Source organism: Tautonia sp. JC769 (assembly GCF_040717455.1).
Lineage (GTDB): Bacteria > Planctomycetota > Planctomycetia > Isosphaerales > Isosphaeraceae > Tautonia.
The window spans coordinates 1-115,343 of the sequence record NZ_JBFEFH010000021.1 but is presented as its reverse complement, the minus strand read 5'-3'; the positions used below and the strand labels follow the sequence as shown (position 1 = coordinate 115,343).

Annotated in this window: 82 protein-coding genes; 38 read left to right on the top strand and 44 right to left on the bottom strand. The window is 69.3% G+C overall.

Going from position 1 to position 115,343, the window contains the following annotated elements:
* The first annotated feature begins 234 nt into the window (after nucleotides 1-234).
* Entirely contained in the window at nucleotides 235-1,527 is a 1,293-nt protein-coding gene (locus tag AB1L88_RS19355; protein WP_367098331.1) for a hypothetical protein, read from the top strand.
* Between the two features lie 124 nt (nucleotides 1,528-1,651).
* Here the strand turns inward: AB1L88_RS19355 and AB1L88_RS19350 are convergent, their stop codons facing one another.
* The 5 genes from AB1L88_RS19350 to AB1L88_RS19330 all read right to left on the bottom strand — a co-directional run bounded on the left by AB1L88_RS19350 (nucleotide 1,652) and on the right by AB1L88_RS19330 (nucleotide 8,981).
* On the bottom strand, nucleotides 1,652-2,803 hold the full coding sequence (locus AB1L88_RS19350; RefSeq protein WP_367098330.1) for a Sua5/YciO/YrdC/YwlC family protein: 1,152 nt from the start codon (nucleotides 2,801-2,803) through the stop codon (nucleotides 1,652-1,654).
* 156 nt (nucleotides 2,804-2,959) lie between these two features.
* A complete protein-coding gene (locus AB1L88_RS19345) occupies nucleotides 2,960-3,250 on the bottom strand; it encodes a DUF493 domain-containing protein (protein ID WP_367098329.1) in 291 nt (96 codons plus the stop codon).
* Between the two features lie 125 nt (nucleotides 3,251-3,375).
* Nucleotides 3,376-6,864, bottom strand: a complete 3,489-nt coding sequence (locus AB1L88_RS19340) for an efflux RND transporter permease subunit (RefSeq protein WP_367098328.1) — start codon at nucleotides 6,862-6,864, stop codon at nucleotides 3,376-3,378.
* A gap of 180 nt (nucleotides 6,865-7,044) precedes the next feature.
* Complete coding sequence (locus tag AB1L88_RS19335) at nucleotides 7,045-8,400, bottom strand: HlyD family efflux transporter periplasmic adaptor subunit (protein WP_367098327.1); 1,356 nt, start codon at nucleotides 8,398-8,400, stop codon at nucleotides 7,045-7,047.
* Nucleotides 8,397-8,981: a MarR family transcriptional regulator gene (locus tag AB1L88_RS19330; protein ID WP_367098326.1), complete on the bottom strand. Its 585-nt coding sequence runs from the start codon at nucleotides 8,979-8,981 to the stop codon at nucleotides 8,397-8,399. Before AB1L88_RS19330 ends, AB1L88_RS19335 begins: the two co-directional genes overlap by 4 nt.
* Before the next feature lie 649 nt (nucleotides 8,982-9,630).
* Between AB1L88_RS19330 and AB1L88_RS19325 the strand changes: the two genes are divergently transcribed.
* On the top strand, nucleotides 9,631-10,548 hold the full coding sequence (locus AB1L88_RS19325) for an NAD(P)-dependent oxidoreductase (protein ID WP_367098325.1): 918 nt from the start codon (nucleotides 9,631-9,633) through the stop codon (nucleotides 10,546-10,548).
* Nucleotides 10,549-10,822: 274 nt separating this feature from the next.
* Here the strand turns inward: AB1L88_RS19325 and lnt are convergent, their stop codons facing one another.
* Nucleotides 10,823-12,565: an apolipoprotein N-acyltransferase gene (gene lnt, locus AB1L88_RS19320; protein WP_367098324.1), complete on the bottom strand. Its 1,743-nt coding sequence runs from the start codon at nucleotides 12,563-12,565 to the stop codon at nucleotides 10,823-10,825.
* A 322-nt stretch (nucleotides 12,566-12,887) separates the two neighbouring features.
* Here lnt and AB1L88_RS19315 point away from each other — a divergent pair, with 322 nt between their 5' ends.
* Nucleotides 12,888-13,589 carry an SDR family oxidoreductase gene (locus tag AB1L88_RS19315; RefSeq protein ID WP_367098342.1) on the top strand — a complete coding sequence of 234 codons (702 nt, stop codon included), beginning with the start codon at nucleotides 12,888-12,890 and terminating at the stop codon, nucleotides 13,587-13,589.
* 82 nt (nucleotides 13,590-13,671) lie between these two features.
* Here AB1L88_RS19315 and AB1L88_RS19310 read toward each other — a convergent pair whose 3' ends face one another.
* From AB1L88_RS19310 to AB1L88_RS19300, 3 genes are all read right to left on the bottom strand, one after another.
* Nucleotides 13,672-14,091: a hypothetical protein gene (locus tag AB1L88_RS19310; protein ID WP_367098323.1), complete on the bottom strand. Its 420-nt coding sequence runs from the start codon at nucleotides 14,089-14,091 to the stop codon at nucleotides 13,672-13,674.
* Nucleotides 14,092-14,571: 480 nt separating this feature from the next.
* A complete protein-coding gene (locus AB1L88_RS19305) occupies nucleotides 14,572-15,732 on the bottom strand; it encodes a HAMP domain-containing sensor histidine kinase (protein ID WP_367098322.1) in 1,161 nt (386 codons plus the stop codon).
* A gap of 253 nt (nucleotides 15,733-15,985) precedes the next feature.
* The gene (locus AB1L88_RS19300) at nucleotides 15,986-16,387 is read right to left on the bottom strand and encodes a response regulator (RefSeq protein WP_367098321.1); all 402 of its coding nucleotides are present in this window, start codon (nucleotides 16,385-16,387) and stop codon (nucleotides 15,986-15,988) included.
* 286 nt (nucleotides 16,388-16,673) lie between these two features.
* On the opposite strand from AB1L88_RS19300, the gene AB1L88_RS19295 reads away from it, so the two are divergent.
* Nucleotides 16,674-18,128 (top strand): PAS domain S-box protein, encoded by a 1,455-nt coding sequence (locus tag AB1L88_RS19295; protein ID WP_367098320.1) that lies wholly within the window; start codon nucleotides 16,674-16,676, stop codon nucleotides 18,126-18,128.
* On the top strand, nucleotides 18,106-18,804 hold the full coding sequence (locus AB1L88_RS19290) for a response regulator transcription factor (RefSeq protein ID WP_367098319.1): 699 nt from the start codon (nucleotides 18,106-18,108) through the stop codon (nucleotides 18,802-18,804). Before AB1L88_RS19295 ends, AB1L88_RS19290 begins: the two co-directional genes overlap by 23 nt.
* 105 nt (nucleotides 18,805-18,909) lie before the next feature.
* On the opposite strand, the gene AB1L88_RS19285 is transcribed toward AB1L88_RS19290, so the two are convergent.
* From AB1L88_RS19285 to AB1L88_RS19275, 3 genes are all read right to left on the bottom strand, one after another.
* A complete protein-coding gene (locus AB1L88_RS19285; protein WP_367098318.1) occupies nucleotides 18,910-19,269 on the bottom strand; it encodes a rhodanese-like domain-containing protein in 360 nt (119 codons plus the stop codon).
* Between the two features lie 66 nt (nucleotides 19,270-19,335).
* Complete coding sequence (locus AB1L88_RS19280) at nucleotides 19,336-20,082, bottom strand: VTT domain-containing protein (protein ID WP_367098317.1); 747 nt, start codon at nucleotides 20,080-20,082, stop codon at nucleotides 19,336-19,338.
* Between the two features lie 480 nt (nucleotides 20,083-20,562).
* A complete protein-coding gene (locus AB1L88_RS19275) occupies nucleotides 20,563-21,576 on the bottom strand; it encodes a DUF3500 domain-containing protein (RefSeq protein ID WP_367098316.1) in 1,014 nt (337 codons plus the stop codon).
* A gap of 321 nt (nucleotides 21,577-21,897) precedes the next feature.
* On the opposite strand from AB1L88_RS19275, the gene AB1L88_RS19270 reads away from it, so the two are divergent.
* The 4 genes from AB1L88_RS19270 to AB1L88_RS19255 all read left to right on the top strand — a co-directional run bounded on the left by AB1L88_RS19270 (nucleotide 21,898) and on the right by AB1L88_RS19255 (nucleotide 26,874).
* On the top strand, nucleotides 21,898-22,788 hold the full coding sequence (locus AB1L88_RS19270) for a ferredoxin--NADP(+) reductase (RefSeq protein WP_367098315.1): 891 nt from the start codon (nucleotides 21,898-21,900) through the stop codon (nucleotides 22,786-22,788).
* A gap of 202 nt (nucleotides 22,789-22,990) precedes the next feature.
* Nucleotides 22,991-23,902 carry a sulfide/dihydroorotate dehydrogenase-like FAD/NAD-binding protein gene (locus tag AB1L88_RS19265; protein ID WP_367098314.1) on the top strand — a complete coding sequence of 304 codons (912 nt, stop codon included), beginning with the start codon at nucleotides 22,991-22,993 and terminating at the stop codon, nucleotides 23,900-23,902.
* The gene (gene gltA / locus AB1L88_RS19260; protein WP_367098313.1) at nucleotides 23,899-25,356 is read left to right on the top strand and encodes an NADPH-dependent glutamate synthase; all 1,458 of its coding nucleotides are present in this window, start codon (nucleotides 23,899-23,901) and stop codon (nucleotides 25,354-25,356) included. The genes AB1L88_RS19265 and gltA overlap by 4 nt, the downstream gene beginning before the upstream one ends.
* Nucleotides 25,357-25,419: 63 nt before the next feature.
* On the top strand, nucleotides 25,420-26,874 hold the full coding sequence (locus AB1L88_RS19255; RefSeq protein ID WP_367098312.1) for a hypothetical protein: 1,455 nt from the start codon (nucleotides 25,420-25,422) through the stop codon (nucleotides 26,872-26,874).
* A 27-nt stretch (nucleotides 26,875-26,901) separates the two neighbouring features.
* Here AB1L88_RS19255 and AB1L88_RS19250 read toward each other — a convergent pair whose 3' ends face one another.
* On the bottom strand, nucleotides 26,902-28,512 hold the full coding sequence (locus AB1L88_RS19250; RefSeq protein ID WP_367098311.1) for an arylsulfatase: 1,611 nt from the start codon (nucleotides 28,510-28,512) through the stop codon (nucleotides 26,902-26,904).
* Between the two features lie 287 nt (nucleotides 28,513-28,799).
* On the opposite strand from AB1L88_RS19250, the gene AB1L88_RS19245 reads away from it, so the two are divergent.
* Both AB1L88_RS19245 and AB1L88_RS19240 read left to right on the top strand, forming a co-directional pair.
* On the top strand, nucleotides 28,800-29,906 hold the full coding sequence (locus AB1L88_RS19245; RefSeq protein ID WP_367098310.1) for a hypothetical protein: 1,107 nt from the start codon (nucleotides 28,800-28,802) through the stop codon (nucleotides 29,904-29,906).
* A gap of 141 nt (nucleotides 29,907-30,047) precedes the next feature.
* Nucleotides 30,048-31,172, top strand: a complete 1,125-nt coding sequence (locus AB1L88_RS19240; protein ID WP_367098309.1) for a hypothetical protein — start codon at nucleotides 30,048-30,050, stop codon at nucleotides 31,170-31,172.
* Between the two features lie 36 nt (nucleotides 31,173-31,208).
* Here AB1L88_RS19240 and AB1L88_RS19235 read toward each other — a convergent pair whose 3' ends face one another.
* The 3 genes from AB1L88_RS19235 to AB1L88_RS19225 all read right to left on the bottom strand — a co-directional run bounded on the left by AB1L88_RS19235 (nucleotide 31,209) and on the right by AB1L88_RS19225 (nucleotide 35,002).
* Nucleotides 31,209-32,354 carry a FliM/FliN family flagellar motor switch protein gene (locus AB1L88_RS19235; RefSeq protein WP_367098308.1) on the bottom strand — a complete coding sequence of 382 codons (1,146 nt, stop codon included), beginning with the start codon at nucleotides 32,352-32,354 and terminating at the stop codon, nucleotides 31,209-31,211.
* A gap of 17 nt (nucleotides 32,355-32,371) precedes the next feature.
* Entirely contained in the window at nucleotides 32,372-33,328 is a 957-nt protein-coding gene (locus AB1L88_RS19230; protein ID WP_367098307.1) for a hypothetical protein, read from the bottom strand.
* A gap of 129 nt (nucleotides 33,329-33,457) precedes the next feature.
* On the bottom strand, nucleotides 33,458-35,002 hold the full coding sequence (locus AB1L88_RS19225; RefSeq protein WP_367098306.1) for a glycosyltransferase family 39 protein: 1,545 nt from the start codon (nucleotides 35,000-35,002) through the stop codon (nucleotides 33,458-33,460).
* A 463-nt stretch (nucleotides 35,003-35,465) separates the two neighbouring features.
* Between AB1L88_RS19225 and AB1L88_RS19220 the strand changes: the two genes are divergently transcribed.
* The 8 genes from AB1L88_RS19220 (at nucleotide 35,466) to lpxI (ending at nucleotide 45,234) form a co-directional block, all read left to right on the top strand.
* Nucleotides 35,466-36,125 (top strand): dual specificity protein phosphatase family protein, encoded by a 660-nt coding sequence (locus AB1L88_RS19220; RefSeq protein ID WP_367098305.1) that lies wholly within the window; start codon nucleotides 35,466-35,468, stop codon nucleotides 36,123-36,125.
* A gap of 442 nt (nucleotides 36,126-36,567) precedes the next feature.
* Nucleotides 36,568-37,077: an N-acetyltransferase gene (locus AB1L88_RS19215; protein WP_367098304.1), complete on the top strand. Its 510-nt coding sequence runs from the start codon at nucleotides 36,568-36,570 to the stop codon at nucleotides 37,075-37,077.
* Nucleotides 37,078-37,263: 186 nt separating this feature from the next.
* A complete protein-coding gene (locus AB1L88_RS19210; protein ID WP_367098303.1) occupies nucleotides 37,264-39,066 on the top strand; it encodes a glycosyltransferase family 39 protein in 1,803 nt (600 codons plus the stop codon).
* A complete protein-coding gene (locus AB1L88_RS19205) occupies nucleotides 39,063-41,375 on the top strand; it encodes a glycosyltransferase family 39 protein (RefSeq protein WP_367098302.1) in 2,313 nt (770 codons plus the stop codon). The genes AB1L88_RS19210 and AB1L88_RS19205 overlap by 4 nt, the downstream gene beginning before the upstream one ends.
* Before the next feature lie 189 nt (nucleotides 41,376-41,564).
* On the top strand, nucleotides 41,565-41,975 hold the full coding sequence (locus tag AB1L88_RS19200) for a DUF2780 domain-containing protein (RefSeq protein WP_367098301.1): 411 nt from the start codon (nucleotides 41,565-41,567) through the stop codon (nucleotides 41,973-41,975).
* Nucleotides 41,976-42,148: 173 nt separating this feature from the next.
* On the top strand, nucleotides 42,149-42,838 hold the full coding sequence (locus AB1L88_RS19195) for an aquaporin (RefSeq protein ID WP_367098300.1): 690 nt from the start codon (nucleotides 42,149-42,151) through the stop codon (nucleotides 42,836-42,838).
* 276 nt (nucleotides 42,839-43,114) lie between these two features.
* Nucleotides 43,115-44,215 (top strand): UDP-3-O-(3-hydroxymyristoyl)glucosamine N-acyltransferase, encoded by a 1,101-nt coding sequence (gene lpxD / locus AB1L88_RS19190; protein WP_367098299.1) that lies wholly within the window; start codon nucleotides 43,115-43,117, stop codon nucleotides 44,213-44,215.
* A gap of 101 nt (nucleotides 44,216-44,316) precedes the next feature.
* Nucleotides 44,317-45,234: a UDP-2,3-diacylglucosamine diphosphatase LpxI gene (gene lpxI / locus AB1L88_RS19185; RefSeq protein WP_367098298.1), complete on the top strand. Its 918-nt coding sequence runs from the start codon at nucleotides 44,317-44,319 to the stop codon at nucleotides 45,232-45,234.
* 72 nt (nucleotides 45,235-45,306) lie between these two features.
* On the opposite strand, the gene AB1L88_RS19180 is transcribed toward lpxI, so the two are convergent.
* Nucleotides 45,307-46,074: a cytidylate kinase-like family protein gene (locus AB1L88_RS19180; RefSeq protein WP_367098297.1), complete on the bottom strand. Its 768-nt coding sequence runs from the start codon at nucleotides 46,072-46,074 to the stop codon at nucleotides 45,307-45,309.
* Nucleotides 46,075-46,405: 331 nt separating this feature from the next.
* On the opposite strand from AB1L88_RS19180, the gene AB1L88_RS19175 reads away from it, so the two are divergent.
* Nucleotides 46,406-46,621 (top strand): hypothetical protein, encoded by a 216-nt coding sequence (locus AB1L88_RS19175; protein WP_367098296.1) that lies wholly within the window; start codon nucleotides 46,406-46,408, stop codon nucleotides 46,619-46,621.
* A gap of 755 nt (nucleotides 46,622-47,376) precedes the next feature.
* Nucleotides 47,377-49,071, top strand: coding sequence for an MFS transporter (locus tag AB1L88_RS19170; protein ID WP_367098341.1), 1,695 nt, complete (start codon nucleotides 47,377-47,379; stop codon nucleotides 49,069-49,071).
* A 109-nt stretch (nucleotides 49,072-49,180) separates the two neighbouring features.
* Here the strand turns inward: AB1L88_RS19170 and AB1L88_RS19165 are convergent, their stop codons facing one another.
* The 4 genes from AB1L88_RS19165 to AB1L88_RS19150 all read right to left on the bottom strand — a co-directional run bounded on the left by AB1L88_RS19165 (nucleotide 49,181) and on the right by AB1L88_RS19150 (nucleotide 53,999).
* Nucleotides 49,181-50,599, bottom strand: a complete 1,419-nt coding sequence (locus tag AB1L88_RS19165; RefSeq protein WP_367098295.1) for a DUF418 domain-containing protein — start codon at nucleotides 50,597-50,599, stop codon at nucleotides 49,181-49,183.
* Between the two features lie 174 nt (nucleotides 50,600-50,773).
* The gene (locus AB1L88_RS19160; protein WP_367098294.1) at nucleotides 50,774-51,571 is read right to left on the bottom strand and encodes a 6-phosphogluconolactonase; all 798 of its coding nucleotides are present in this window, start codon (nucleotides 51,569-51,571) and stop codon (nucleotides 50,774-50,776) included.
* Nucleotides 51,572-51,760: 189 nt separating this feature from the next.
* The gene (locus AB1L88_RS19155; protein WP_367098293.1) at nucleotides 51,761-52,480 is read right to left on the bottom strand and encodes a PepSY-associated TM helix domain-containing protein; all 720 of its coding nucleotides are present in this window, start codon (nucleotides 52,478-52,480) and stop codon (nucleotides 51,761-51,763) included.
* The gene (locus AB1L88_RS19150; RefSeq protein WP_367098292.1) at nucleotides 52,428-53,999 is read right to left on the bottom strand and encodes a DUF2271 domain-containing protein; all 1,572 of its coding nucleotides are present in this window, start codon (nucleotides 53,997-53,999) and stop codon (nucleotides 52,428-52,430) included. The genes AB1L88_RS19155 and AB1L88_RS19150 overlap by 53 nt, the downstream gene beginning before the upstream one ends.
* 295 nt (nucleotides 54,000-54,294) lie before the next feature.
* Between AB1L88_RS19150 and AB1L88_RS19145 the strand changes: the two genes are divergently transcribed.
* Nucleotides 54,295-55,587: a tetratricopeptide repeat protein gene (locus tag AB1L88_RS19145; RefSeq protein WP_367098291.1), complete on the top strand. Its 1,293-nt coding sequence runs from the start codon at nucleotides 54,295-54,297 to the stop codon at nucleotides 55,585-55,587.
* 218 nt (nucleotides 55,588-55,805) lie between these two features.
* Here the strand turns inward: AB1L88_RS19145 and AB1L88_RS19140 are convergent, their stop codons facing one another.
* From AB1L88_RS19140 to AB1L88_RS19115, 6 genes are all read right to left on the bottom strand, one after another.
* Entirely contained in the window at nucleotides 55,806-56,294 is a 489-nt protein-coding gene (locus tag AB1L88_RS19140; protein WP_367098290.1) for a hypothetical protein, read from the bottom strand.
* Nucleotides 56,295-56,499: 205 nt separating this feature from the next.
* Nucleotides 56,500-57,606, bottom strand: a complete 1,107-nt coding sequence (locus tag AB1L88_RS19135; RefSeq protein WP_367098289.1) for a DUF1559 domain-containing protein — start codon at nucleotides 57,604-57,606, stop codon at nucleotides 56,500-56,502.
* A gap of 750 nt (nucleotides 57,607-58,356) precedes the next feature.
* Nucleotides 58,357-60,612 carry a PQQ-dependent sugar dehydrogenase gene (locus AB1L88_RS19130; protein WP_367098288.1) on the bottom strand — a complete coding sequence of 752 codons (2,256 nt, stop codon included), beginning with the start codon at nucleotides 60,610-60,612 and terminating at the stop codon, nucleotides 58,357-58,359.
* Nucleotides 60,613-60,828: 216 nt separating this feature from the next.
* Nucleotides 60,829-60,987, bottom strand: a complete 159-nt coding sequence (locus tag AB1L88_RS19125) for a YqaE/Pmp3 family membrane protein (RefSeq protein WP_152049570.1) — start codon at nucleotides 60,985-60,987, stop codon at nucleotides 60,829-60,831.
* Nucleotides 60,988-61,050: 63 nt separating this feature from the next.
* Nucleotides 61,051-61,962: a DUF2188 domain-containing protein gene (locus tag AB1L88_RS19120; protein WP_367098287.1), complete on the bottom strand. Its 912-nt coding sequence runs from the start codon at nucleotides 61,960-61,962 to the stop codon at nucleotides 61,051-61,053.
* Nucleotides 61,963-62,057: 95 nt separating this feature from the next.
* Entirely contained in the window at nucleotides 62,058-62,228 is a 171-nt protein-coding gene (locus AB1L88_RS19115) for a DUF1328 domain-containing protein (RefSeq protein ID WP_367098286.1), read from the bottom strand.
* Between the two features lie 578 nt (nucleotides 62,229-62,806).
* Between AB1L88_RS19115 and AB1L88_RS19110 the strand changes: the two genes are divergently transcribed.
* From AB1L88_RS19110 to AB1L88_RS19100, 3 genes are all read left to right on the top strand, one after another.
* A complete protein-coding gene (locus tag AB1L88_RS19110) occupies nucleotides 62,807-63,466 on the top strand; it encodes a PH domain-containing protein (protein ID WP_367098285.1) in 660 nt (219 codons plus the stop codon).
* Nucleotides 63,467-63,565: 99 nt separating this feature from the next.
* Entirely contained in the window at nucleotides 63,566-65,020 is a 1,455-nt protein-coding gene (locus tag AB1L88_RS19105; protein WP_367098284.1) for a DUF2254 domain-containing protein, read from the top strand.
* Nucleotides 65,021-65,074: 54 nt separating this feature from the next.
* On the top strand, nucleotides 65,075-67,963 hold the full coding sequence (locus tag AB1L88_RS19100; RefSeq protein WP_367098283.1) for a response regulator: 2,889 nt from the start codon (nucleotides 65,075-65,077) through the stop codon (nucleotides 67,961-67,963).
* A 154-nt stretch (nucleotides 67,964-68,117) separates the two neighbouring features.
* Here the strand turns inward: AB1L88_RS19100 and AB1L88_RS19095 are convergent, their stop codons facing one another.
* From AB1L88_RS19095 to AB1L88_RS19065, 7 genes are all read right to left on the bottom strand, one after another.
* Entirely contained in the window at nucleotides 68,118-69,575 is a 1,458-nt protein-coding gene (locus AB1L88_RS19095; RefSeq protein ID WP_367098282.1) for a sigma-54 dependent transcriptional regulator, read from the bottom strand.
* A 1,222-nt stretch (nucleotides 69,576-70,797) separates the two neighbouring features.
* A complete protein-coding gene (locus AB1L88_RS19090) occupies nucleotides 70,798-71,571 on the bottom strand; it encodes a PEP-CTERM sorting domain-containing protein (RefSeq protein WP_367098281.1) in 774 nt (257 codons plus the stop codon).
* 624 nt (nucleotides 71,572-72,195) lie between these two features.
* Nucleotides 72,196-73,881 (bottom strand): D-aminoacylase, encoded by a 1,686-nt coding sequence (locus tag AB1L88_RS19085; RefSeq protein ID WP_367098280.1) that lies wholly within the window; start codon nucleotides 73,879-73,881, stop codon nucleotides 72,196-72,198.
* Nucleotides 73,882-74,211: 330 nt separating this feature from the next.
* Nucleotides 74,212-75,891 (bottom strand): gamma-glutamyltransferase, encoded by a 1,680-nt coding sequence (locus tag AB1L88_RS19080; RefSeq protein ID WP_367098279.1) that lies wholly within the window; start codon nucleotides 75,889-75,891, stop codon nucleotides 74,212-74,214.
* Nucleotides 75,892-76,081: 190 nt separating this feature from the next.
* Nucleotides 76,082-77,446 (bottom strand): glucose-6-phosphate dehydrogenase, encoded by a 1,365-nt coding sequence (locus tag AB1L88_RS19075; protein WP_367098278.1) that lies wholly within the window; start codon nucleotides 77,444-77,446, stop codon nucleotides 76,082-76,084.
* Nucleotides 77,447-77,655: 209 nt separating this feature from the next.
* Nucleotides 77,656-79,131 (bottom strand): aldehyde dehydrogenase family protein, encoded by a 1,476-nt coding sequence (locus AB1L88_RS19070; protein ID WP_367098277.1) that lies wholly within the window; start codon nucleotides 79,129-79,131, stop codon nucleotides 77,656-77,658.
* 78 nt (nucleotides 79,132-79,209) lie between these two features.
* On the bottom strand, nucleotides 79,210-79,734 hold the full coding sequence (locus tag AB1L88_RS19065) for an OsmC family protein (protein WP_367098276.1): 525 nt from the start codon (nucleotides 79,732-79,734) through the stop codon (nucleotides 79,210-79,212).
* A 328-nt stretch (nucleotides 79,735-80,062) separates the two neighbouring features.
* Between AB1L88_RS19065 and AB1L88_RS19060 the strand changes: the two genes are divergently transcribed.
* Nucleotides 80,063-82,825, top strand: a complete 2,763-nt coding sequence (locus AB1L88_RS19060; RefSeq protein WP_367098275.1) for a PSD1 and planctomycete cytochrome C domain-containing protein — start codon at nucleotides 80,063-80,065, stop codon at nucleotides 82,823-82,825.
* A 102-nt stretch (nucleotides 82,826-82,927) separates the two neighbouring features.
* Nucleotides 82,928-84,421 (top strand): DUF1501 domain-containing protein, encoded by a 1,494-nt coding sequence (locus tag AB1L88_RS19055; RefSeq protein ID WP_367098274.1) that lies wholly within the window; start codon nucleotides 82,928-82,930, stop codon nucleotides 84,419-84,421.
* Nucleotides 84,422-84,630: 209 nt separating this feature from the next.
* On the opposite strand, the gene AB1L88_RS19050 is transcribed toward AB1L88_RS19055, so the two are convergent.
* From AB1L88_RS19050 to AB1L88_RS19040, 3 genes are read right to left on the bottom strand one after another with little or no spacing between them, the layout of a single operon-like run.
* Nucleotides 84,631-87,624 (bottom strand): hypothetical protein, encoded by a 2,994-nt coding sequence (locus tag AB1L88_RS19050; RefSeq protein WP_367098273.1) that lies wholly within the window; start codon nucleotides 87,622-87,624, stop codon nucleotides 84,631-84,633.
* Nucleotides 87,625-87,640: 16 nt separating this feature from the next.
* Nucleotides 87,641-89,020: an amidase gene (locus tag AB1L88_RS19045; protein WP_367098272.1), complete on the bottom strand. Its 1,380-nt coding sequence runs from the start codon at nucleotides 89,018-89,020 to the stop codon at nucleotides 87,641-87,643.
* Nucleotides 89,021-89,027: 7 nt separating this feature from the next.
* Entirely contained in the window at nucleotides 89,028-89,942 is a 915-nt protein-coding gene (locus tag AB1L88_RS19040) for an SMP-30/gluconolactonase/LRE family protein (RefSeq protein ID WP_367098271.1), read from the bottom strand.
* 188 nt (nucleotides 89,943-90,130) lie between these two features.
* On the opposite strand from AB1L88_RS19040, the gene AB1L88_RS19035 reads away from it, so the two are divergent.
* Both AB1L88_RS19035 and AB1L88_RS19030 read left to right on the top strand, forming a co-directional pair.
* Nucleotides 90,131-90,712, top strand: a complete 582-nt coding sequence (locus AB1L88_RS19035) for a TIGR00730 family Rossman fold protein (protein ID WP_367098270.1) — start codon at nucleotides 90,131-90,133, stop codon at nucleotides 90,710-90,712.
* A gap of 292 nt (nucleotides 90,713-91,004) precedes the next feature.
* A complete protein-coding gene (locus AB1L88_RS19030; RefSeq protein WP_367098269.1) occupies nucleotides 91,005-92,513 on the top strand; it encodes a Gfo/Idh/MocA family oxidoreductase in 1,509 nt (502 codons plus the stop codon).
* Nucleotides 92,514-92,627: 114 nt separating this feature from the next.
* On the opposite strand, the gene hemL is transcribed toward AB1L88_RS19030, so the two are convergent.
* A complete protein-coding gene (hemL, locus tag AB1L88_RS19025) occupies nucleotides 92,628-93,953 on the bottom strand; it encodes a glutamate-1-semialdehyde 2,1-aminomutase (RefSeq protein ID WP_367098268.1) in 1,326 nt (441 codons plus the stop codon).
* A gap of 176 nt (nucleotides 93,954-94,129) precedes the next feature.
* Complete coding sequence (locus tag AB1L88_RS19020; RefSeq protein WP_367098267.1) at nucleotides 94,130-95,035, bottom strand: histone deacetylase; 906 nt, start codon at nucleotides 95,033-95,035, stop codon at nucleotides 94,130-94,132.
* Nucleotides 95,036-95,183: 148 nt separating this feature from the next.
* On the opposite strand from AB1L88_RS19020, the gene AB1L88_RS19015 reads away from it, so the two are divergent.
* A complete protein-coding gene (locus tag AB1L88_RS19015; RefSeq protein WP_367098266.1) occupies nucleotides 95,184-96,269 on the top strand; it encodes a carbohydrate-binding family 9-like protein in 1,086 nt (361 codons plus the stop codon).
* A gap of 844 nt (nucleotides 96,270-97,113) precedes the next feature.
* Nucleotides 97,114-98,376: a glycosyltransferase gene (locus AB1L88_RS19010; protein ID WP_367098265.1), complete on the top strand. Its 1,263-nt coding sequence runs from the start codon at nucleotides 97,114-97,116 to the stop codon at nucleotides 98,374-98,376.
* Between the two features lie 21 nt (nucleotides 98,377-98,397).
* Here AB1L88_RS19010 and AB1L88_RS19005 read toward each other — a convergent pair whose 3' ends face one another.
* The 4 genes from AB1L88_RS19005 to AB1L88_RS18990 form a co-directional block, all read right to left on the bottom strand.
* Nucleotides 98,398-99,330, bottom strand: a complete 933-nt coding sequence (locus AB1L88_RS19005) for an alpha/beta hydrolase (RefSeq protein WP_367098264.1) — start codon at nucleotides 99,328-99,330, stop codon at nucleotides 98,398-98,400.
* A 48-nt stretch (nucleotides 99,331-99,378) separates the two neighbouring features.
* A complete protein-coding gene (locus AB1L88_RS19000) occupies nucleotides 99,379-100,341 on the bottom strand; it encodes an NAD(P)-dependent alcohol dehydrogenase (protein WP_367098263.1) in 963 nt (320 codons plus the stop codon).
* Between the two features lie 202 nt (nucleotides 100,342-100,543).
* Nucleotides 100,544-101,302 (bottom strand): YceI family protein, encoded by a 759-nt coding sequence (locus AB1L88_RS18995; protein WP_367098262.1) that lies wholly within the window; start codon nucleotides 101,300-101,302, stop codon nucleotides 100,544-100,546.
* A 133-nt stretch (nucleotides 101,303-101,435) separates the two neighbouring features.
* Nucleotides 101,436-101,921 carry a MarR family transcriptional regulator gene (locus tag AB1L88_RS18990; protein WP_367098261.1) on the bottom strand — a complete coding sequence of 162 codons (486 nt, stop codon included), beginning with the start codon at nucleotides 101,919-101,921 and terminating at the stop codon, nucleotides 101,436-101,438.
* Nucleotides 101,922-102,246: 325 nt separating this feature from the next.
* Between AB1L88_RS18990 and nhaA the strand changes: the two genes are divergently transcribed.
* Together nhaA and AB1L88_RS18980 are read left to right on the top strand one after the other, a co-directional pair.
* Nucleotides 102,247-103,833 carry a Na+/H+ antiporter NhaA gene (gene nhaA, locus AB1L88_RS18985; RefSeq protein ID WP_367098260.1) on the top strand — a complete coding sequence of 529 codons (1,587 nt, stop codon included), beginning with the start codon at nucleotides 102,247-102,249 and terminating at the stop codon, nucleotides 103,831-103,833.
* A gap of 178 nt (nucleotides 103,834-104,011) precedes the next feature.
* Nucleotides 104,012-104,677, top strand: a complete 666-nt coding sequence (locus AB1L88_RS18980) for a PEP-CTERM sorting domain-containing protein (RefSeq protein ID WP_367098259.1) — start codon at nucleotides 104,012-104,014, stop codon at nucleotides 104,675-104,677.
* 20 nt (nucleotides 104,678-104,697) lie between these two features.
* Here the strand turns inward: AB1L88_RS18980 and AB1L88_RS18975 are convergent, their stop codons facing one another.
* Nucleotides 104,698-108,660, bottom strand: coding sequence for a tetratricopeptide repeat protein (locus AB1L88_RS18975; protein WP_367098258.1), 3,963 nt, complete (start codon nucleotides 108,658-108,660; stop codon nucleotides 104,698-104,700).
* 355 nt (nucleotides 108,661-109,015) lie between these two features.
* Between AB1L88_RS18975 and AB1L88_RS18970 the strand changes: the two genes are divergently transcribed.
* The 5 genes from AB1L88_RS18970 to AB1L88_RS18950 all read left to right on the top strand — a co-directional run bounded on the left by AB1L88_RS18970 (nucleotide 109,016) and on the right by AB1L88_RS18950 (nucleotide 114,969).
* Complete coding sequence (locus tag AB1L88_RS18970) at nucleotides 109,016-110,824, top strand: SUMF1/EgtB/PvdO family nonheme iron enzyme (protein WP_367098257.1); 1,809 nt, start codon at nucleotides 109,016-109,018, stop codon at nucleotides 110,822-110,824.
* Between the two features lie 273 nt (nucleotides 110,825-111,097).
* Nucleotides 111,098-112,282, top strand: a complete 1,185-nt coding sequence (locus AB1L88_RS18965) for a glycosyltransferase (protein WP_367098256.1) — start codon at nucleotides 111,098-111,100, stop codon at nucleotides 112,280-112,282.
* Between the two features lie 47 nt (nucleotides 112,283-112,329).
* Nucleotides 112,330-113,133: a hypothetical protein gene (locus AB1L88_RS18960; RefSeq protein WP_367098255.1), complete on the top strand. Its 804-nt coding sequence runs from the start codon at nucleotides 112,330-112,332 to the stop codon at nucleotides 113,131-113,133.
* The gene (locus AB1L88_RS18955) at nucleotides 113,133-114,314 is read left to right on the top strand and encodes a glycosyltransferase family 1 protein (protein WP_367098254.1); all 1,182 of its coding nucleotides are present in this window, start codon (nucleotides 113,133-113,135) and stop codon (nucleotides 114,312-114,314) included. Before AB1L88_RS18960 ends, AB1L88_RS18955 begins: the two co-directional genes overlap by 1 nt.
* Nucleotides 114,277-114,969 (top strand): glycosyltransferase, encoded by a 693-nt coding sequence (locus AB1L88_RS18950; protein ID WP_367098343.1) that lies wholly within the window; start codon nucleotides 114,277-114,279, stop codon nucleotides 114,967-114,969. The genes AB1L88_RS18955 and AB1L88_RS18950 overlap by 38 nt, the downstream gene beginning before the upstream one ends.
* Nucleotides 114,970-115,343: the final 374 nt, after the last annotated feature.

Here is a 115,343-nt window from a genome sequence, read left to right as displayed (position 1 = left end):
CCCCGGGGCGACCCCCGGTCGCCTCGTTCGGCTGCGCCGCCCGCTCAGCCGCCCCGGCCGGATTTTTTCCGCACCTCGACCACTTTTTGTGACTGGCGCTCCCCTTCGCCACGATGATTTCAGGTATCCGGCCCTCTCTCGGTCGCGGCGACGCCGCCGCTCGCCCGGCCGATCGATGCCCGTCACGCGATTGCCCCCGTCGGATCCCGCAGCCCCTCCCGAGGTGACACCCCCATGAACGCCCCCCAGAACCCGAACCCGAACCCGAACCAAAATCAAAACCCGGACCCGAGCGAACCCCGACCCTCCCCCCGACGCTCCCCCGGCCCCCGATCGCTCGACGCCCTCCGGAAGACCCGGCAGAACGCCCTCAGCCACGGCCTGACCGCCACCCTGCCCGACGGCGAGGCCGAAATCGCCCTGATGAAGTCGTTCGCCGACACCTGGACCCAGCAGCTCGGCTGCGACAACGACGCCGAGGAGGCCCTCATCCGCTCCTCGGCCCTCGCCTACGCCCGGCTCGAACGCTGCCGCAAGGCCGAGGAGGCCGCCCTGGCCGAGTCGTCCCGCCTGGCCCTCGAGCACTGGCAGAAGTCGAAGCAGCAGGCCGCCCGCAAGCTCGCCCAGGGCCTCTCCGCCGACCCCTCCAACACCGTGGCCGACCTCGAAGCCTCCTCCTTCGGCTGCGAGTGGCTCCTGCGCCACTGGCTCCAGCTCGACGCAAAGCTTTCCCAGGGAATTGTTTGGGATCACGACGACGTGGCCCGGTCGATGCTCCTGCTCGGCCTCTATCCCCAGGCCCCCGGCCCCGACGCCGACACGGCCGTCCGGCGTGTCTGGCACCTCGCCCGCTGTTGCGGCCGGGCCCCGTTCGATCCCGTCCCCGGCGTGCCGACCGACCTCATCCCCGCCCGCCTCGAACTCCGACGCCTCATCGCCGCCGAGGTCGACCGCCTCGACACCCTCCGCGACCGGCGCTGGCGCGAGCGAGACGCCGCCGAGGCCGACGCCGTCGCCCACCTCGGCCTCATCGACACGAGCAAAGAGGGCCAGCTCCGCCAGCGCTACCGCCGCGAGGCCTACTCCGAGATGATCCGGGGGATCAACCAGGTCATGCGCATCCGGGTCGAGCGCAGCAAGGACCAGGACCGCCAGTGGCACCAGGCCCACCCCCACCTCTCCGCCCGTCGCGCCCCGGCCGCCGCCCCGCCGTCCCCGCCGCCGTCGCCGCCGATGCCCCCTCCGACCCCCGAACCCGACCCCGGCCGCGCCCCCTCGCCCGATACGGCGCCTGCCCGCTCCCGAAACGAATCGCCCGAGGCGGCCCCCGAGACCCAGGCCGATCGCCTGAACCCACAATCGCAACAGGAGATGCGGCGAGACGGCTCCCCCGCCGACGTTCGGCCCGATCAGCGCACCGAACCGCAATCGACCGGGTTCTCTCGCCCCTCGATCGACCCCAGGACACCCCACCGCCCCCCGGTCGAGGGCCATCCTCGACCCTCCGGCGGCGACCTCCCCGGCTGATCCGCCCCGATTCGACCCGATCCGACCCGAGCCCGACCGCCCGATCGGCCTCAAGCGCCGGTCGCCCTGCCCCCGGTCCGCGCGGATCCTGCCCCGCTCGCTCCTTGGCAATCCGGCAATCCGCCTAGCCGCGCGACGCGGTCAGCTCGTCGACCAGGGGGACCAGGTGCCTGCGGATCGACTCGGCCGTCGCCCGGTAGGTGTCCAGGCCCGAGCCGACCGGGTCGTCCACGTCGAACCCGTCCGGGTCGAGCAGGGCCGCGCGGTCGGCGGCCTCGGGGGCGTGGTCGAGCAGGGCCCGCAGGTGCGACCGGGTCATGACCAGGATTCGGTCGGCCGCCCGGACCAGCTCGGGCACGAGCATCCGGCTGGCGTGGGCCTCCAGCGACCCGCCGTACCCCCGCACGACCTCCACCGCGTTCGACGCCGCCGGGGCCCCCTGCATGGCCGACAGCCCGGCCGACAGGACCAGCCAGCCGTGCGCCTCCAGGTCCTCGGGATGGCACCCGAGCCGGTCGGCCAGCATCACCTTGAACAGGGCCTCGGCCATCGGGCTCCGGCAGGTGTTCCCGGTGCAGACGAACAGGATGATCGTGCTGCAGAGCCTCCCCAGGGTCCGGTCGTCGAGCGACCCGTGCCGCACGACGTGCATCTGCTCCCCCTGGAAGCTCAGGACCGCCGGGCCGGCCGGGTCGTCGGGCGGGCCGTCCTCGATCAGGAGGTCCGGGGCACCCAGGCCGGCCAGGGCCGAGGCCGAGACGACCGGCTGCCCCTCCGGCCCGATCGGCTGGCCGATCGCCAGCGGCCCGGAGAGCAGGCGGGTCAGATGCTCGACGAACGGGTGGTCGGGGCAGCATAGCGCGATCGCCCCCCCCGGCCCCACCAGGGCCCGCCGCGACCCCTCCGGCAGCCGGTCGGCCAGGCCTCCGGCCACGCCGTCGGCCAGGAAGAGTTCCACCGGCCCCGGCCACGACCGCGAGGCCACCCGCCTGGCCCCGACCGGCGCCCCGGTCGCCCAGTCGAGCAGCTCGTCGGGGCCCCTCAGGCAGATCTTCAGCCAGTGCGTCCCCCCCGGCGGCGAGGCGCCCGGGGCCCCCGCCAGGCGGGTCATCGCCTCGGGCCTGAGCGCCGAGGCGGCCAGGGCGTACCCGGTGCCGGTCGGCAGCACCACCACCCCGCCCCCCGCCAGGCAGGCCACGGCCCGGTGGACGACGTCTCTCGGATCATCGGCCCGGAACAGCTCGATGAGTTCGGGGGTCGGGTTCGGATCGCTCATGTGCCTTCGGCCCGGCCTTCGGCGTTCGGAAACCCCCGGATCGCCACCGCGACCGAACCGAGGAACCTGTTTGGACACGCACCAAGCCGTCGAGCTTACGGCCTGCCGCCGATCGCGGTCAATCCGCCGCTCGGGCCGCCGCTCGGCCCCGGCCGATCAGAACAGCAGCCGGAGGCCCGAGACCCCGTGCAGCCTGGCGTAGATCGCCCGGACCTGGTCGGCCGACTGCACCGTGATGTCCAGCGTGACCGAGACGTGCCGCCCCCCCTTCGTGAACCGGACCGAGTGGTCCAGCTCGCCGGGGCCGGCCAGCTCCTCCTGCACCGCCGCCACCACCCGCGCCGGGAAATCCTCGTCAGACGACCCGATCGCCCGAATCTGGTAGCTGCCCGGGAACGGATGCACCGACTCCAGCAGGTCCGCGGACGGGATATTGTTCGGAGACATGAGAGACCCTTGATTCAGAGAAGGAGACTTCGCCCTGATCCTCCCTATTGTTTCGCGGCGCCCCCCCCGCGGCAAGTCTCGGACCCTTGTCCGGAGGGGAGGCGCCCCGGTTGCTTGAGGGCCGGTCAGGCCCCCGGGGTCCGGGTCGGGTCGTCGGGCGAGGCGTGCACCGGCTCCCGGGCCGGGGCCGCCCCGGAGCGTTGCGACGGGGCCTGCCCGGCCTCGTCCAGGTCGACCGAGAGCGGGACCTCGTCCTCCAGGTGGTGGTCCTCGCTGATCGAGTGGCCGAGCCAGTCGAGCACATCGGCATACACCGCGTACAGGCAGGGCACCAGCATCAGGACCACCATCGTGCCGAACGTCAGCCCGAACGCCAGGCTCGTCGCCATCGGGATCAACACCTGGACTTGCAGGCTCTTCTCGGTCAAGAGCGGCAACAGGGCCACCACCGTCGTCAGGCTGGTCAGCAGGACCGGCCGGAACCGGGCCTTGCCCGCCTCTCGCAGCGCCACCCGGACCGGCTGGCCCGCGGCCACGTTGGAGTTGATGAAGTCGATCAGCACGATCGAGTCATTAATGATCACGCCCGAGAGCGCCACCAGGCCGAAGAAGCTGAACAGGGTCAGCGGCAGGTCCATCAACAGGTGGCCCCAGATCGCCCCGACCAGGCCGAACGGGACGATCATCAGGATGAACAACGGTTGCAGATACGACCGGAATTGCGAGGTCAACAGCACGAACATGGCGAACAAGGCGATCACGAAGCCCACCACCAGGCTGCCGAACGACTCCTGCGTCTCCTGCTCCTGCCCCTCCCACCGGACCGAGACGCCGGGGAACAGCTCCAGCAGCTCGGGGAGGAAATTCTGCTGGAGGTCCTGGGTGATCTCCCGGGCGTTGGCCACGGCCGAGTCGAGGTCGGCCGTCACCGTGATCGACCGCTGCTGGTCGATCCGGTTGATCGACGAGTACCCCCGCTCGACCGTCACCGAGGCCAGCTCGTCGAGCGGGACCTCGCCCGCCTCGGGGGTCCGGATCCGGATCTCCCGCAGGTTGGCCAGGCTCTCCCGCTGCTCCGGCGGGTTCCGGACCATCAGCTTCACCTCGTGCCGGCCGCGCTGCAGCCGCATCACCTCCTCGCCGTAGAAGGCCGATCGGACCGTCTGGGACAGGGCGTTCGTGTCGATCCCCAGCGCCTCGGCCGACGGCTTCACGCGGAGCTGGATCTCCGGCTTGCCCGGCTTGCTGTTGTCGGCGATGTCGAACACGCCTTCATACGTCCCCAGGCGTTCCTTGCAGCGTTCGGCCAGGGTTTCGAGCGACTCCATGTCCTTGCCGACGAGCTGGAACTCGACCGGCTTGCCCCCGGGGCCGGTGTCGCCGGCGCTGAATTTGGCCTCGTCGAAGCCGTGAACTCGCTTCAGGGAGGCGTCCCTCCAGAGATTCACCAGTTCGAAACTGCTGATCGGTCGTTCCGCCCCGCCGACCATCTCGGCGAAGACCATGCCGATGTTCGAGCCGTTGGTGGACATCGAGCCGCCCGGGCCCGCCCCCCCGGTTTCGACGTAGCCGACCGACCGGCTGATGGCCCGGATGGGCGGCCGGCCCGATTCCTCGGCAATCTCGGTGTGAAGGCGTTCGATTTCCTCGGCCATCCGCCGGGTCGCCTCGTCGACGACGCTCGCGGGGGTCCCGGCCGGGAAGGTCACCGTGCCCGTGATGTAGTTCGAGTCGAAGTCCGGGAAGACCACGAACGGCACCTTGCCGCTCGCCACCAGGCCGAACGAGCCGATCAGGATCGCCAGCATCGCCGAGAGGAAGACCACCGGGATCCGCAGGAAGAACCGCAACGAAGGTTCATAAGCATGTTCGATGAACCATCTCAGCCCCCGGTCCACGCCCGACCGGACTCCGTGGTAGACCGACAGGACCGGGTTCTCCATCCGCATCGCCCGGGTCTCGGCCCGACGCTTCCGGAAGGCCCGCACCAGCCAGATCCAGGCGAAGAGCGGCGTCAGGAGCCAGACGACCACCCGGCCGATCACCCCCAAAATTGGCGCCCGGCGGTGCGACAGGTGGTTCGGCAAGATCAAGAGGCTCTCGCCCAACGATCCCAGGAGCATCGAACAGACGACGATCGGCATGATGAAGATCACCTTGCCGAGCACCCCCGCGACGAAGAACATCGGCATGAAGGCGAAGATCGTCGTCGTGACCGAGGCCACGACCGGCCCGGAGACCTCGATCGTCCCGTCGATCGCCGCCCGGACCGGGGACTTGCCCATCTCGCGATGGCGGTAGATGTTCTCGCCCACCACGATGGCGTCGTCCACCACGATCCCGAGCGCCATCAGGAACGCGAAGGTCGAGATCATGTTCAGGGTCACGCCGGTCCCGGCCATGACGATGAACGCGAAGCCGATCGACACCGGGATCCCGAGCGCCACCCACAGCGCCAGCCGGATCTCCAGGAACAGGGCCAGCACGATGAAGACCAGCGCCAGCCCCTGCAACGCATTACTCGTGAGTGTATCAAGACGCTCGGATACGAGGATCGATTGGTCGTCGAAGATCTCGGCCCGGTAGCCGGAGGGGAGGTTGAGATCGGCCACATACTTGCGGACGTCGGTGACGACCTCGATCAGGTCCTCGGTCCGGGTCTTCTGGACCATCATCACGATCGACGGCTGCTCCCCCTCGAAGGCCGGGGCGACGTCCGGGTCGGCCAGGGGAGACGGGAACCGCATCCAGCTCCGCTGGGCCGTGTCGTTGAAGCCGTCGTGCACGGTCCCCAGGTCCTTGACCCGCAGGACGGCGCCGTCGGGCCGGGTCAGCAGGGGAAGCTCGGCGATCTCGTCGCCCGTCAGCCGCTTGTTCTTGCCCCGGACGAGGAACTCGGACGAGGGGGAGCGGATCTCGCCGGCCGGCAGCTCGATGTTCTCCTGGCGGATCAGCAGGCCGACCTGCTGGAGCGTCAGGTTGTGCCGCCTCAGCGTCTCCTCGGGGATCTCCACGTCGATCTGATAGTCGCGGACCGCCAGCATCTCGACGAGCGAGACGGACGGCAGGTCGAGCAGGTCGGTCCGGATCCGCTCGGCCAGCTCGCGGAGCTGGAGATCCTCGCGAAGCCGCCAGGCCCGGCGCCCCTCCTCGTCCAGGCCTTCGGGGACCTGCGACCCGCCGAACAGGGCGACCCGGATCGCCGGCTGGCGGAAGGCGAGCAGCTTGACGTCCGGGTCCTCGGCCAGGAGCGGGAAGCTGGGGATCTGGTCCACCTCCGACCGGATCTCGTTGAGCACCCGCTGGGGGTCTCGGATGTTGCTGTACATTTCAGCAACGACTGTTCCCATCCCCTCGGCGGCCGTCGAGGTGATCTTCTTGATGCCGTCGACCGCCCGGATCGCCTCCTCGATCTTCTGGCAGATCCCCTCCTCGACCTCGGCGGGGCTGGCGCCGGGGTAGGGGACCGTGATGGTCACGATCTCGAGCTGGAACTCGGGGAAGAGCTCTTTCTTCAGGCCCAGGAGCGACAGCACCCCGACCAGGATGGCGGCCACCATCACCGTGTTGACGGCCGGCCCGTTCCGGACGACCCATTGAATGATCCCACTCACGAAAAGGGCTCCTCGGCAGGCATTGGGGACGACGGGGCTGCCACGCTGGCTCCTGGCCCGACGACCGCCGGGCCAGGTGAAAGGGTCGGAATGTCTCGGAACACGATGGTCCTGGTCGGGCCGTCCCGCCCGACGCAATCGGGTCGCACGGCGGGAGTCGGCCGACGGGTCCTTCGTCAGTTATCGCGATTCGGCCGTCGAGGCCGACGCGACCGATTCGTCGGGCGGGCTCGGGGCCGACGGGTCGACGACGGCCACCTCCATGCCCGAGACGGGGGAGTCGAGCGTCGAGATGACCAGCGGCGCTCCGACCGGGATCGGCTCGCCGGGCCCGTCTCCCCGGATCACGACGGCATCGTCGAGCACGCGGACCGGGTCGACGCGGCGGATCTCCAGGTGGCCGTCGGTGACGATCCAGATCTCGTTGTTCGGCCGGAAGGCGGCGCGGGGGATCGAGAGCAAGGGCACCTGGGTCTCGGCGCCGAACAGGGTGACCGAGACGAACATGCCGCGCCTCAGGCCGGCCGGCTGGGCCACCTCGACCCGGCAGGGGACGGTCCGGGTCCGCTCGTCGATCCCGGTGCCCTCGAACCGCGAGAGGACCCCTTCCCAGTCGGTCGAGCGGCCGGCCAGGCTCCGGGAGACGACGGCCCGGGCCCGGGGGATGGCGTACGGGTCGTCGTTGGCGAGGGTCATCGGGTCGTCGCCGCCGGCCAGCCAGAAGAGGTCTTCCAGGCGGAGGCTGCACCGGACCTCCATGGTGGCGCTGTCCTCGAGGGTCACCAGCACCTCGCCGGGCCGGGCGTAGGCATCGCGCTCGACCCGGACCTCGACGATCCGGCCGTCGATCGGGGCGGTGATCGTGGTCCGCTCCAGGTCGTAGGCGACCTGGTCGAGCTGGGCCTCGATCCGGCGCATCTGGGCCTCCAGGCGGGCGCGTCGGCTGGCGAAGGTCCGGCGGTCGTTCTGCAGGCGCTGGAGGTTCTGGCGGGCGGTGAGCATCTGGGCGTCGGCGGCGTCGCGCTCGGAGGCCGACGAGGCGCTGCGGGCGATCAACTGCTCGACCCGGACCTGCTCGCGGCGTCGGAGGTCGACCTCCTGTTCGGCCAGGGTGACGAGCTCCTCGGTATTCTGGATCTCGATGTCGAGCTGGTCGAGGTCGGCGGCCACCTGGGCCAGTTCGGCCTCGAACGAGGCGTCCTGGATTTCGAGCGGCCGGGGGTCGAGCTTCAAGAGCAGGTCGCCGGCCTTGACCGACCGGCCGGCCCAGCAGGCCTCGGTCCGCTCGACGATCCGCCCTTCGACCTCGGCCGAGAGGGTGATCTCGCGCTTGGGGATGATGGTGCCGTTGACCTCGATGCCGAGCCCCGTGTTCGAGGCGTCGCCGACCGGGACGACCTCGACCCGGGGCAGATCCCGCTCGCGTTCGACCCGCTGGGGGGGCTCCTTGGAGGCGACCAGGCCGGCGAAGGCGACGACCCCCGCGCCCAGGAGCAAGGCCGGCAGGAGCACGTTGCGGAAGAACTTGGGCATCATCGGGATCGTCCCTCGCCGCCGCCCGGTGGGCTGTCGGGTCGGCCCGACGCCTCGCCCGATCGGCCGCTGACCTTGATATTAATGTGCTCGAAACCGGACCACGCGCCCGGATCGACGATGCGCTGGAGCATGGACTTGAGCAGGAGCCGCTCCTGCTCGGAGAGCGGACCGAGGACCTCGTTCTCGACCTCTTCTACCGTGTCATTCGCCCGTTGGAACAGATCTTGGCCCGATTCGGTGAGGTGGATGCGGTGGACACGGCGATCGGTCGGGTCGGGGTGGCGCTGGACCAGGCCGCGTTGCTCCATCTCGTCCATGAGGCCAACCATCGAGGTGCGGTCGATGCAGATGAACTCGCCCAGTCGTTGCTGGGCCACGGGGCCGAAGTGGGAAATCATGGCGAGGACCTGGACATGCTTGAGCTGCACCCCCATGGGCTCCAGCTCCTCCTCGAACCGCGATCGCAGCCGGTGCGCGGCCATCGCGAGCAGGAACCCGTACCGCTCCCGGGCCGGTGTCTGCCTGGGATCGAGCGCGAGAGGCTCCGGGTCTGCCCCCGATTCGTTGTGGCGATTCGTCATCAAGCTCCGGATGGCAAGGGGCGCTCGAACCGTCAGGGGTTCGCCGAATGTCCCAAAATGCCTGAACGTCGCACTCGGGCGATTCTTCAGGCCGGCAAACCGTCAGAACAAGAGATCGTCAGTCTCGCTGATAGTTTCTAGTCAAAACGGATCGCTCGTCAAGACAAATCGAGCCGAATTTATGCCGAGGGGGTGATGGGGGGGGCGAGGGGTGGGGTTGCTTCCGATCGGGGGCGGGGTCTGGTAGGGTGGCGGGCTGTCGTCGTCCATCCGAATCAAGCGGGGCCTACCGAGAGCCGGGCCGGTTCTTCCCTTGCTCTCCCAACCTGGGAGATCGGGAGGTTGGGGGCCCGGTGAGGGGGGCTGGAACGATTGGGCGGGGCTCGGTTTCGAGTGCGAAGACCCCTCACCCCGGCCCTCTCCCCGCGAGCGGGGAGAGGGGGCCAATTCAACCCTCGCCCCTACCGGGGGAGAGGGTGGCCGCAGGCCGGGTGAGGGGAGCTTGGGCAAGACGACAGGCTCGGCTCTGAACGGAAGGACCCCTCACCCCGGCCCTCTCCCCGCGAGCGGGGAGAGGGGGACGGAACCATCGGGTGGACGACCGGTTGTTGGCAGATTCACGTGACCACGCGAGAGAGAGGCGAGAACGATGGGGCTGGAGATCGCACCGGGCAAGGCGACGATTGGCTGGATCGGCACGGGGGTGATGGGGGCCTCGATGTGCGGGCACCTGATCGACGCCGGGTACAAGGCGACCGTGTATAACCGGACGAAGGCCAAGTGCGCCCCCCTGGTCGCGAAGGGGGCGACCGAGGCGGGCACGCCGAACGAGCTGGCGGCGGCCTCGGACGTGATCTTCACGATCGTCGGCTACCCGAAGGACGTCCGGGAGGTGATCCTGGGCGAGTCGGGCGTGCTGGCCGGGGCGAAGCCGGGGAGCATCCTCGTCGACATGACGACCAGCGAGCCGAAGCTGGCCGAGGAGATTTACGAGGCGGCGAAGGCCAAGGGGGTCCACGCGATCGACGCCCCCGTCTCGGGGGGCGACGTGGGGGCGAAGGAGGCCCGCCTGTCGATCATGATCGGCGGCGAGGACGAGGCGGTGGCGGCCGTCAAGCCCCTGTTCGAGATCATGGGCAAGACCATCGTGCACCAAGGCGGCCCCGGGGCCGGCCAGCACACAAAGATGGTCAATCAGATCCTCATCTCGACCGGGATGATCGGCGTGTGTGAGGCCTTGCTTTATGGCTACAAGGCGGGGCTGGACCTGGAGACGGTCTTGCAGAGCGTCGGCTCGGGGGCGGCCGGGTCGTGGAGCCTGAACAACCTGGGGCCGAGGATCATCAAGGGGAATTTCGACCCGGGCTTCTTCGTCGAGCACTTCATCAAGGACATGGGGATCGCCCTGGCCGAGTCGCGCCGGATGGGCCTGTCGATGCCGGGCCTGGCCCTGGCCGAGCAGCTCTATCAGGCGGTCGCCGCGCAGGGGTACGGCAGGAATGGGACCCAGGCGCTGGTGCTGGCGCTGGCGAAGCTGTCGAACGTGGACTGGAAGGCCAAGGGCTGATTGCGAGTGAGGACGATCAAGGCTGGGACAGGCGAAGGGTCCCAGCCTTGATGACTCGGGATGGGCGTCTTCGAAGACCCGACGGCACCCTACTCCCGGATCCCGTCTGAATCGGTGGGTTCACGGTGTTTCGGCGGGTGCCCCGGGTTCCGCGCAGCGGACCCCGGGCGGAGTCGCATGGGCCTGCCGCCCCCCGGCCCGGGGTCCGCTGCGCGGAACCCGGGGCACCCGGATCCCACCAGGTTTGACTGGAAGCGATACTACGAGAGAAGGGTCATGTGAGGCGTCGGCGACGATCGCGCAAGGAGAGGGCGAGGGCGATGGGGACCGAGCCGAGGCAGAGGGCGAGGCAGGCGATCGGGAGCCAGTCGCCGGTTTCCATGTAAAGACTGGCGCGATTGTCGAGCGGGACCTCGACGGTGAGGACCCCCTCGGCGGCGTTCGGGAGCGAGTCGCGGGAGGGGGGATCGAGCGCGGCGAGGATGGTGCCGTTGCCGTCGATGAGGGCGGAGGTGCCGGTGTTGACGCTCCGGGCGACGGGCATCCGCAGCTCGACGGCGCGGAGGACGCTGCTGGCCAGGTGGAGCCGGTGGGCGGCGGTGCCGCGGAACCAGCCGTCGTTCGAGAGGTTCAGCAGGACGTCGGTCGGGTGGCCGTCGGACGCGGCGGCGAGGCGCCGGGCGACGTGTGGGACGCTGTCCTCGAAGCAGATCGGCGTGCCGAACCGCCAGGGGCCGAGGCTCAGGGTCGAGGGGCCGCGGCCGGGGTCGAGGCTGGGCATGTGGTCGGCGCTGAAGGGGGTGAGCGCCAGCACCCAGGGGACGGTCTTGACCCAGGGGACGTACTCGCCGAAGGGGACGAGGTGCAGCTTGTGGTAAGCCTGGGTTTCGGTGGTGCCCGGGCGGAGCAGGAGCGCCGTGTTGTGGCGGGCCAGGCCGCCGGGCTGGAAGTAATAGGAGTTGATGCCCACGATCAAGGGGGTGTCGATGCGATCGGCCCAGCGGTGGAGCATGTCGCGGACGTCGCCGCCGATCTGGGACCAGCGGTCGGGGTCGGAGCCGGGGGAGTAGCGGTCGAGCTGGGCCGCGTAATCGGCGCGGGGGAGTCCGGGGTCGATGTCGATCCAGCCGTAGGGGAACATGGTCTCGGGCAGGATGATGAGGTCGGGCCGCTCGCCCGCGGCCCGGTCGACGAGCCGGCCGAAGCGGGCGAGGACCTCGGCCGGGTCGGGCCCGCCGCCGAAGACCTGGGGGATGTCGGACTGGATGAGGGCGAGCTTCGGGCCGGGCTGGAAGTCGGCCTGCGACACTCGGACGCCGCCGTAGACGAGGCTGCCGCCGAGGGCAAGGACGACGACGGCGGTGCGGATCAATTGCCCCCGGGCGGGCCGACGGCCCGAAGAAGGGGTCTGCACCCATCGAGGCTGTTCGATCAGTTCCAGGAGCCAGGCGTTGACGAGCATGACCAGGAGGCTGAGTCCCCAGGCCCCGGTCAGGTCGGCGACCTGGATCAAGGGGGTGAGGGTGGCCGTGCCGTGGCTGAGGAAGAACCACTGGAAGCCGTTGAGCGGGTAGAGGCCGCGGACGAATTCGACGGCGATCCAGGAGGCCGGGGCGGCGATCATCAGGGGGATGCCGAGGCGGCGGACCATCAGGCGGATCAGGCCGAGCGTGACCGGCCACCAGAGGGAGAGGACGAGGGCGAGGGCGAGCCAGCCGGGCCAGGCCGAGGGGTCGGAGGCGCGGACCCACTCGACGGCGATGAGCCAGAAGGTCAGGCCGCCGACCCAGGCGCCGAGGTAGGCCGACCGGGCCGGGCGATCGGAGCGGACGAGCCGGAGGAAGGGGACGAGGGCGACCCAGGCGAGCCACCAGGCCCCGACCGGCTCGAAGGCAAACGCCAGGAGGAGTCCGGAGATCGCCCCGAGCAGGGCGGGATGCGGCCCGGGTTTCGGGTCGGCCGAGGGGCGCGCCGGGGCGGCTCGGGGGGAGGGTTCGGCGGCGGTCGGCTGCGACATGAGATCCCCGCGCCGGTCGATCGGCCGGCGCCTCCGTGGCGGTTCTGGGCGGGTCCGGGGGCGTTGATCCGAGGGCCGATGGGGGGTCGCGGATGCGGCCCCGGCCGGGCGGTCGGGGACATCAAACCGGAAATGCCCCCGTTTGTGGATACGAATTCCTCCGGCGAGAGGTCGGGCGCCGCGGGGAAAGACGGGTTCCGCACGGCGGGCACTCGGGCGAGAATGGAGGGGAGGGGGGGCAGCCGGCGCCGCGTCGCGAGCCGTCGCGGGGCCGACCGGGACGGCTGCCCGTTGCGACGATCCGGGGACCCGAGGGGGCGACATCGTGCCTGGACCACAATCGAAGCGTATTCTCGTGACGGGAGCGACCCGAGGGCTCGGGCGGGCCATGGCCGAGGGCTTCATCGGTCGCGGGCATGCGGTGGCCGGATGCGGCCGGTCGGCCGATCAGGTGGCCGAGCTGTCGAAGTCGTTCGGGGCGCCGCATCGGTTCGCGGTGGTGGATGTGACGGACCACGACGCGGTGATTGGCTGGGCCGAATCGCTGCTCGAGGGCTTCGGCGTGCCGGACCTGGTGATCAACAACGCGGCACTCATCAATCGGAATGCGCCGCTCTGGCGGGTGCCGGCGGAGGAATTCGATCGGGTGGTGGACGTGAACATCAAGGGAGTGGCGAATGTGATTCGGGCGTTCGTCCCGGCGATGGTCGCCAGGGGGACGGGGGTCATCGTCAATTTCAGCTCGTACTGGGGGCGATCGACCTCGGCCGAGGTGGCCCCTTACTGCGCGACCAAGTTCGCGATCGAGGGGCTGACGCAGGCGATGGCGCAGGAACTCCCCGACGGCATGGCGGCGGTGGCGTTCAACCCGGGGGTGATCGACACGGAGATGCTCCGGTCGACGTTCGGGGCCTCGGCCGGCAACTACGCGTCGCCCGATCGCTGGGCCGAGTCGACGGTGCCGTACCTGCTGGGCCTGGGGCCGAAGCAAAACGGGGCGTCGGTGACGGCCCCCGGGCAGTAACCGGGCGGCGATCGGTCGGGATGATCGCGCGGGGCCGGTGCGCACGAGGTCGCGTCGGTTAACCTGGATGAAACTGTATGAGTTAGTGTTCGTGTGGTCGCCGGAATTCGTTGGGGCCGCCGGGCGGCGAGGGGAGCCCGGGATCGGGGCCTCGGCGCTCGGGGTCGTAGGCGGTGAGCACGCACGCCTCTCCCGAGCGGACCTCGAAGGCCTCTCGGGAGACGACCCGGCCGGATCGGGTCATGACCAGTTCGTAAGGGCCGGGGTGGAGATGGAGGAGGATCGGCTCATAGGAACGCTCGTCGATCCGGAAGGAGTGCCCGCCGACATGGATCTCGACGTTCGCCTCGGTGACATGGATGACGACCTCGGTCGAAGAGCCGGCGCGGTTGGCGATCCAGGTGAGCATCGTCAGGCCCATGACGGTGCCGGCCGTGTACCGAGCCGCCCGGGCGACGATCATGGATTGGGCGAAGGACAGGATCGGATACGAGATCGTCACGGCATCGCTCCTCTCGGTGGCGTGGTTTCGGCGTCACAGGACCGCACAGGGGGGGGCACGCCGACCCGGGGGCGCTCGCTCGATCGGCGCGCGACCCGACCCGGGCCGGGTGGAGACGGTTTCGCATCCTGGGCGGCGTCCCGGTCGGGCGACGCCGCATTCGCGTCAGGTCAGCACATCACAGAACAGAACAGACCGATCGGAACGAGGACCTTACAGGCAGGCGCACGGGTCCGGGACCAGGGGCGCGAGGCTGTCCTCGGGAGGGCGCCTGGTCGCGGGACGATCGCGGGTTGTCGAGATCGTGAACGGCTCATGCATGATCGCGGCCCTCGCGGGACGGGGCTGGCGGACTCCCCGCCTGTTGAGATCATGCGATTTTACAGGGGATGTTGAGCCATCTCTCCGAGAAAATTCGGAGAAATTCTCGAAATGGGTAAACCGGGGGCCCGTCCCGCTTTCAGGGGAGGGCGTCGTCGCCTACCGGGGAATGGGTTCGGCGGGGTCGTGGAACATCGGGTCGGGGAGGAGGGCGGTCGCGGTCTCGAGGATCGAGAGCGCGGGGTCGGGACCTTCGAGGGGGAGGAGGATGAGCACCTCCGCGCCCGGTGAGGAGGGGGTGAGGGTGATCCAGCCGCCGTGGGCCTCGACGATGCGTCGGGTGATCGACAGGCCGAGTCCCGAGCCGTCGTGGCGGGTCGTGAAGAAGGGATTGAACGCCTGGCGGCGGGTCTGGGGGGAGAAGCCCGGGCCGTTGTCGCGGACCGAGATCCGGAGCGCCGGCCTGCCCTGCGGGGCGATGGCCTTGCAGGCCACCCGGACTTCGACCGGATCGGTGGCGCAGTTCAGGGAATTCTCGAAGAGGTTCCGGAAGACCTGCTTGATCCGGAAGGGATCGGCCCGGCAGTCGCGGGCCTCCTGGGCACCCTCGAGGATGAGCCGGGCCGAGCGGCCGGCCCGGCGGGCTGCCAGGTCGTCCCAGGCGTCTCGGGCGACCCGGTAGAGGTCGCAGGGATGGAGGTCGAGCTGGATCGGGCCGGCCTGGTGGCGGAGGTCGTTAAAAAGGCGTTCCAGGTCGCGGCAGCCGGCGAGGCCGGTTTCGAGGACGGGAGCCAGCTGCGGGTCTCCCTCGCCCGTGGCCTTGACGAATTGCAGGGCGATCTTGGCGCGGTTCAGGGCGTTGCGCCCCTCGTGCGCCAGGACGACGAGCATCTGCCCGAGCGAGGCCAGCTGCTCGGCGGCCTGGGCGCGTTGCTCGGCCTCTCGGAGCCGGAGCAGCCGGTGCAGGCTGGCGCGGAGCACGTCGGGGTCGAGGGGTTTGGTCAGGTAATCGGCAACCCCGCCGCGGAGGGCGGCGAGCATGCCTTCCTGCTCACACCAGGCGGTCAGGAGGATGAGCGCGCAGTGGGGGGCGAGTCGGCGGATGCGGGGCAGCAGGGGATCGATGATCCCTTCCGGGAATCGCCGGTCGAGCACGGCGACATCGAAATGGCTCCAGTCGTCCGGCGCCAGCGCATCGAGCTCGGCGAGGGAACGGGCGAGGGTGACGCGGTAGCCCTCCTGTTCCAGGAGGTCGCGGAGATTCTCGCGGGCGTCCTGCTCATCCTCGACGACCAAGATCTCCAGAGTTCCCGCGATCATTGGGGGAGTCCTTCGCAGAAAGGCGGGCGACGCCCTTGACGATGCGGCGACGTCGCACCGTCGCCCCCCGGGGCGGCCTCGAACACCATGACGAAGCTGCGGGGGGAGGGGGTGGCCCTGACGGAGAGCCTGTCGGGACAGCGTCGAGTCGACGGGCGGGGCGAGGGTGTGTTCGTCGGCGAGTCCACACCCGACGGCGGCAGTCTGGGCCCCCCGGAGGGCGGCCACGCGACGAGGAGCCGCACGAAGCGGATCAGAGGCAGGCCTCCGCGGCAATCGGGGCCTCGGCCGTCGCGACCAACTGGCTCAGGATGCGAATGACCAGCGAGCTGGGGTGGACGGGCTTGCTCAGGCAGGCGATGGGCGGGAGGCCCATGCGGTCGGCCAACATGGGCGACGGCTCGCGGCCGATCGCGACGACGGCCGGGGGCATCAGGGGCATCCGCTCGTGGATCAGGCGAAGCAGGCCATCTCCGCCCCCCCAGGCCAGATCGGCGTCGATCACCAGTGCCTCGGGTTGAAGGGATTGGAGCCGTTCCAGGCACTCGAGCGCATCGTTGACGGTCTCGACCTGGAAGCCCAGGGAGGCGAAATAGCCCGCCAGCTCCGAGCGCAGTGTGGCATCGGACTCGGCGAGGAGCAAGTGAACTGGCATCGAAATGCTCGCCTAGTTAAAGCTATTTCTGCTATAAAAAGTATTCGCACGTCCATGCGAGTTGCCAACACGATGACTGGCGTGATCCTGGGTGTCAACGGTATGGCATGTTCAAGGGGGATGCAATCAGGAGAATCATGAATCGTCTGTGGTGAATTCCGTGACAAGTCGAGCTGATGTCGCTGGGCGCGGCGGCCCGGACGGGTATGGTGGAAGGTGGCAGGCACGGGGGGCGCACTGGTGCCCGGGGGCGGTCGGCCCGGTCGGTGAGCGCGGGAGGTGTGCTGTGGCTCGGTTCGATCGGGGAGACGCGTCGAAGATCGCCGACGAGACGATCCGGGCGGTGCTGGAGGCGTTGCCGGCGCACGTGTGCCTGCTCGATCGGGGGGGGACCGTGGTGGCGGTCAACCGCCGCTGGGAGCGGTTCGCCCTCGAGAATGGGGGCGACCTGTCGCGGTGTGGCCCGGGGGCGAATGCGCTGGAGGTGTGCCGGGCTGCCGTGGAGGACGGGTCGGCGGGGGGGGCCGAGGCCCTGGCGGGGATCGAGCGGGTGCTGACGGGCTGCCGCGAGTCGTTCACCCTGGAGACGCGGTGCCAGACTTCGGGGACGACACGCTGGTTCCTGATGCTCGCGGCGGCCTTGCCGGTCGAGCATGGGGGGGCGATCCTCTCGTATGTCGATATCACCGAACAGAAGGAGGTGCAGCTCGCGCTGCACGAGAGCGAGTATCGGCTACGCACGGTGATCGAGACGGCCGCGGACGGGATCCTGTCCATGAATGGCGAGGGTGTTGTGGATGCGATGAATGCCGCGGCCGAGCGGCTTTCCGGCTACGGTCGCGGGGAAGTGATCGGGAAGAGTGTCTTGATGATGATGCCCTCGCTCTCCGGAGTGCTCCCGGAGGGGGGCCTGGAGCGGCTCCGGTCGCTGGAGTCGGGGCGGGGGCTCTCCGGGACGCCGCCGGTGGCGATCCGACGCAAGGGCGGCGCGAGCGTGCCGGTCGAGCTGTCGATCAGCAGGGTCGATGCGCTGGACCTGTACTCGGTGATCATGCGGGATCTGTCCGAGTGGCGCGCCATGCAGGCGCAATTGCTGACGGTCGCCGAGCATGAGCAACGGCGGATCGGTCAGGACTTGCACGACGATGTGGGGCAGGAATTGACCGGGCTGGCGCTGATGGTCGAGTCGCTGGTCGAGGCGATGGAGGAGTGTCAGTCGCCCGAGACGCCGCTGGTACATCGGGTCTCGGAGGGATTGCGCCGCGTGCAGGAAGGGATGCGCAACCTGAGCCGGGGCCTGGTGCCGGTCGAGGTCGATGCCGAGGGCCTGATGTCGGCCCTGAGCGACCTGGCGGCCCGGATCGGGTCGAATCACGAGCTGAGTTGCGGATTCGAGTGCCGGGAGACGGTCCGGGTCGAGAACAATCAGACGGCCACGCAGTTGTACCGGATCGCCCAGGAGGCGGTCTCGAACGCGGTGCGTCATGCCCACGCTCGGCGGATCGTGATTCGGTTGAGCCGGGAAGGGGACGAGGTCAGGCTGGAGATCCGCGACGACGGCCGGGGGTTCTGGCCGCCAGGAACACAGGACGGCGATGGCATGGGGTTGCGGATCATGCGGAACCGGGCGGAATTGATCGGGGCCCGATTGCGGATCGAGTCGCGAGACGAGGGGGGGACGCTGGTCGTCTGCGCGGTGCAAGGGAGGAATGATGATCATGCACGATCCGAGCGACCATGAGGTCTCGGAAGCTCCTGCCCGAATCTTGATAGTTGACGATCATCCGGCGGTCCGGGAGGGGTTGGGCTTCCGGATCGCCCGGTGCCCGGACCTGGTCGTGTGTGGCGAGGCGGCCGACCTGAACGGCGCACTGGCCGAGGCCGAGGCGACGAGGCCGGACGTGACGGTCGTGGACATCGCGCTCGGTACCGAGAGCGGACTCGATTTGATCCGACGCCTGAAGGATCGCCATCCGACCGTGAAGACGCTGGTCTGGTCGATGTATCCCGAGTCGCTCTATGCCGAGCGGGCGCTGCGGGCCGGGGCGATGGGTTACATCACCAAGCAGGCGGCCACGGGGCGGATCATCGAGGCGATTCGGCGGGTCCTTGCGGGGGAGATCTTCCTGAGCGAGGCCGCCGCCCACCAGATGTTGCGCCGGGTGGTGGGGCGCCCGGGCAACCTGGGCGAGGAGAACGCGCCGGTCCCGGCCCCCGAGTCGACCCTCTCGGACCGCGAGCTGGACGTGATGCGGCTGATCGGCTCGGGCCTGACGACGGCCGAGGTGGCGGAACGCCTGCACCTGAGCGTGCACACGATCGACACCTACCGGCAACGGATCAAGATCAAGCTCGGCCTGCGCAACGGGGCCGAGCTGATCCGGGCGGCGACCCAGTGGGTCCTGGAATCGCGCTGACCGGTTGAGCCATGTCGAAGGGGCAGGGCACGATCGGGGGAGGTCTGGGGAGGGACATCATCGGGGAGGGGAGGCGGCACGCGGCGGGAGCGACGCGTGCCGGCTTCAATACCGGGGGACGGTGGGGTCGATCGTCAGCGACCAGGCATCGATGCCGCCTTCGAGGTTGACGACGTCCTCGAGCCCCTGGGCGGCGAGCCATCGAGCGGTGGCGAGCGACCGGACGCCGTGATGGCAGTAGATGACGAGCGGTCGGCCGTCGAGGCAACGGCGCAGGAGGTCGAGCCGCTTGGAGACCTCGCCGATCGGCACGTGGACTTCGAGGATGGTTTCCGGGGCGTCGATGGTGCAGTAGTGACGTTCCAGGTCCTCGCGGACATCGAGCAGGACGAGGGGAGAGCCCGCGAGGAAGTGTTCGTTCAGTTCGAGCGGCGTCCAGCGCCGCACGTCAGTCGCCTGGGTCATTGGGGCGAACTCCCGAGGGAAGGAGGGTGATTGATCGAAAGGGGGAGGGAGTCGGTCGGTCGGGGATCAGTTCGGGGAGTGGTCGGGTTCGTCTGCGCCGGCCTGGGCCAGGGCCTGATTGGCGATGACGGCCAGGGCCGTCGCGGTCAGCAGGGCGGAGAGGAGCAGGGCGATCCACCCCCCCCAGCCGATCGAGGCCGGCCGCTCGTTCCCGGCCGAGGCACCGATGAAGGCGATGACGAGGGCCCCCGGCGCCATGCCGACGAGGCTTGCAAGCACATAGGTCGAGAAGCGGACACCCGTTAATCCCAGGGCATAATTCAAGACGTTGAAGGGTACGGCGGGAGAGAGCCTGAGCAGGAGGACCACCCAGGCCCCCCGCCGCGCCACGGCCCGGTCGAGCGACCGGAAGCGGCGGTCGGCCTGGATGCGGCGTCGGAGGGCCTGGCGGGCGACCCGACGCGCGATCAGGAAGGCGATCGACGCCCCCAGGGCCGCCGAGACCAGCGCCAGCCCCGCCCCGAGCACGGGGCCGAACAGATAGCCGCCGGCCAGCGTCAGGACGGTCCCCGGGGCCATCGCGACCACGGCCGTCGCGTAGACGGCCACGAACGCGAGATAGCCCCACCCACCGGCCCGATCGATCGCCGGGAGGACGTGCTGCTCGACCCAGTCCGAGACGGGCAGGCTGCGCCAGAGCAGGGCGAGCCCGAACAGGACCAGGGGTAACAGCAACCACCGCAGCGCCGCCCGGAGCGATTCGCCCCGCGAGGCTCGGCGGTCGAGCGGCGCGTCGGTCTCCTCCGTGCTCATGGCAGGTCTTCTACGCAACGGGCCGATGAGGAGGACCCATGTTCCCAAAAATCAACGCTTATCCATGAATCCATGATCGCTGGGATTCATTCAAGACGATGTGTGTCACGCAGAGGCGTGATTCGGCCGCCCCAAGGGAACATCTCAAGGGTGTGTGTGGCCCGGGGGACGGCTCGACGCAAAGCGCCTCGGGGTGTTTCCGCCGAGGTCGGGGGAAGTTCGCGGAACCGGGGCGGGATGGAAGGATACGCGAGGCGTCCCGGTCATGCGATGTTTGCGAGGTTCGGGGATCTGGGACGGTTGGGCGTTTCAAGCGATTGCCAGGTCGACGAGGACCGTGGCAGGTTCGGGGCATGGGGAAAGCCCGGGGGCCCGTCCCCCAGGTCGTCCGGGGACGAACGGGGGGGCGGGGTCATGGGGTCATCGGGTTCGGTGCCGGATGGCTCGTTTGGGTCGCATCGGTCGGTGGGTCGCGGTCGATCACTCGGCGGCGGCGGCGATGGGCTCGCCGAAGTCGCCGAGCATGCTCCGCCAGAAGCTGTGGATGTGGTTGGCGTTGTTCTGGGTGTTGTTGAACTCGATGAGGAAGGTCGGGCCCTGGACGCGGTAGCCGTGCCGCTGGTTGCGCTCGGTGGCGCCGAACCAGGCGAAGGAGACGTTCTCGGGGCCGGCGTCTCGGATCTCGGTCAGCCAGGCCTCGGCGACCCGGGCGGGCATGTCGAGGGCGTAGGCCTCGACGAGGGTGCGGAGCATGTCACGCTGGGCTTCGGTCATCTCGGCGTAGGAGAGGCCGATCGGCTCGTCGGCCGGCGGTTGGGGGTCGTTGGCGGACCGGACGTCGTCGGGGGCGGTCTCGGAGACGATCGCGGCGGCTTTCTGCTCGTCGCTCAGGGCCTGGACGAGGCGGAGGGCACGGTCCTCGATCTCGGCCAGGGTGCGGAGCCCTTCGCGGGGCCCCTGGCGGACCTCGGCCGGATTGGCGCCGAAGAAGGCGGGGGTTGCCGAGATGACCTCGCCGTCCTCGATCGTGAAATTCAGCGAGAGGTGGTGCCCTTCGACCCGCCAGCCCCAGCGCCCCTGGTCGGAGGGCTCGCCGAAGATGCTGAAGAAGTAGAGCTCGGGGTCGCGGTGGGGGGCGTTATTTTCCATCTCGTGGAGGATCTGCTCCAGGCTCATGACGGTGGTGGCCTTGAGGGTCCCCTCGGCGCTGAGGCCGGTGGCGAGCAGGCCCATGGCGAGGGAACGCTCCTCGGGGGTCATCTGCTTGACGGGCAGGCCTTCGCGTTCGCGGGGGATGAAGTGCCAGTTGAGCCGTTCGGGGTCGTCGAAGGTGAAGGTGGCCAGCTCACGGTTCGGGTCGTCGAGCGCATTGAGGAACCGCTCGGCGGCGGTGGCCATGGCGGCCCCCGGCCGGTCGGCGGCGGCTCCGGCCCAGAGGGCGAGGCTGATGACCCCGATCGTGCCCAGGGCGAGGCTTGGTTTCAGTCCGCGCATTCGGATCGCTCCCCGGTTGGCGTTGGCGATATCGGTAGGGGGCGACGGCGTCGACCCCGGGGCGATCTCCGATCGCCCGGGTGCCCCCGGCCCTCGACCCGGGACGGCCGACCGCCCCGTTCCGGCTTCCTTCGTGTCATGGTAGCGAGTGTTCAACAGATCGCCAGGCAGGACCGGGCCGGATTCGCGAATCGAACGCGGGGGGATGCCGTTGACCCTCCGGGGGCATGGGTCCAAGATAACTCGTGGCGCCCCGCGGTGGGGCCCGCCCGATCATGCGACCCCGGATGCCGACGCGCTCGAACCGAGCCCTGACGACTCATGCCTCGAAATGCCCCCGATTCTCCGCCCAACGTCCCCTCGCCGCGCTACCAGACCGACGCTCCGGGGCTTGCCCGGGTGGCGTCGAACGTCCGACTGACGCCCGAGGGGGTGGCGGAGATCCGGCACCTGGTGCTCGACCTCTCGGGCCTCGATTACGCCTACCGAGAGGGCCAGAGCCTGGGCATCATCATTCCCGGGGTCGAGGACCGGGGCCACGCCAGCACCGTGCGGTTCTATTCGATCGCCTCGTCCCGGGGGGGCGAGGCCGGGCAGGAAGGGCTTGTGGCCATCTGCGTCAAGCGCGTGATGGTCGAGGACCCGGAGGCCGGCACCCTGCGCGGGAGTCCCTCGTCGGAATTCCTGTGCAATGCCCGGCCGGGGGATGAGATCGCCGTCACCGGGCCGTTCGGGAGGAGCTTCGTCCTGCCCGACGACCCGCGATCGAACCTGATCCTGGCGGCGACCGGGACCGGGGTGTCGCCGTTTCGCGGGTTTTTGCGTCATCTCTTTGTCGAGCGGGGCGACTGGCAAGGTCAGGTCCGGTTGTTCGAAGGGGCCCGGTCGCTCGGCGAGTGCCTCTATCGGGGTGAATTCGACGCCTATCGGCGGGACCACCCCAATTTCCGCGTCTCCTATGCCCTGAGCCGCGAGGAAGACGCCCCGGGCGGCGCGAGGATGTACGTCCACCATCGCATGGAGGAGCAGCTCGAGGAGGTCTGGGCCCTGCTCGATCGGCAGGAGACGTTCCTGTACATTTGCGGGATCAAGGGGATGGAGGACCACATCGAGGGGGTGCTCCGGCAGCGGGCCGATCGCGACGGGATTTCCTGGTCCGACTTCCGGCGCGTCTTGCAAGACTCGGGGCGACTGCTGATCGAGACGTACTGATTCCACCGGCACGAATCGCGGGGGGATTGGGCGGGATTCTCTGTTCAGCAAGGGCGATTCTTGCTAGGATGATGGTGCGAGCTGCGCCTCAAGAGGGGGCGCCACGCTGGTCCCATTCCGAGCCTCAGGGCGGGGCAATTGCCCGTCGGGTGTCGACGGGTAACGGTTCCACGACCGCGTTCACCCCGTCCGGTACACGATCATGTTCCCGATCCTCGAGGCTGAATTTCTCGCGCCTGAGATCAAGCGATTCGTGATCGAGGCGCCCCGAGTCGCCCGCAAGCGGGAGGCCGGGCAGTTCGTCATCGTCCGCCTGCACGAGCGAGGCGAGCGGATTCCCCTGACGATCGCCGACGGCGACCCCGATCGCGGCACGATCACGCTGATCGTGCAAGGGGTCGGCAAGACGACCCGGCTGATGAACATGCTGGAGGCCGGCGACGCGGTGCTCGACCTCGTCGGGCCGCTCGGCAAGCCGTCGGACGTGCGGAAGTACGGCACCGTGGTGGTCATCGGCGGCGGGGTCGGCACGGCGATCGCCTGGCCGACGGCCCGAGCGATGAAGGAGGCCGGCAACCGCGTGGTGGTGATCGTCGGGGCCAGGACGAAGGAACTCGTCCTGCTCGAGCCGGAACTCCGGGAGATCGCCGACGAGCTGGAGATTGTGACCGACGACGGCAGTTACGGGCGCAAAGGGGTGGTGATCGACCCGCTCTGCGAGCGAATCCTGCGAGGCAGCCGGATCGACCTGGTGCTGGCCATCGGCCCGGTCCGGATGATGCAGGCGGTGGCCGAGATGACGCGGCCGTCGGGCATCCGGACGATCGTCAGCCTCAACTCGTTGATGGTCGACGGCACGGGCATGTGCGGCGGTTGCCGCGTCGCCACGAAAGAAGGCACCCGCTTCGCCTGCGTGGACGGGCCGGAGTTCGACGCCCACATCGTCGACTTCGACGTGCTCGCCCGGCGCAACCGGACCTATGCCGTCAGCGAGGCGAAGGCGCTCGACGCCTTCCGGGCCGACCCGATCGCCGCGATCGAATGCGTCCGCCGCTCGTGCCGCCTCGACGAGCCTCAGGCCGACGAGAGTCTGGCGGAGGTGGCGTCCCGATGAGCCGCAACACCCTGCCCCCGAAAGAACGGACGAAGATCCCCCGCCAGGAGATGCCCGAGCAGGAGGCCGACCTCCGCCGGCACAACTTCGCCGAGGTGAACCGGGGGCTCACGGTCCTCGGGGCCACGACCGAGGCGTTGCGCTGCCTCGAATGCGCCAAGCCGGCCTGCGTGGCCGGCTGCCCGGTCGGGGTGAAGATCAGGGACTTCGTCGAGCTGATCACGGCGGGCGACTACCTGGGCGCCGCCAGCAAGATTCGCGAGGACAACGTGCTGCCGGCGATCACGGGGCGCGTTTGTCCTCAGGAAACCCAGTGCGAAGGGTGCTGCATCCTCGGCAAGAAGTTCGAGCCGCTGGGGATCGGCTACCTGGAACGGTTCGTGGCCGACTACGAACGCGAGCACGGCGCGGTTGGACTTCCGGAGATTGCCCCGCCGACGGGCAAGCGGGTGGCGATCATCGGGTCCGGCCCGGCGGGGTTGAGCGCCGCGGGCGACCTGGTGCGCTGGGGGCACGCGGTCACGGTGTTCGAGGCGCTGCACGAGATCGGCGGTGTCTTGATTTACGGCATCCCCGAGTTCCGCCTGCCGAAGGAAATCGTCCGGCACGAGGTCGACGTGCTGCGGCAGATGGGGGTCGCGTTCCAGACGAACGTCGTCGTGGGCAAGACGGTGACGATCGACGAACTGATGGCCGAGGACGGTTACGACGCCGTGCTGGTCGCCACGGGCGCGGGCCTGCCGAAGTTCATGGAGATTCCCGGCGAGCATCTCTCGGGCGTCTACTCGGCCAACGAGTTCCTGACGCGCGTGAACCTGATGCACGCCAACGAGTTCCCCCGTTACGACGAGCCGGTCTTCGACTGCCGGGGGCAGGACATCGCCGTCATCGGCGGCGGCAACACGGCGATGGATGCCGTCCGCACGGCGGCCCGCCTGGGGGCCCGGACGAGCACCTTGATCTACCGCCGGACCGAGGCCGAGATGCCCGCGAGGGTCGAGGAAGTCCGCCACGCCAAGCAGGAGGGGATCGAGCTGCTGACCCTGGCGAATCCGGTGGCGTTCCTCGGCGACGACGACGGCCGATTGACGGCGGTGCGCTGCATTCGGATGGAACTGGGCGAGCCGGACGACTCGGGCCGACGCGCGCCGGTGCCGATCGCCGGGTCCGAGTCCGACTTGCCGGTGGCGATGGCGGTGGTGGCGCTCGGCACGGGGGCGAATCCCCTGGTGCAGTCATCAACCCCCGACATGGTCACGAACCGCAAGGGGTACATCGCGGCCGACCCAAACTCGCTGCGGACGTCGAAGCGCGGCGTCTTCGCCGCGGGGGACATCGTGACCGGGGCGGCGACGGTGATCCTGGCGATGGCCGCCGGTCGCACCGCGGCCGCGTCGATCCGGGAGTATCTCGACTCCGGCCGCTGGGATGGGGAAACCCCTTCGCCTGCTTGACCCGAGCGAAAGGGGGCAGGGGCGGGCAGCCGGAGTGATTGTCAGGGACACGATTGATCTGCCATGTCGCTTCGCGTTGCTCGATTGCTGGTGCTGGTGGTTTCGGTGCTGCTCCTGGTGGGGCTGGCGTTGGTGCTCCGCGATCCGAGGATCCCGCTGGGGGTGCCGGGGGAGTGGACCTGGGCCCGGCTCGGCGACGCGGTCGAGCCGGTGGCGGTGAATGTCGGGCTGGGATCGGTCGGATTGGTGTTGTATGCGGGCTTCGTGGCGATCGGTCGGCGCGACCTGGGCCGATCGACGCGACCGAGGCGGCGCGAGGCGGCCTGGCTCGCTGCCTTGCTGGGCATGGGGGTCTTCGCCCAGCTTGCCGCGCTGATGGCCGCGCCGCCGGGATACGGCCTGGCCAAGATGGTGACGCTCGGGCTGAGCGGGTCGAGCGGGTACTACACCGTTGCCCGGTCGGAGATGGGGGACGTCGCCGCGTTCCTCGGCGACTATCCCGAATGGATTCGCGAGCAGGATGTTTATCATATCGGCACCCATCCCCCGGGACTGTTCCTGACGACCCGGGGGGCGCTGGCCGTGATGAACGCGTTTCCGGCCCTGGCTCGGACCCTCGACGAGGCGTTGCCGGCGGAACTGGCCAACGCCTTCCGCGAGATCCTCGGCCCGATCCCGAGGGCCGATCGCGCGGCGTTGGTCCTGATCGGCGCCCTCACGCTGCTGGCCTGCGCGGGTACGGCGGTGCCGCTGTATCTCTTGATGCGAGGCTCGGGGTGCGATGCGGCCGTGTCGTGGTCGGCGGCGAGCCTGTGGCCCCTGGTCCCCGCGGCCATCCTGTTCCAGCCGACGGCCGACACGGCGTTCCCCTTGCTGGCGACCGCGGCCCTGGCGCTGGCGACCCGTCGCGGGCCGATCGCGGCGGGGGCGGCGGGGGTGATCCTGGCGGTGGGGATGGTGTTCACCCTGGCGTTCCTGGCGGTGGGGTTGATGGTCGGCCTCATGCTAGCCACGAGCCCCGGGGTCTCAATCCGGCACAGGGCGGGGTTGATCCTCGCCACGGGGGCCGGGTTCCTGACGCCGACCTTGCTGGGATGGCTCGCGACCGGGGCGAACCCCTTCGTCATCTGGTGGTGGAATCAGGCGAATCACGCCGGATTCTATGTCGAACACCCGAGGCGTTACGCGGCCTGGCTCCTGATCAACCCGATCGAGCTGGCCGTGGCGCTCGGCGTGCCGGCGGCGGTCTGGGCCGTGGTGGGGCTGGCGAGCGGCCGGGCACCTCGGGTGTCGTGGATCGCGCTGGGGGTCCTGGTCTTGCTGACGTTGACCGGGCGCAGCCTGAGCGAGGTGGCCCGGCTCTGGATCCCGTTCTGCCCGATGCTGCTGGCCGCCTCGGCCGCCGGGCTGGCCCGGCTCGGGGGAGGGGCGGTCAGTCTGGGGGTGACGACCCTGCTCATGGCGGTGCAGGTGGTGGTGATGCAACTGATGATTCAGGTCGTCTATCCGGGCATATGATGGCATGAGCGGCCGGGGATGTTCGCCTCAGGGCCTTGCAATGGGCCAGGGGGCGACGCCGCAGCGCTCGGCCCAGGCGTCGTAGAGGGCGGACAGCTCGGCGACGGTCTGGGGATGGGCGTCGGCCAGGTTGTTCAACTCGGTGCGGTCGAGCGCGAGGTTGTACAGTTCCCAGGGTTTCCCGTGCGGGGCGACGAGCTTCCAGTCGCCGAGTCGGACGGCGCGGTTCCCCTGGTGTTCCCAGAAGATCGGCCCGCGGTCGATCGGCTCGCCCGCGAAGGCGGGGACGAGGCTGCGGCCTTCGAGGGGAAGGGTGGGTGTGCCGTTCCGGGCCCCGGGATAGGTGGCCTCGGCCAGGGCGAGGCAGGTGGGCATGAGGTCGATGACGTGGCCGGGTTGGTGCTCGATCTGGCCGGTGCGGGCGATGCCGCGGGGCCAGTGGGCGATGAACGGGGTGGCGATCCCGCCCTCGTGGGTGCTCATCTTGAACTTGCGGAAGGGGGTGTCGCAGGCGTTGGCCCATTCCAGGCCGGCGCTGGCGTAGGAGAGGCCGGTGCCGATCGGGGCTCCGGCTTCCCCCCGGCTGAAGCCGCCGGGGCCCCCTTCGGCCGAGCAGCCGTTGTCGGAGAGGAAGAGGATGAGCGTGTTCTCCAGGGCGTCGGCCTCGCGGAGTGCCGCCACGAGCCGACCGACGGACTGGTCGAGCCGATCGACCTGCGCGGCATAGATCGCCATGCGGCGGGCACGCTCGGCGCGTTCGTCGGCGGGGAGGTCGTCCCAGGCAGCGGCCTCGGGGTCTCTCGGGCTGAGCGGCCATTGCGGGTCGATCAGGCCCATTTCGAGTTGGCGTCGGTAGCGGGCCTCGCGGACGGCATCCCATCCGAGGTCGTAGCGGCCTTCATATTTGGCGATGTCTTCGGGGACGGCCTGTAACGGCCAGTGCGGGGCGATGTGGGCGAGGTAGAGGAAAAACGGGCGGTCGGAGGCGGCGGCATCCTTGGCAAACTGAATCGCATGATCGGTGAAGACGTCGGTCACGTAGCCGTCGTCGGGGAATTCGACGCGCCGGTCGTCCTCGACGAAGAAGACCTCGGTGCGGATCCGGAGCGTGTCCTTGAAGTAGACGCCGCCGCCGGAGGGGGTGCCGTAGTAGCGGTCGAAGCCGCGGTCGAGCGGCCATCGGCCGGGGGCCGACCCGACGTGCCACTTGCCGGCCATCAGGGTGGCGTAGCCGGCGGGGCGCAGGGCCTCGGCGATCGTGACGCATCGGTCGTTGAGGTAGCCTTGATACGATGGCAACCCCCGGTCGCCCACCATGTGGCCGACCCCCGCCTGGTGCTGATAGAGGCCGGTGAGCAGGGCCGCCCGGGTCGGGCAGCAGCGGGCGGTGTTGGTGAACTGGGAGAAGCGGAGGCCGTCCTCGGCCAGGCGGTCAAGGTGGGGCGTTGCGATCTCGCCGCCGAAGCAGCCGAGGTCGGAATAGCCCAGGTCGTCGGCCAGGATGATGACGATATTCGGGCGCCGCGGCCCGTCCTCGGCGTTCGGGGCCGCGGCCGCGAGGGGGGGCACGACCAGGACCAACCAGGCGAGGGTTGCCCCTTGCCGGAGCACGTGTCGCATCCTGGGACGAGGGATCATGGGTTCGTGCTCCTCGCGTTGGGGCGTGATATCGGTTGCTCGTCGGAACCGTTGGACGATACACCGGCCGGCGATCGGTCGCCACTCCCAGGAGCATGACGCACGGGGATCGCGGCCGGGTCGGAGCGGCGGTGTCGGGGGAACGTGTGCCGATCTCAATGATTGCAGAATCTTCGCGTTGACGACCGCGGGGTTCCCTGGTACCGTCCGCCGGCTTGCATCCAATCGTTGAGGCGCGAATGTTCGGGGCTTGGGTCAAAACCTGGTCGGGGTGAAGGAGTTCCGCGATGAAGACCGGTTCGATCGGTTCACGCCGGCTGTTGGTCTCGATGAGTGCCACACTGGGATGGATGCTCGTGCTCTCGCTCCCCTCTCCCAGGGCAGAGGCCGGGGCGCTGTACAGCATCCGCAACCTCGGCACCTTGCCGGGCGGTGATCGGTCGGAGGCCCGGGGGCTGAACAACCGGGGTCAGGTCGTCGGGAACGCCTATCGGCCGTATCAAGGGGGGCCGGACACGGAACTCGTCGGGGTGCTTTTTGAGCCGGACGGGACCGTCCGCGATAAGGGGGGATTCCTGCGTTCCCACTGGGGGCGAGTCGGGATCGACGCTTCGGGCCGGGTGGCGCACGAGGTCGCGCCGGTTGCGTTCGAGTACGACCAGTACACCGACCTGAACGAGCGTGGCCAGGTGACCGGGACGGGCGGCTTCGTGGACGGGACCGACCCGTACCGGGTCGGATATCGGGCCATCCTGGTCGATGGCGGAAACCGGGTGGATCTGGGGACGCTCGGCGGCGATTCGTCGGTCGGATACGGCATCAACGAGGCGGGTCATGCCGTCGGGTCGGCGCAACAGGCCAATGGGATTACCCGGGCCTTCCTGTATCGCGACGGCGAGATGATCGACCTGAGCCCGGCCCTCGGGGTCGACTCCCGCGGCTGGGCCATGGCCATCAACGACCACGATCAGATTGTCGGGAGTGTCTTCCGAGGTGTCGGGTACGAGGGCTTCCTGCTCGACGGCGACGAGGTGATCTGGCTGGGGAAGAATGTCATTCCCTCCGACCTGAACAACCAAGGTGACGTGGTGGGCAGCGTCACCGGGAATGACGGTTCCGGGCGGCCATTCCTCTTCCGGGACGATCGGGTGATGGACCTCAACGCGATGCTGCCGGAGGATTCCGGCTGGTTCCTGGAGGAGGCGATCGCGATCAATGACCTCGGCCAGATCGCCGGGACCGGCACGATCGACGGCGAGCGCCGGGCCTATCTGCTCTCGCCGATTTCCGACGGCGGCCCGCTGCCCGACCCGATCCCCGAGCCGGGGCCGATCGCCGTGTTCGGCCTCGCGGCGGGGTACCTCTGGTTCCGTCGGGCCCGGTCGGGCCGCTGAGCGGCGACGCCGGGCGATCGCTCGAAGCCATCGGGCTTCTTTGATCGACATGACGCTTGCAGTCATTCGTGTATTTGTCAGAACCGCTGACCGTGAGCAACAGGGGCGATCACTCGTCCCGCCTTTCCGAAGGAGCCCCCGATGATGACCGTGTGCGTCGCCTCCCGATCGGCCCTGGTCGCGCTGACGTGCCTGACGCTCTCGTTGACGCTGTCCGCCCCCCGAGCGAGGGCCGACGCCCTTTATTCCGTCCGGGACCTCGGGGTGCTGCCCGGGGGGCTCCATTCCCAGGGCATGGGCCTCAACAATCGGGGCCAGGTCCTCGGGGTCTCCAACAAGCCGGCGCCCTGGGTGCACCCGGCGCACTCGGTCAACGTCCCCGTCGTCTTCGAGCCGGACGGGACGATTCGCGAGGTCGAGGTGTCGAACCCCTTCGGCCGGGGTCGTCTCGACCTGAACGACTCCGGCCAGATTGCCGAGGCGGTGGAGATCGGCGTGGAGGCGTCGTTCGCGGATATCAACAACCGGGGACAGGTCGTCGGTTCGGCTCGCTCCATCGCGCCCGGCGAGCAAGCCCCGGGGCGGTGGAGTCAGCATCAGGCGATCGTCGTCGAGGGCTCGCAGCGGACCTACCTCGGGACGCTCGGCGGGCAGGGTTCCTGGAAGGCTTCCTATGCGACCGGGATCAACGAGGCCGGGCACGTCGTCGGCCAGTCGCAGTTCGCCGACTTTTCGTCCTTCCGGGCGTTCCTCTACCGGGATGGCGAGATGATCGATCTCACGGATCGGCTCGGCGGAGCGGAGAGCAGCTCTGCCCTTGCGATCAACGACCGCGGCCAGATCCTCGGCAGCATCGACAGCGTCTCGCACTATGGCAACTTCCTGCTGGACGGTGACGAGCTGAAAATGCTCGGCTTCTCCGCGCTTGATCTCAACAACGAGGGGGACGTGGTCGGCTTCTACGAACGGGCCGAGAACCGTTCCTTCGAGCGGCGGGCCTCCCTCTTCCGGGACGGCACGATGCTGGACCTCACCGACCTGATCCCGCCGGAGAGCGGCTGGATCCTCAACGACGCCTATGCGATCAACGACCTCGGGCAGATCACAGGCTCCGGCACGGTCGACGGCGTCACCCGGGCCTATCTGCTGACGCCCCTCTCCGACGGCGGCCCGCTGCCCGACCCGATCCCCGAGCCGGGGCCGATCGCCGTGTTCGGCCTCGCGGCGGCTTATTGCTGGTTCCGTCGGGCCCGGTCGGGCCGCTGAGCGTCGAGGCCGAGCGATGCCCTGAGCCTCGGCAACTCAGACGAACAGCCGGGTGATCCGGACGCCGAGGCCGCCGTCGAGCTGGACGAGGGTGCCGCGGGCGACGGGATCGCCGCCGGAGGTGATCAGGACGGGGTCGTCGGCGGAGCGCCCGAGGTCGAAGACATCGCCTGGGCGCAGGTCGGCGAGCTGGGCGAGGGAGAGATCGAGTCGGCCCAGCTCGACGGCGAGGCTGACGGGGGGATTGGCGGAAGCGGGGGCGTCGGACATGGCGGGGGCCTCCGGGCTGCGGGGGATCAGGCTGAGGATCGTCAGGGAGGAACCGTCCGGATCGGAGCGTCGACCCAGCGCAAGGGCTCTCGCGTGCGGGTCGTTCCCTTCGCCCAGTACAAGCAGGACGGGCGGGGCGTCGGGCTCGTCGTCGGGCAGACCTTCGGGAGGGGAGAGGGGCAGGACCTCCCCTTCGGGCGGGTGAGCAAGGCCGTCGGCAGGAGTGATGGTGCCGGCGACGATCCGGACCGGGACACGAAGACCGGCGAAACGACGGGCGACGGCCGCGGGGTCGGTGATCGGCGGGGCAGGGGGCTCGTCGACCAGGGCGAGGCCCAGGAGCATCTCGGGGACCCAGAGGCGAATGACCCCGTGGGCCGGGCCGACCCGGAGCGGCCAGGCGAGGGTGACGATCGGGCCGAGGCCGTCGGGCGGGAACGGCTCGGGGCCGACGCGGTCGAGGTACAGGTCCCAGGGGCCGAACGGGCCGGGGCCCTCGGCCAGGCGGTCGAGCAGGCGGGCGACGACGAACCCGAGGATGCCCCACTCGATCGGCGAGACCTGGAGCTTGTGCTCGGCCTCCTTCCGATCGAAGCCGAGCAGGCGGTCGACGATCGCGTGGGCCAGGCTCGGCTCGATCCCGAGGCCGATCCGCGTCCCCAGGCGAGGCCACGAGCAGCGCGCGATCGCCCCGGGACGCCTCAGGCCCGAGGCGCGGGGGATCAGGTCCACGTCGTTCAGTGCGATCGAGGCGCCGATCATCGCCTCCAGCTCGTCGAGCAAGGGGCGGAGCGCGGCCTCGCCCCTCCTGAGGCGGTGCGCCAGCCGGGCATGGCGGCGGGCGAGCCGCGGCAGCGTGCTGAGCGGATCGGGTTCGGGCTCGGGTTGGGGATCGGCGGGAGGTGTGCTCATGCGTCGACTTCCGGCGGTCAGGACGGTTCGGCCAGGATGAGCGGGTCGATGCGGCCTTCGCGGGCCAGCAAGACGATGGCCGCGCGGAGCAGGTCGGATTCCCAGGCCATCAGGTCGGCCGGCGGCAGGGGGAATCGCTCGGGGTTCATGAATGTGTGCAGGCTTCGGGCGAGGTGATACGGCAGGTGTTGCAGGGCCCATCGCGCCCGATGGGGGGCGACCTCCGCCAGCAATCGCCCCAGCGAGCTGAGCCCGAGCCGAGCCGGGAGGTTGTGGACGGGGTTGTCTCTCGCCTCGACGCGGAGGGCGGCCAGCTCGGCGAAGGCGAGGTCCACCAGCTCGGGTCGGGGGGCCGGCAAGGAGGGGCGGAGGGCCTGGAGCCGGGCCCGGTCGCGGGCGCGGACCGCGTCGTATTGCTCGGCGTAGGAGAGCCTCGCCAGGCCGAGGGCGGTGAGGATCCGCGCGTAGCCCCGCGTGTCGAGCGCGGCGATGACCCGGACGATCGGCGGGTCGTCGTCGCGTCGGATCGGGCCGCCGACGAACCGCTCGCCGGCCAGGGTCAAGGCCCAGGCGAGGGCCTCGGGGTCGGGCGGGTAGGTCGCGACCACCTCGGCGTCGGGGGCGTCGGCGAAGGCCCGGCGCAGGGCAGGGCCGACCGGATCGGGGGCGTGGGCGATGACCGCCTGCCGGATCGACGGCGACTCGCGACGCAGGGCGCGCACCCACCAGCTCGGGTGGATGCGGAACGGGTCGGGCCGGGCCTCGGCGGCGTGGTCGATCGCCAGGCGATCGCGGGCCGAGGCCGGCGGGAAGTGGTAGGCGATGACCGGGAGGGCCTGTTCCAGCCGGTTGCGCCAGGATTCCGAAAGGCGATGCCAGGCCGGGTCCTCAGGCCGCCGGCCGAAGGCGAGGAAGGCCAGCACCAGGGCCTCATCGGTGGCGTTCAGGGGTTGGTCGGTGTCGGATGCCGGCACGATCGGCACTCCCGTTCGAGTGGCCCGGCGGTTGTCCCCGGAGGTGAGCCGTCCATGCTAGCAAGGCGGGCGGGCGATCGCACGGGCGCACCCGGGATCGCCCCTCGGCGACCGCAAAGGCCCTGGCGGTCAACGGCCGGGCGGGGCGTCGAAGCGGAAGGGGCGGGTCTGCCGGACGCAGCGGAAGAGGCGCACGGGGCGAATCGGGACGCCGCCCCGGACGATCTCGAAGGAGGTGATCGGCTCGATCCGCTCGAACCATCGGTCGAAGCACTGCGGCTCGGTCGATCGGCCGTCGATGGCCACGAGGATCCCGTCCTGGCCGACCCAATCCTCGGGCCGACTCCAGCCGGAGAAGCCCCGGGCGTCTCCCTCGTGGTAGCAGAGGACCGGGGCGTCGGGGCCGATCGCCCGGGCGAGCTGGCCGCTGACGTGCCAGTGGCCGGTGAAGACGAAGGTCTCGGGCTGATCGAGCAACCCCCGACGGCGCAGCTCGTCGGCGATTTGATCCCAGCCGACGAGATCGCGGGACGGGTCGGACTGGGGGGGGAGAAGCGTCATTCGCCCCGAGCCGATCCGCTGGAGCCATCCCGTGTTGGCGTGCGTCAGGGCGAGGGCCGACAGGACGACCGGGGCCAGGGCGATCAGCGCGAGCCGTCGGCGCATGATCCGAGGCTGACGGGCCAGGCGATCGGCCCAGGCGGCGCCGAGCGGGGGCATCAACGCCGAGACGCCGATCAGTCCCCAGTGCGGCAAGACCGGCCGGATGGCCGAGACCGCCGCGAAGAACAGGAAGGGGACCGCCGCCATGCTGAGGAAGAGGCGATCCCAGCGGCGTCGATCAGGGTCGGCCGCCGGATGCCGGACGATCCGTACGGCCACGATCACCAGCGCCACGGCCATCCACGGCAACAGGTAGGCGACCTGGGCGACGATCGCCCCGAACAGGGCCCCCGGGTCGATCGTCAACGCGCCCGACGCCCGGGCGCCCTGGAAGGCGAACGAGGCCCAGTCGTGCCGGGCGTTCCAGACGACCACCGGCGCGAACAGGAGCAGGCCGACCGCGGAGGCCAGATAGGGCCCGGGCGTCTTCAGGGTGCGCCGGGCGGCCGGCTCGACCAGGCAAGCGACCAGGAACCCGACCGGCAGGAAGACCGCGTGATACTTGCTCAGCAAGGCCCCTCCCCAGGCCAGGCCGACGCCGAGCCAGGGGATGAGTGAGCGTCGGGAGGCGACGCCGAGGGCGGTCATCAGGTGGTCGATCGTCAGGAGCCAGAAGAACAAGAAGGGGCCATCGGGCAGGATCATCGTCCCGACGGCCGCCCCGAAGAACCACGAGGCATTCAGGGCCAGTGCGGCGGGGGCCGCGGCGGCTTCCCCGTACGCCCGGCGTGCCAGGCGGGCGACCAGCAGGGACGAACCGGCAAACAGGAGGATGAACCCCAGGCGAAGGGCAACCAGGGATCGCTCGCCGCCGCCGATCGTCTCGCCGAACAGGGCCACCAGGGCGACCATGGGCGGGTGGTCGAAGTAGCTCCAGTCGAGGTGGTCGAGGTAGAGGGCGTAATAGGCCTCATCGTTACCCGACCCGAGCGTCGCGGCCAGGATCAGGCGCAATCCCGTGGCCACCACGACGACCCCGAGCACTCCCCTTGCCGGCATCCAAGGTGCCATCGTCGCGGTTCCCCTCTGGGTGATCGGAGCCATCCGCCCCCGGTCTTCGGCCCCGGGCGCGTGCCCGGACCGCCGCGAAGCATGGCCTCGGTCGCCGCGAATGCCAAGGGGAATTGTTCAAGCAGGGGGGGAGCAGCGGCCGATCCCGGATCTTTAACGCATTGACGCGACGGTCGCTCGTGGGTTCGAGCGTCATCAAGTCGGGGCGACTCCGGCCGGTCGGTCGCGATGCAGCCCGGTTCGTCGCCCCCTTCGGGAGGCTGGCCCCGGGCGGAGATCGCGAGCGGTCGTGGGTCGAACGGGTGAGCAAATCGAGCGGCATTGCCGCGATGGGCGGACCCTGCTAGGATTCCCGGCGCCGGGCGCGGTATCCCGAATGCGTGATGACCGCCGCGGGTGCCGATCGAGACGGAAGGAACCCGAACCCGACCTCTCCCAAGGACGGAACGGAGACGACTGGCCCATGCTTTCGCGCCGCCGCCTCATTCTTCGCTGGACCCTGATCGCGGCCGCCGGGCTGCTAGCGGTCGAGCAAACCTGGCGTCATACGTACGATTACGTGTTGCCCGAGCAATTCGCCGTGGTGGACGAGGGTAAGGTCTATCGCGGGGCCTGGCAGATGACCTGGCCGATGAAGCGCATCGTCCGCGAACACCAGATCAAGACCGTCGTCGCCCTGGCCCACCCGCCCGAAAGCCCGTGGGTGAAGCAGGAAGCCGCCCTGGCCGAGGAGATGGGCTTCCGATTCGTCCACGTGCCGATTGTCGACGATCGGAGCGACGAGGAGAGCGAAATGCTCTACGACCGCATCGAGGAGGCCGCCGACGCGATCGCCAATCCGGCCAATCAGCCTGCCTATTTCCACTGCCACCACGGGGTCAACCGTGCGTCGATGGTCCACATGGCGTATCGGATGCTCTACCACGATTACACCATCGAGGAGGCCGAGGCCGAGATCGCTCGCCAGTTCGGCCTGAAGAAGGTCGATAAGGGGCCGGATTACCGCCACATGAGGGGATTCTACGAGGATCGCGTCCTTCCTCGACGCCTGGCCCGGGCCAGGGGCGAGAAGTCGACCGCGCTCGAGAATCCGACCGGCGAGGAATCCTCGGTCCGCCAGTGATCGCCGCGGAAGAAGGTCGTAGACGGGGGCGACTCGGAACCGGGGCCAGGAACCCGTTGCCGTCGCTCCAGCAGCGTTCCAGCCGAGACAAACGATCTGTCCCTCACATCGGATCGCATGGCGGGAGAGTCTCGAACACGAGCGGACCTCTCGCCATCCTGTTTGTGTCAGCGTGTCCTGAGTTGATGTTTTCAAGCGATCTGTTTTGCATCCGCGACGACGAGATCTGAGTCGAGTTCGAGCCGAGGGCCGGGGAAACCGCGAAACCGCCGCTGATCTTGCTTCCAGGGGTTCTCGGGCTGTACAATGATCGATTCACGTCTGCTCGGGCGTGAAGGCCGTGCGTTCTTGGGTTCCGTTCCAAGGTTCGTGTCGAACGGCGCTGGGCCTCCCCCGTGATTTCGAAAGGGGACGGGTCGACGCCGGAGGGAGGATTCCTGGATTGAAAATTCGCCCCGCCAAGGTCGGCGATGTGCCGACGATCAACGACCTGATCCGTACCTTCGCCGACCGCAAGCTGATGATCCGGCGCTCGCTCGGCGAACTCTACGAGTCGATCCGCGAGTTCGTGGTCGCGGTCGATGAGGAGGGTACGGTCGTCGGTTGCGCGGCCTTGCACGTCTTCTGGGAAGATCTGGCCGAGCTGAAATGCCTGGCCGTTTCCGAGACGGTCCAGGGGCGAGGCGTGGGCAGGATGCTGGTCGATCAGTGCTGGCAGGCGGCTCGGGAGATGGACCTGGATACGGTCTTCACCCTGACCTACGTCCCCGATTTTTTCGAGAAGTGCGGCTACCGCCAGATCGACAAGGCCGAGTTGCCGCATAAAATCTGGAACGAGTGTGTCCGCTGCCCCCTGTTCCCGAACTGCCACGAGACGGCCCTGATCCGCACCGCCGAGCCGGTGGAAGAGGCGGTCCGGGAAGCCTTCGCCGCGGCCTCGGCGGGCCGCTGATTTGGCGGACCGGCGAGGCGAGCCGCGCCTCGAATCCGCCTCAACGATTCGAGGCGGGCCCGCGAGACCCTGGCTGAGAGGGTGGCACTCGACCACGACCGGGGGCGCTTCCGAGCCTCGCAGACTCGGGGTACCCCGGCTTCCGATCGTGACGCTCCCCTTGACGTCGGGACCGAGCTGAACCCCATGCCGCGCACCGAAGCGACCACGTCCTCGAAGACCATTCCGGCCCATTCGTCTCCCGAGGGGGAGGAGCTGTCCGGATCGGGTGGGAGTCATTCGCTCCGGTGGGGGCTGGTCGCCGGATCGCTGGCGTTCCTGCTGCTGGCCCTGACCGAGCCGATGCTGGCGATTGCCTGGGACGAGGGATACACGCTCGGCCGCGAGCGGCGCATTCGGGCCTGGCTGACGGCCCTGGCCGATCCGTCGGGATTCGCCGCAACCTGGTCGCCGCCGGCACGCGAGCTGGTGCAGCAAGACGGTCACCCGCCTCCCGGACGATCGCCTGTCGTGCCCCCGACCCCGGAGCAGCTCGACACCCGGTCCAAGCTGTTCGACCCCGAGGTCATCGCCTACTTCTGGCCGTTTGCCCGCGAGGAGCCGCACGGGCACCCGCCGCTTTATGCGATCCTGGGCCTTGCCGGCGACGTGCTCACCCCCTGGCGAGGGGACCTGGCCCGCGCCCGCCTGGGGCCGATGCTGCTGATGAGCCTGGCGGTGGGGGCGGTGTTCACCTTCCTCGATCGCCGCATGGGGCGATGGGCGGCGGTCGTCGGGGCCTCGGCACTGGTGTTGCAACCTCGGCTCTTCGGCCATGCCCATTATGCGGCGTACGACGCCCCGCTGACGGCCCTCTGGGTCCTGGCGGTCCTCGCCTTCTTCGGGGCGGTCGAGGACCGATCGCGACGGAACCCGGGCTGGGGATGGGCCGTGCTGATGGGGCTGGTCATCGGCGCCGCGTCGGCGACGAAGCTGACCGGGTGGTTCATCCCGCTGCCGCTGCTGGCCTGGACGATCGTGTTCCGTGATCGTCGGGGGTTGCTGGCCCTGCTGGCGGCGGGGCCGGTCGCGCTCTTGACGATTTATGCGTTCAATCCCCCCTGGTGGCATGAGCCGGTCGACGGCTTCGCGCGATTCCTGGCCTCGAACACCGGCCGGGGGCAGACGATCCTGATCCGGGTGATGTACCTCGGCAAGATCTACCGGACGCCGGCCGAATCGCTGCCGATGGACAACACGATCGTCTGGACGGCGATGGTCACGCCGATCGGGTTCCTCGTGCTCGCCCTGGCGGGGGCGATCCGGTCGGTGGTGGGGCACGCGACCGAGCGGTTCGGCGTGCTGGTGACGCTCAACTGGCTCTTCCTGCTGGCGCTCCGGGCGATGCCGAATGTGCCGGGGCATGACGGGGTCCGCCTGTTCTTGCCGGCGTTCGGGATGCTGGCCATCGCCGCGGGAATCGGGGCGGCGTTGGTGGTCGGGTGGCTCGGACGCTGGGGCAAGGGGCTGGTCGCGGCGGCCGTCGTCGAAGGGATGGTGAGCGTCGCGGTGATGATGCCGGTGCCACTCTCGTACTACAGCCCGGCCGTGGGCGGCTTGCCCGGCGCGGTCCGGCTGGGGATGGAGCCGACCTATTACTGGGACGCCTTGACCGGCGACGTGCTCGAATGGATCGATGCCAATACGCCGGAAGGCCGTCGGGTGGCGACGGCGACCTTCCCCACCTCGTTCTTCGAGCTGAACGATTCGGGGAAGTTGCGCACGCCCATCTCGCCCCGGGCTCCCGAGCCGCCGCTCTGGTTCGTCGTCCAGAACCGGCCGGGGGCGCTCGGCGTCCTGGAGCAGCGTCTCCTGAGCGATCACGAACCGGTGTATGTGTCGGAGAAGTTCGGGGTCCCCTTGATCTGGATCTTCCGATACGAGGCGGTGGAGGCGATCCAGGAGGAATGGGCCTCGCAACCGATGATGCGGGGGGCCATCGTGCCATGAGCGAGCCGGGAACCGAAGACCGACGCCGTCCCTGGATCGGGACGCTCCTCGTCTCGCTGATCGCCCTGGCGGCGACCGTGCCCACGACCGGCGATTTCGGCCTGACCTGGGACGAGCCGGCCTACCGCTACAGTCAGATCGTCTCTGCCCAGTGGTGGGAGCAGGTCGGGGCGGCCCGATCGGTCGAGGATCTGGAGCCGCTGCTCGACCCCGACTCGCTGCTCTATTACTGGCAGTATGGCCGACACGGGATCAATTTCCATCCTCCCCTTTCGGGCCAGCTCAACCTGCTGACGCACGCCCTGTTCGGCGACTGGGTGAGGGACGTGCCCGCGCGCCGGCTCGCGTCGGTGTTCGAATATGTGCTCACGATCGCGGTCCTGTACCATTTCCTTTCGAAACGTTACGGAATCTGGGTGGGGCTGATCGCAGCGGGCTCGCTCCTGACCATGCCCCGCGTCTACGGAGACGCCCACATCTTCGGGACCGACGTGCCGGGGATGATGCTCTGGTTGCTGGCGGCGGTGGCGACCTGGAACGGGCTGACCGCGCCGAACGCGAGGCCCTGGCGGGTGCTGGTGGGGGTGCTGCTCGGGCTCGCGTTCCTGGTGAAGATGGCGGCGGTGATGGTCTTGCTGCCGATCGTCGCCTGGGCGGTCGTGGCCAGCTTGCCGAGGGAACTCCGCCAGGGGGGCCGGGCGGCCTGGGTCGACGCGATCCTGACGACCGCCGCGTTGCTCGCCCCGCTGAGCGTCGCGTTCCTGGAGATCCGGCGCCTGGCGGGGCTCCTGCCCCCGCCGAACACGACCGACCTGTTCCTGGTTCGACCCGAGAGCCGATGGCCCGGCACGATCCTGCTGGCACCGGCCCTGATCTGGGGCGTCCGTCGGCTCATCGGGTGGGCCGCGCCGAGGTCGCGGGTGTGGGGAGTCGAGCGGCCGGCCATGGAAATCGGCTGGGCGATCCTCGCCTTCGCCCCGGTCGTCGGCTGGCTCGGCAACCCGGCGTGGTGGCGCGAGACGCTGCCGAGGCTGGCCCATTACTACCTCCTGAACGTCGATCGCCAGGGAGCCTTGCCCGATATTCGCATCTATTATCTGGGTGAGACGTACCTGTTCAGCCTTCCCTGGCATAACGGCTGGGTCTTAATCGGGGCGACCGTGCCGGCGTCGATCCTCGTCGCGAGCGTGCTCGGCCTGGGCTATGCGCTTCGGGTGGTCAAGCGTGATCGGTTGCCGTTGTATTTCCTCGTCCATTTCCTCACGCTGCCCGTCCTCCGGATGCTCCCGACCCCGGCGCACGACGGCGTCCGCCTGATGCTCCCCTGTTTCCCGTTCCTGGCTGCCTTCGCGGGCTGGGGGGCGGTCTGGCTGGCCGACGGGATCGCCCGGCTGGTCCGCAGGGGAAATCGGCCGACGCCGTTCCGGGCGGTGCTGGCCGCCGCCGTGGTGGGCTGGTCGGCGGCGCAACTGGTGCTGATCCACCCCTTCGAGCTGTCGTATTACAACCGCCTGGTCGGCGGGCCTGCCGGCGCCTGGAAGCGGGGCTTCGAGCTGTCGTACTGGTACGATGCTTTCAATCCGGTCACGATCCGGGAGCTCAACGCGAGCTTGCCGCCCGGCGCGGCCATCGCCCCCACGAACGAATTCTCGCAAGTGCCGACGTTCATGGAATTGCAGTCCTTCGGCGGGTTGCGGTCCGACCTGCGGCTCGAGCCGCCCCCCGATGCCTTCCCGTTCGTCTGGCTCCTGACGCACGACTCCAAGGCGAACGCCTATTCACGCCTGCTGTTCGCCATGGAGCCGTTCTACGAACGACGGCCGGAGCAACTGGGCGGGCTCCGGGTCGCCGCCGTGTCCGGCCCCGAGGATGCGGCCCGGGCCTGGGCCCTGCAACTGCTGGCGAGTGATGCCCGGCGGCCTCGCCCCGGGCAAGCGCCCCTCCCGGACTGGCTCCGCCGGGCGGCTCCCTGGCTGGCCCGATTCTGGGGAGAAGGGCTGACGCGGCCTCCCGATCCGGGCGTTCTGGAGGAGAGCTTCACCTGGGCCTCATCCGACCCCGAGGGGATCCGTAATGCCGCCCGATCACTGGTCGATGGGCGATCGGCCGAGGTTCCGGACGCCGCTCGGCTTCGCGCCATTCTGAATCGGTTTGGTCCCTCCTTCACTGAGGATTTGCTGACCCGCCGCCCGGAGGCACTCCTCGAAGCCGTCGAGATCCTCATCACCCGGCCCGACGACCTTCGTCGCGTGCTCTCGACACCGGGCTACACCGACCCCTCCGCGATTGGCGGTCCGCTGGTTCCCTGAAGCCCCCTGCGAGCAAGCGACGGCGAGACCCGTGAGAGGGTACGCCTGGCACATCAGCCGATTCATTATTTGTAAAATTTGCCGCCAAGGATTGACATTTGGTCGAAGGGGAATTCGAATACAAGCCTTATGTGCTGGGGAACGGGGTTTCTTGATTTCACCGTGATGTAGTTTCTCCGAGAGTGAATCATGCCCGATTTCTTCTCCTCGCTCCAATCGGAGACCGGGTTGGCCCCGGAGGCCGTCGAGTCAGGCGTTGGGGCCCTGTTGAGCTTCATCAAGGAGCGACTCCCGGCCGAGGTGTACGCGGGGATTGAGTCGGCGCTCCCCCATGCCCAGCAAGCGATCTCGACGTTCCTTGCCGGGGAGTCGAAGTCAGGCATGCTCGGCCAGGTCGGGTCGCTGATCGGCAACCTTTTCGGGGAGAAGGTCGGCGACCTTCCGAAGCTCCTCGAAATGCTCGCGAAGTCCGGCCTCTCGATCGACCAGGCCAAAGCGTTCCTGCCGGCCGCGATTGCGATGCTGAAGGACCACCTCCCCGAGGAACTTGTCGAGCAGATTTTCTCCCGGATTCCCGGGCTGGGGGAGGCGAGGGTTTAGGCCGTCGGCCTCACCGGTCGACTTTGCCCGTTCCGGCCCGGCCCGCTTCCCAGGTTCGAGCCACACCCCATCGCCGTGAGTGCCTCGCCCCCTTCGTCCGGGGGAAGAGGCGATCGTCGGTGGTTGCCCTCGCCCTGTCGATCGCCCGGTCCCCACCGTGAGGTTTCACCGCCATGTCACCCAAGCTGCTCGTCGAATTGATCGGTACGTTCTTCTTCGTTTTCACCATCGGCATGACCGTGATCGGTGCCGAGGGGCCGGCGGCGGCGCTGGCCCCGGTGGCGATCGGATCGGCGCTGATGGTGATGGTCTACGCCGGCGGGCATTTCTCCGGCGGGCACTACAACCCGGCCGTGACCCTCGGGGTGATGCTCCGGGGCAAGTGCTCGCCGGCCGAGGCGCCGGCCTACATGGTCTCGCAGGCGATCGGCGGCGTCTTGGCGGCGTTGGCCGTCGGTTTCCTGAAGGCGGGCACGGTCGTCGAGCCGGTGACGCTGGGATCTGTCCCGGCGGTCCTGCTCGCCGAATTCCTCTTCACCTTCGCCCTGGTCTACGTCGTCCTGAACACGGCGACCGCCAAGGGGACCGAGGGGAACTCCTTCTACGGCCTGGCGATCGGCTTCACGGTCACGGTCGGCGCCTTCGCTGTCGGCGGGATTTCGGGCGGCACCTTCAACCCCGCAGTGGCCGTGGGCGTCGCCGTCATGGGCCTGATCGAGGCGTCGAGCATCTGGATGCACCTGATGGCCGACTTCGCCGGCGGAGCCGCCGCGGCGCTGGTCTTCCGGGCCCTGAACATGGGCGGCGACGTGCTTGAGACGAAGCCGGCCGAGGTCACACCCACCCCGACCGGGGTCGCCTGATCCGCCAGGTGATGAAGAGCCCCTCGGCCCTCGAACTGCCCGCGAGTCCGGGCGGGTCGAGCCCTCGATCGGATCGGATCGACTCGCCTTGCCGCTCCCGGCGGGCTAGGGTACGATCCGCCGGTCTATCGCCGCGCCGAGGGGCCTACCCGCCGGCGACGGCCGCCCGGACATCGGCGACTCGGCGCACCGGGCCGGTCGCGAGGAGGTTCTGGTCCCTTCGGGTTCGGAGGGCCGGTCCGGGCCGCTTCAGGGAGGAAAAGGGGGCAAATAGCCGTGGCCGCCACGATTCAAGAGCTTGCGTCAATGGTTCAGGGTCGCGTCGTCGGCGATCCCGGGGCAACAATCAGCGCCGCGAAGCCGGTCACCGAGGCCGGGCCTGGCGACCTGACCTTCCTGGCGGACGAACGCTATCTCAAGGCACTGGCGATCTCTCCCGCCTCGGCGGTCCTGATCGGCCAGGACTTCAAACTTCCCGAACCGGCCGATCGGCCGACGACCTTGACGTTCATCGTCGTCGAGGACCCCCGCGCCGCCTTCATGGTGCTCCACGCCCACCTGCGAGGGGGCCAGGCCGAACGCTGGGTGGGGATCGACCCGCGAGCGGTCGTGTCGCCGACGGCGAAGATCGGCCGGGACGTGGCCATCTACGCCTTCGCCGTGATCGGCGACGAGGCCGAGATCAGCGACGGCTGCACGGTCGGCCCCGGCAGCGTCGTCGGGCCGAGGTCGCGGCTCGGCAAGGATGTGACACTGCATGCCAATGTGGTGATCTATGAGGACGTGGTGATCGGCGATCGCGGCATCCTCCACGCCGGCGTGGTGATCGGGGCCGATGGCTTCGGCTACCAGTTCGTCGACGGTCGGCATGCCAAGGTCCCGCAGAGCGGCGGCGTGGTGATCGAGGAGGACGTGGAGATCGGCGCGAACTCCTGCGTGGACCGGGGGACCTTCGGGCCGACCCGAATCGGCCACGGGACGAAGATCGACAACCTCGCGCAGATCGGCCACAACGTGAAGCTGGGCAAGCACACGATCGTCTGCGCCCAGGTGGGCATCGCCGGCAGCGTGGTCTCGGGCGATTACGTCGTGATGGGCGGCCAGGTCGGCATCGCCGACCACCGCACGATCGGCGACGGAGCCCAGCTCTGTGCCCAGGCGGGCGTGAACCGGGACGTGGCTTCGAAGGTCACGGTCTTCGGCACCCCGGCGGTCCCGCTCCGCCAGCTCATGCAGATGCATTCGCTCAGCATGAAACTGCCCGAGATGAAGCGGCAGTTGAAGCAGCTCGCCGCCGAGGTCCAGCGCCTCTCGAGCGCGATCGACGAGGCAGAGGCCGAGGAGGCCCCGCCGTCCCAAAGCAGCTCGGCGGCCTGACCCGAATCCTCGAACGGCCGGGCTGCCTCCTCCCCGAAAGGGCGGCGGCCCGGCCACGTCTGACGCTCCAATCCGGATGGAGCACAGGAGGCACCCGCGCCGTGTCCGCAACACTTCACGCCCGATCGCGCCCCGTCCCATCGGCGGAGACTCCCCCCGCCTCGGGGGTCGTCGGCCTGCTGGCCGGGAGCGGCCGCTTCCCGATCCTCTTCGCCGAGGCGGCCAAGCGGCAGGGGCTGTCCGTCGCCTGCGTCGGGATCAAGGGGGAGGCCCCCGAGGTCCTGGCCGATCTCTGCGACTCGTTCGACGTGGTGCCCGTGACCACGCCGACCCGGATCATTGGCGCGTTCAAGCGCCGGGGGGCCCGCGAGCTGGTCATGGCCGGCAAGGTCCACAAGACGGCCATGTACACGCCGTTCCTGTTCTGGCACGCGATCAGCGACCCGAGGGCCGTCCGCATCTGGTTCTATGGCGCATTGCGCAAGAACAAGAAGGACGACACGATCCTGTTGACCGTCATCGATGAGTTCGCCAAGGACGGCCTGAGCTTCCGCTCGGCCCTGGACTTCTGCCCGGAGCTTCTCGTGAATCACGGCGTCCTGTCCCGCCGCCGACCCTCCCGGTCGGAGCTTGACGACATCCGCTTCGGCTGGGAACTGGCGAAGGAGATGGGCCGGCTCGACGTCGGCCAGTCGGTCGCCGTCAAGGACTGCGCCGCCATCGCCGTCGAGGCGATCGAGGGGACCGACCGCTGCATCGAGCGGGCCGGCCAGCTCTGCCGGTCGGGCGGCTGGACCCTGGTGAAGGTGGCCAAGCCCCAGCAAGACATGCGGTTCGACGTGCCGACGATCGGCATCAGCACGATCGAGAACCTGCACAAGGCCGGTGCCCGGGTCCTGGCGATCGAGGCGGGCAAGACCATCGTCATCGATCAGCCCGAGGTGGTCGCCCTGGTCGATCGGCTCGGGATCGCCCTCATCGCGCTCAATGGGGCCGAGGTTGAGGCGCCGGCTGCCTGATTTCGTCGTCGATTGCTCGATCGACCGGCCACCGGTTCCGAGACGATGAGCAATCCGGGAGCGTGATCGCGCTCAGCCGGTGCGGTCGTCTCGGGGACCAGGCAGCGCAAGTGCAGGAGAGGCCGGAGGTTGTCCGGCCTCAATCGCCCGGGCGATCAGCTCGCAGGCGATCGGCAGGCCGATGCTCTCGGTGTCGATGACCAGGTCGTACGAGTGGGGGTCGGTGTCGTCGACCCGGAACATCGTGCGGGCGAATTTGCGGCGGCGGCGGTCGAGGTCGATCGCCAGCCGTCGAGCGGTCCGGGGAGTCACGCCCAACCGCTCCGAGAGGCGCCGGGCCCTCGCCTTGATCGGCGAGACGATCCGGACCGACAGGACCTCGTGCCTCGGGATCATGAACCCGGCCCCCCGGCCGACGATCACCGCGTCTCCGGCGTGGCCGATCGAGAGCACGAGCTTGGCCAGGTGGTCGAGGTAGGCTTCCAGCGGCGCCCAGTGTTCCTCCCGGAGCGGGAGGAGCCAGTCCTGCACGACGCTGGGGGAGAGCTCGTCGAGTGCCTCGACTTCCTCGATCGGCCGCTCCATGCGTTCGGCGATCGCCTCGACGATGCGGGCGTCGTAGACGGTCCAGCCGAGGCGTTCGGCGACCATGCGGCCCAGGGCCGAGCCGCCGGCCCCGGCCTCTCGCGAGAGGCAGACGACACGGAATCGAGGGCGAGGTTCGTCGTTCGGCTCGGTGGCGAGGTCGGGCGCGGGCTGGCCGGAGAACCATCGGGCCATGACCGCCCGGAGGCCCCGGGCCGATCGGTTCGTGCTCGATCGCGATGCGTCGCCAATCATCCCCATGCCGTCGCCCCGTCCCGCCGACTCGACCCCTGGAAAGTGGTGCCCGGAATCCCTGCAACGGCCGACGGCTTCCCGCTCCCCGGCCGATCCCGCCGTGCGGGTCGCCGCTATTGTAACCGTTACATGCCCGGTCGCTCTCGCGCCGGCCTCGGAAATTCAGGCGATTTTTCCTCAAGTTGTTACGCCGGCTTGACTGACGAGATTTCCGCGACGCCCACACCTCCCCGATGGCACGGGCTTTGCCTTGGTCCAGGACCGACGCCGCGAGGGATCACTCGCGTCCCTCCTCCCGATCGACATGGACTGTTCACGGGGCAACTCTCGAATGAGCGACCGAACCAACACGCTGCTCTGGATGAAGGACCTGATCGAGCACATGCGCCACTGCCAGGAGCAGCTCCAGTGGGCCTCCGACGGCCCGAGCGAGTCGTTCCTGACCGAGGCCATGCTGGTCGATCTCTCCGAGTGCCGGACCCTCTGCGAGCGGCTTCGCTCGAATCGGGCTCCCCAGGCGGCCCGCCTGCATGCCACCTCGGCCTGAGGTGGCGAGCGATCGACTTGCCCTGCTCGCCCCCGGCCGAGCGTCGCGGCAACCGCCCGGACACGCAGCCCAGGAGCACGCGAACCCCTTGCCGAGACGGTCGTCGATCCGGCCGATCTCCCCGACGCCCCGGATCGAACCCCGGAAGGCCCGGCAACGGGGAGGTGGCGAATCGGCGCAAGCTCGGTCGCCCCTCGGTGCTGGACATCGGCCTCGGGCCATCGGTCTCGCCGGCCGACGGCGATCAGGCGAAGCCGAAGATCGTGCTGTTCGTGATTGGCGATCGCGGCGAGGAATGGGAACTCCGGGTTGGGACACGGCCTGGGGCGATGTGATCGATCGTGTAAGGGGTGCCTCGCTCATCACGCCGGAGTGGACCCGGGCGAGGCAGGGCGACCCTCGAACGCGGGCACCACATGGGTGCGAGTGCTCCGGGGGGATTCCGGTTGCAACGAGAAGCGAGTGCTCGATTTTGGGACCGAGCGGTTGCGGTGACGGGTTGAAGATGGTGGGATCGTGCATCTCCTAATCGCCGATGCGCCAACGGCGGCACCATTGCCCTCCCTCCTTCAAGGACGCTGGCCGAGGGGCCTGACCGGCCAATGCTCGGCTTGGATCGAAGCGGGGCCCTCGGCCTCGACGCTTCGGGCCATTCGCCATGAGCGTAACGAGGGGAAGGGGCTTCACGGGTCCTTGGTGTCGGTTCATCGGTATTCAACCTCGTGTTTCGACCCGATCGCTCGGAGGTAGTGATGATGCATGCCGAACCGCCCTCCGGGGCCGGCGACGCCCCCATCGATTACGGCAAAGGCCCGTGGTATCGCGGCCTGACCAGCTATCATTGGTTCGTGCTCGCCGTCGCCGCGCTGGGATGGCTGTTCGACACGATGGATCAGCAGCTCTTCAACCTGGCCCGCAAGCCGGCCATGGAGGAACTGCTCGATTCGACCGACCCCGCCGTGGTGAATTTCTGGGGCACGATCGCCACGTCGATCTTCATCGTCGGCTGGGCGCTCGGCGGCCTCTTCTTCGGCATCCTGGGCGACAAGATCGGCCGGGCCAAGACGATGCTGCTGACGATCCTGATGTACTCGATGTTCACGGGCCTGAGCGCCTTCTCGTTCAACGTCTGGGACTTCGCCTTCTACCGATTCCTGACCGGCCTGGGGGTCGGCGGCGAATTCGCCGTCGGCGTGGCCCTGGTGGCCGAGGTGATGCCCGACCACGCGAGGGCCCGGGCCCTGGGGTGGCTCCAGGCCCTCTCGGCCGTCGGGAACATGACGGCGGCCGTGATCGTCGTCAGCCTCGGCCTGATCGAGGACACAGGGATCAGCCGATGGCGGATCATGTTCCTCGTCGGCACCGCCCCGGCCCTCCTGGCGATCGTCATCCGCCTGAAACTCCGCGAACCGGAGCGCTGGCAGCAGACCGCCGGGGTCGCGCCGAAAGGTAAGGCAAGTCCTGACCAGCAGCACACACCGCTCCCCTCCGAAGACGTCCCGGCGGAAGACTCGGCCGGCATGTACGAGCCGGACCGCCCGAAGCCGAACGCCGAGGAGGCCCCGACCGTCGGCGGGCAGAAACTCGGCTCGATCTCGGAACTGTTCGGCGACCCCCGATGGCGGAAGAACACGATCGTCGGCATGCTGCTCGCGTTCTCCGGGGTGGTCGGCCTCTGGGGTATCGGCTTCTTCAGCTTCGACCTGATCCGCGACATCTTCAGCGATTCCGCCCTGCAGATGGCCAACGAAGCCGGCCTGGTCGCCGGTCCCGAGGCCGACTACGAGACTCGCCTGGCCGATGGATCGATCCGGGTGGTGCAAAAGCCCTCGGACGTGCCCGAGACGCCGGAGGAAGGTGTCGAGTACCTTGTCGCGCCGACGGAGGAACGAGCCCGCAGCAGCTACCTCAGGAACCATGAAGAGATACGCCCGTTCGTCGAGGCGAGGCTCGCCCGATGGACCGGCTACACCTCCCTCTTCCAGAACGCCGGGGCCTTCTTCGGCATCTATGCCTTCGCGCTGGTCACGGTGCGGATCGGCCGGAAGCCGGCCTTCGCCATCTCGTTCCTGCTGGCGATGGGGGCGACGATCTTCACCTTCCTGTTCCTGGGCAAGGTGACCGGATTCTGGGATGTGTACTGGATGATCCCGATCATGGGCTTCTGCCAGCTCTCCCTCTTCGGCGGCTACGCGATCTACTTCCCCGAGCTGTTCCCGACCCGGTTGCGCAGCACCGGCACGTCGTTCTGCTACAACGTCGGCCGCCTGGTCGCCGCCACCGGCCCGCTCGGCCTGGGGGCGTTGAACCTGCTCTACGCCGATTACGCCGAGATCGACAGCTCCCTGCCCATGCGATACGCCGGCGTCACCATGTGCGTCGTCTTCCTGATCGGCCTGATGGCCCTGCCGTTCGCCCCGGAAACCAAGGACCAGCCCCTGCCGGAGTGATCGTCCGCGGGGCCGATCACGCTGATCGCATCGCGGTGGCAACGCCTGCCCATCCTTCTCCGGGGAGCCGGCCCTTCTTGGCCGGCTCCCCGTGCCGTTGCGCCTACGCTCACGATTTCGCGGCCCGCATCGGCTGGGGCTTCAGATACGTCAACGATCGCCAGAGCCACTCGGCCGGGCCATACCGGAACCGGGCGAGCCAGAGCGGGCTGTACCAGAGCTGCACCGCCCAGATCGCCAGCACGATGAGCCAGAGCGTCGGCCGATCGAGCGTGCCGTACATGCCCAGCCCGTAGCCATAGAAGAGCAACGTGCCGACGATGCTCTGCGTCAGATAGTTCGTCAAAGCCATCCGGCCCACCGCCGCCAGGCGGGCCGTCAATCGCGGCAGCGCCCCCGACTTGACCACGAGCATCACCACCGCCGCGTGCCCCAGCGCCACCGGCACCGTGCCGAGCAGCGCCAGGGAGACCCCGAAGACCATCCCCCGGACCACCTCGAAATCGGTCGCCCAGAGGTCCAGGCCCCCGACGATCGTCAACGGCAGGCCGATCCCGTAGGCGATCAAGGCCATGACTCCGTAGAACCGGGTCGATCGACCCGCCGAGAACACCCCCATCTTCATGAAGGCCATTCCCAGGAGCATCCGCCCGGCAATCCCCCAGATGAACATGGGCAAGTAGAACGCCTGAAACCCGATCGACTCCTCGGCGCGGTGCGGGAAGACCTCCCAGTAACTCCCTCGATAGGCCGCGAGCTGCTCGGCATATTGCTCCTCGGTCGGTTCGAAGAAGACCCGCATCTCCTGCCACGCCTTGGCCATCCCGGCCCGAGCCGGATCGGTCGAGGGGCTGCCGCCACGCTCCGCCCCGGGTTCGGCCGTCGTGGTCGCGGCCATGCCTCGGACCGCGCCGACGGTCAGCCCCAGCACCGGGAGCACCAGGCTTGAGCCGACGATCAGGACCACACCCAGCACGAACAGACGCTTCGGGCTGGTCGATCGGAACAGGTAGAGCACCAGGCCGCACAGGGCATACGCGACCAGGATGTCGCCCGACCAGATGAAATAGGCGTGGATCAGGCCGATGACCAGCAGCCAGAGCACCCGGCGGTAATAGACCCCGGTGAAGCTCATCCCCCGCCGCTCGGCCCGATCGGTCATCAGCACCAGGCCGGCACCGAAGAGCATCGAGAACAGCGACATCATCTTGCCGGAAAACAGCAGGTGATTCACCATCCAGGCCGACCGGTTGGCCCGCCCCGGGCCGCCGCTCAGATCAGGGTTGTCGTACCCGGAAAACGGCCAGGAGAAGCTGACGATATTCATCGCCAGGATGCCGAGGAGGGCCACCCCCCTCAGCACATCCACGGCCGTCAGCCGATCGGCCCTGGCCACCGGCTCGAACCGCGGCGGGAGCGGGGCGGACGCAGCCGGGTCTGGTGGCACCGGCGCGAGCAGATCGGCCCCCGGCGTTTGATCGCCGGGGGCCTCAGGCCGATCGGGAGCGGCCGAATCGTGTGTCGCCATCGGGAATCATCTCGGTCGGGTTCGCGAATGCTCCTCGGCGGACTCGACACCGAGGAGCGATCCAGGGTTCAAGATTTCTTCCACCCGGAAGTTCGACAAACCCGCCGAGAGATTCAGTACCCGGTTCGACCATTCTTGGAAAACGAGCCTATCCGCCCGTGGCATTTCGCCGCATCAGAGCACGAGGCGGGCCGACTCGCGATCGAGCAGCAAGGTCGCCCCCTCGTGCTGCCGCAAGGCAGAGGCCGGGCACGCTTCCGAGATCGGACCCTGGAGCGCGGCCAGCACCGCGTCGGCCTTGCGGGGGCCGGGCACGACCACCGAGAGCACCGACGCGGACAGCAACGCGGGGACCGTCAGGGTGTAGGCATGGGTCGGTACGTCGTCCAGCCCGGCGAAGCAGCCGTCGTTGACCTGCTGCACGCGGCACGCGTGATCGAGCCGGACCACCTTGATCAGGACCGGGTCGAGGAAGTCGGCCACCGGAGGGTCGTTGAAGGCCAGGTGGCCGTTCTCGCCGATCCCGGCACAGACGATGTCCGGCGGCTCGGCCCGCAAGGCGTCCTCGTAGTCCAGGCAGGTCCGCAAGGGGCGCTCGGTCTGCTCGCCCGGGATCAGGCGGAGCCGGTCGGCCGGCAGCCCGGCCATCCCGAAAATATGCTCATGCAAGTAGCGGCGGAAGCTCGCCGGATGATCCGGGGTCAATCCCAGATATTCATCCATGTGGAACCCGACGATGCGCGACCAGTCGATCCCGTCGATCCCCAGCAGGGCCGTCAGGAATTCGTCCTGACTCGGGGCGGCCGCGAAGATGACGTTGGCCTTCTCGGCCACCCGATGGCGGGCGGCGATGGCCTCGGCCACGCCGGCCGCGGCGGCCCGGCCCAGGCGGGCTCGGTCTTCGAAGACCCGCACGCGGAGGCGGTCGACGGTCCATTCGGCAATCGGCGTCGGGGGGGCCGGCAGGGACATGGTGGCGGTCTCTCGGGTCTCGGGCGGGTCGCGATGGCATCGGTCGAGGATACATCAGGCAAGGCCGGGCGAGCCATCGAGCCCGACCCCTTGGCCCGAAGGATACCCCGATTCCCGGCCAATCTCAACACCGCCGGCCGCCGCTCGCCCCGCCTCCCGCCCCGCGAGGCCGAGCCACCGGTCCGATCGTCACGGCACCCCCAGCAGCACCACCGCCACGATCACCACCCCGCCGACGACCGCCACCACCAGCCCGGGGTTGCGCCTCAGCTTGAGATAGAACAGCAGGAGGAGCCCCGACAGCGAGACGACCGTCAGCACCACCGCCGAGACGTCGATCGCCACCGACCAGGCCGGACCCGTGTCCCTCCCCTTGTGCAGGTCGTTCAGGACGGCCACCAGCCCGAGCGTGCTTTCGGTCAGGAAGTACTCGCCTGTTTCCCGGTCAATTTGGGCGTCGGCGGCATACCCAGGGCCTTTGAATGTGACGAAGCATTCATACTCGTCGACGTAGAACTCCGTCAACGCCCCTCGAACATCGTGTTCCTGCCTCAGGTACTCGACCACCCGCAGCTGATCGACCTGATCCTCCGCCTCGTCCGCCGCGGCCGATTCCGGATCGTGCAGCCACGACCGATCCAGCGATCCCTCGGCTTTCTCCAGGTGCTCGACATTGGCGAAGAACCAGTCGGGATGGTTCAGCGTCAGGCCGGTCACGCTGAAGAACAGGACCGAGGCCAGCCCGAACATCGACAGGTAGATATGCAGCCACCGCGCGACCGCGGCCACCCGGATGCCGAGCGACCGCCGCGACCGCCTGCCCGGCCCCCGACCCGCATTCGGTCCCTGGGCCTCGTCACTCGGATTCGATTCGACGGTACTCGACGGCAGCGGACTTGATCTCGACATTCCCCTCGTAATCCTCTTCAAACGGATCGTTGCCGATCGAGACCGGCATTCGGATGACCTGATGGGTCCCGTGCTCCCGCGCCGCCTCGACGAAAATCGTGTACGAGCCTCCCGGCAAGGGCCGACCGCCGTCATCCTTGCCGTCCCAGGTGATGCTGTACCGGCCGGGAGGGCGGGTCGATCGGCCGATCGCGTAGGCCTTGTTCCGCCGTTCGATCCGCGTGCGGCCCGCGTCGCTCCGATACCAGCGCAGCAGGTCCGGCAACCACTGATCCGGGCCCGATCCGGACATGGACACCCACATCAACAGGTGCCGGACCACATGCCCCGTCTCGTCCTCGATGTAGACGACCACGTACGGACGCCGGTAGCGCCGTTGCTCGACTTCCGGCCGGTTGATCTCGAACCGGACGACCAGCTCGAACCCCTCGCCCCAGTCCGACCGCCGATCGTCCTCGGCCCCGGCGGCCGGCCCTGGAGCGGCCGGCCCGCGGGCATCGGCCAGGACGGGAGCCGCCGGCCGCGGTCGCTCCAGGTCCCCCCAGCCGTCGCTGCGGTGGACCGTGCCGTCGGAGGCGACGATCAGGCATTCGACCTCTGGCAGCGCGTTCACCAGGCGAAGGCCCTCGGCGATCGGCATGACATTCAGCGCCGTCGCCAGGGCGTCGGCATCGCTCCCGCTCGGCGCGACCACGGAGGCCGAGGCCACGGCCTCGACCGGCCTCCCGCTTCGGGGGTCGAGAATATGGGAATACCAGCGTCCGTCGATCGTCCATCCCCGATGGGCCGCCCCGCTGGTGGCGACCGATCGGTCGCGGACCTCCAGGAACGTGAACGGCTCGCTCGCCTCCGAATCGCCCTTCGGCGGGGCGAGGCCGACGGTCCCGAACCCTTCTCCCACCACGCGAAGGTCGCCCCCGACGTTCAGCAAGATCCCGCGGACTCCCCGATTCGGATCGAGCCCTTCGTCGCAGGCACGCTCAAGGATGAATCCCTTGGCGATGCCGTCCAGGCTGATCGGCGTCCGCCCGACCCGCTCGGCGGCCTCCGAGCCGGGATCGAGCCGCCACGCCTCTGCCGATGCCAGCGCTCGGGCCTCGGCCAGCTCGCCGGGCGTGGGGGCCCGGCCGCGCCCGGCAGACGCCTCCCACAGCCTCCCGAACGTGGCCGCCCTCGGGTCGAAGGCGCCGCCGGTCGCGTGCCTCCAGCGATCGGCCGCGCGCAGCACCTCGAACAGTTCGCTCGGGATGCTCGATGCGTCGCCCGGGTGATTCATCCACCGGCTGAGGTGGCTCGATGGGTCGTAGCCGCTCAGCACGCCCGAGAGGCGGTCGATCTCGGACAGGACGCGAGCCTCGGCCTGCCGGGCGGCATCTTCATCGTCGGCCCAGACGCGCAGCTCGAGCGCCGTGCCCATGACCTCCTCGTGATAGAAGGCGAAATCGCCGGCGATGGCGGTCGAGCCGAAGAGACTCCCCAGGACGAGCAACACCGGAACAATCCAGAGATCAGAATGCATGCGGCCTCCTCGGCATCCCGAACCGCGATTCCTTCGAAGATGCCTCGATGGTAGTGAACGATCCCCTCCGAGGCAACCGCGCCGCGAGTGTTCGACGGGCCCCTCCCGCCCGCCGCCCCCCGGGCCATTCGGTCGGCGTCTTGCTCCTGCTTGACGCCCTGATCGGATCGGATACGCTGGGATCACCCTCCACACGCCTCGCCTCGCGGGTGGCCGATCAACGCGAGGCGGCCGGTCTTCGCCTCGAGCCGACCTGCAACGGGGCGGCCGGTCCGTCCGCCCGGAGCGCCCTTCGATGAGTGATCCGCACCGGACGCAGTCCGCGTCCCGACGCCGTCAGCCCTGCCCGCCCTGGGTCGTCTGGCTCCCATTCCTGGGCCTGCTCGCATGCGGCGTCGCGAGCGGGGGATGTTCGGGACGCGGCGATCCTGGGCCAGAGGTGGCCGCGGCGATCGCGTCGGGGGAACTCGATGAGGCCCAACGCCTCGTCGATCGCTGGCTCTCCCGGGGCTCGAAAGACCCGGACGCCCTCGCCTGGGCCGCCCGGGTCGCCCTCGCCCGCGATCGGCCGACCGAGGCATTCGACTTCGCCCGGCGTGCCCAGCAAGCGGGGCTCGATCGGTCGGCCCTGCGCGACGTCGAGGGGGTTGCCCTGGCCAGGGCCGGTCGCCTGGCCGAGGCCGAGCCGCTCTTGCGCACCCATCTGGCCGAATCCGATCGGCCCGACCCGGTCGCCGCACGGGCCCTGGCCGAGATCGGCATGGCCACCTTCCGCTTCGGCGCCGCCCGGGAGGCCCTCGCCCGATGGCGACGCGATGCCCCCAACGACCCCGAGCCCTGGCTGATGGAGGCCGAGATCTCCGATCGGATCGGCGACGAGTACACCGTCATCGCCTCGCATTATCGAGAGGCCCTGAAGCGTGACCCTTCCCTCGACGGCGTCTTGCTTCGCCTGGCCGAAACCATCCGCCGATCCGGGAATTACTCCGAGGCCGTCGAATCGTTCGAAACCTATCTCGAACGCCACCCCGACGACCCGGACGCCCTTGCCTGGTCGGGGTTGAATCAGCTCGGTATGGGGGAGGTCCCATCTGCCGAGCGGTTGCTCCAGCAGGCCCTGGCGCAGGACCCCGACCACCTGGAGGCGATCAAGGGACTCGGACGGCTGTATCAGCAAACCGGGAACATTGCCGAAGCGCTAACCTACTTCGACCGGGCGGCCGAGCTGGACCCCGAACAGGCGGACATCCCCTATCAGCAGTCGCTCTTGCTCGCCCGGCTCGGGCGCCGGGAGGAGGCCGAACGCATGCGCGAGCGATCCGAGCGGCTTCGCGAGCAGGCGGCCGAGATCGAACGGCTGCGCGATGCCCTCGTGCGCGATCCGAATAATGCCGACCTGCAGTTCGAAACGGCCCGCTGGCTCATCGAGCACGGTCACGCCGAAGAAGGCGTTCGGTGGGCGGAGAAGGCGATCGCCACCGTCCCCGGCCATCGCCCCTCCTGCCTCTTGCTGGCCGAGCACTACGAGGCGACCGACCAGCCCGACCTGGCGAGCTTCTACCGGTTCAAGGCCGCCCCGGCCGAGTGACGACGACCTGGTTTCCGTCCCGGGGCGCCGTCTCGCCGAGCGTTGCGATTTTGCCACTGTTGCCGGATGGCAACATCCGCCCGTCATCGGGAGGCGAAGGCCCGGCGCAGAGAAACGACCCGCGTCCCTCGAGACGCCCTCCCGAATTCGTGAGGAGGCCGGGAGAGCAAGGGATCGGGTCGTCTCGAATCGGGTCACCCGGCGTCGAGCGGCCGATTTCAGTCGGTCAGGTCGAAGTCGACGTTGCGATTCGAGCCGGATTCGACCGTGTAGGTCAGGCCCGACGTGTCCGGCAGGCTGTACTTCGGCGGCACCAGGTCCTTGGCGTCCTGGAAGGCCTTGGCCACGTCGTCCTGCTTCGGAGAACCACCCTGCACGCCGCCCATGGCCGCGTCGTAATTCACGTCGCGAGCGGTGATCGAAACCCGGTAGTCGCCGGGCAGCGCGCCGTCGCCGTCGATCGCGGTGGTCAGGTAGTACGAGCCGTTCGAGATCGTCCCGCTCGCCGCGCGACCCTCCGGGTCGACGGGGGCGAAGGTGATGGTCCCGGTCTCGACGGGCTGGCCGTTGTAATTCACCGATCCCGAAACCGGGTAGCGCTTGGGGAGCCCCGAGCTATCGCCGCAGCCGACGACAAGCATCATGCCCACGAAGGTGAGGGCCAGGGGGGAGATTCGGCGGATCAGGGTCGAGGGTGCCGCGGTCATGGTCGCTCCACTGCGGAATTGCGGAATCAATCGAAGCGAGAGGGATGCTCCCGGGCCATCGATCCCGATGGCCCGGGAGCATCCGTGAATCGAATCCATCAGGCGAACGAAGCAAACCCCCGGAAGGATGGTCCCCCGGGGGTTCGGGCGCCCCGACTCGGGTGGCATCGCTGCCAACGGCGGGGCCATCGGCGAGGGCCGAGGATCAATACTGGTCGGCGCTGATGACCTCGCCGCCGTTCCGGCTGCCGAGGGCGCAGTAGACGACGATATTGATGCTCTCCTTGAGGAACTTCACCGAGCCGTCGGCGAACAGGAAGTTCGCACCGCCCGGGTGTTCGCTCTTGGCCCCCTTGCTGGCGTAGCTGAAGCGGCTGCGCCAGTTGCTGTCGCCGAAGGCGACCACGGCCGCGTCGGTGGTCTTCCAGTTGATCGGCACGGTGGTGCCGAAGGTGCTGCCGTTGTTCATGTAGAAGTTGCTGTCGGCAGCCTGATAGGGCAGCGTCTCGCCCACGATGATCGTGTTGCTCGTGCCGTCCCGCACGCTGGCGAGATTCACCGGGCCGATGCCCGCGTTGCGGTACGAGAAGAACCCGCGAAGTCGGCCGGGGCCTCGCGTCGCCAGGGTCTCGTCGAAGTTCGTCCCCCAGAAGCCCGCCCAGCCGATGCGCGGCTGCCCAGGGGCCAGGGTCGTGCCCACCGGGGTCTCCCAGGGGCCGCCCGGCGGGGTCAGACCGCCGATGCAGTAGTTGTCGCCGAAGCTGCCCGGGTAGTTCGACACGGGGACGACCGTCGCCGGGGCGCCGGTGGCCGGGTTGATCGGGCCCTGGCCGTTGGGCCACTGGCCGGTCAGCCCTTCACGATCGCGGAGGCCGCCGTTGTTCTGGCCATCCGAGGGGCAGAGCCACGTGTTGTTGACCGTCACCCACGCCGTGTACCACGACCCCGCGCCCGCGCCGGTGTTGCTGCCGTGCACGTCGAAATTCAGGGCGTTGTAGGTGTTGGTCCCTTCCATCTGCGGCAGGATCAAGGCCCGCCAGCTCAGGGTGCTCATCTGGGAGCTACCCGCCCAGATGCTGCCCCGATTCTCGTCGGCAATCGCGCCCGGGGGGAACGCGTTGACCTGGTCGTGGTAGTTGTGCAGGGCGATGCCGATCTGCTTCAGGTTGTTCACGCACTGGGCCCGGCGGGCCGCTTCGCGGGCGCTCTGAACCGCCGGCAGCAGCAACGCGATCAAGACACCGATAATGGCGATGACCACTAACAATTCGATCAGGGTGAAACCGAGGCGTCTGCGAGCACTGACCTTCATTGCGACTTGAACTCCTGGCGAGCGATCTCGGGGCGTGAAGTGGCCCCAGGACCGGCTCGGGTAGAACCCCGAAGACTGGAACACGCGAACGACCGAACGAAATGCGCGAGATGCGATCGGAACTCTCGAACCGAATGGTCCAAGAAAAAGGAATCGTCAATCACTGCCGGACATCTTGAACGGCTCGAACGAAGACCATTTCGTCAAAGCCGGGAATCCTCGGCGACTCCAAGCAAGATGGATGGATCGCAGATGCTCAAGACCAGCCGCGATTGCAAAGGCTACCATATCCGGGACGAAATCCCGGGGTCAAGCTGGTCCTCAGGGAATTTATGTCGATTCCGCAAAGATGTGGACGTGCGTGAATTCACCCATCAGTCGGAGGCTGTGGGCACCCCTGATCCTGCTGTCTGGGAACCACGTCTCAACAGGGCAATGCGTCTCAGGCCACCCCTCGGGTGGGGGATTCGCCCCGCCCGGGTCGACCTCGTGCCCGGTGAATGGTGACGCCGGATATGACGAGATCGCCCGATCATGCTCGGCCGAATCGGGTGAGTCAAGGACGATCCCGAGGCCGATTGGAATTTTTTGGCGTCCGCGTCCCGGTGGCGACAGACCGACGCTCGGCCCCGGTGCGCCACCGGATCTCCTCGCGGCCCGAAAGGCTCGAACCCGCCGATGCCGGGGCGAGAAGCCCCGGCATCGGCCCGGTTGCGATCGGCGATCGGCGATCGGTTCGCGACCGTCCCGTCACTCCGCCCCGGCCTGCGGGGCGGGAGCGGCCCGAAGCTGCTCGATCCAGGTTCGGATCAGGGCGTCGGCGTCGGGATCGACGCGGGTCGTTGCGAGCGGGGGCATCTGGCCCGGGCCCCTCCGCGCGATCCGGTGGTAGAGGATGGATCGCTCGGGATGACCCGGGGCGACCAGCCTCGCGTCGGCGATGCCAAGGTCCCCCTGCGTCGGCGCCTCGTCCACCAATCGGAGCCGATCAATCGGGGCGTCGAACCGCAGGTTGATCGCCGCGTTGCCGCCTCCCGCCTCCACGTGGCAGCTCGCGCAATTGGCGTGCAGATACGATCGCGCCCGGGCCTCGATCGACGCGGTTTCGTCGTGCGGGTCGACGAGCTTCGGCAACGCCTCCGGCCGATCCGGCAACGCTCCCTTGAACAACCCGATCCGCTCCAGCAGGGCCAGTTGGTTGGTCGTCTCGCCCTTGCCGTCCGTCACGGGCCGGTTCATCTGCTCGGTCGAGAGGCCGAGCACGTAGTTCGCCGCCCTCGAGTGGCAGACCATGCACTCGGCGCGGCTCGGGTAGTGCCAATCGAGCGTCCGGATCCCGCCCGGGGCCTCGGCGTCGCGCAGGGTGTACGTCCGGTCGAGCCCTTGCGTGCCCACGAGCACGGCGTCGGTGCGATCGTCGTTCCAGAGGTACGAGTAGCCGACCCACTCCCCCTGCTGACGGGTCATCAGGCGGGTCTCGATCGGCCGTCGCGAGGCGGGGTTCCCGGCCTCGAATTCGAGGGCGAACTCCTTGACCAGCACGGTCCCTTCCGGGAAGTCCCACCCCTGGCCGGCCCCCCGCAAGCCGACCTTCGCCTCGTCCGGATCGCCCGGGATGGCGAGAAATCGCTGCTTGATCGCCCCGTCCGACCAGAGGGGCGCGTTGACCTCATAGGGAATCAACGCCTCGTGCGGTTGCCGATCGGCGACCGACCGATACAGGCCCGTCTCGCTCAGCAAGGTCGGGAACGGCGACTCCGGGCGGTCGGCGTCGTTCGGCACCAGGCGGTAGAAGCCGGTCAGGTGGTCGATGACGATCAGCTCGCCGTCCTTGTCGAGCCCGAATCCGCTGATGGCGAACGGCGTATCCGCGATTTCCTGATGCCAGGTCACCTGCGTGCCATCGTGCTTCACGCCCCAGATCTTGCCGGTCGAGTAGTCGCCATACACGTACGCCCCCCGAAGCCCGGGCAGCGACTTGCCATGGTAGACGACGCCGCCGGTCAGCGATCGGGCCTCGGAGTGGTGATGCTCGACCGTCGGCGGGGTCAACGGGTCGGGGCCCATCCGGTCCGGATAGAACGGATGACTCCCCTCGAATGCGCTCCAGCCGTAATTGGCCCCTCTGGCGACCAGGTAGGCTTGCTCCCAGAGGTCCTGGCCGTTGTTGCCGACCCAGAGCTGATCGAGCGTCGCGTCGTAGGTCATCCGCCAGGGGTTGCGCATGCCGTAGGCCCAGGTCTCGGGCCGGACCCCGGGGCGATCGACGAACGGGTTATCGGCCGGGATCCCGTAATTCCGCCCGGGGCTCGGGCGATCGACGTCGATCCGCAAGACCTTGGCCGTCAGCTCCGAGAGATCCTGGCCCCGGAAGTTCGTGTCCGAGTCTCCCGTGCCGTCGCCGGAGGTGATGTAGAGCATCCCGTCGCCGCCGAAGTCCACCGCGCCGCCGTTGTGGCCGTTCGACGGCCAGTCGATGATCACCACCTCCGAGTCCGGGTCGATCGCGTGCGGCGGCTCCCGATCGACCGTGAACCGCGAGACGCGCGTCACCGGCTCCTCGCCATTCGACACGTTGTGGCCGACGAAGAGATACCCGTTCCGCTCATAATCCGGGTGGAACGCCAGCTCGTAGGCGATGCCGGGGAGCTCCAGGACGACCTGCGGCCCCGATGCCTCCGGGTCGTCCGGGATCCGCAAGATCGTCCCCGGCGCGGACCAGGAACCGTGATGTTGGATGATGACGTAGGCGTCCCGGCCGGGTTCGGCGTCGAACGTCAGGGGCTGGAAGATCTCCAGTTTCGGGAAGGCCGGCTCGGGCCGATACGGGAGCGGCGGCTCCGGGGAGCCGACCACCCGGGAGTCGTGCCAGGGCACCCGGTGCGGGACCTCGGACCGACGGCCTTCGTCGTCGGCCCCGAAGCCAGACGAGGCCGGGAAAAGCAGCACCGGCCAGAGGAACACCCGAAGGAACCGCAAGGAGCGGACGCTCATGGTCACACTCATCCTCCGATGATCGTTTGTTTCGAATCGATCGATGAGACAGGGCGGAAGTTGCCGAGAAGTGGGCTTCGCCATGATACGAATCGCCCTCTGGCCGGGCAATCCCGCGCAACGCGAGACGGCCGCCTCGCCCTCCGGATGGTCTCCGGGAGAGCAATGCGGCCGTCTTCGATCGTCCTGGTCTCGTGAGCCTGGCCGGCTCGTCGGGTGCTCAGGGCGTCATTCGCTGGCGATCACGTAGACCGCGTGGATGACCCCCGGGATGTATCCGAGCAGGGTCAGCAGGATGTTCAGCCAGAAGTGCAGGCCGATGCCCACCTGGGTGAACACGCCCAGCGGCGGCAGCACGATGGCCAGCAAGAGTCGAATCAGATCCATCGGTCGTCCTCCTCATCGGTCGGATCAAATTGGGGGGGGCCGGTCGGGTCCGTCCTCGCTCGGTCAGGTGGGACGGACGGCCAGGCCCGCGTCGCGCCGACGCCTCAGATCTTCGAGCGAGAGCTGAGGCCCGGCCCCGATCAACGATCCGGCGATCGAGGCGATGATTGATGCGATCAGGGTGGCGAAGGTCCACCAGGCGGCCGTGGTCGCCCGGACGTTACTGGTCTGGGCCTGGGCCGCGCGGACATCGGCGATCTGCTGGTCGGTCAGCCCGGCGTCGACCAGTTGCGCCTCGGTCAGGGTCGGTGCCATGGTCGGCCCGGTCACCTGCTGGAGCATGCCGCCGACGCCGAGGTTCAGCCCGAGCCCGGTCAGCACCACCACGGCGACGAAGATCGTGCCCCAGAGCAGGAGGCCGTAAATCATGGCCTCGTCCTTCCGCTCGCCCACGGTGCTCCGGCTGGTGACGAATCCGCCCATGAACAGCGCCACGAGCAGCGAGATGGCGGCCCAGATGGCCGCGCCGATGGCCAGCGTGTTGCCGCCGACCGCGTCGGTCCCGGCGGTCGAGAGGCCGATGGCCACCCCGAGCGTCCCGAGCGAGACGTAGACCGTCAGCGCCACGACCGCCCCGGCCATCAGGGCGCTCCAGCTCACGCGGCTGCCGACCGAGGTCACGTCGTGCAGGCGGATCGGCTCGTCATTCATGGTGCGCGTCGTCCTTCGATCGTCGACGCGGTCGCGGCCATTCCCATTCCCGGCCCGACCGTTCGTATCCGAGAAGTTCAAGACGTGGTCGAACACACCATCCTGCCGGTGGATGATGAGATTGACCTCGCGGTTCCGAGCGAGGCTCTCGCCCTCTTCCACCGCGACGTCCTTCGTCGCATGCTCCGAGACGATCCCATCGTCTCCTTCTTGCTTGATTGCCCAACGATCCTCGTGGGGCACCACATGCAGATTCTTCGCCATGGTTGATTCCTCGAAATCTGGTGTTTGCCCCACCCGGCGCGGGGTCCGCCCGCGCCGGACGGATCATCGGGGCGAAAGCGAATCGCGCCCCTTCGTCAGGCGGCCGGTCCTCGCGTCCGTCCGAAGATCAAGGAAGCGATGAACATGACCAGGAACACGACGAACAGCACCTGAGCGATCCAGGAGGCCGTGCCGGCGACCCCGCCGAAGCCCAGGACCGCGGCGATCAACGCGATGATCAGGAAGGTAATTGCCCAGCCCAACATGTGAGTCTCCTTTTCCCCGCTAGCGGTGGGGAAGCATTAAGAGGTGGTTGCGGTTTGCGATTGCCGGTGTAATCAACACCTGCAAATCTCTCCGTCAGCCAACTCACTGAGCAAGGCGTGTGCCAAAGTCTCGCGGGCCGGAGGCGATTCGACCGCCGGGGGTCGCCCCTCGTGCGGTCGCACGCACGCGAGTTCTTTAGAAAGAGGCGTCGCGGCGACCGGAGGGGGAAGCAGGTCGCGAGGCGCCCGGCCCCGGCCCCGGTCATCCCGCAGGCCAGCGGCCCCTCGCGGTCGTCGGCACGATCAGATCACCATGCGTGCCGCCGCGGGCTGGTCACTCTCGGCCCAGAGCGGTCAGGAGGCGTTCACGGGCGCCGCATCACGCGCCGGCGGCGATTGGCACGGCGATTGCTCTTGGAATGTCAATGTCGAAGAACCGAGGTCAATCCGAGGGCGGCCCGCGGCGACGCCCGCCGAACGCCTGCTCCAAGGGCGGGTCCGACCGGATTGGAGCGGAGAACCGCCGGTCCGGTCCGATTCGACCCGCGTGGCATCTCCGGTGAGGGAGAGGGAGTCTCATGAGCCAACAGTCAAGCCTCGTCTACAAGTGTCCGCATTGCCAGGCCAAGGCGGAGATCGGCGACGAGATGCTCGGTCATGTCGTCAACTGCCCCCAATGCGAGCGCCCGTTCCGGGTCGAGGCTCCTCCCTCGTTCCCGATCAGCGACGACGAGGCCGGCTCGGTCATCCGCAGGGGAGGAGCGCCGGAGGTCACCAACCCGGTCGACCAGGAGCGCATCCTCCTGGTCTTGCACCCCGCGGTGCTCAAGCGGCGGATCTTCCAGACCTCCGCGTCGATCCTCATCGTCATCGCGGGCGTCGTCGCCATGTTCTGGGGGATCGGGATCACCAACCCCTGGCTGGGATGGGGCGGCCTGGCCGCCGCGGTCATCGGGGCGCTCGACCTGGTTTACTGGTGGTTCAAGTCGCTGTTCGTTACCCTCACGGTGACGAACCGCCGGACGATCCTGCGGACGGGGCTGTTCGCCAAGGCGACCAGCGAGGTCAACCACGACGACGTCCGCAACCTCCAGATCGATCAATCGGTCGTCTACCGCATGCTCAACATCGGTGACCTGCGGGTTTCCAGCGCCGGTCAGGATACCATTGAGATCCGGGCCAAGGCGATCCCCGATCCTGAGGCCGTTGCGGCCATCATCCGAGAACATCAGGATTAATCCGTGCGAGACGATCCAGGGTCTTTCTCGGCTCCGAGTCCCGGGCCCCCGGGGGCCCGCATCGCGCGGTCCTCCCGGCTCGGCTACCCGGGCGGGACGATGCGGCTGAGGTATCATTGGGACTGGCTGAGGTCGGGCTACCTGTTCGTCCCCTCGATCATGGTCCTGATGGCAATCGCCCTGGCCCTGGTGGCGATCGAGCTGGATACGTTCCTCCACAGCGACGGCCGGATCATCGAACACTGGTACGCCCAGGGGGGGCCCGAGGAGGCCCGGACCATCCTGGGCATGATCGCCGGCTCGATGATCACCATCGTCGGCATCGTCTACTCGATCGCCATGGTCAACCTGACCCTGGCCTCCGACCAGTTCGGGCCGCGGCTGATCCGGACCTTCATGACCGACATGGGCACCCAGCTCGTGCTCGGGGCCTTCCTCGCCACGTTCGTCTACAGCGTGATGGTCCTCCTGGCCATCGAGAGCGGCGCGAATGCCCTGGGGCCGGGGGGCGACTCGTCCGCCCGGACCGGGGACGCCGAGGTCGAGGTCTGGGCCGCCCTGCCGGACCCGACCACCTTCGTCCCGGTCGTCTCGATCTGGCTCGGCGTCGCCCTGTCCATGGTCTGCCTCGGGATGCTGATCTACTTCATCCACCACGTCGCCCAGGCCATCCAGGCGCCCAACGTCATCGACTCGGTCGCCCGGGAGCTGGAGCGGTCCATCCGCCGCCACTTCCCCGAGGCCCGAGACTCGGTCGAGTCCATCGGCCATCCCGCCAACCGCGAGGCCCTCGACGACGACCTCCCCCCCGACTTCGACGACCAGGCGAGGCCCCTGCCGGTGGCCGTGTCCGGGTATCTCCAGTTCATCGACCACGAGGTGCTCGTTCAAATCTGCACCGAGGCGCAGCTCGTGATGCGGCTCGATCAGCGGCCCGGCGATTTCGTCGTGGCCGGCGGCTCGGTCGGCCTGGTCTGGCCGCCCGATCGCGTGGACGAGGAGGTCGAGCGCCGGCTCCGGAGCGTCTTCCTGATCGGGGTCCAGCGCACCCCTCCGGAGGACGTCGAGTTCTCGATCAGCCAGCTCGTCGAGATCGCCGTGCGGGCCCTGGGCAACAACGACCCGTTCACCGCCATCAATTGCGTCGACCGGCTGGGGGCCGCGATGTGCCTGCTGGTGGGCCGGAAAATCCCGTCCCGGAAACGCTTCGACAGCGACGGGCAGATCCGGGTCATCGCCCGAGCCACCCGCTTCGGCGGGATCATCAATACGGCCTTCGACCAGATCCGCCAGTACGGCGCCGACGACACGGCCCTGACCATCCGACTGCTCGAGGTCATCGCCCTGATCGCCTCGCGGGTGGATAACCTGACCGATGGCGCCGCCTTGCTCCGCCAGGCGGTGATGATCGAGCGCGGCAGCCGCCAGACGATCGTCGAGGAGTACGACCGCCGCGACATCTCCGAGCGGTTCCAGGACATCCTCAATCAACTCGATCTGCAGGACGTCGCGGGTGAGGTCGATCGCTGGAAGCCGAGACGGGTCAACGTGTGAGTGCCGGTCCTGGAGATGGTTCCTCTTCCTGGTCGAAGCCCGTTTTGGATCATCATGCGTCACTCCGACATGGTTCCCCGCTATGCGATCGCCCTGCTGAGCGTCACCCTGGCGTTCGTCCTGCGGTGGGCCATCGATCCGCTGGCCGATCAGGAGTTCGGCCCCTTCCTCTTCTTCGCCGGGGCCGTGACGGTCAGCGCCTGGTACGGTGGCCTGCTGCCCGGCCTGATGGCGCTGGGGCTCGCGGTCGTCGCGTCGATCGTGGCCTTCTTGCCGCCGGTCGGCACGTTCATGGTGACCGGCCCCGGTTCGATCACGCTGGTGCTGGCCTTCGTCTTCGAGGGCCTGATCATCTGCATGGTCTGCCAGTTGCTGCACCAGGCGAAGGCCCGGGCGGAGCTGTCGACCTCCGAGGCCCGCGAGGCCCTCCGGGCCCGCCGGACCAGCGAGGCCCGCTTCCGCCGCCTGTCCGAGTCGGGCGTCATCGGCGTGATCGAGGGGCGAGACGAGGCGATCGTCGAGGCCAACGACGCGTTCCTTCGCATGCTCAACTACTCGCGCGAGCAACTGGTCGGGCGTCGAGTCAGCGTCGGCGCGATCACCCCGGAGAACGAACGCGAGCAGGACGCCCCCCGCTTCGATCACCTGTTCCGGACCGGGACGCTCGCGCCGTTCGAGAAGCGTTACATGACGTCCGACGGGCGATCGGTGCCCGTCCTGGTCGGCGGCGCGCTGGTGGAGCCGGGGGGGCTGGACTGGGTCGCGTTCGTGCTCGACCTCAGCCGCCAGAAACGGGTCGAGCACGAACTGGCCCAGGCGATCGCCCGGGCCGAGGCGGCCAACCGCGCCAAGAGCGAGTTCCTGGCGATCCTCAGCCACGAGCTGATCACGCCGATGAACGCGATCCTCGGCATGAACCAGCTGGCGATGTCCGGCCAGCGCGATCCGACCCTCCGCGACTATCTGGCCACGGCCCAGGATTCGGCCGAGGCGCTGCTGGCCCTCCTGAGCGACCTGCTCGATTACTCCTCGATCGAGGTGGGCGGGCTCGACCTCGACCCGGCCCCGTTCCCGCTGCGGGAGACGCTGGATCGGGTGATTCGGCCGCTGGCCGACCGCGCCTCTCGCAAGGGCCTGGAGCTGACGGCCGAGGTGGCCGGGGCCGTGCCGGAGGTCCTCGAGGGGGATGCCCGCCGCCTGCGGCAGATCCTGGTGAACCTGATCGACAATGCGATCAAGTTCACCCAGCAGGGGGACGTGACCCTGACCGTCGGGCTGGACTCGCCCGACGGGCCGGGGGGCGATCCGGGCCTGGTGCGGGTCCGATTCGAGGTCGCCGATACGGGGATCGGGATCGGCCCGGAGGACCAGGAACGCATCTTCTCCCCATTCACCCAGATCGATGCCTCGACGACTCGACCCTACTCGGGGACCGGGCTGGGCCTGTCGATCTGCCGTCAGATCGTCACCCTGATGGGGGGGGAGATCCAGGTCCAGAGCGAGCCGGGGCGAGGCAGCCGGTTCCGGGCCGTGATCCCCTTGCGAAGGGCGTCCGAGGGCGGTTCGAGCACCTCGACCTCGCTGCCCGACCTCGGCGGCATGCCGGTCCTGGTCATCGATGACCGGGCGTCGAGCCGGGCCGCGGCCGAGACCATCCTGGCCGGCTGGTCGATGCGGCCGGTCGCCGCCGAGGACGGCCCGACCGCGCTGGCCTTGCTGGCCGAGGCCGCCAATCGAGGGGAGCCGTTCCCCCTGGTCCTCGTCGACGCCCGGATGCCCGGCCTCGACGGCCTCACCGTGGCGTCTCGGATCCACCGAGAACGCCTCGCCGGGGCGATCATCCTGATGCAATCGCCGGCCGATCGGGCCTCGGAGCCGGTCGGAGGGGCCGACGTCCCCGGGGTCGAGGCGGTCCTGGAGAAGCCGATCTCCCCGGCTCGGCTGCTCGATGCGATCGCCAGGGCGCTCGAATTCGACCACCGCGACCGCGGCCCGGGGGAATCGACCGGGCCCTCGCCCACCGCGCCGAGGCCGGCCCCCGATCGGCCCCTGCACATCCTGCTGGCCGAGGATACGCCGGCCAATCAGAAGCTCGCCCTGGCCGTGCTCCGCCGCCGGGGCCATCAGGTCGATCTCGCCTCCAACGGCCGAGAGGCGGTTGAACTGGCCCGCCGGTCGCGGTACGACGTGATCCTGATGGATCTCCAGATGCCGGTGATGGACGGCCTCCAGGCGACCTCCGCCATCCGGGCGTCGAACGGATCGAATAACGTGGACGTGCCGATCATCGCCCTGACCGCCCACACGCTGCAGGCCGACCGGCAGCGGTGCCTCCAGGTCGGCATGGATGACTACCTCGCCAAGCCCATCGAAATCCAGACGTTTCTCGGTGTCGTCGAGTCGTACGGGACGCGGTCCAACGGCCGCCCGCCCCGGGGGGATCGGCCGGAGGTCGGCGCCGATCCCCCCGGGGACGGCCCTCGAGATCACGCGGCCGACCGCCCCGGCACCGAGCCCCAGGCTGTCGGCGGGCGGTCGGCCGAGGCGGAGCGGTCGCTGCCCGAACCCGAGCAGGAGGAACTGGTGAGTCATCACGTCGAGCCCGTGTACGATCGTCGGGCTGCCCTGAAGCGGCTCGGAGGCGACGAGGAATTATTCCACGATATGATCGGCTTCTTCCTGGAGGATTTCCCGGGGCTGCTCGACCAGCTGCGCCGGGGCCTGCTGTCCGACGACGCCAGGGCGGTCGAGCGGGCTGCGCACAGCCTGAAGGGGCTGACGGCCAGTTGCGGCTCGGGGCCGGCCAAGCAGGCGGCCGGACGGGTCGAGCAGATCGGCCGGGACAACCGGCTCGTCGAGGCCCCCGAGGCCGTCGAACACCTCGTCGCCGAACTCCAGCGCCTGCGAGAGGTGCTGACGGCCGACCGGGACCGACGGGCATGATGAGCCCGGAAGGCCGTCGCGACCCGGGCCGGGCGTCGGGGGGGCGAAGCCCCGTTTCGAATTCTTAATCTTTGATGATTTCTCGAAGTCTGTGTCTTTTTTGCGGGCGTTCGGCTTCGTCGCGGGCGACCGGGGAGGGGCCGGGAGTCGGGGGTCAGCCGTTCGGGTCGCCGTTCTCGTCCTCGGCATCGCCGACGACGCGGTCGATCGAGATGCCGAGCGACCGGATCTTGTTGCGGAGGCTCCCGCGGGCGATCCCGAGGATCTCGGCGGCACGCGACTGGTTGCCGCCGGTGCTCGTGAGGACGCGGCGGATGAGCAGGGCTTCGAGGAACTCGATCGCCTCGGCGTGCAGGTCCTTCGACCCGGCCTCGAGCCGGTCGCGGATGAAGCGGTCGAGGTCGGAGCTGGAGTCGCCGGCCGGCGAGGCCGGCTCCCCCCGGCGGCCGGTCCGCACGTCGCCCGGCAGGAAGTCGGCGATCAGGACCGGGCCGGTCGACTGGAGCAAGGCCTGGCGCAAGACGCTCTGGAGCTCCCGGACGTTGCCGGGCCAGTTGTAGCGCATCATCAGGTTCAGGGCCTCGGGGGAGAGGCCCTGGACCTGCTTGCTCAGCTCGCGGTTGAAGCGCTTGAGGAAGTGGTCGATCAGGATCAGCAGGTCGTCGCCGCGGTCGCGGACCGGGGGCAGGTTGATGACGAACCCGTTGAGCCGGTAGTAGAGGTCGGAGCGGAACTTCTCCTCGGGCATCTTCTCCAGGTCGCGGTGGGTGGCGGCGATGATCCGGACGTCGACCTTGATCGTCTTGTTCCCGCCCACGCGCTCGAACTGCCGCTCCTGCAAGAGCCGCAGGACCTTGCTCTGGAGGACCGGGGACATGTCGCCGATCTCGTCGAGGAAGATGGTGCCGCCGTCGCACTGCTCGAACTTGCCGATCCGGGTGGTGACGGCGCCGCTGAAGGCCCCCTTCTCGTGGCCGAACAGCTCGCTCTCGAGCAGGCCCTCGGGGATGGCAGCGCAGTTGATCGCCAGGAAGGGGCCGCTGGTGCGCCGGCTATGCTGATAGATGGCGCGGGCGACCAGCTCCTTGCCGGTCCCGCTCTCCCCGCGGATCAGGACGGTGACGTCCTGCGGGGCGACCCGGCCGATGGCCTTGTAGACCTCCATCATCTTCTGGCTGTTGCCGACGAGCAGCTCCCCCTCGCTCGGCTCGGTGCCGGCGTCGGGCAGGACGACCGGCTCGTGCATGAGGCGGCGGATCTCGATGGCCTGGCTGACCTTGTCGCGAAGCTGCTCGACGTCGAGCGGCTTGTGGATGTAGTCGTAGGCGCCGAGCTTGATGGCCTCGATCGCCGTCTCGCCGGAGGAGAGGCTGGTGATGAAGATGATCGGCAGCCTCGGGTCGAGGTCGAAGACCCGCCGATACAGTTCCAGGCCCGAGGTCTCCGGGAGCATGATGTCGAGCAGGACGACGTCGGGGGCGTGCTCTCGGATCAGCGCCAGCCCTTCGTCGGCGGTCGAGGCGGTCTGGACATCGACCTTCAGCGGCTTGAGCGCCTGGCCGACCAGATGCTGAACGGAACGGTCGTCGTCGATGACCACAGTGAGCGGCATGGTGGGTGTCTCAATCGTCTCGGGCGTCGTCAACCAGCGCGAGGGATCGGAAACGAGGTCGGGACGCAACGGCTCCGCGACCGGGTATCCCGGCGAAGCGTGACGGCCATTATACCGGACGTCGACCCGAATGCGAGCAAAGCCGCCCCACCCCTTCAATCGCTTCCATCCGGGCGAATACCGCCGAGGATCGGCCCTGATCGCGCGTCGGTGCGCGGCGATCTGAGGGCCCGGTGCGCCCGAATCATCTAGGGAGTTGTCGCCGATCCTCTTTGCAGAATTCGGGTTGCGGCAAGTCGTTGCGGATCGTTTCGGGATGTCGCCCGGCGGGAAATGGCTTCGTTTCGCGTGGGGCGGCCCGCTCCATCGGCAGCCCCGAAGGGGCCGATCCTGGTCGTCGGGCAGGCTGGGGATGGGTCCGGGGGACGGCCGATCGTCCCGGGGGGTGAACACCGGCCGGTGCGCGTGTTGATCCGGGAAAAATCCGTCGTAACCTACTGCGGGAATGGTGTTTGTGGCTGGGATCCTGGATTCGTTTCGGGGGACGACCGGGGGGCAAATGGGTTTGTTTGGCGCGGCGGGGCGGGCCCGACAGAGGCGGATGGAGCTGGATCGGGGAGGGACATCGGGCAGGGGGGGGAATTGGGGGCAGGATTGATGGTATTGTGGGTGATTGGTTGTGATTATAACTGGTTGATTCTCGCTGTTTGGCTGCCAGTTAAGGGTGAGGAGTGAGTGCATGGGAAAATGGGAGGTTCGAGGGGACGAAGTTGGTATGAGATGGATTGGCGTTTTTGGGAGAGCAGGTCAACTGAAGGTTTGGGCGACTTTGGGCCATTTGGTCTGTATGCTGGGGGGCGAGCGGGGCGGGCGATGCTCACGACAAGATCATCGAGAAAAAGGCGAGCCTCAGTCACTTTTCGCGGTGAGCGAAGGTGAGTGAGGCTCGGGGTCGAGAGGAGGGGACTGGGACAGGATCTGATTGGGTGGAGGGGGCAGGGGACCGCGATCGAGAGGCGATTGCGCGCACGGCGACGACCCCCAGGCCCGAGGTCCGTGGGGGACGAGGGGGGAGGGGGTCGGAGGGCGAGGATCGGTCACCGTTCGGGGCGAGCATCGGGCCGCTCGCAGGGGCAGGATCGAGCCGTCCGGATGCGGCGTTGCATCGAGGCCTGCGGCCGGGGCAGGGCGTTCGGACGGGCTCGAGGTCCGATGGGAGGGCTCAGGAGGTCGGCTCGACCCCGGAGGACTCGTCGCGGCGGCGGAGGCGACGGACGCCGAGGCCGAGGCCGGCGAGGGCCGCCGTGCCGCACAGGGCAAGTGACGAGGGCTCGGGCACCAGGCCGTTGGGCCGGGCGATGAAGTCGAGCACGTCGGTGGAGTTCGGGTTGATCAGGCCTCGGTTGTAGGCGAACCCGTTGTCGCCGCCCTTGACGTAGACATGACCCCAGACCGGGGCCCGATTCGACGTGAAGGAGATGACCAGGGGGTTCAGGTCGTCCATGCCCTCGAACTTGACTCCCACGATGGTCGGGCCGATCGGGAAGCCGGGGTTGCTGCCTCCGGGGCCACCGGAGTTGCGGGGGTTGGTCTCGAACTCGTCGAAGACCAGCTCGACCCCGCTCGACGAGCCATTGTAGGTGGCGTCGGTCACGGCCTTCGGGTCGACCCGGGGGAAGACGGCGTCGTCGGTCAGGTCGAGGATGATGTGGCTGATGGTGGGCTGGTTGAAGCCCGTGAAGGTGTAGGTGTACGAGAACGCGGCGTTGCCGAGCTGGGCGATCTCCCAGGAGATGTTGAGCGACTTGCCGGAGTAATCGCTCACGTTGGGCCCGCTGGGCGTGTTGGTCAGCAGGACCAGGTTCGACTGGGTTCGGGAGCCCGTCGGGTCGGCGGCCGTCCCGTAGACGGGGTCGGCGTTGGCGGCCGAGACGCCCATCACGGTCGCCAGGACGGCAAGCGAAAACGAACGCGAAAGCGAGCGAGGGTTCGACATCGAGGGGGACACTCGTGGGGACGGGGACATGATGAGGTGCGCAACCTTGCAACATCGAAAGCGCCGTTACGTCCTCGATCCATCGGGCTTCCAATCGCACAGCGCCGTGCATTGACCGACGAGTTCAAGTGTCCGGAGAACGCTGATTGGATCAAGATAGGTTGACTCGAATCATCGGGGATTGCGGTGCCGCGTTGCTCGCGGGCAACCCGGGGTCGGAAACGCAACACGGCGATGTGGTGCCGGAGAAACGGCCCGGCGTCGTGGGGAGTTCTCGCCTCAGCCGCCGGGCACGAAGGGGGGAGATCCGGCGGATTCGGCCCGACAGGCGGGACGAGTCGGCCGCTCCCGAGGCGGGGCCGGGGCACAAGAAGCCTGGGGTCGAGGGGCGGGGATCGACGTACCGGAGCCGGTCCCCCGGGAGGGCGGTCGGGACGGTGCTCCGGGATGGGGCGCGGCCGGGGGAAACACGGGGGGAGATGGGGCCGGGAGGACGGGGGGGGCTCGCTCGGTCGCGGGGCGAGGGGCGCTGGATGTGATCGCTTTCTCCGGCCCTCTCCCCCGCGATCGGGGGAGAGGGAGGCGGAGGTCGAGGCCGGGGATCGCGGGCGGGGGAGGGGGGGATCAGGGGCGAGCGGGGCGGAGGGAGAGGCCGGGGCGCGCGCCGGTCGATTCGCCGGCGTCGAGCACGAGCGAGCCGTTGACGAGGACGTGGGTGATGCCGTCGCTGTACTGGAAGGGTTCGAGATAGGTGGAACGATCGATCACCTGATCGGGGTCGAAGACGGTGACGTCGGCGGCGAGGCCGGGCAGGAGGAGGCCGCGGTCGGCGAGGCCGACCTTGAGGGCGTTCTGGGAGGTCATCTTGCGGATCGCCTCCTCCAGCGTGAGCAGACCCTGCTCGCGGACGTAGACGCCCAGCACGCGGGGGAAGGTGCCGAAGTTGCGCGGGTGGGGATGGCCGCGGCGGAGCGGGCCGGAGGTGGCCAGGGCCGAGCCGTCGGAGCCGACCGAGCACCAGGGCTGCCGGAGGGCGAGGGTCATGTCCTCGTCGGTGTGGTGGGCGTAGATGCAGCCGATCGAGCCGTCCTCGGCGATGAGGAAGTCGAAGAGGAGGTCGAGTTCATCGGGGCCGGCCTGGCGGTCGGCGGCGAGGCCGGCGAGGATGACGTCCATCGTCTGCCCCTCGAAGCGGGCGTTGGTCGGGCTGAGGCGCTCGGAGATGAGCATGCGAGACCAGTCGCCGCCGACGGCGAGATAGTGGTTGTACCAGCCGGGGATGCCCTGGAGGATGTCCTGCTTGAGGCGAGGCCGGATCTCGGGGTCGGCCAGGCGGGCGAGCAGGGCGTCTCGGCCCCCTTCATGCGCCCAGGGGGGGATGATGCTGACGAGGTTGTTGTTGCCCCGGGTGTAGGGGTAGACATTCGCCTGGACGTCGACCCCTCGGGCGCGGGCGGCGTCGATCATGGCGACGATCTCGGGCATGCGGCCCCAGAGGGTCTGCTCGGCGATCTTGAGGTGGATGATGTCGACGGGCAGGCCGCCTTGCTCGCCGATGGCGATGGCCTCGGCGATGGAGTCGAGCACGCCGAGCCCTTCGGTGCGGATGTGCGACGAGTAAATGCCGCCGTGCCTCGCCACTACGCGGGCCAGGCGGACGATGTCTTCGGTCCGGGTGCCGAGCGACTGCGGGTGCATGAGCATGGTCGAGAGGCCGAGGGCGCCGTCCTGCATCGCCTGGTCGATCAGGGCCTCCATGGCCTGGAACTGCTCCTCGGTGGGGCGGTCGAACGAGTCGCCCATGACGGCCTGCCAGATGTTGCCGAGGCCGACATACGAGGCGACGTTGATCGCGGTGCCGGAACGCTCGATGGCGTCGAAGTAATCGGCCAGGGTGGAGATGGAGACGGTTTGACCGTCGATGGTCACTTCGCGGGGCTCGGCATAGGGGCCGCCGGAGGTGTGCTCGCCGAGGATGTCGGTGGTGACCCCCTGGCGGATCTTCGACTCAGCGGCGCCGTCCTCGAAGAGGACGAAGTCGGAATGCGAGTGGATGTCGATGAATCCGGGGGCGACGACGAGGCCGGTGGCGTCGATGGTCCGGGCGGTCTCGGCGTCGTCGGGGATGAGGCCGACGGCGGCGATGCGGTCCCCCTTGATGCCGAGGTCGCCGGCGTACCAGGGGTTGCCGGTGCCGTCGACGATCCGGCCGCCCCGGATGATGAGGTCGAACGGCTCGTCGTCGGGCGGTCCGGCCGCGAGCAGGGCCGGGAGCAGGGCGGCGGCGAGGATCGCGCGGATGGGGTTCATGGTGGAGGCCCTCAAGAGATCGGGTCGATCGGGTCAGTCGTCCTGTTTCCAGTCTCGGATGATGCGTTGTGGGTGGCCCCGGTTGCTCGGCCGCCGGGAGCGCGGGGCGTCGAGAGGTCCTGGGGCGGCCTACCGCGGCCTCTTGCGGCTGCGCCACCCCGGTTGGCGAGCAACCGGGGCCACCCGAGAACAACCCACCATGATCGATGAGAAGGTCAAGTACCGGAGCCCGTCTGAATCGGTGGGTTCACGGTGTTTCGGCGGGTGCCCCGGGTTCCGCGCCGCGGACCCCGGGGCACCCGGATTCCACCAGGTTTGACTCGAAGCGGTCTAGTAGGCGGCGGAGTGGCGTCGGGAGTCGGGGCAGCCGGCGACGTCGAGCAGGCCGGTCTCGGGGTCGATGCGGAGGACGGTCGGATTCGAGCCGACCGGCGCACGGGAGCGCTCGATGCGGTGGCCGCGGGCTTCCAGTTCGGCGAGGACCTCGTCGCCGACGCGGGGGTCGACCTGGAGCAGGCCCAACTGGGGGGCGGGCTGGCCGAACGAGCCGACGAGGTGCTCGGAATTGAAGCGGGGGGCGGTGACGGCGTCGGAGGGGGACAGTTCGAAATCGATCAGGTTGGTGAGCATTTGCAAGGTTGATTGATCCTGCGCGTCACCGCCCGCGACGCTGACGGCGATGACCGGGGCGTCGTCCTTGAGCACGAGGGTCGGGGTGAGCGTGATCCGGGGGCGCTTGCCGGGCTCGATGACGTTGGGGTGGTTGGGCCAGGTGTTGAAGCTCTGCAGGCGGGAGCCGAGCCAGACGCCGGTGTCGCCGGCCAAAACGCCGGACCAGCCGCTCGGGGTGGCGGCGACGACGTTGCCGACCGCATCGGCCACGATGCAGGTGGTGGTGTCGAGCGAGGGGCCGTCGGTGCCAATGCGTACGGTCGAGCGGTCCGGGTCGAGGCGGGCCAGGCCCGCGGCCGGGTCGCCGGGGATGCGTTCGATCGAGGCGCGGTCGGGGTCGATCAGGGCGCGGCGGGCGTCGGCGTATTCGGGGGCCAGGAGCAGGCTCAGGGGGACGGGTTGGAAGAGCGGGTCGGCGTAGAACTCGTCGCGGTCGGCGAAGGCGAGCTTGAGGGCCTCGGCCTGGAGGTGGATGGCGTCGGCGTCGCCGGAGGCGTGCGAGGAGAGATCGAAGCCTTCGAGGATCTGCAGGGCCTGGAGCAGGGCGGGTCCCTGGGTCCAGGGGCCGGGCTTGAGGATGCGGTGGCCGCGGTAGTCGAGGGAGACGGGCTCCTCGACGCGGGTGACGTGGGTGGCGAGGTCGTTGTAGCGGATCAGGCCGTTGTGGGCGCGGGACCAGGCGTCGAGTTCGACGGCGATCGGCCCTCGGTAGAAGGCGTCGGCCACGAGGCGGAGCCCCTGGCGGCGGTCGGCGGCGGCGGACTCGGCGTCGACGAGGCGGCGGAGGGTCCGGGCGAAGTCGGCGTGCCAGGGGTGCTCGCCGCGGTCGAGGATCTGAAGCGTGGGGGCGACGACCTGGGTGAAGGACATGGTGCCGGAGCGGTCGAGCGCGGTCAGGCAGGCGTCGAGGGTGGCGGGGACCGCGGCCGATTCGATGCCGGACCGGGGGATCCCGCCCTTGGTCTCGAAGTGCTCGAGGGTGGCGAGGCGAGGGGCGGCCCCCTGGCCGGCGATCGATTCGACCACGCCGCGCCCGGCATCATAGATGAGGATGGGGACCTCGCCGCCGAAGCAGAACAGGTGGGCGTCGGTGACGCTGAGGGCCAGGAGGGTGCCGACGGCGGCGTCGATGGCGTTGCCGCCGTTTTGGAGGATCGTCATGCCGGCCTCGACCGACTCGGCGCCGCCGGCGACGACGGCCCCGGCCTTGCCGGAGGCGTGCCAGCCGATCACGGAGTCGGCGGGGGGGCGGGTCGGCCGTGCGCGGTCGTCCTGCGATCGGGCGGTGAAGGAGATGAGGACGAAAATGAGTGCGAACATCAAGACGCGAGGAAACATGGTGAGTGTTCCGCACGAGGATCGGGACGGGATGCGCCGAAGTGTGTCTTAATGGAACCGATCGCGGGCCGAGAGGCAAGGGGCGGTATCGGCGTCTGCGCAAGCGGGTCGAGAGATGGACCGGCGGCCGAGGGCGCCCGGTCGGGAGAGTTGGTGGAGGGCGCCCTCGGATCGACCGGAGAGGAGCGGGTCAGGAGAGGTCGGGGCCGGTCGAGCCGGCGGGGTATTCGCGCAAGGGGACGCGGCCCTCGGACCAGGCGTGGAGGATCGGCTCGACGATGCGCCAGGACTCCTCGGCCTCGTCGTCGCGGATGGAGAGCATGGTGTCGCCCTCGAGCACGTCGATCAGGAGGCGGGCATAGGCGGGCAGTTCCTGGCGGCAGCAGTCGGTCTTCAGCTCGATGTGTTCCAGGTCGAACGGGTCGCCGGGGCCGTTGATGTTGACGCCGAGCGCCATGCGGTCGGGGTTGAGGTGGAACCGGAAGACGTTGGGCGGCGGGGGGGCCTGCGCGAACGCCAGGTGGGGGACCGGCCGGAAGTGGATGACGATCTCGTGCCGGTCGGCGGCCATCGCCTTGCCGGTGCGGACGACGAAGGGGACGCCGGACCATCGCCAGTTGTCGATGTGAAAGGTGACCTGCGCGAAGGTCTCGGTGCGGCGGTCGGGGTCGACGCCGTCTTCGGCGGCGTAGTCGGGCAGGGTGGTCTCGCCGACCTGGCCGGCCGTGTAGCGGGCACGGCGGGTGAGGCGCTCGACCTCGTCGGGATCGTAGCGTCGGACGGCGCGGAGGACGTCGACCTTGCGGTCGCGGAGGTCTCGGGCGTTGACGGAGATGGGGGGTTCCATGCCCACGAGGGTGAGCAACTGGAGCAGGTGATTCTGGATCATGTCGCGGAGCGCGCCGGAGCGGTCGTAGTACGAGGCGCGGTCTTCGAGGGCGACGGTTTCGTCCCAGGTGATTTCGACGCGTTCGATGTGGTCGCGGTTCCAGAGCATCTCGAAGATCCGGTTGGCGAACCGGAGGCCGAGGACGTTCTGGATGGTCTGCTTCATGAGGAAGTGGTCGACGCGGAAGACGGCGTTTTCGTCGAATGAGTCGTGCAGGAGGCGGTTGAGCCGCCGGGCCGAGTCGAGGTCGGTGCCGAACGGCTTCTCGACGACGATCCGGCTGCCCTCGGGCAGGTCGAGGTCGGCGAGGGTCTCGACCGTCGGGATGAAGAGGCTGGGCGGCAGCGCGAGGTAGGAGATGGCCGGTCCCTTGACCTGATCGAAGATCGAGGACAGGGCGGCGCGGTCGGTCACGTCGGCCTGGCGATAGTCGAGGCGGCCGAGCAGGTCGGCGACGGTCTCGGGATCGGCATTGGCGGCGTGCTCCTTGAGGCGATCGGCGATATGCTCACGGAACCGGTCGGTCGTCCAGTCCTGGCGCGAGACGCCGAGGATGGCGACATCCGGGTCGAGGTGGCCGGCTTTGATTACATGAACCAATGCGGGCATGAGATAGCGGGAGGTCAGATCGCCCGCGGCGCCGAAGATGACGAAGTCCGGAGCCATCGAAACTCCCTCAATTCAGTGATGTTATTCGGATTTCGACGATATCAGGATGCCGCTCGCTGTTCATGCGAAGCCGACGCTTGCATGGAGCAAGGGGGGATCAGGAGGTGCAATTCCAGTGCCGCCACGACGGACGGGCGGATGGGCGGGGGAGGGCGTGGCCGGTCCCCGGGGGAGGGTCGGGGGCCGGCCGGCGGAGGGAGAGTCGATCAGCCGTGGAGCTTGACGGTGACGGTCTTCAGCTCGGTGTAGTGGTCCAGGGCGGCCTCGCCGTTCTCGCGCCCCTGGCCGGACATCTTGAAGCCGCCGAAGGGGGTGGTGGGCTCGACGACGTGGTAGCAGTTGACCCAGACGGTGCCGGCCTTGACCTTCCTGGCGTAGAGGTGGGCCTTGTCGATGTCCTTGGTCCAGACACCGGCGGCGAGGCCGTAATGGGTCCGGTTGGCGCGCTCGACGACCTCGTTGACGTCGTTGAAGGGCAGGACGGTGACGACCGGGCCGAAGATCTCGTCGCGGACGATGTCCATGTCTTCGCGGGCGTCGTCGAAGATGGTCGGCTCGACGTAGAAGCCGGAGCCGCCGACGCGCTTGCCACCCGAGACGACGCGGGCCCCTTGCTTCTGGCCCGACTCGACGTACCCGAGGATCTTGTCCATCTGCTCCTGGGAGACCTGCGGGCCCTGCTCGGTCTCGGGGTCGAGCGGGTCGCCGATCTTGCGGACCTTCGCCCGTTCGGCCAGGCGCTCGACGAACTCGTCGCGGATGCCGCGCTCGACGAACAAGCGGCTGCCGGCCGTGCAGCACTGGCCGCCGTGGAAGTAGATGGCGTGGAAGGCGCCGGCCACGGCCTCGTCGAGGTCGGCGTCGGCGAAGATGACGTTCGGGCTCTTGCCGCCGAGTTCGGTGGTGATGCGCTTGAGGGTGTCGGCGGCGTTCTTCTGGATGATCTTGGCGGTGTCGACGTGGCCGGTGAAGGCGATCTTATCCACATCCGGGTGGCGGACGATGGCGTCGCCGGTGGTCTCGCCCATGCCGTTGAGTATGTTGATGACGCCGGCGGGGAACCCGGCCTCGATCGCCAGCTCGCCGAGCTTCAGGGCGGTGAGCGGGGTCTGCTCGGCGGGCTTCAGGACGATCGTGTTGCCGCAGGCCAGGGCCGGGCCCCACTTCCAGGCGAGCATCAGGAGCGGGAAGTTCCAGGGGATGATCTGCCCGACCACGCCGATCGGCTGCCGCAAGGTGTAGGAGAGGAAGTTGCCGCGCACCGGGACCGTGCGGCCTTCGATCTTGTCGGCCCACCCGGCGTAGTAGCGCAGGGTGTAGATGACGCCGTTCAGGTCGCCGCGGGCGTCGGTGATCGTCTTGCCGCAGTTGAGCGATTCGAGCTGGGCGAGGGCCTCGGCGTCGCGCTCGACGAGGTCGGCCAGGTCGTACATCAGCTTGCCGCGCTCGGCGGCGTCCATCGAACCCCAGGGGCCGGACTCCAGGGCGCGTCGGGCGGCGCGGACGGCGCGATCGACGTCGTCGGCCGAGGCGGCGGCCACGCGGGCGATGACCTCGCCGGTGGCGGGGTTGTAGGTGTCGAACGAGTCGCCGCCCTTGGGGCTGACCCATTCGTTGTCGATCAGGAGGCGGGAGGCCAGATCAGTCGGCACGCGAGGCGCGGTTTCAAGTCCCTGGGCCATCGGTTCGGTTCTCCCTGTGGCAGAGGCAAGCGGCACGGTCGGGGGATGGTCATCTTGAGGCGTCGGACGCCGATCATCCTAGCCGTCGGCCGGGCGGTTGGGAACGATCTCGCTGGCGAACTCGGGAGGGTTTTTCAAGGTCTGGGCGACGACGCAATAACGCTCGGTCAGGCTCAACAGCTTGGCGAGCTGCTCGTCGGTGGCGTCGCTGTCGACCTCGAACCGGAGCCGGACGCGGGGGAAGCCGACCGGCGCGGACTTGTCGACGCCGAGGGTGCCGCGGGCGTCCCAGTCCCCTTCGGCGATGACCGAGCCGCCCCGCAGCGGGATGCCCATCGCGGTCGCGACGGCCCGGAGCGTCACCCCCGCGCAGGCGACGAGCGCTTCGAGGAGCATGGCCCCGGAACAGGTGGCCGACCCGTCTCCGCCGGTCGCCGGATGCAGGCCGGCCTCGACGATGCCGCCGGAGCCCTCGATCCGGCAGGTCAGGCCGTCGCCCGCCAGGGTCCCTCGGGCCGAGAGCCTGAGCCGGGCCGTCTCGGGATGATCGCGGTAGGCCGCCTTGAGCGGGGCCTGCAAGGCTCGCAACTGTTCGCCGTCCATGTGGGGGTGTCCTCGATCATCCGGTCGGTTCGTTCGTGGCGATTGATTCAGACGAGGGCCGATCCCGCCGCGCGATCGGGCCACGGCGGAGTTCGCTACGGCCCCCGTCGGCCTGCGTCCATTGACCGGTCACGAGGGTGGTTTGTCAAACTTTCTCCTTGGAAGACGCGGGAGAGTGCGGTACAAGTTCAACAAGAGATGATCAACGAGAGGTGCCGCGTCTTCGGACCCGGTGGCTTGTCCTGGTTTCGTCTTCGCCTCGCGTCCTGGGAGGTCGCTGTTGATGATCTGGCCCGAGCCTCGAATGGGTCGGCGTGTGGGGGGCGGGATGCCGCGACTGCTCGCGGTGGTTACCGGTCTCATGCTCGCCGCGGTCTCACCCCCGGTCCAGGCGGATGACGCGGGGCTCGCGGCCTACGAGGGGCAGATCCGGCCGTTGCTCAAGGAGCGGTGCTACGCCTGCCACGGGGCGCTCAAGGCGCAGGCCGGGTTGAGGCTCGACACGGTGGCCGCGATGCGCAAAGGGGGGGATAGCGGCCCGGCCATCGAGCCGGGCGACGCCGAGTTCAGCCCCCTGGTCGAACGGATCATCGAGCACGACGAGGCGCTGCGGATGCCCCCCGAGGGGGAACCGCTCACTGACGATCAGGTGGCGATCATTCGCACGTGGATCGATTCCGGTGCCGCCGCGCCGGGCGACGAGTCCCCCGAACCCGACCCCCGCGAGCACTGGGCCTTCCAGGCCCCGACCCGCCCGATCGTGCCCGACGCCGGGGCCGGGTGGGCTCGCGAGCCGATCGACGCCTTCCTCGCCGCCGAGCACGAGCGGCAGGGCCTGGAACCGCTGGACGAGGCACCTCCTCATGTCTTGCTGCGTCGGCTCTACCTCGACCTGATCGGCCTGCCGCCGACCCGGGAAGAATTGCTCGACTTCCTGGCCGATCCGTCCGACGCGGCGTATGAACGCGTGGTCGATCGCCTGCTGGCCGACCCCCGGCACGCCGAGCGGTGGGCGAGGCACTGGATGGACGTCTGGCGCTACTCCGACTGGTACGGCCGTCGCGCCGTGCCCGACGTCCTGAACAGCTACGCCATGATCTGGCGGTGGCGCGACTGGATCGTGGACAAGCTCGACCAGGACGCTGGGTACGACGAGATGCTCCGGATGATGCTCGCCGCCGATGAACTGGCCCCCGACGACCCGGAGGAACTGCCCGCGACCGGCTATGTCGTGCGCAACTTCTACCGGTGGAATTACAACACCTGGATGGCCGACTCGGTCGAGCACACGGGCAAGGCGTTCCTCGGCCTGACGATCAATTGTGCTCACTGCCACGATCACAAATATGATCCGATCCGGCACGAAGACTATTTCGCCTTCCGGGCCTTCTTCGAGCCGATCGAGCTGCGGCACGACCGCGTCCCGGGCGAGCCCGACCCGGGGCCGTACCCGAAATATGAGTACGGCAAGGCGTACAAGCCGATCACCTCGGGCATGGTCCGGATCTTCGACGAGAAGCTCGACGCCGAGACCTTCCTGTATACCCGGGGCGAGGCCCGCAACATCGTCCCCGGTCGACCGCCCATCCCCCCCGGTCCGCCGCGTTTCTTGACGCGGGGAGACTTCGAGGTCGAGCCGATCGACCTGCCGGACGAAGCGGCCTATCCGGGATTGAATGCGTTTGTGCGTCAGGAAGAAATGGACACGAGGCAGGCCGCGCTCGACCAGGCCCAGGACGCCCTGGCGGCGGCTCGCCAGGCCCTCGATGCGATCGACTGCGAAGCCGATCCCGAGGCCCACACGACGGCCCGCCTCGCCTTGGAGGTGGCCGAGGAGGCCGAGCAGGCCGCCCGGGCCGACCTGGAATCGCTCCGGCTGCGGATCGCCGCGGACGACGCTCGGTTCGATCGGACTGACGCGGATGCCGACGAGGCCGCCCGCGCGGCCTCGCGCGGGGAGCGGGCCCTGGCCCTGGCTCGGGCTCGATTGGAACGGGCCGCCGCCGAGCAGGCCGAGCATCAGGCACGGCAACAAACCGACGCCGCCGAGGACGCGCTGGCGAAGGCCGAAGAACGTCTCGTCGCGAGCCGGCAAGCGGTCGAGGCGGCGGAAGGGGCGTTGGAATCGGACTCGACCTCGTACACGCCGCTCTCGCCGTCGTATCCCGAGCGGAGTACCGGACGACGGGCGGCGCTGGCGGAGTGGCTGACGCGGCGAGACAACCCGCTGACGGCCCGGGTGGCGGTCAATTACCTCTGGGGCTGGCACTTCGGCGAGCCGATCGTGGGCACGCCGCATGATTTCGGTCGCAACGGGGCGATGCCGTCGAATCAAAAGGTGCTCGACTGGCTGGCCGTGGAATTGATGGAGCCGTCGACTCCCGGCGTGGAACCGTGGTCGATGAAGCACCTGCATCGTCGGATCGTGATGAGTGCCGCCTATCGGATGGCCTCGCACACGAGCGACACCGACCACCCGAACGACGCCATCGACCCCGAGAACCGATCGCTCTGGCGCTTCCGGCCCGGCCGGATGGAGGCGGAGCTGGTGCGCGATAGCCTGCTGCACGTGGCCGGAGTGCTCGACCTGGCGAGGGGAGGGCCGGAGATCGACCAGGCACAGGGGCTGACCTCGCGGCGGCGGAGCCTGTACTTCGCCCACCACGGCGAAGGGGCGATGCAGTTCCTCGAATTGTTCGACGCCCCCGACCCGGGCGAATGCTACCGCCGTACCACCTCAGTCGTCCCGCAGCAATCGCTCGCGTTGGCCAACAGCGAGCTCGCCCTTGCGATGGCGCGGACCATCGCCGCGGAGCTGGAGAGGGAGCCCTCGTGCGACGCAGAAGTTGAAGAAGGTGAGAATGCGTTCATTCGAGCGGCCTTCGAGCGGGTGCTGTCCCGCCCGCCGTCCGACGAGGAACTCGCGCTCAGCCTTCGGTTCCTCGACCGCCAGCTCGCGTTGTTCGATGGGGTGGAATTGCCCGAGGTCGGCGGGGTCTCCCCGCCGCCCGCGACCGACCCGAGGAGGCGGGCGAACGAGAACCTTGTTCATGCCCTGCTGAACCATCATGACTTCGTGACGATCCGCTGAGATGCGAGGCCCGGACCTCGACCGCCCGGGTGGGCGGCGGCGGTCGAGCGGGTTCGCCGACGCGACGCGATTCGAAGTGGCTCGATGCCGGAGGCCCCGTTGATGAGTGCTCGCCCCCGCCCCCCGATTGCCGGTCCCCCGTGCGGTCGCATCGGCCGACGCAGCTTCCTGGCCGATGTCGGATTCGGCTTCACCGGCCTGGCGCTGGGCTCGATGCTGAATCAGGAGGGGATCGCCCGCGCCGAGGCGCCGGCGGGGCGGTCGGCCCCGGGGCCGCACTTCGCGCCGAAGGCGAAGAACATCATCTGGGTCTTCCTCTCCGGCGGCGTGAGCCACATGGAGACCTGGGACCCGAAGCCCGCCCTGAACCGCTACGCGGGCAAGAGCTACGAAGAGACGCCGTATCCGAACCCGTTCGAGGACCCGCTCTTCCGCGAGCGATCGCGCGCGGTCGTGGGGGAGGACCGGACGCATTCGGAGATTTTCCCCCTCCAGGTCGGGTTCCGGCGCCACGGCGAGTCGGGCATTGCCGTGTCGGATTGGTGGCCCGAGCTGGGCTCGTGCGTGGACGACATCGCGTTCGTCCGGTCGATGTATTCGACCGACAACGACCACGCGGCCGAGTTCCAGTTCCACCACGGCCGCCACAAGCTCGACCCGAAGGAGCCGTGCATCGGCTCCTGGATCCACTACGGGCTGGGGACCCTGAACGAGAACCTGCCGCAGTTCGTGTTCCTGGGCAAGTACTCGGATATGAGGGTGCGAGAGAACTTCAATCCCCACTACCTCGGGCCGCAGCACGGGGGGGTGGAGCTGTCGCTCGACCCGGGGGCGCCCTTGCCGTTCGGGTCGCCGGCCGAGGGGATCCTGGCGGACGAGCAGCGCGAACAGTTCGCGTTCATCCGGGATCTCAACGCCCTGTCGGGGGTCGAATACCCCGAGGATGAGCAACTGCTGGCTCGGATCAAGGCGTATGAGCTCGCCTACCGGATGCAGGCGTCGGTGCCCGAGGCGCTCGACCTGGGGGCCGAGGACCCGGAGACGGAGCGGCTCTACGGCATCGACCGGGAACAGAACGCGATTTACGGCCGTCGCTTGCTGGCGGCCCGCCGCCTGGTCGAGCGGGGGACGCGCTTCGTCCTGGTCTACCTGAGCGATTACGGCGAGTGGGATTCGCACACCCAGCTCCGCGACCTGCACGCCCGGTCGTGTGCCCGCGTCGACCGGCCCCTGGCCGGTTTGCTCAGGGACCTGAAGCGACGGGGGCTGGACGAGGAAACCGTGGTCGTTTGCTGCACCGAGTTCGGCCGCACCCCCGGGCTCGAGGTGCGCGACGCCTACGCCAAGCCGAACGGCCGCGACCACCACCCGCACGCCTTCACCATCTGGTTCGCCGGTGCCGGGATCCAGAAGGGGATCGTCCACGGCGCGACCGACGAACTCGGCTTCCACGTGACCGAGCACCCGCATTATGTGACCGACGTGCACGCCACCCTGCTGCACCTGATGGGCCTCGACTCGCGAAAGCTGGAAATCCCCGGCCGCAAGCGGCTCGACATCGACCACGGCAAGCCGATCCGTGAGATCCTCGCCTGAGGTCGATCGTTCTGCTCGTGTGTCATGGTTCAGGTCGACAACGGCGCTCTCACCCGGCCTTGGGCCACCCTCTCCCCCGCACGCGGGGGCGAGGGTTGGGGGAGACGTGTCCTGAAGGATCGACCTGGCGGGGGCTTTCTACTCGGGGTGCAGGGGCAGCGGTTGAGCGAGCTGGGCTCAAGGTCGGGGAACGAGCGGAGGGGAAGGCATTACAGAGACCGCAGATAGGCGTCGAGGTCTGCGATCTCCTGGTTGCTAAGCTCGTCGATCAGGCCGGCGGGCATGAGGGAAGTGTCGGATGGGCGGCGTTCCTCGATGGTGTCGCCGTCGATGAGGATGGTTTCGGTCGGCCCGGTCTGGAGGATCAAGGAGTCGACGGCATCATAAATGACGATGCCCTGGTGGATCGCGCCTTCGTCGGTGGCTACGACGAGCGACCGGTAGCGGTCGGCGACGTCGCGCGAGGGCTGGATGATGGCGGTGAGCAGGTCATCGCGCGAGAATCGGCCGGTGATGCCGCTCAGCTCGGGGCCGACCGCCCGGTTGCCCGAGTGGCAGGCGGAGCACTGGGCGCGGTCGAAGACGGATCGGCCGCGCTCGGCATCCCCCGCGGACCAGTCGATCGCGGCGAACCGCTCGGACCAGGCCGACGGATCGACACCGTCCGGCCCGTTGAGCGCCTTGCCGCGGTCCGGGTAGGCCGCGATGAACCAGGAAGTCCGGGCATCGGGGTCGGCGGGGATCGCCTGATCGGTTGAGCGTTTGAGTAAGTCGGTGATCGTTGTACGGATCGGGCCTTCCGGGGCGCGACGAAGCGTTCGGATTATAGTGAGGAGTTCGCCGGGGTCGTCGCCGGGGCCGAGCCGATGGAGGGCATCGAGCGCGGCACCAAGGGTCGAGGATTGCGGGGATCGCAGGGCCGCGACGAACTTCGGGCGATCCTCCGGGATGGGGGCGCTTGCCAGGATCGGCACGATCGCGTCATCGAGGCCGCGCGTCCCCCAGAGGGTCCGGAGGGTTTCCCGAGCGGGCTCGGTGGGGTGGGCGGCCAGCACGGCCACGACCTCGGCGTTCCAGGCGAACTCGGGATCGGACGCGGCGCGATCGAGGAATCGGGCGCCTGCGGCGGGGAGGTCGACCCCCTCAACCAGGGCGAACAGGGCGTGGTCGGGGCGGCCGAATGACGGGTGGTGGAGCAGGGCATTGGGGAGGTCCGGATCGCGCCGGGAGAGGCCCAGGACCAGCTCGGAGACGCGGAGCGGCCAGTTGCGGTCGCGCCGGGCGGATCGGGCATCGAGCTTGCGGTCGAGATCGAGGAGGGTCGTTGCGATGCGCTCCGTCACCGCGTCGGGAATCGGGGCGCGAAGTCGGCCGAGGACGATCAGATGGTGGAGATCGAGGAGCGGGTCGGACGTCTCAGTCAGTCGCCCCGCCGCGAGCTGCAATGCCTCCGGATCGTCGCAGGCGAGCATGGCGAGGGATCGCATCCGTTCCCGATCGAGCGGGGAGAAGGCCGGGGCGTCGATCGCGAGGAGCGACGAGACGATTCGATCGAGGAGCGGTCGCGGGCCGGCAGTCGTCATGTCTCGGGGGGCGGAGTAGCCTTCCCAGACGCTCGCCTTCAAGGCGGGGTGGGGCTGGCCCCCGAGCGCAACCTGGACGAGTCGGGCGGCGGAGAGCGCGGTCTCGGATGGGAGATTTGCCGATTCGAGCACGTCTGCGGCGAGGGCGAGGGCGCCTTCGGGATCGTCGGCGGCGAGACCGAAACCGATCGTGATTCGCGCCTGGGGGGTGACGGCCTGCTCGCTGAGTTTCGATCGGGAGGAGTCGTCGAGCACGGCGATGAGTTGGGCCGAGGCGTACCGGAGGAGGCGTTCGGGGTGGTCGAGATTCGGAAGAAGTGCCGGAATGATCACGTCGGCGGTTTGGTTGTTGTGCCGACGTTTGAGTTCGATGAGGGAGCGAAGCCGTTGCAAGGCATCGTCCGAGCGTGCGGCGTGGATGAGTTGGTGCGGAGGAATCTCTGCGGGGAGTGCGCCTGCGGGCAGCTCGGGTATGGTGCGGTCGGCTGGCGAGCCCGGCCTGCTGGTGTGTTGCGAATCAGGGTTGGCAAACCGGACGCGGTAGACGGCGCCGCGGGTGCCTCGGCCGCCGACGGAGAGGTAGAGATCGCCGGTTCCGGGGTGGACCTCGGCGTCGGTCCAGGCGAAGCCCTCGGTGCCGGTGGGTTCAAGGAAGATCTCGGGTGTGGCCGTGTAGGACGCCCCTGCACGTTGCGGGCGGGCGAAGTAGACCCGACCGAAGGTCCAGTCGAGGAAGAAGATGCCGTGTTGATAATGTGCGGGGAAATGCGTGTGGCGTCCGCTGACGACCCCGGTGGGCGAGCCGCGGTCGATCGGGGCGACGGGGGGAACCACGTCTTCGACCTCCGGGGGCAATCGCCAGAGGTCGGTCTGCTGCGGGCCGAGCCAGCCGTGATGGCCGCCGGGAACCACGTGGTAGAAGCGGGTCGGCTCGTACCAGGGGAGCGAGACGCAGCGCTCGTTGTCGGAGTCGAAGGTGAAGATCTCGCCATCGGGTCCGAAGTCGAAGTCGTAAGCGTTGCGGAAGCCGTCGGCGACGATCTCGGTGCCGCGGCCGTCGGGGGCAATCCGGACGAGGCAACCGGCCACGGGTTCGGCGATGGGAGAGGTGGGGAGGGAGGCATACGATGCATCGACGTTCGCGAAGTTGCCGACCATCACATAGAGCCAACCGTCGGGGCCTCGACGGACGGCGTGTGCGTCGTGCTCGCCCCCGGTCTTGATCGGGAGGATGAGTTCGGAGGGGCCGTCGGCGATGCCGTCGTCGTCGGCGTCGACGTAGCGGCGGAGCCCGCCGTCGCCGACGACAAATAGGGAATCGCCCTCCCAGAACAGGCCCATGGCGCCGTCCTTCGGGCCGTCGGCGAAGGGCAGGGCACGATCGGCTCGGCCGTCGCCGTCGTCATCGACGAGGATGCGGGTGTAGCCGCGGCCGGAGACGATGACGCGGCCCCGGGGGTCGATCGTCATGCACTGGATGTCGTTGGCCAGGTCGCTGCCCGAGTACTCGGTGACGACGAAGCCGGGAGGGACGCGGAGGCCGGGAACCTCGTCGGCATCGGCGAGTGGTGACAGGACCAGGAACGAATGGAAGATCGCTACGAGTATTCGTGTTGGCATGCGTGCGGTCTCTCGGTCAGGAGCCCGGCAAGGGTGGGAGTTCTGTCGCGCCGGCGGCCTTGCGGAGCGCGGCCTCGGTGCGGAGGGCGACGCCGAACAGGGAGGCTGCTCCCTCGAGGCCGGCCCGGCCGATGAGCTGGAGTCCGAGCGGGAGGCCGTCGGGGGAGAGGCCGATTGGGTGGGTGATCGTCGGCAGGCCGAGGAAGCTCCAGGGGGAGTTGAAGGCGGGATCGCCGGTCGTCTCGAGGCCGGGGGCTGGGCCGAGGGCGGCGGGGGTGAGCAGGGCATCGACCTCGCCCAGATGGCTGTCGAAAAGCCCGTGAACGCGAACAAGTCTCTGGAAATAGGTTGAATCCAGATAGTCGACGTGGGTGACGGTCTTGCCTTCCTCGACGAGTTTCCGGATGCGGGGCGGATAACAGGCGGGATGCCGCTCCAGGAGCCGGTGGTGGTTTACAGCGGCCTCGGCGGAGAGGATCGTGAAGTGATGCGCGGCAATCTCGGGGAATTCCCGCGGCATCGAGAGGCGGACGACACGGTGGCCGGCCGCCCTGAGGGCCGTCGTGACGTGCTCCATCGCGTCGAGCATGGTCGGCTCGGTCCGCTCGTCGAACCAGTGGCGCAGGCGGCCGATGGTGAGGGGCTTCTCGAAAGGGCCGGGGCGACGAATGTTGGCCAGCAATGCGAGGTCGGCAACCGTCCGGGCTATCGGCCCCGGGTGGTCGAGGCTCTGCGCGAGGGGGAAGACACCCTCGGCTCTCCAGCTCCCATACGTCGGCTTGAAGCCGGCGACGCCGCAGAACGACGCGGGACGGGTGATCGAGCCGCCGGTCTGCGAGCCGAGGGCGCCGAGGCACATGCCGCAGGCGACCGCCGCGGCCGGGCCGCTGGAGGAGCCGCCGGGGGTGTGGTCGAGGTTCCAGGGATTGCGGGTCGGCGGGGGATCGATCCAGGCATAAGGGGTCGTGACGGCCTTGCCGAGGATGATGGCCCCCCGGCGTTTCAGCTCGGCGACGATGGGGGCGTCGTGCTCGGGAATCGTGCAGCCGCGCAGCTCGTCGGCTTCGGGCTCCGACAGGGTCGAGCAGAGGAGATCCTCATAGCCGGGGACGCCGTACTCGGTGGGCAAACCGGCGACGTTGATGATGTCCTTGACGCCGATCGGGATGCCGGCAAGCGGGCCGAGCGGCCGCCCGGCCTTGCGGTCGGCGTCGAGCCGGTCGGCCTGCGCCCGGGCCCCCTCGCGGTCGAGGAAGGCCCAGGCGTGGACCTCGTGCTCGCGGTCGTCGATGCGGGCGAGGCAGGCTTCGAGGACGGCGCGGCAGGTGGTGCGGCCCGATCGGAGGGCGTCGAGCGTGCCGGCGATCGTGGCCTCGGCGGGTGGGAACAACTCCATCGGCGGATCACTCCGGGGCGTCGGCATTGGCCAGGATGAAGCCCTTCGCCTCCATCGGGACGGCATAAACAGACGTGCGCGCGGTGATATACAGGGTTTTGGAGTCGGGCCCGCCGAAGGCGCAGTTGGAGGGGTTCTCGGGGACCTTGATGAACCCGAGGGTGTTGCCGTTGGGGGCGACGACCTGGATGGCGCCGAGCGACGGCTGGGTGAGGAAAAGGACGCCGCGATCGTCGACGGTCAGGCCGTCGCCGCCCCGGGGATCGGTGTCGGGGGCCTGCTCCAGCTGGCAGAGCACGACGGCCTCGCCGGGCTTGCCGGGGGAGGCGAGCACGTAGGAGAGGACGTCGGGAGTCCCGGAGGGGAGCACATACAGGGTGCGGCCATCCGGGGAGAGCAGGATGCCGTTGGGCCGGGGGAGGTCGGTGAGGATGCGGTGGACGGATCGCTCGGTGTCGATGTAATAGACGACGCCGACGCCGGGGTCGGTGAAGTAGATCCCCCCCCGGCGGTCGAGCACGAGGTCGTTCGGGCGGTCGAAGGGTTGGCCCTCGAAGCCGTCGGCGATGACGTCGATCTCCTTCGAGTCGGGGTCGATGGCGATGATCCGCTTCCCGCCGCCCTGGCAGGCGATGAGGCGGCCGTCTCGGGCGACCATCAGGCCGTTGCACCCCTCGGAATTTTCGAGGAAGGGGGAGGTGTTCCCCTCGGCATCGACCCGGTAGATGGTGTTGCCGCGGACGTCGGTGAAGTAGAGGTTCCCGTCCCGGTCGGAGGCGGGGCCTTCGGTGAAGAGGAAGTCGGTGGCGACCTGGCGCATCGGGCCGGTCGGGCCGACGGCGGGGATCGTCTCGGCCTCCTGATTCGGGGATGCGGGGGAAAGGATGAGCACGCAGAGGGGGAGGAATGCGGAAATGCTCACGATCGGATCTCCCGAGGGGTGAGGGTTGTCCGAGGAAGGTGGCGACCCTCGATGGTAGCCAGCCGGGCGGTCGATTCCTACCGGGTCGACCGCACGGGGGGCGGGTGGGACTTCCCTCGGGGATCGGGATCGTCGTACGATCGAGCCGGATTCGTGCCGGTGATTCCGGGCTGAGAACGGAGGCGAGGGTGCAATCGGTTTGCGTGTTTTGCGGGTCGAGCCCGGGGGCCGATCCCGCGTACCGGGCGGCGGCGGTTTCGATGGGGCGATTGCTGGCCGAGCAGGGGAGAACCCTTGTCTATGGCGGCGGCAGCGTCGGGTTGATGGGGGTGCTGGCCGACGCGGCCCTGGAGCACGGGGGGGACGTCGTCGGCGTGATCCCGCAGTCCTTGCTCGATCGCGAGGTCGGGCATCGGGAGCTGCCCGAATTGCATGTCGTCGGCTCGATGCATGAACGCAAGGCGATGATGGCCGAGCTGGCCGACGGCTTCCTGGCGATGCCGGGGGGGATCGGCACCCTGGAGGAATTCTTCGAGATCTGGACGTGGGGCCAGCTCGGATTGCACCGCAAGCCGTTCGGCCTGCTCGACGTCGAGGGGTTCTATCAGCCGATGCTGGGCTTTCTCGATCGCATGGTCGAGCAACGCTTCGTCAGGCCCGAGCATCGCGCCATGCTGATCGTCGCCCGTCAGCCGGTCACGCTGCTGGCGGCCATGGAAGCGTACACACCGCCTCCGGTGCCGAATTGGATCGACCGTGAGGCGACCTGAATCGGGCCGGGCGGTCGAGGCTGATCGGCGCCTCGCCGGGCCTCGCCCGTGTCGGCCGAGGAGCGTGAGGCGATGTCATGTGCTGGACGGGTTTTGAGGTAAATGTCACATGGTTTGAACATCGGGGCGCGGACCTGGCCCCCCGGTGCGAGTGGTGGCTCGACACGGCACCGCGGACCAGCTAGGCTCCAAGATGCGGATCGATGCGCGACGGCCGAACATGCGTCGCTCGCGCTCGGCCCCCGAAGTGTCCGTTCTCGCCAACGCCCCCGAAACCATGGTGAGCAGCACGATGAAACCGATTCTGCGCCGGAGCTTCTTGAGAGGTTCGGTCACGGCCGGCATGGCCCTGGCGATGCCGCGGGTGATGCTCGGCCGCGGGCCGCAGGCCGGCAGTCCGAACGAGGCGGTGAACGTCGCGGTGATCGGGCTCGGGTCGACGACGGTGGTCGGGGGCGTGGGGGGCCGCGGGCACCAGCTCATCAACCGGCTCCGCCAGGTCCCCGGCGTCAACATCGTCGCGCTCTGCGACGTGGACCAGGAGCACATCGACCGCGAGCTGGAGGCGGCCCGCAGCCACGGTGAATCGCCCGCGACGCACCGCGACCTCCGCGAGGTGCTCGACCGCAAGGATGTCGATGCGGTCATCGTTGCCCTGCCGAACCACTGGCACGCCCTGGCGACCATCTGGGCCTGCCAGGCGGGCAAGGATGTGTACATCGAGAAGCCGTTCTCGTACGACCTGTGGGAAGGCCGGCAGATGGTGGCGGCGGCCCGCCAGTACGATCGCATGGTCCAGGTCGGCACGCAACGGCGGTCGAGCCGGTTCCTCCCCGCGGTCTTCGATCGCCTGCAAGGGGGCGAGTTCGGCCCCATCCGCCTCGCCCACGCCCTGGTGTATCGGCCGCGCAACGACATCGGCACGGTCGACGCGCCCACGACGCCGCCGCCGACCGTCGATTACGACCTCTGGTGCGGCCCGGTCGCGAACGACCCGTTGATGCGCAAGCAATTGCACTACGAGTGGCACTGGTTCTGGGACACCGGCAACGGCGAGATGGGCAACAACGGCATCCACGTGATCGACATCTGCCGCTGGGGATTGGGGCAGGACCAGGCCCCGCCCCGCGCGATGAGCATCGGCGGCCGGTTCGCGTTCAACGACTGCGGCGAGACGGCCAATACCCACATCGCCCTGTTCGACTACGAGCCGGCCCCGCTCATCTGCGAGGTCCGCAACGTGGTCGCCGGCGACGACCGGAGCCGGATCGGCAACTACCGGGGCCGGAGCGGCGGCATCCTGATCGACTGCGAGGGGGGCTACTTCGCGGGCGACTTCACCGGCGGGGCGATCTACGACTATCAGGGGAAGATGATCGAGGACCTGAGCCAGGCGGAGGGCTCCGGGTCGGTCGAACAGGCCCACCTCTCCAACTTCCTCGACGCCGTCCGCAGCCGGAAGGCGGACGACCTGGCGGCCGAGGCGATCGTGGGGCACCACTCGACGGCCTGCTGCCACATGGCGAACGTCTCGCACCGGATCGGTTCCCACGCGTCTCCCGAGGCCATCCAGGCCGCGGCCTCTGGCAAGCCCGAGCTGGCCGACGCCTTCGAACGCTGCCGCGAGTACTTGCGCAAGAATGGGGTGGACCTCGCCGACACCCCGGCCACCCTCGGCCCCTGGGTGACCCTCGACGCGGAGCAAGGGCGCTTCGTCGGCGAGTTCGCCGACGAGGCCAATGCGCTCTCGAGACGCGAGTACCGCGAGCCGTTCGTGGTGCCCGAACTCGACGAGGGATGATCCGTCGAAGCCGATTCGCCGGGGGGTGAACCCTCCGGCGGTCACGCCCCGTCCACCTTGGCGGCTCGTCAAGGAGGGGCGGGGCGTCGTCGTTTCCCGACAGGCCGTTTGCTCCTATCGGGTCGCGGCGTGGAGCGCCTCGCGGGCGGCGGTGATGGTGTGGTCGATGTCGGCCTCGGTGTGGGAGGCCGAGAGGAAGGCGGCCTCGAACTGGCTGCAGGGGAAGTAGACGCCCCGGGCGAGTAGCTCCCAGAAGAAGCGGCCGAACAGGGCGGTGTCGGATCGCTTGGCGTCGTCGAAGGTATGGACGGGGCCTTCGGTGAAGAACAGCGTAATCATGCTGCCGACGCGCTGGATGCAGTGGGGGACCTTCGCATCGGTGGCGGCGCGGCGGAGCCCATCTTCGAGGCGGGCGGTCAGCGATTCGAGATACGGGTAAGGGTTCTCACGCTTGAGCAGGCGCAGGGTCGTCAATCCGGCGGCCATGGCGAGCGGGTTGCCGGAGAGCGTCCCGGCCTGGAAGACGGGGCCGACGGGGGAGACGTGGGTCATGACCTCGCGCGACGAGCCGTAGGCCGCCGCGGGCAGACCGCCGCCGATGATCTTGCCGAGGCACGTCACGTCGGGCGTGATCCCGAAATGCTCCTGCGCGCCGCCGTAGGCGAGCCGGAAGCCGGTCATCACCTCGTCGAAGAAGAGCAGGGCGCCGTCCTTCTCGGTCAACTCGCGGAGCAGTTCGAGATAGCCCGGGCGAGGGGGGACGCATCCCATGTTGCCGGCGACCGGTTCGAGCAGGACGGCGGCGATCTGGTCGGGGAAACGCTGGAAGGCGTCGGCCACCGCGGCGGCATCGTTGAAGGGGCAGAGGATCGTGTCGCTCGCGGCGCCGGGGGTCACGCCGGGGCTGTTCGGGTGGCCGAGGGTGGCCACGGCCGAACCGGCCGAGACGAGCAGGGCATCGACGTGCCCGTGATAATGCCCGATCATCTTGATGATTTTATGACGCCCGGTCACCCCTCGGGCGAGGCGGACGGCCGACATGGCGGCCTCGGTCCCGGAGGAGACGAAGCGGACCATCTCGATCGAGGGGACGGCCTCGACGACGGCCTCGGCGATCTCGGCCTCGCGGACGGTCGGGGCGCCGAAGCTGGACGACTTCGCCAGGGCCTCGGCGACGGCGGAATTCACCTCGGGCCGGCAGTGGCCGAGGATCATCGGCCCCCACGAGCCGATGTAGTCGATGTATTGGTGCCCGTCGATGTCGTACAGGTAGGCCCCGTCGGCCCGATCCATGAAGGGGGGCTCGCCGCCGACCGCCCCGAACGCCCGGGCCGGGCTGTTGACCCCTCCCGGGATGACCCGGCCGGCTCGGACGAACTCGGCGTGGCTGCGGTCGAGGTGGTACTCGGGCTTCGATCGGGCAGGGGTGGTGGCGTCCATCGGCTCGCGTCAATTCGGGGTTGGCGGGAGGGGGCGGGCTCGGCGTCGGAGGCGCGCGATTCCCCGGGATTCGAGGAACCCGGTCGAGCAACAGCATAGCCGCCGCAAGGAGGGGCCGTCGAGCACGATCGAGGGGGATGGCCGGGGCTCGGGGCGTCGGCGGCGCCCCGGGCCGGTCAACCCGGCAGGCCCTCGACGGCCAGCCGCACGGTGGCGAAGTGGATCGCGACGATGTCGTCGACATCCTCGGAATAGCCGCCGGCCATGCTCACGGCGACGGGGATCCCCCGCGAGCGGAGCGCATCGAAGACCAGGCGGTCGCGGGCTTCGAGCCCGGGCATGGTCAGGGCCATCCGGCCGAAGCGGTCGGCCTGATACGGGTCGGCCCCGGCGAGATAGATGGCCAGGTCGGCCCGGGAGCGGTCGATCGCCTCGGCCAGGCCGGTATCGAGGGCGGCGAGGTAGGCGTCGTCTCCCGTGCCGTCGGGCAGGGGGACGTCGAGATCGCTGGGGGGCTTGCGCAGGGGATAGTTCCGCTCGCCGTGGATCGAGAAGGTGAAGACGGTCGGGTCGTCGGCGAAGATCAAGGCCGTGCCGTCCCCCTGGTGCACGTCGCAATCGACGATCAAGACCCGGCGGGCCAGCCCCTCCGCCTGCATCGCCCGGGCGGCGATGGCCGAGTCGTTGAAGACGCAGTAGCCGGCGCAGCGGTCGGGGGAGGCGTGGTGGGTGCCGCCGGCCAGGTTGATCCCGAACGCTGCGCCGGCCAGCACGTCTCGGGCGGCGGCGACGGTGGCCCCGGCCGACCGCCGCGATCGCTCGATCAACTGCGGCGACCAGGGGAAGCCGAGCGCCCGGGCCTCCTCGGCGAGGAACTGGCCGGAGACGGCCCGGGCGAGGTAGTCCGCCTCGTGGGCGCGGAGGATTTCCGGATCGGTCGCGGCCGGCGGCTCCCGGAGCAGGTCGCCGGGGACGATGCCCGACTGCTCGACCCGGTCGCGCAGCCGGGCGTATTTCGCCATCGGGAAGCGGTGCCACTCGGGCAGGGGCAAGACGAAGCGGTCGCTGGAGTAGATCGCCACGGGGAAGCACCTCGACCTCGGCCTCGGCCTCAAGGGCGCGTTGCGCGTGATTGGGACGGGCGGTCATCGACCGCAAGGGGATCGGGACGTATTGTAGGCATCGGTATGACCGGGAGGACCGGCCGAGTTCCGAGGAGACTATCGCATCATGCTGGTATCGTCGCTTCTTGCCGTGCTCGTGACGGCCCCTGGGGTGCTCGACGAGGAGCCGAGGCGCCACGAGTTCACCGCCGCGGAGGCCCGCGGCTATGTCGCGTACCGAGTCCCGGGGCCGATCGCCGTCGATGGTCGGCTCGACGACCCGGGCTGGGAGGGGATTCCCTGGACCGAGGTCTTCCTCGACATCGAGGGGGACGCCCGCCCCCGCCCCCGGTTCAAGACCCGCGCCAGGATGGCCTGGGACGATGATTATTTCTACATCGCCGCCGACCTGGAAGAGCCGCACGTCTGGGGGACCCTGACCGAGCACGATTCGGTCATCTTCTACGACAACGACTTCGAGGTCTTCATCGACCCCGACGGCGACAATCATCAGTACTACGAGTTCGAGATCAATGCCCTGAACACCGGCTGGGATCTCCGCCTCGTCAAGCCGTACCGAGACGGCGGCCCCGCCCTGAACGAGTGGGAGATCCCCGGCCTGAAGACGGCGGTGCACGTCCGGGGGACGCTCAACGACCCGACCGACGAGGACGAAGGCTGGTCGGTCGAGATCGCGATGCCCTGGGCCGCCCTCGGCGAGTACACCGACCAACCCAGCCCCCCCCGGGACGGCGACCGCTGGCGGGTGAACTTCTCCCGGGTCCAGTGGCAGCATCAGATCGTCGATGGTCGCTATCAGAAGGTGCCGGACACGAGGGAGGACAACTGGGTCTGGTCGCCCCAGTGGGTCATCGACATGCACCGGCCCGAGCGCTGGGGGGACGTCCTGTTCTCGACCGGGCCGGCCGGCACGGTGGAGTTCCGCCCCGATCCTGCCCGCCCGGCCCGCGACTTCCTGCACCTCGTCTACGAGGCGCAGAAGGCCTTCCGCACCACGCATGACCGCTGGGCCGGGTCGGTCGAGGAACTCGGCTTCGATGCCGGTCCCGAACCCTCGCTGACGATCGAGCCGACGGACGACGGCTACACGGCCTCGGTCATCGTGCCCGCCGCCGAGGGGGAACCGGCCCGGCGCTGGACGATCGCCCACGATTCCCGGATCACCAGCGTCCCGCTCGACTCGGCCCCTTGAGCGGGCCGCCGGCTCGCCTCGCCTCCCCCGGGCCGCGACCCGGGGGGGCGCCCGTCGCCGAGACTCGCTCGGCAGGGGCGAATCCTTTTGAGGCGTAGGATCAACGGGCGAACGCTTAAGCCAGAAATTTAAGTGCGGTGGTTTTCCTAATTGAACGCGGGATCTCGGCCTGATGGGCTGGTTTGACGGCCTCTTCGGGAGGCGAATAGCGTAAGAATGCCGGTTTTGACGGCGGAGTGACGGCGGCCGATCGGCCCCCGAGTCTGGCATCTCTTGTTGGTTTGGGCGGCAGATTTTATCGTCGAAATGGCAATGCGCCCGGTTCGCCCGCCCCTGGGCTCGCGGAGGGGCGTCGGCTTGCGTGTCGATCGAGCATCGGCAGCCGGGACCGATCGCGTTGCATCGACGAAACACGGACAGCCAAAGATTCGCCCCGACGTCACACGGTCTGCCTGAGGGGAGTTTGATCTCCATGAATGCGTGTTTTCCCGGGGGTGGCCCGCTCGGGCGGTCCCGAGACGAGCCGGACCCGGCGGGCGCCGGCCCCCTGGAAGACCCGCGGGAGAGCGTCCGGGCCGTCCCTGTCATCCTGGCACACACCCGCGCGACCGAATCGTCGGAATGGATGGTCGATCATGGATTTGAAGGTGGTTCGCGAGGATCGTTCGCCCCGGTCGGGCCCTGGTGGCACCGATCGCCGAGCGACCCGAGGCCGATGAACGGGCCGGCCGTCGCCGCCCGGCCGTCGATCACGGGCCGGGACCTCTCCCTCAACGATCTCCTCTCCTTTCCTTGACGAACGCCCGGGTGCTGGACACCCAAGCTCTGTTCTGGTGACCCCAAGATGACCTTGACTGTGAATCGAAACATGCCGCCGGCCCGGCTGACCGAAGCGTGCGATGGCGTCGTCTGGTGCGGGAACGTCGACTACTGGTACCACAACCGGGGCCATTCGTCGGTCCGTATGGCCGTCCGCCTGGCGAAGCGGGGCGTCCCGACGCTCTGGATCAACAGCATCGGCATGCGGATGCCGGTCCCCGGTCGGACCGAGATCGCCTGGAGCCGATACACCCGCAAATTGAGCAGCATGCTCCGCGGATTGCGTCGCGATCCGGAGACCGGGATGTGGGTCTACTCCCCGCTGTTCGTGCCGAAGTACTCGCCGAAGGGGATCGAGCTGAACGGCCGGCTGCTCGCCTGGCAAATCGCCGCGTTGAGGCGCTGGCTGGGCATGAGGCACGCCTCGGCCGTGGTCTCGATGCCCACGATGGGCCCCGCGGTCGAACGCCTGACGTGGTCTCGCACGGTCTTCGAGCGGTGCGACGACTTCGGCTCGATGCCGGGGGCCGATCACGCCACCATCGCCCCGCTCGAACGCCGACTGGTGGTCGGGTCCGACGTGGTCATCTACGTCAACGAAGGGCTGATGGAGGCCGAGCGCGGGCTGTCGAGGCATGCCGAACTGATCGGGCACGGCGTCGATTTCGAGCGATTCGCCCAGGAACGACCCGAGGGTGCCCCCCCGGAAGGGCCGCCCCCGAGCGCCCTGAAGGGCCTTCCCCGGCCGATCATCGGCTTCTACGGGGGGATGGACGACTACCGGATGGATCGCGAGCTCCTGGTGAAGGTCGCCCGGCACGCGGCCAGTCGCGGGGGATCGCTCGTCCTGATCGGCCCGGCGCAGATGGACCTCGGCCCGATCCTGGAGGAGCCGAACGTCCGCCATATCGGCCAGATGCCGCCGAACGACCTGCCCTCGTTCGCCGCCCACTTCGATGTCGGCATCATCCCGTTCCTGCGCAACGAATTCAACGAGAGCTGCAATCCGATCAAGATCAAGGAATATCTGGCGATCGGCTTCCCGGTCGTCGCGTCGGAGCTGCCCGCCTTCGACCCGTACGAGGGCCTGATCGAGCAGGCCACCTCGCACGACGCGTTCCTCCGGGCGATCGATCGGGCCCTGCTCGACGACACCCCGGGACGGACCCGGGCCCGCCGGGCGACCGTGGCGGCGGACAGCTGGGACCGCGTGACCGACCGCATCGCCGAGCTGCTCGGCTGCCCTCCCCGCCTCGAAGGAACCGAGGAGTCCGGCAGGACCCCTTGAGGGGTCGGCTCCCCGGGCCGATCAGGGGGCCCAGGGCGAGGAGGTCAGCCACCAGGTCATCGTCCGGGTCACGCGGTCGGCGGCGTCTTGCTGGACGAAGTGGCCCGCGCCGGGGATGGTGACGAGGGTCAGGTCGTCGGCGACCCAGTCCCAGGTGCCGGCCAGGGCACCGGGCAAGAGGGCGGCGTCGTCGAGGCCGTGAATCATCAGGACGGGGCATTCGACGGGAGGGAACGATCGCCCTTCGAGGGCCTCGTCGTAGGGCGGCCTGGGATAGTTGGCGCGGTAATAGTTGAGCATCGCCGCCCGGGACGATCGCCCGAACGCCTCGACGTAGGCGGCCCGGGCGTCCGGGTCCCTGACCCATCCGGCGAGCAGGGCGGGGGGGATGAGCGCCTCGGCCCCGTCGGCCTGGAAGCTCCGGGCGTACTGGCTGGCACGCTGCTGCTCGGGGTTCTCGGCCAGCTCGCGGAGCAGGCCCTTCGGGTGGGGCAGGTTGAGGATCACCAGCCGATCCGTCTGCTCGGGGTGGGCCATGGCGAACGACCAGGCGATCATCCCCCCCCAGTCGTGCCCGACGATCACGGCCGACTCGGCCTCGAAGTGCCGGATGACGGCCGCCACGTCCTCGACCAGGCGATCGAGCGCGTACGCCTCGACCCCCTCGGGCTGGTCGCTCTCGTTGTAGCCGCGCAGGTCGATGGCGACGACGCGGAAGTGCTCGGCGAGCGGCGGCATCTGGGCCCGCCAGGTGTACCAGAAGTCGGGGAAGCCGTGCAGCATGACCACGAGCGGCCCGTCGCCCATCGTCGCGTAGTGGATCTGCACGCCGTCGGAGTCGGCCTTGCCGTGGGTGACGAGGTCGCGGATGTCCGGGGGGGTCGCCCCGGGGGCGTCGTCGGCCGGCGCGACCAGGCCCAGCGAGGCGACGATCGACAGCAGCAGGTGAGGCATCCGATCACCTCCGTTCCCCTCGCGGGGCAGGGGGTTGAATCAAGGGTGTCAGTCGATCCGGAGCACGATCTTCCCGCGCGTGCGGCCGGTCTGGCTCTGCTCGTGGGCCAGGCGAACGTCGTCGAGCGGGTAGACGTGCTCGACGACGGGCCGGAGTTCCCCCTGCTCGGCGAACCGGGCCAGGGTCGCCAGATCCTCTCCCCGTGGCTTGACCAGGATGATCGCGGCCCGACGCCGGACGCCGAACGGGCGGAGCACCGGCAAGAGGCCCATCCAGCCGATCAGGGTCGGCGAGGGCAGGGTCGAGACGTACGTCCCGTCCGGCTTCAGGATGTGGCGGGCCCGGCCATAGTTGCTCCGGGCGACGGCGTCGAGGAACACGTCGAACCGCTCGTCGCGCCGGGTCACGTCGTGCACGGTGTAGTCGATCACCGTGTCGGCGCCGAGCGACCGGACCAGCTCGGCATTCGGGGCCGAACAGGTCCCCACGACCCGAGCGCCGAGCGCCTTGCCGACCTGCACCGCGAAGGTGCCGACCCCCCCCGAGGCGCCGTTGATCAGGACCGACCCGCCCGAGGGGACCCGGCCGAGGTCTCGGAGCGATTGCAGGGCGGTCAGGCCGGCGATCGGGACCGAGGCCGCGTCTTCGAAGCTCCAGGCGTCCGGCTTCCGGGCGGCGGCCGATTCGGCGATCACGGCGAACTCGGCGTAGCTGCCGGCCTGGGCCTTCCTCAGGTCGGCCATGCCGAAGACCGGATCGCCGACCCGGAATCGGGTCACCCCTTCTCCCAGGGCCTCCACCTCGCCGGCGAGGTCGCCGCCGAGGATCAAGGGGAAGGTCGGCCGCAGGATCCCCCTGAGCATCCCGCTGCGGATCTTCCAGTCGACCGGGTTGACCCCCGCCGCCCGGACCCTGACCCGGATCGTCCCCGGTTCCAGCTCGGGACGCTTGACCTCCCGGATCTGGAGCCGATCGGGGCCTCCGTATCCGTCGATCACGGCGGCTTTCATGCGTTGCAACTCCTCGGGCCCGGGGGCCGGACCGCCTCGGGGCATCGGGGCGGGGATTCATGCGAGGCCAGGACGGCGGCCGGGATGCGCGGCGGCGGCAAGGGCGCCCCCGCTTACGACCAGGTCGGCCGCGGGATGTCCGGGGGCCTCGGCCGCCGGACATCCCGGGTCGGGGGGGCGTCGGGCATGCTCGGCAGGCAGGTTACTCGGCGGCCTCCTCGGCCTCGGCGCCTCGGGGGGCGTCCACGTCCAGGCGGATGACGACCTCCTTGTTGATGATGTTGTCGCGGACGTCGGCCTCCGACCCGTAGACGATCCCCCAGATGGTCCGGTCGATCTTGAACTCGGAGTCGAGCGAGACCGCCTCGTCGGTGATGGCGACGGTCGCCGGGAAGGAGACCGACTTGGTGACGCCGTGCAGGGTCAGGTTCCCGGTGATCTCGTGGGTGCCCCCCTCGGAGGTGTCGGCCACGATCGCCGTCGAGACGAATTCGGACTCGGGATAGGTCTCGACCTCGAAGAAGTCTTCATTCTTGAGGTGGCCGGTCAGGCGGTCGTTGTCCGACCAGATCGAGTTCATGTCGATCGTGACCGAGACGGAGCGGATCGAATCGCCTCCGGCGGGCAGGACGAACCGGCCGGTGAAGGTCTTGAAGCCGCCGTCGTGACTGCTGCCGACGAGCTTCGAGCCGACGAAGTCGATCGAGGAGTTCGAGCCATCGAACGCCGCTTCCTCGGCCGCGGCCAGGGCGGCCTCGTCCGCGGCGACGGGGGCGGCGTCGGACTCCTCCGCCTCGGCCTCGAGACCGGCGTCGGCGGGCGTCGCGTCCGACTCCCCCGGGACGGGCTGGGCATCGCCGACCTTCGCCGCCGTCACGTCGGCCGCCGGGTTCGAGCAGCCGGGGGCGGCCACGAGGAGGAGCAGGGCGAACGGGGCAGACCATCGCGCAAGAACGTTCATGGAAGTCGATCCTCGAAAAGAGAGAAAGGGTCTGGCAAGGCGGAACGCGGGTCGGGACGCGAGCGAGATCCACCGACCGTCCCCCGACCGGCCGGCGGACCGGGCCGGGTGCCGGACGGACGCGGGGGATCGCTCAGGGGGGCGGCTCGTCGGGGGAGCAACGGGCCTTGGTCAGCAAGGTGCTGAGGGTTTGCAGCTCGTCGGGGTCGAGGTGACCCAGGAGGCTCCGGTGCAGGGCCAGCACCGGCTCGTCGAGCTGGCCGAGCCGGCCGAGCCCGTCGGGGGTGATCCGGACCCGGACGACGCGGCGGTCGGTCGCGGATCGGTCGCGGACGACCAGGCCGGCGGCCTCGAGCCGATCGACGAGCCGGGTGATGTCGGGGGTCGAGGTGACCATCCGGCTCGCGATCTCGAGGCTCGGCAGGCCCTCGCCCCCTTCCCCGCGGAGGATCCGGAGGATGTTGTACTGCGCCGGGCTGAGCCCGTGCCGGCGGAACAGCCGGATGAACCTCAGTTGCAGCCGGTCGGCCGTGCGCATCAGGTTGAGCATCGCCTCCTGCTCGGGCACGGCGAACGGCTCGCGCTTCTTCAACTCCTGCTGCAATCGGGAGCCGACCATTACCGACCACCTGGGCACGTCTCTTCGGGGAGGTCCATCCTCGGCCGCCAGATTCTACGGCCCTCGAAATGGTTGTGTCAACAACCAATGGGGGTGTCCAAGGTCTCTTGGCGGCGGAATCGCGATTTTGGTCTAATCGACGGCGATCGGTCCGGGGCGAGGTCGTCCCGGAACCGTCCCCCCGGCTCGCGGTGCGGGGGGGAACCCCGGGAAGCGCCGTCGGATTCCGCCGCGAGCGTGCCTCGACCGCCCGCCGTTCGGGGTGCGTCGAGGGGATCAAGCGCCCTCTCCTCGCGCGTCAGATCAAGGGATTTGAGACAGTCGCATGCATCTACCTCCTCGTAGCATGGGCAAGATCGAGGTCCATTCGCGGCAATCGGTGCTGGCCCGCCGGGTCGGCCTGCGAGCCTTGACGTTCATCCACACGGCCGAGGCCGGCGGGGCGGCCCTCTTCCTGGCCGCCACCATCGCCATCCTCTGGGCCAATTCGCCGTGGGGGGAGACGTATCAGAAGATCTTCCACACGCCGGTCGAGCTGACCGTCGGCGAGTTCTCGCTCGCCCCCCCGTCGGAGCAGTCCAACGGCGACGGCGCGGATCACGGGCACGAGGGGACGGGGCCCGGCGGCCACTCCGCCGAGGACGAGGCGGCCGCCGACCTGGTCGCCGCCAGCATCGGGGGGGCCTCGGCCTTGCCGCCCCCCGCGGCGGGCGAGCCGCACTCCGACTCGGCGGCGAGCGAGGCGCACGATCACGGCATGACCCTGCACCACTGGATCAACGACGGCCTGATGGTCCTGTTCTTCTTCGTCGTCGGCCTCGAGATCAAGCGCGAGATGGTGCTGGGCGAGCTGGCCAGCCTCCGCAAGGCGGCCCTGCCGGCGGCCCTGGCCCTGGGCGGCATGATCGTCCCGGCGGCCATCTATGCCGCGATCAACGTGGCCCCCGGCGGGGTCTCGCGCGGCTGGGGGGTGCCGATGGCGACGGACATCGCCTTCGCCGTCGGCGTGCTCGCCCTGCTGGGCAGCCGGGTGCCGAACTCGATCCGGGTCCTGCTGCTGGCCTTCGCCATCGTCGACGACATCGGCGCGATCATGGTCATCGCCCTGTTCTACACCGAGCAGATCTCGATCATGGCCCTGATGCTGGCCGTGGCGATGGTCGGCGTGGTGATCATCATGCAGCGGATCGGCGTGCTCGACATCTTCCCCTACATCCTGGTCGGCGGGGTCTTCTGGGCCTTGCTGCTCAGCTCGGGCGTGCACGCCACCATCGCCGGGGTGGTCCTGGGGCTGATGACCCCTTCGGTCCCCTGGCTCGACATGCAGCGCTATTCCGAGGAGCTGGACCGGCTCCAGGCCCAGTACAACGAGGCGATGCGCTTGAAGAACGAGGACGAGGCCAGCTTCATCCTCGGCAAGATCGAGCACCTGACGCAGATGACCGAGTCGATCCTCGATCGCCTGATCCGCTTCATCCACCCCTGGGCGGCGTTCGTCGTCTTGCCGATCTTCGCGCTCGCCAATGCCGGGGTGGTCATCAATGCGGAGAGCCTGAGCACTGCCCTGTCCAGCCCGGTGCTCTGGGGGGTGGCCCTCGGCCTGTTCGTCGGCAAGCCGGTCGGCATCACGCTGCTGGCCTGGCTCGGCCTGAAGACCGGCCTGATGTCCCTGCCGGAGCACACGAACCTCCGGCAGATCTTCGGCATCGGGATGCTCGGGGCGATCGGCTTCACCGTGGCCCTGTTCATCACGGATCTGGCCTTCATCACCCCCCAGGACACCGACGCGGCGAAGCTCGGCATCCTCATGGCCACGCTGGCCGCCAGCGTCGTCGGCCTGCTGTACCTCAGGAGCGTGCTCCCCGAGCGCCTTTCCGACCAGATGACCCCGGCCGAGGCCGCCCGCCACTGACCCGGTCGTCATCGCGTGTTGCAAGAATGCAACCAGATTCGCGGCCGTCGCTTGTCGAACCCGATCGCCCCGGCATAGCATGTCGGGGCGATCGTTTCGTTTTGATGGGACCGGAAGCCGTTGGTTCCGGAACGTGGCCGACATGATCTCGCACTCGTCGCAAGGCGGAGGACCCCCGATGACCCGGCAGCCGTTTCCCCTGATCATTGGCGCGCTGCTCGGCGTGCTGTCCTCGGGCGTCGCCCCCCAGACGGCCGAGGCCGGCTTCATCCTCCGGGAGGTGAAGGCCGAGGAGGTGCTCGACCCGATCGGCTTCTACCAGGCCGAGCTGGTCCTGACGGGCCTGCCCGGGACGTTCATCAACGGCTCGAACGACCCGAACGAGCGCGACTTCGTCACCGTCTTCGACATCCCCGACCTCGAAGGAGACGTCGGCAAGCCCGCCGGCTGGTCGAGCCGGGCCGACCTGATCCCGGACGGGTTGCCCGTCGGCTTCGATGACCCGACCTTGCCGAACCTGACCTTCTCCTACCTCGCCGGCGAGCCGATTTTCTTGCCCAGCGGCGTCTCGGAGCTGGTCATCGGCGCCTTCTCGTGGCAGACGTTCGACGTGAATCCGCTCATCCTGCTCCGAGAGATCCGCTACGCCTGGCAGACCTCCAGGCGGCTGGACGACGGGACCGTCATCAAGGAGACCGGCTTCAACGTCGCCCCGGTGTTCGTCATCCCCGAACCGGCCTCGGTGGTCATGACCGCCGCGGGCCTCGGCCTGGTCGGGCTGCTCGTCCGGCTCCGCCGCCGATCGCCGATCGGGGCCGGGGGATCGGCTCCGGCCCTGAACTGATCGGGGGCCGAGCGGCCCGGTCAGGGGGTCGGCGGTGCCGGGGCTTCATTCGCGGTGCCGTCGCTTGACTCCGGAACAAGATTGACGGGAGGGGAGAGCAACGTCTCGAACTCTCCCCGGTCGCGGAGCGGGCCGAACCGCTCGGCCCGGTCGCGGAGCAGGTCGCGGCTGACCCCGGCGTCGATGGCGACGCGGAGCTGGGCCATGGCCCGCTGGCCCAGCTCGGCAAGCAGGCCCTCGGATTGTGAGGGGTCGAGGGCAGGGTCGGCGGCGATCGCCTCCAGGCATTCGCCCAGCAGCTCGGCGGCCCTCACGCGCAGCTCGGGGCGACTGGGCAGGGCCTCGGCCAGGTCCGAGGCGGTCCGGGCCGCCTCGGCATAACGGCCCTGGGCCAGCAGGGTCTCGACGAGCCGGGCGCTGGCCCGGTCGAGCGTCTCGCGGAGCATCGGGGCGTTCATCGCCCTGGCCCCCTGGCGGGCATGAGCGATGGCCGCTTCCAGCGGTTCGCGGGCGTCGTCGGTCGCCCCCCGGTCGAGCCGAAGGCCGGCCAGTTCGAGGGCGACGATGCTCGCCATCGAGTGCTCAGACGCCCCGGCCTCGGGCCCATCGGCCAGGGCCATCAGCAAGTCGGCCGACCGGGTGACTTCCTGCTCGGCTTCCTCCGGTCGGCCCAGCTCGGCCAGCCGTTCGCCCAGGTTGTAGTGGACCATCCCCAGGTGGCGGGTCAGGGTCGGCGTCATCGATTCCTGACCCTCGGCCAGGCCCTGCAACAGGCCGAGCGACCGGCGGATGGCCTGCTCGGAGTCGTCTCGCTTCAGGTTGCCGAGGTTGGCCAGGGCCATGGCCAGGTCCGATCGGAGCGAGGCATTCTCGGGCCGATCGGCGAGCAATCCCTCGAAAATCGCGATCGCCTCGCGGTAGACCTGTTCGGCCCGGTCCTCCTTGCCCGAGGCGGCCAGGATCGGCCCGAGCGTGCTGAGGCTCGCGGCCTCGTCTTGCCGGTACGAGGGGCGATCGGGGTGGCGTTCGACCAGGGTGCCGAACAGCTCGCTCGCCCTGACCAGATCCGCCTCGGCGGCGTCGAAGTCGCCGAGGATGTCGAACAGTCGGCCGCGATTGAGCAGGGCCGCGCCCAGGGCATCGGCCGCGTCGGGGATCTCGGGGAAACGCCGGTCCAGGTCCTCGGCGGCGGCCACGGCGCGGTCGTAGGTCAGGCCGGCCTCGTCCTCGTTGCCCCGCTGCTCCAGCACGGTGCCCAGGTTGACGAGGGCCAGCACGCGATCGCGGCCGATCTTCAGCGGTTCGGGGGCCATCTCGATCAGGGCCGAGTACAGCTCGACGGCCCGCCGCTGGGCCTGCTCGGCCTCCCGAAGGCGGCCGGATGAGGAGAACAGGACCCCGAGATTCAGGTGCCCCCGGGCCAATGCCCGGCGATATTCGAGCCGCCCCGGGAAATCCTCGGAGAGCCGTTCGAAGTGGGCGATCGACGCCCGCAGCAACTCCTCGGCTTCGGTCACTTCGCCGCGACGACGCAGCAGGATGCCCAGCGTGTTGCCCGTCTTGGCCAGCCCTTCGCGGAGCCGGGGGACGGTGGGCAGCTCGGCCAGCAAGGGCCCCTGGATCGCCATCGCTCGGCGGAGCATCGGCTCGGCCTCGTCGGGCCGATCGAGCATGACGAGCAGGACGGCGAGGCCGTCGGTCACGGTCCCGAGCTCCCGACGCAGGGGGACGTTCGCCTCGGGGCCATCGGCCAGCGGTTCGAGCCGGTCGATGGCCGACCGATACACCGTCTCGGCCTCGTCGAACCGGCCCGAGAGCTTCAGCAGCTCGGCCAGCTCGGCCTCGGCGGCGGCGATGGCCAGGGCGTTGGCCGGGCTCGGCGGCTCGTGGCCCGCGATGGCCTCGCAGGTGGCGATCGACTGGCGGAGCATCGGCTCGGCCTCGTCGGCTCGGCCGAGTGCCCCGAGCAGGTCGCCGAGGTTGCTCCTCGCCTCGGCCAGGACCCGATGGGCCGCCCCGGTGTGGGGCATGGCCGCCAGGGCGTCGATCGCCTCGCGGTAGGCCCGTTCCGCCTCGTCGAACCGCCCGAGCCGGGCCGAGATGTCGCCGATCCGGACCCGGGCGCGCTCGCGGTCGACCGCGGCCGAGGCCCCGAGCCCCCCCTGCCGGACGAACCCCTGATAGAAGGCCAGCGCCTCGTTGATCGACCGCCGCAGGGCGTCGTCGATGGGGGGGGCAATCAGGCCGTCCGCCGGCCCGCCCCCGGGGAGGTCCGCCTCCGATCGGTCTTCCAGCCCGGACAGGGCCCGGCGGAGGAAATCCTCCTGGCGAGGGTCGGACAGGTCCCCGAGGATCGTGTCGGCGACTTCCAGATACATGTCATCGACGGCGGCCCGGGCCAGCCCTTCCATCTGGGCGGCCCGATTGCGCTCGCGGCCGATCAGCGCGGTGCTGAGCAAGAGCACCGGAATGGCCGCGACGACCAGCGCGGCGGCCACGGCCGCCTTGGTCCGGTGTCGCCTGGCCCAGCGGCCGGCCCGGACCGCGATCGGCTCCCGGTAGACGCTGACCGGCTCGTCGGCGAGCCACCGGCGGATGTCTTCGGCCAGCTCGGGGACGGCCTGATAGCGGTCGGCCGGCCTGCGGCTCAGGGCGTGCAGGCAGATGGCCTCCAGCGGCTTCGGCACGGCGGGATTGAGCGACCGGGGCGTCGGCGGGTCTTCGTCTCGGGCCATCCGGAGCAGCTCGGTCGAGTCCTTGCCCACGTGAGGCGGGCGGCCGGTGAGCAGCTCGAACAGGATCGCGCCGAGGCTGTAGATGTCGCTCGTCGGGCCGAGTTCCTCGATCGCCCCCCTCGCCTGCTCGGGCGGCATGTAGGCCGGCGTGCCGAGGATCTGGCCGGCGACCGTCTCCGATCGCTCGGGGTCGAAGGCCACGATCGGCGCCCCCGGCCCCTCGTGCTCGTGCTCGTGCTCGCCGGCGGCGGGGGCCATGGGGTCGGGGCCGCCGGCGGGCCGGGCGAGGCCCCAGTCGAGCACCAACGCCTCGCCGAAGTCGCCGAGCACGACGTTCTGCCCCTTCAGGTCGCGGTGGATCACCCCCTGTGCGTGGGCGAAGGCCACGGCGTTGCAGACGTCGAGGAAGGTGTCGAGCAGCCGACGCAGCGCCATCGTCGAGTCGGCCCGGCCCTCGGCGCGGTCGCGGTGGAAGTCGGCGATGGCCCGGGCGAGGGTGCGGCCCCGGACGAACCGCATCGTGTAATAGGGCCGACCGTCTTCCGGATGGCGGCCCAGCTCGTGCACGGGCACGATGTTCGGGTGTTCGAGCTGCCCGGTGATGCGGGCCTCGGTGATGAACCGTTCCCAGAGGGTCGGGTGGTTCAGGCTCTCGGGTTTCAGCTCCTTCAGGGCGACTTCCCGGCCGAGGACCAGGTCGCGGGCCCTCCAGATCTCTCCCAGGCCCCCCTGGGCGTGGAGCTGGGTCCGGGTGTATCGGCTGGAGCTGAACTCGCCGGACGATCGCCCCAGCGGTTCGAGGCCGACGAATCGTTTGGGGATCGGCTCCGAGGCGTCGATCGTGCTGCCGAGCAGTTCGAGGCCGTCGCGGGTGTCGATGGTGGCCTGGAAGCGGAAGTCGGCCGAGCCGGATCGGGAAGGGCTCCCGGACTGCTGGGGGGCCGAGGCGTCGATCGTCGCCTCGAACGCGGGGGGGCTCAGGCCGGTCATCGCGGTGAGGACCTGATCGTCGGCCACTGCCGCCCAGAGGGCCTGCGGGTTGCCGTCGAACCGCCGGATCAGGGCATCCAGCTCGCCCCGGAGCCGGTCGCACGCCTCGGCGCTCAGGTCGCCGCGACCGACGAGCAGCTCGGCCAGCGGTGCGGGCGATTGCGACCGGGCCTCGAACGCCGCGGCCAGGCGGTCGGAGTCGATCTGCCGAGATCGCAGGGCCAGGGCGGCGAACAGCGCGTCGTGGTCGATGCTCATGCGAACGAGCCCCGGATCAAAGGACGAGGGGACCGCCAGGACACAACGGTGTGACGACCGAAGCGGGCCGGCGTCGGCCTCGGGAACGTGGCGACGGTCGATCCATCGTATCGTAGCGAAGAAATGACCGCCGTCGAATGGGCCGGTCTTCGGATTGGGTCGTTGGGTCGATCGAGCCGGCGGCACGAGGTGGTTTCGTCCGGAGACGTCGGGGCGGACTTGTTCCGTCAAGGCCGTTGTGGATACCCTGGAACACGAAGGGCCGCGATTCCGGCCTGGTTCCCCGACCTTGCGCGGCCGGTTCCCGGGCGAGACGCTTGCCGACTCGCCGGGCAACCGCGGGAGCGATCCCCTCATGGCCGATTCCAACTCGTCCGAATACGATCTCGCCCCGCCGCCCCGCGGCACGCCTCCGCCGAATCGGCCCCCGTCGTCGAGGCCGAGCGACGAGGGGGCCCCTCCGCCGTCGGGGCCTCGGCAGCCGCCGAAGCCGCTGCCGAGGCTCTCTCGGATGGCGGCGACCGGCCCGGACGACGCCGGCGCAGACGCCGGTGCCGAGGGCAAGCCGTCGCGGCCGACCGATGCCGGCTCGGGCCGGGCCTCGCGGCGCGACCGCAATGCCGAGCGGCTCGCCCGCCGGAAGGCGGGGTCCGCCGAGGAGGACGACGAGCCCGGGAATCGGACCCTCGCCACCCCCACTCCCACGCTCGACACCGTCGAGACCCGGGGGCGAGTCCGCCTGATCCTCGGCATCATGGCCGCGTCCGCCGTGGTCCTGGCCATCGCCATGATTGTCCGGGCCGTGGGCGGGGGCGGTTCCGCCGACACGGCCGACGTCTACGTGATCGACTCGACCCAGATGTTCGGCCCGCCGGCCGCCAGGGCCCGCAACGCCGCGGAGCCGACCGGCGGCCCCGCGGCCGAGGACGCCGCCCAGAGCCTGATGGCCCGGGCGCGATCGGCCCTGACGATCCAGCTCGCCCACTCGTACCTCCAGCGGATCGTCGACGGCTACCCCGACACCCAGGCCGCCGCGACCGCCCGCGAGGCGCTCGACCGGATCGCCGACCGGCAGCCGCCGTTCCCGGATATCCCGTCGCTGGCCCCGGAAGTCATCGTCCTGGCACCGGCTCCCGCCCCCGCCCCGGAGCCGGACACCGCGGCCGATCGGGTGGTGGCCCCCCCTCCGGAGCCGCAACCCGCGCCCGAGCCGGAACCCGAGCTGGTCGTCCGCGTCCTGCCGAACGGGTTCTCGCCCGCCCCCGACGCCGAGGAGGACTCGTCGGGCTGGCCCTCTCGGATCGTCTGCGATCGGGACGGCATGACGATGGTCCTTGTCCCGGCCGGGGTTTACATCATGGGCCGGGACGGCGGGCCGCCGTCCGAAAGCCCGGCCCATCGGGTCGAGCTGCCGCCCTTCTACCTCGACGAGCACGAGGTCACGGTCGAGCAGTTCGCCCGCTATCGCGAGGCCCTGACCCAGCGAGGGGAGACGGTCTTGCCGAGGCCCGAGGAACTGACCCGGCTCGGCCTGACCCCTCGGCATCCGGTCGTCCTGACCTCGGCCCAGGAGGCGCTCCGGTACGCCGAATGGGCCGGGAAGTCGCTGCCGACCGAGGCCCAGTGGGAGGCCGCCTCTCGGGGGCCCGACGGCCTGATCCGCCCGTGGGGGGCCGCGCCTCCGCCGTGGCCCCGACAACGGACGAACCGCTCGATCGAGCCGGTCCGGGCCTACCCGGCCGACCGCTCGGCCGCCGGGCTGTTTGACATGGCCGCCAACGCCTGGGAATGGACGGCCGATTGGTTCGAGGGCGGGGTGTATGGCGCCCGGGCGCGGTTCGTCGCCTACAACCCGGGAGGGCCGGAGCGGCCGTCGTCGCAGCCCCCCCGGCAGACGGTCCGGGGGTCCTCCCCCTCGCACGACCTGACCTACCGCGAAGGGATGCCGGTGACGACCCGATTGCCGTATCTCGGCTTCCGCTGCGCGTTGAACGTGGAAGGCTTGCCGATCGCCGGCGCCGGACCTCGGCCGGCCCCGACGCCCGTCCAGGGGTCTCCCGGCGCGGCCCCTCCCCCTCCGCCGCGGCAACAGCCACCGCAGCCGCAGCCACCGCCACCCCGGCAGCAGCCGACGACGAACCCGGGGACCCTGGTCCCGTTCTGATCGGCGGGGGAGGGGGTGACGGTCGGGCCCGGCGGGGCGATCCGGAAGTCCTCGCCGGGCGATCGAACCGCGTTGACAGGCGGAGCGATCCCGGCTACAGTCCCCCCGCACGTCGCGGCCATGATCGGCTGGATGGGCGCAACTGATGATTCGGCACCAGGTTCGGCCCCCTTTGCGTCCCCCGACCGCGTCATGGTCCCGGTCCGAGTGCGGGCGGCCCCACGGACGAGGCTGCACACCGGCTCGCACCGAGGTGACGGGCGAGGGCAAGTCATGGAAGATCACCCCGCCGGTCCGGCATGTCAGGGGCCCCGGGGGCAGTGGCCGCTTTCGGTGGTCGTTCCCGTCCGAGACGGGGGCGACGCCCTGACCCACTGCCTCCGGGCGCTCCGCGTTTCTGCCGGCGTCAGGTTCGAGCTGATCGTCGTCGATGACGGCTCCCGGGACGATTCGGGCCGCAAGGCCGAGGACGCCGGGGCCGTGGTCGTTCGCCACGATCGGCCGCTCGGGCCCGCCGCGGCGCGGAACAATGGGGCCAGGGCGGCCTCGGCCCCGATCGTCTTCTTCCTCGATGCCGACGTGGCCGTGCATCCCGACGCGGCCCGGAAGGTGCTCGACCGCTTCCGGGCCGACCCGGAGCTGGGGGCCCTGTTCGGCTCGTACGACGACCGGCCGACCGCCCCGGGCCTGGTCAGCCGGTTCCGGAATCTGCTGCACCACGACACGCATCAGCGCGGGACCTTCCAGGACGAGGCCCGGCCGGCCCACACCTTCTGGACCGGCTGCGGGGCCATCCGCCGCGACCTGTTCCTGGCGATGGGGGGGTTCGACCCCCAGCTCTACCGACGCCCGGCGATCGAGGACATCGAGCTGGGCTACCGCCTGACCCGGGCCGGCCACCGGATCGACCTCGTGCGGGACATCCAGGTCACCCACCTGAAGCGCTGGACGCTCCGGGAGGTGATTCGGACCGACATCGCCTGCCGAGGGGTCCCCTGGACGTTGCTCATGCTCCGCTCCGGGGTGGCCGAGACGGACCTGAACGTCAGCGTCACCCAGCGGGCGAGCGTGGCGGCGACGGCCTTGACCGGGCTCGGCCTGCTCGTGAGCCCGATCGAGCCGACGGCCCTGGTCCTGGCGGCGATCGGCCCCTTGGCGGTGGTGGTCCTGAACGCCCGATTCTACCGGTTCCTGGCCCGTCGGATCGGCATGATTCGATCGGTGTTGAGTGTGCCGTTGCATCTGCTCTACTTCGTTTGCTGTGGCCTGTCGGTCGTGATTGCCCTGGCGATCTGGCTCGGTCAGCGGCGGGTGAGGCAGCCGATCGCCGACCGCCAGCCCCTGCGGCCGAGGCCCGACGCCCCCGCCGAGATCACCGCCGCCGGCCCCCACACCCTGGCCCCTCAGCCCGCCCCCCGGAGGCGATCCTCATGGTCCCGGACCGAGACGCACCCCTGAGACCCACCGGATTGCCGTCGGGACCGGCCACCGAGGCCGGGGCCGCGATGGCGACTTCGACCGTCGCGGTCGTCCGATCCGACAATCGCCGCGGGGCCGTGGCCGAGGCACTCGCCCTGCTCGACGCCGAGATCCGGCCGGTTCTCGCCGGCCCGGCCGTGGTGCTCGCCCATCTGGAGGCACGACGGGCCGATCCGGCCCCGATGTCGAGCCTGCTCGACGTGCTGCTCGCCGGGAGCGTGGGAGAGGTGGTCGTGGCCTCGGGACAGCCCGGCGCGGCGGCGATCGTCGATCGGTCCGGCTTCCGCCGTGAATGCTGGGGTCGGCCCGTCCGGTTCCTCGACCTGGCCCGGGACGAGGAGCGCTGGCGGACGATCGAGCGGCCGGGAGTCGGCTCGATCCGACTGGCGGAGACGGTGGCCTCGGCCGGGTGCCGGGTCGCCTTGACGCCGATCGCGTCGTTCAGGGGACGACACGGGATGCCCGCCGGGCGTCGAGGGATGCTGGCGGCGCTGCACCCGGACGACCGAGGGCGGTTCGACGGGGTGCCGATCCGCCGCGCCTGGCCCGATCTGAGCGTGGTCGAGGGGCCGATCGGCCGGTTCGGCCGCCAGGTGGTGGCGATCGCCGGGATCGATCCGACGGCCGTGGACGCGGTGGCGGCGAGTTTGCTGGGCATGGGTCGACGGGGCCTCTCGGGGACAATCAGTGCTGAACTGGAGCCGCCTCGGATCGCGGTCATCGGTGACCCGATCGCGCCGGAGCCGGTCCGAAACTGGCGGCCCTCGTTGTCGCTGGGCCGAGGGCTGCGGCGGGATCCCGGGCACGGGACTCCCGAAGGGGGGTCGTGATGCGAATCGGCCTGGATGGGGGCTGCCTGTCGAATCGGCGGGGGTTCGGCCGGTTCGCCCGGTCCTTGCTGGAGGCTCTGGGGAGGGTCGCCGGCGACCGGGAGTTCGTGGTCTTCGTCGATCGACCGTCGCTGGGCCGGGTCGAGGTCCCGGCAGGGTTTGCGACGGTGGCCGTGCCGGTCCGGGAGGCGCCGAGCCAGGCGGCGTCGGCCGAGGGGAGGCGGCGGGTGCCCGACCTGCTGGCCTTCAGCAGGGCCGCGGCCGGGGCGAAGCTCGATGCCATGGTCTTCCCCTCGTCGTACAGTTTCTTCCCGGTCTGGGACGTCGGGCGGGTGGTGGTGACGATCTTCGATGCGTTGCCCCTGATCTATCCCGACCTCGTGTTCCCGAACCGGCGCGGGCGACTCTTCTGGACAATCAAGGAGCGGGTGGCGGTGCGGTCGGCCGCCTTGATCCTGACGACGTCCGAGGTCTCGCGCCGCGACCTGATGACGCATTACCGATTGGCGGCCGATCGGGTGGGCCTGATCGGGGCTGCGCCCGATCCCGTCTTCCGGCCGACGGAGGCGGGGCCGGACTCGGACGAGGCGTTGAGGCGGTACGGGCTGCGGGCGGGAGAGCGATTCCTCCTCTATGTGGGCGGGTTGAGTCCTCATAAGAATCTGGTCCGGTTGATGCGAGCGTTCGCCCGGTCGGCCCCGGGCGGGGTGCGGCTGGCGATCGTGGGGGACTTCGGCGACGTCTTCCACACGCACGCCCCGGAGTTGCGGGCCGAGGCGGAGCGGCTGGGGGTGTCGGATCGGGTCGTGTTCACGGGATTCGTCCCGGATGCGGAGCTGGTGTACTTGTACGGCCGGGCCGAGGCGCTGGTGCAGCCGTCGTTGCTGGAGGGGTTCGGCCTGCCGCCGGTCGAGGCGATGGCATGCGGCACCCCGGTGCTGGCGAGCACGGCCGGGTCGCTGCCCGAGGTCGTCGGCGAGGCGGGCCTGTTTTTCGACCCGACCGACCCGGACGCGATGGCCGGGGCGATGGCCGCACTGCTCGGCGACCGGGCCACCCGCAACCGCCTGGCCGAGGAGGCCCTGCGACGATCGGCCCGATTCACCTGGGACCTCGCGGCCCGGCAACTGATCGATCACCTGGATGGACTCGGATCGGATCCTCAAGCAAGGGTGGCATGAGATGAACATCTGCGTGATCACGCGATCGCTGGACCCTTCGATCCCGGCCCTGGCGATGGCCCGGGAACTGGACGAGCTGGGGCATCGGGTGGCGGTGCTGCTGGCCCCGTTGCATCCGGACGCGATGCCGCCCGAGTCGGATGAGCGGGAGCCGGGCGGGCCGGTGGTGCACCGGTTGGAGGTCCCGCGGTGGCTCGGGCGGTTGGGGGGGCGTCGGGTGCGTCGGCTGGCGATGGCTCGCGTCCTGCGGCGGCTCGATCCGGAGGTCGTCCACCTGGCCGATGACGGGGACCGGGGGGTGGCCGTGCCTTCGGGGGCGGTGGTGCTGCTGAGTGCACCCGGGGCCCTTGGACTGCGGCGGGGGGATGCGGTGGTGACGCCCGACGGGCGATTCTTCGACCGATCGGGCGTGCTCCTGGAGTGTCCCGGCGTGCCGCCGATGCCGAAGGCCCAGGCGGTGACCGATGGGCTTGATCCGGACGTGTCGGCCTCGCAGTGGCGGGTCCTGACGTACCTGGCCGGCGTCGACCAGGTGCGCCGGTCGCGGCGGGTCCGGCTCGATCGGCCGCATGGGGGTGTTGCCCCCCGGCCCGTTCGATCGCCGCGCCGATCGCTGCGTGATGCCGGGTCGCTGGGGGCGGTGGGGACGGCCTGAGCTGGATTCGTTTCGGGGATCGGCTGCGCGGGCCGGAGGGGATTCGTTCCGGGGATCGGCCGGCTGCTCGGTTGGATTCCTTTCGGGAATCGGCATCGGGCGGGAGAGGGGGGCCGAGCGTCCTGACAGGGATGGGGTTCCGCCCCTTGGTCATGGCCCCTCGGTGCGCCCGATGCGCGGTCGCGGTGCGCTGTGACGGACGGCCGGCGTCAGGGCGGAATCGCTTCCCCTGAAACGGGTTGCGTTCAAGCCTCGGATTTCGTTTCGGGGGCCGTTCCTCAGGGGGGCGGCCTCGTTTCGTCGATCGTCACGGCCATCCTGGGAGTGACGTGTTGAGACGGGATGCGCCTCGTGATGCGCTTCTGATGCGCCTC

Excerpts from the sequence above, each read along its gene's own strand:
- AB1L88_RS19305 (WP_367098322.1), bottom strand. The coding sequence starts at position 15,732 with ATGATCGCGGGAACTCTGGAGATCTTGGTCGTCGAGGATGAGCAGGAC.
- AB1L88_RS19275 (WP_367098316.1), bottom strand. The coding sequence starts at position 21,576 with ATGCGCGGACTGAAACCAAGCCTCGCCCTGGGCACGATCGGGGTCATC.
- AB1L88_RS19355 (WP_367098331.1), top strand. The coding sequence starts at position 235 with ATGAACGCCCCCCAGAACCCGAACCCGAACCCGAACCAAAATCAAAAC.
- AB1L88_RS19085 (WP_367098280.1), bottom strand. The coding sequence starts at position 73,881 with ATGAACCCCATCCGCGCGATCCTCGCCGCCGCCCTGCTCCCGGCCCTG.
- AB1L88_RS19300 (WP_367098321.1), bottom strand. The coding sequence starts at position 16,387 with ATGCCAGTTCACTTGCTCCTCGCCGAGTCCGATGCCACACTGCGCTCG.
- AB1L88_RS19195 (WP_367098300.1), top strand. The coding sequence starts at position 42,149 with ATGTCACCCAAGCTGCTCGTCGAATTGATCGGTACGTTCTTCTTCGTT.
- lnt (WP_367098324.1), bottom strand. The coding sequence starts at position 12,565 with ATGTCGCAGCCGACCGCCGCCGAACCCTCCCCCCGAGCCGCCCCGGCG.
- AB1L88_RS18950 (WP_367098343.1), top strand. The coding sequence starts at position 114,277 with ATGGACTCGGATCGGATCCTCAAGCAAGGGTGGCATGAGATGAACATC.
- AB1L88_RS19290 (WP_367098319.1), top strand. The coding sequence starts at position 18,106 with ATGCACGATCCGAGCGACCATGAGGTCTCGGAAGCTCCTGCCCGAATC.
- AB1L88_RS19165 (WP_367098295.1), bottom strand. The coding sequence starts at position 50,599 with ATGGCGACACACGATTCGGCCGCTCCCGATCGGCCTGAGGCCCCCGGC.
- AB1L88_RS19135 (WP_367098289.1), bottom strand. The coding sequence starts at position 57,606 with ATGAAGGTCAGTGCTCGCAGACGCCTCGGTTTCACCCTGATCGAATTG.
- AB1L88_RS19150 (WP_367098292.1), bottom strand. The coding sequence starts at position 53,999 with ATGCATTCTGATCTCTGGATTGTTCCGGTGTTGCTCGTCCTGGGGAGT.
- AB1L88_RS19055 (WP_367098274.1), top strand. The coding sequence starts at position 82,928 with ATGAGTGCTCGCCCCCGCCCCCCGATTGCCGGTCCCCCGTGCGGTCGC.
- AB1L88_RS19030 (WP_367098269.1), top strand. The coding sequence starts at position 91,005 with ATGAAACCGATTCTGCGCCGGAGCTTCTTGAGAGGTTCGGTCACGGCC.
- AB1L88_RS19045 (WP_367098272.1), bottom strand. The coding sequence starts at position 89,020 with ATGGAGTTGTTCCCACCCGCCGAGGCCACGATCGCCGGCACGCTCGAC.
- AB1L88_RS19130 (WP_367098288.1), bottom strand. The coding sequence starts at position 60,612 with ATGAGTGTGACCATGAGCGTCCGCTCCTTGCGGTTCCTTCGGGTGTTC.
- AB1L88_RS19005 (WP_367098264.1), bottom strand. The coding sequence starts at position 99,330 with ATGCCTCACCTGCTGCTGTCGATCGTCGCCTCGCTGGGCCTGGTCGCG.
- AB1L88_RS19270 (WP_367098315.1), top strand. The coding sequence starts at position 21,898 with ATGCCTCGAAATGCCCCCGATTCTCCGCCCAACGTCCCCTCGCCGCGC.
- AB1L88_RS19050 (WP_367098273.1), bottom strand. The coding sequence starts at position 87,624 with ATGCCAACACGAATACTCGTAGCGATCTTCCATTCGTTCCTGGTCCTG.
- AB1L88_RS19060 (WP_367098275.1), top strand. The coding sequence starts at position 80,063 with ATGCCGCGACTGCTCGCGGTGGTTACCGGTCTCATGCTCGCCGCGGTC.
- gltA (WP_367098313.1), top strand. The coding sequence starts at position 23,899 with ATGAGCCGCAACACCCTGCCCCCGAAAGAACGGACGAAGATCCCCCGC.
- AB1L88_RS19120 (WP_367098287.1), bottom strand. The coding sequence starts at position 61,962 with ATGGCGAAGAATCTGCATGTGGTGCCCCACGAGGATCGTTGGGCAATC.
- nhaA (WP_367098260.1), top strand. The coding sequence starts at position 102,247 with ATGCATCTACCTCCTCGTAGCATGGGCAAGATCGAGGTCCATTCGCGG.
- AB1L88_RS19285 (WP_367098318.1), bottom strand. The coding sequence starts at position 19,269 with ATGACCCAGGCGACTGACGTGCGGCGCTGGACGCCGCTCGAACTGAAC.
- AB1L88_RS19000 (WP_367098263.1), bottom strand. The coding sequence starts at position 100,341 with ATGAAAGCCGCCGTGATCGACGGATACGGAGGCCCCGATCGGCTCCAG.
- AB1L88_RS19080 (WP_367098279.1), bottom strand. The coding sequence starts at position 75,891 with ATGTTTCCTCGCGTCTTGATGTTCGCACTCATTTTCGTCCTCATCTCC.
- AB1L88_RS19180 (WP_367098297.1), bottom strand. The coding sequence starts at position 46,074 with ATGATTGGCGACGCATCGCGATCGAGCACGAACCGATCGGCCCGGGGC.
- AB1L88_RS19325 (WP_367098325.1), top strand. The coding sequence starts at position 9,631 with ATGGGGCTGGAGATCGCACCGGGCAAGGCGACGATTGGCTGGATCGGC.
- AB1L88_RS19245 (WP_367098310.1), top strand. The coding sequence starts at position 28,800 with ATGAAGACCGGTTCGATCGGTTCACGCCGGCTGTTGGTCTCGATGAGT.
- AB1L88_RS19255 (WP_367098312.1), top strand. The coding sequence starts at position 25,420 with ATGTCGCTTCGCGTTGCTCGATTGCTGGTGCTGGTGGTTTCGGTGCTG.
- AB1L88_RS19210 (WP_367098303.1), top strand. The coding sequence starts at position 37,264 with ATGCCGCGCACCGAAGCGACCACGTCCTCGAAGACCATTCCGGCCCAT.
- AB1L88_RS18990 (WP_367098261.1), bottom strand. The coding sequence starts at position 101,921 with ATGGTCGGCTCCCGATTGCAGCAGGAGTTGAAGAAGCGCGAGCCGTTC.
- AB1L88_RS19235 (WP_367098308.1), bottom strand. The coding sequence starts at position 32,354 with ATGAGCACACCTCCCGCCGATCCCCAACCCGAGCCCGAACCCGATCCG.
- AB1L88_RS19015 (WP_367098266.1), top strand. The coding sequence starts at position 95,184 with ATGCTGGTATCGTCGCTTCTTGCCGTGCTCGTGACGGCCCCTGGGGTG.
- AB1L88_RS19115 (WP_367098286.1), bottom strand. The coding sequence starts at position 62,228 with ATGTTGGGCTGGGCAATTACCTTCCTGATCATCGCGTTGATCGCCGCG.
- AB1L88_RS19170 (WP_367098341.1), top strand. The coding sequence starts at position 47,377 with ATGCATGCCGAACCGCCCTCCGGGGCCGGCGACGCCCCCATCGATTAC.
- AB1L88_RS18955 (WP_367098254.1), top strand. The coding sequence starts at position 113,133 with ATGCGAATCGGCCTGGATGGGGGCTGCCTGTCGAATCGGCGGGGGTTC.
- AB1L88_RS19075 (WP_367098278.1), bottom strand. The coding sequence starts at position 77,446 with ATGGCTCCGGACTTCGTCATCTTCGGCGCCGCGGGCGATCTGACCTCC.
- AB1L88_RS19145 (WP_367098291.1), top strand. The coding sequence starts at position 54,295 with ATGAGTGATCCGCACCGGACGCAGTCCGCGTCCCGACGCCGTCAGCCC.
- AB1L88_RS19345 (WP_367098329.1), bottom strand. The coding sequence starts at position 3,250 with ATGTCTCCGAACAATATCCCGTCCGCGGACCTGCTGGAGTCGGTGCAT.
- AB1L88_RS19330 (WP_367098326.1), bottom strand. The coding sequence starts at position 8,981 with ATGACGAATCGCCACAACGAATCGGGGGCAGACCCGGAGCCTCTCGCG.
- AB1L88_RS19110 (WP_367098285.1), top strand. The coding sequence starts at position 62,807 with ATGAGCCAACAGTCAAGCCTCGTCTACAAGTGTCCGCATTGCCAGGCC.
- AB1L88_RS18980 (WP_367098259.1), top strand. The coding sequence starts at position 104,012 with ATGACCCGGCAGCCGTTTCCCCTGATCATTGGCGCGCTGCTCGGCGTG.
- hemL (WP_367098268.1), bottom strand. The coding sequence starts at position 93,953 with ATGGACGCCACCACCCCTGCCCGATCGAAGCCCGAGTACCACCTCGAC.
- AB1L88_RS19205 (WP_367098302.1), top strand. The coding sequence starts at position 39,063 with ATGAGCGAGCCGGGAACCGAAGACCGACGCCGTCCCTGGATCGGGACG.
- AB1L88_RS18970 (WP_367098257.1), top strand. The coding sequence starts at position 109,016 with ATGGCCGATTCCAACTCGTCCGAATACGATCTCGCCCCGCCGCCCCGC.
- AB1L88_RS19070 (WP_367098277.1), bottom strand. The coding sequence starts at position 79,131 with ATGGCCCAGGGACTTGAAACCGCGCCTCGCGTGCCGACTGATCTGGCC.
- AB1L88_RS18965 (WP_367098256.1), top strand. The coding sequence starts at position 111,098 with ATGGAAGATCACCCCGCCGGTCCGGCATGTCAGGGGCCCCGGGGGCAG.
- AB1L88_RS18975 (WP_367098258.1), bottom strand. The coding sequence starts at position 108,660 with ATGAGCATCGACCACGACGCGCTGTTCGCCGCCCTGGCCCTGCGATCT.
- AB1L88_RS19010 (WP_367098265.1), top strand. The coding sequence starts at position 97,114 with ATGACCTTGACTGTGAATCGAAACATGCCGCCGGCCCGGCTGACCGAA.
- AB1L88_RS19095 (WP_367098282.1), bottom strand. The coding sequence starts at position 69,575 with ATGCCGCTCACTGTGGTCATCGACGACGACCGTTCCGTTCAGCATCTG.
- AB1L88_RS19280 (WP_367098317.1), bottom strand. The coding sequence starts at position 20,082 with ATGAGCACGGAGGAGACCGACGCGCCGCTCGACCGCCGAGCCTCGCGG.
- AB1L88_RS19065 (WP_367098276.1), bottom strand. The coding sequence starts at position 79,734 with ATGGACGGCGAACAGTTGCGAGCCTTGCAGGCCCCGCTCAAGGCGGCC.
- AB1L88_RS19335 (WP_367098327.1), bottom strand. The coding sequence starts at position 8,400 with ATGATGCCCAAGTTCTTCCGCAACGTGCTCCTGCCGGCCTTGCTCCTG.
- AB1L88_RS19225 (WP_367098306.1), bottom strand. The coding sequence starts at position 35,002 with ATGGCACCTTGGATGCCGGCAAGGGGAGTGCTCGGGGTCGTCGTGGTG.
- AB1L88_RS19175 (WP_367098296.1), top strand. The coding sequence starts at position 46,406 with ATGAGCGACCGAACCAACACGCTGCTCTGGATGAAGGACCTGATCGAG.
- AB1L88_RS19105 (WP_367098284.1), top strand. The coding sequence starts at position 63,566 with ATGCGGCTGAGGTATCATTGGGACTGGCTGAGGTCGGGCTACCTGTTC.
- AB1L88_RS19140 (WP_367098290.1), bottom strand. The coding sequence starts at position 56,294 with ATGACCGCGGCACCCTCGACCCTGATCCGCCGAATCTCCCCCCTGGCC.
- AB1L88_RS19160 (WP_367098294.1), bottom strand. The coding sequence starts at position 51,571 with ATGTCCCTGCCGGCCCCCCCGACGCCGATTGCCGAATGGACCGTCGAC.
- AB1L88_RS19265 (WP_367098314.1), top strand. The coding sequence starts at position 22,991 with ATGTTCCCGATCCTCGAGGCTGAATTTCTCGCGCCTGAGATCAAGCGA.
- AB1L88_RS18995 (WP_367098262.1), bottom strand. The coding sequence starts at position 101,302 with ATGAACGTTCTTGCGCGATGGTCTGCCCCGTTCGCCCTGCTCCTCCTC.
- AB1L88_RS19155 (WP_367098293.1), bottom strand. The coding sequence starts at position 52,480 with ATGTCGAGATCAAGTCCGCTGCCGTCGAGTACCGTCGAATCGAATCCG.
- AB1L88_RS19350 (WP_367098330.1), bottom strand. The coding sequence starts at position 2,803 with ATGAGCGATCCGAACCCGACCCCCGAACTCATCGAGCTGTTCCGGGCC.
- AB1L88_RS19125 (WP_152049570.1), bottom strand. The coding sequence starts at position 60,987 with ATGGATCTGATTCGACTCTTGCTGGCCATCGTGCTGCCGCCGCTGGGC.
- AB1L88_RS19100 (WP_367098283.1), top strand. The coding sequence starts at position 65,075 with ATGCGTCACTCCGACATGGTTCCCCGCTATGCGATCGCCCTGCTGAGC.
- AB1L88_RS19090 (WP_367098281.1), bottom strand. The coding sequence starts at position 71,571 with ATGTCGAACCCTCGCTCGCTTTCGCGTTCGTTTTCGCTTGCCGTCCTG.
- AB1L88_RS19200 (WP_367098301.1), top strand. The coding sequence starts at position 41,565 with ATGCCCGATTTCTTCTCCTCGCTCCAATCGGAGACCGGGTTGGCCCCG.
- AB1L88_RS19250 (WP_367098311.1), bottom strand. The coding sequence starts at position 28,512 with ATGATCCCTCGTCCCAGGATGCGACACGTGCTCCGGCAAGGGGCAACC.
- AB1L88_RS19220 (WP_367098305.1), top strand. The coding sequence starts at position 35,466 with ATGCTTTCGCGCCGCCGCCTCATTCTTCGCTGGACCCTGATCGCGGCC.
- AB1L88_RS19240 (WP_367098309.1), top strand. The coding sequence starts at position 30,048 with ATGATGACCGTGTGCGTCGCCTCCCGATCGGCCCTGGTCGCGCTGACG.
- AB1L88_RS18960 (WP_367098255.1), top strand. The coding sequence starts at position 112,330 with ATGGCGACTTCGACCGTCGCGGTCGTCCGATCCGACAATCGCCGCGGG.